At 41.8% G+C, this 97,993-nt stretch carries 84 protein-coding genes (1 of these 84 running past the window's edge); 36 read left to right on the top strand and 48 right to left on the bottom strand.

Going from position 1 to position 97,993, the window contains the following annotated elements; translation table 11 throughout:
• Positions 1-72: 72 nt before the first annotated feature.
• Positions 73-720, bottom strand: a complete 648-nt coding sequence (locus A3775_RS11875; RefSeq protein ID WP_066379800.1) for a histidine phosphatase family protein — start codon at positions 718-720, stop codon at positions 73-75.
• A gap of 477 nt (positions 721-1,197) precedes the next feature.
• Positions 1,198-1,944 carry an ABC transporter ATP-binding protein gene (locus A3775_RS11870; protein WP_066379803.1) on the bottom strand — a complete coding sequence of 249 codons (747 nt, stop codon included), beginning with the start codon at positions 1,942-1,944 and terminating at the stop codon, positions 1,198-1,200.
• A 115-nt stretch (positions 1,945-2,059) separates the two neighbouring features.
• Between A3775_RS11870 and A3775_RS11865 the strand changes: the two genes are divergently transcribed.
• Positions 2,060-2,611, top strand: coding sequence for a Uma2 family endonuclease (locus A3775_RS11865; protein WP_066379806.1), 552 nt, complete (start codon positions 2,060-2,062; stop codon positions 2,609-2,611).
• Positions 2,612-2,718: 107 nt separating this feature from the next.
• On the opposite strand, the gene A3775_RS11860 is transcribed toward A3775_RS11865, so the two are convergent.
• The 5 genes from A3775_RS11860 to A3775_RS11840 all read right to left on the bottom strand — a co-directional run bounded on the left by A3775_RS11860 (position 2,719) and on the right by A3775_RS11840 (position 8,220).
• Positions 2,719-3,510: an ABC transporter ATP-binding protein gene (locus A3775_RS11860; RefSeq protein WP_066379809.1), complete on the bottom strand. Its 792-nt coding sequence runs from the start codon at positions 3,508-3,510 to the stop codon at positions 2,719-2,721.
• A 158-nt stretch (positions 3,511-3,668) separates the two neighbouring features.
• Positions 3,669-4,595: a branched-chain amino acid ABC transporter permease gene (locus A3775_RS11855; protein WP_066379811.1), complete on the bottom strand. Its 927-nt coding sequence runs from the start codon at positions 4,593-4,595 to the stop codon at positions 3,669-3,671.
• A gap of 22 nt (positions 4,596-4,617) precedes the next feature.
• Positions 4,618-5,568, bottom strand: coding sequence for a branched-chain amino acid ABC transporter permease (locus A3775_RS11850; protein WP_066379818.1), 951 nt, complete (start codon positions 5,566-5,568; stop codon positions 4,618-4,620).
• Between the two features lie 179 nt (positions 5,569-5,747).
• Positions 5,748-6,965, bottom strand: a complete 1,218-nt coding sequence (locus A3775_RS11845; RefSeq protein ID WP_066379821.1) for an ABC transporter substrate-binding protein — start codon at positions 6,963-6,965, stop codon at positions 5,748-5,750.
• Between the two features lie 220 nt (positions 6,966-7,185).
• Complete coding sequence (locus A3775_RS11840; RefSeq protein WP_066379824.1) at positions 7,186-8,220, bottom strand: PleD family two-component system response regulator; 1,035 nt, start codon at positions 8,218-8,220, stop codon at positions 7,186-7,188.
• A gap of 973 nt (positions 8,221-9,193) precedes the next feature.
• Here A3775_RS11840 and A3775_RS11835 point away from each other — a divergent pair.
• Positions 9,194-9,454 (top strand): chlororespiratory reduction protein 7, encoded by a 261-nt coding sequence (locus A3775_RS11835; RefSeq protein ID WP_066379826.1) that lies wholly within the window; start codon positions 9,194-9,196, stop codon positions 9,452-9,454.
• Between the two features lie 72 nt (positions 9,455-9,526).
• On the opposite strand, the gene A3775_RS11830 is transcribed toward A3775_RS11835, so the two are convergent.
• Both A3775_RS11830 and A3775_RS11825 read right to left on the bottom strand, forming a co-directional pair.
• Positions 9,527-10,078, bottom strand: a complete 552-nt coding sequence (locus A3775_RS11830; RefSeq protein ID WP_066379829.1) for a DUF2854 domain-containing protein — start codon at positions 10,076-10,078, stop codon at positions 9,527-9,529.
• A gap of 145 nt (positions 10,079-10,223) precedes the next feature.
• A complete protein-coding gene (locus A3775_RS11825) occupies positions 10,224-10,352 on the bottom strand; it encodes a ribbon-helix-helix protein, CopG family (RefSeq protein ID WP_066379832.1) in 129 nt (42 codons plus the stop codon).
• 50 nt (positions 10,353-10,402) lie between these two features.
• On the opposite strand from A3775_RS11825, the gene A3775_RS11820 reads away from it, so the two are divergent.
• Together A3775_RS11820 and A3775_RS11815 are read left to right on the top strand one after the other, a co-directional pair.
• The gene (locus tag A3775_RS11820; protein ID WP_197480137.1) at positions 10,403-11,680 is read left to right on the top strand and encodes an RNA-guided endonuclease TnpB family protein; all 1,278 of its coding nucleotides are present in this window, start codon (positions 10,403-10,405) and stop codon (positions 11,678-11,680) included.
• Between the two features lie 146 nt (positions 11,681-11,826).
• A complete protein-coding gene (locus tag A3775_RS11815) occupies positions 11,827-12,009 on the top strand; it encodes a hypothetical protein (protein ID WP_066379837.1) in 183 nt (60 codons plus the stop codon).
• A gap of 194 nt (positions 12,010-12,203) precedes the next feature.
• Here A3775_RS11815 and A3775_RS11810 read toward each other — a convergent pair whose 3' ends face one another.
• The 7 genes from A3775_RS11810 to A3775_RS11780 all read right to left on the bottom strand — a co-directional run bounded on the left by A3775_RS11810 (position 12,204) and on the right by A3775_RS11780 (position 24,062).
• Positions 12,204-12,620 carry a response regulator transcription factor gene (locus tag A3775_RS11810; RefSeq protein ID WP_066379838.1) on the bottom strand — a complete coding sequence of 139 codons (417 nt, stop codon included), beginning with the start codon at positions 12,618-12,620 and terminating at the stop codon, positions 12,204-12,206.
• 386 nt (positions 12,621-13,006) lie between these two features.
• A complete protein-coding gene (gene ppk1 / locus A3775_RS11805; protein ID WP_066379840.1) occupies positions 13,007-15,220 on the bottom strand; it encodes a polyphosphate kinase 1 in 2,214 nt (737 codons plus the stop codon).
• Positions 15,221-15,555: 335 nt separating this feature from the next.
• The gene (locus A3775_RS11800) at positions 15,556-18,678 is read right to left on the bottom strand and encodes a carboxypeptidase regulatory-like domain-containing protein (RefSeq protein ID WP_066425041.1); all 3,123 of its coding nucleotides are present in this window, start codon (positions 18,676-18,678) and stop codon (positions 15,556-15,558) included.
• Between the two features lie 100 nt (positions 18,679-18,778).
• Positions 18,779-19,675, bottom strand: coding sequence for a molecular chaperone (locus A3775_RS11795; protein WP_066425038.1), 897 nt, complete (start codon positions 19,673-19,675; stop codon positions 18,779-18,781).
• A 122-nt stretch (positions 19,676-19,797) separates the two neighbouring features.
• Complete coding sequence (locus tag A3775_RS11790) at positions 19,798-20,361, bottom strand: hypothetical protein (RefSeq protein ID WP_066425037.1); 564 nt, start codon at positions 20,359-20,361, stop codon at positions 19,798-19,800.
• Positions 20,362-20,596: 235 nt separating this feature from the next.
• Positions 20,597-21,217, bottom strand: a complete 621-nt coding sequence (locus A3775_RS11785) for a hypothetical protein (protein WP_066425035.1) — start codon at positions 21,215-21,217, stop codon at positions 20,597-20,599.
• Positions 21,218-21,347: 130 nt separating this feature from the next.
• A complete protein-coding gene (locus A3775_RS11780; RefSeq protein ID WP_066425033.1) occupies positions 21,348-24,062 on the bottom strand; it encodes a pre-peptidase C-terminal domain-containing protein in 2,715 nt (904 codons plus the stop codon).
• Positions 24,063-25,143: 1,081 nt separating this feature from the next.
• On the opposite strand from A3775_RS11780, the gene A3775_RS11775 reads away from it, so the two are divergent.
• The 3 genes from A3775_RS11775 (at position 25,144) to A3775_RS11765 (ending at position 28,720) form a co-directional block, all read left to right on the top strand.
• Positions 25,144-26,544, top strand: a complete 1,401-nt coding sequence (locus tag A3775_RS11775; protein WP_066379863.1) for a cell wall metabolism sensor histidine kinase WalK — start codon at positions 25,144-25,146, stop codon at positions 26,542-26,544.
• A gap of 201 nt (positions 26,545-26,745) precedes the next feature.
• Positions 26,746-27,225 carry a DUF2267 domain-containing protein gene (locus tag A3775_RS11770; protein WP_066380075.1) on the top strand — a complete coding sequence of 160 codons (480 nt, stop codon included), beginning with the start codon at positions 26,746-26,748 and terminating at the stop codon, positions 27,223-27,225.
• A 631-nt stretch (positions 27,226-27,856) separates the two neighbouring features.
• The gene (locus A3775_RS11765; RefSeq protein ID WP_066380077.1) at positions 27,857-28,720 is read left to right on the top strand and encodes a hypothetical protein; all 864 of its coding nucleotides are present in this window, start codon (positions 27,857-27,859) and stop codon (positions 28,718-28,720) included.
• A 111-nt stretch (positions 28,721-28,831) separates the two neighbouring features.
• On the opposite strand, the gene A3775_RS11760 is transcribed toward A3775_RS11765, so the two are convergent.
• Positions 28,832-29,929, bottom strand: coding sequence for a lipopolysaccharide assembly protein LapB (locus A3775_RS11760; protein ID WP_082803722.1), 1,098 nt, complete (start codon positions 29,927-29,929; stop codon positions 28,832-28,834).
• Between the two features lie 98 nt (positions 29,930-30,027).
• Positions 30,028-30,657, bottom strand: coding sequence for an RNA polymerase subunit sigma-70 (locus tag A3775_RS11755; protein WP_066379871.1), 630 nt, complete (start codon positions 30,655-30,657; stop codon positions 30,028-30,030).
• Positions 30,658-30,844: 187 nt separating this feature from the next.
• On the opposite strand from A3775_RS11755, the gene A3775_RS11750 reads away from it, so the two are divergent.
• Positions 30,845-31,441, top strand: a complete 597-nt coding sequence (locus A3775_RS11750; RefSeq protein ID WP_066379873.1) for a glyoxalase-like domain protein — start codon at positions 30,845-30,847, stop codon at positions 31,439-31,441.
• A gap of 310 nt (positions 31,442-31,751) precedes the next feature.
• Here the strand turns inward: A3775_RS11750 and A3775_RS11745 are convergent, their stop codons facing one another.
• From A3775_RS11745 to A3775_RS11735, 4 genes are all read right to left on the bottom strand, one after another.
• The gene (locus A3775_RS11745) at positions 31,752-32,096 is read right to left on the bottom strand and encodes a DUF1815 family protein (RefSeq protein WP_066379878.1); all 345 of its coding nucleotides are present in this window, start codon (positions 32,094-32,096) and stop codon (positions 31,752-31,754) included.
• A 567-nt stretch (positions 32,097-32,663) separates the two neighbouring features.
• Positions 32,664-32,795, bottom strand: coding sequence for a hypothetical protein (locus A3775_RS25250; RefSeq protein WP_255362888.1), 132 nt, complete (start codon positions 32,793-32,795; stop codon positions 32,664-32,666).
• A 646-nt stretch (positions 32,796-33,441) separates the two neighbouring features.
• The gene (locus tag A3775_RS11740) at positions 33,442-33,657 is read right to left on the bottom strand and encodes a DUF2839 domain-containing protein (protein ID WP_066379880.1); all 216 of its coding nucleotides are present in this window, start codon (positions 33,655-33,657) and stop codon (positions 33,442-33,444) included.
• Between the two features lie 115 nt (positions 33,658-33,772).
• Entirely contained in the window at positions 33,773-35,320 is a 1,548-nt protein-coding gene (locus A3775_RS11735; RefSeq protein ID WP_066379884.1) for a helicase C-terminal domain-containing protein, read from the bottom strand.
• Positions 35,321-35,460: 140 nt separating this feature from the next.
• Here A3775_RS11735 and A3775_RS11730 point away from each other — a divergent pair, with 140 nt between their 5' ends.
• Together A3775_RS11730 and A3775_RS11725 are read left to right on the top strand one after the other, a co-directional pair.
• On the top strand, positions 35,461-36,423 hold the full coding sequence (locus A3775_RS11730; protein ID WP_066379886.1) for a M48 family metallopeptidase: 963 nt from the start codon (positions 35,461-35,463) through the stop codon (positions 36,421-36,423).
• A gap of 265 nt (positions 36,424-36,688) precedes the next feature.
• Complete coding sequence (locus A3775_RS11725; RefSeq protein WP_066379888.1) at positions 36,689-37,114, top strand: hypothetical protein; 426 nt, start codon at positions 36,689-36,691, stop codon at positions 37,112-37,114.
• 12 nt (positions 37,115-37,126) lie between these two features.
• On the opposite strand, the gene A3775_RS11720 is transcribed toward A3775_RS11725, so the two are convergent.
• Positions 37,127-37,825 carry a YdcF family protein gene (locus tag A3775_RS11720; protein WP_197480136.1) on the bottom strand — a complete coding sequence of 233 codons (699 nt, stop codon included), beginning with the start codon at positions 37,823-37,825 and terminating at the stop codon, positions 37,127-37,129.
• A 324-nt stretch (positions 37,826-38,149) separates the two neighbouring features.
• On the opposite strand from A3775_RS11720, the gene ctpB reads away from it, so the two are divergent.
• The 3 genes from ctpB to A3775_RS11705 all read left to right on the top strand — a co-directional run bounded on the left by ctpB (position 38,150) and on the right by A3775_RS11705 (position 41,395).
• The gene (ctpB, locus tag A3775_RS11715) at positions 38,150-39,487 is read left to right on the top strand and encodes a carboxyl-terminal processing protease CtpB (RefSeq protein ID WP_066379890.1); all 1,338 of its coding nucleotides are present in this window, start codon (positions 38,150-38,152) and stop codon (positions 39,485-39,487) included.
• 178 nt (positions 39,488-39,665) lie between these two features.
• Entirely contained in the window at positions 39,666-40,643 is a 978-nt protein-coding gene (locus A3775_RS11710; RefSeq protein WP_066379891.1) for a glycosyltransferase family 2 protein, read from the top strand.
• Between the two features lie 56 nt (positions 40,644-40,699).
• Complete coding sequence (locus tag A3775_RS11705) at positions 40,700-41,395, top strand: response regulator transcription factor (RefSeq protein WP_066379893.1); 696 nt, start codon at positions 40,700-40,702, stop codon at positions 41,393-41,395.
• Positions 41,396-41,875: 480 nt separating this feature from the next.
• Here A3775_RS11705 and A3775_RS11700 read toward each other — a convergent pair whose 3' ends face one another.
• A complete protein-coding gene (locus tag A3775_RS11700) occupies positions 41,876-42,157 on the bottom strand; it encodes an Npun_R1517 family heterocyst differentiation transcriptional regulator (RefSeq protein ID WP_066379898.1) in 282 nt (93 codons plus the stop codon).
• A 749-nt stretch (positions 42,158-42,906) separates the two neighbouring features.
• On the opposite strand from A3775_RS11700, the gene A3775_RS11695 reads away from it, so the two are divergent.
• The 4 genes from A3775_RS11695 to A3775_RS11680 all read left to right on the top strand — a co-directional run bounded on the left by A3775_RS11695 (position 42,907) and on the right by A3775_RS11680 (position 48,765).
• The gene (locus A3775_RS11695) at positions 42,907-43,257 is read left to right on the top strand and encodes an NAD(P)H-quinone oxidoreductase subunit M (RefSeq protein WP_066379907.1); all 351 of its coding nucleotides are present in this window, start codon (positions 42,907-42,909) and stop codon (positions 43,255-43,257) included.
• Positions 43,258-44,070: 813 nt separating this feature from the next.
• Positions 44,071-46,290, top strand: coding sequence for a protein phosphatase 2C domain-containing protein (locus A3775_RS11690; protein WP_066379908.1), 2,220 nt, complete (start codon positions 44,071-44,073; stop codon positions 46,288-46,290).
• A gap of 121 nt (positions 46,291-46,411) precedes the next feature.
• Entirely contained in the window at positions 46,412-47,998 is a 1,587-nt protein-coding gene (locus A3775_RS11685) for a CHAT domain-containing protein (RefSeq protein WP_066379909.1), read from the top strand.
• Between the two features lie 119 nt (positions 47,999-48,117).
• Complete coding sequence (locus tag A3775_RS11680; protein WP_066379911.1) at positions 48,118-48,765, top strand: hypothetical protein; 648 nt, start codon at positions 48,118-48,120, stop codon at positions 48,763-48,765.
• A 288-nt stretch (positions 48,766-49,053) separates the two neighbouring features.
• Here the strand turns inward: A3775_RS11680 and A3775_RS11675 are convergent, their stop codons facing one another.
• The 10 genes from A3775_RS11675 to A3775_RS11630 all read right to left on the bottom strand — a co-directional run bounded on the left by A3775_RS11675 (position 49,054) and on the right by A3775_RS11630 (position 62,466).
• Positions 49,054-50,394, bottom strand: a complete 1,341-nt coding sequence (locus A3775_RS11675) for a PrsW family glutamic-type intramembrane protease (RefSeq protein ID WP_066379912.1) — start codon at positions 50,392-50,394, stop codon at positions 49,054-49,056.
• Between the two features lie 464 nt (positions 50,395-50,858).
• Positions 50,859-51,458: a DJ-1/PfpI family protein gene (locus A3775_RS11670; RefSeq protein WP_066425031.1), complete on the bottom strand. Its 600-nt coding sequence runs from the start codon at positions 51,456-51,458 to the stop codon at positions 50,859-50,861.
• A 166-nt stretch (positions 51,459-51,624) separates the two neighbouring features.
• The gene (locus A3775_RS11665) at positions 51,625-52,086 is read right to left on the bottom strand and encodes a nitrate reductase associated protein (protein WP_066425028.1); all 462 of its coding nucleotides are present in this window, start codon (positions 52,084-52,086) and stop codon (positions 51,625-51,627) included.
• 293 nt (positions 52,087-52,379) lie between these two features.
• The gene (locus tag A3775_RS11660) at positions 52,380-52,835 is read right to left on the bottom strand and encodes a phosphate-starvation-inducible PsiE family protein (protein ID WP_066379917.1); all 456 of its coding nucleotides are present in this window, start codon (positions 52,833-52,835) and stop codon (positions 52,380-52,382) included.
• A gap of 200 nt (positions 52,836-53,035) precedes the next feature.
• Complete coding sequence (locus tag A3775_RS11655) at positions 53,036-55,225, bottom strand: molybdopterin oxidoreductase family protein (RefSeq protein WP_066425026.1); 2,190 nt, start codon at positions 55,223-55,225, stop codon at positions 53,036-53,038.
• 111 nt (positions 55,226-55,336) lie between these two features.
• Positions 55,337-56,173, bottom strand: a complete 837-nt coding sequence (locus A3775_RS11650; RefSeq protein WP_066425024.1) for a nitrate ABC transporter ATP-binding protein — start codon at positions 56,171-56,173, stop codon at positions 55,337-55,339.
• 220 nt (positions 56,174-56,393) lie between these two features.
• A complete protein-coding gene (locus A3775_RS11645) occupies positions 56,394-58,370 on the bottom strand; it encodes a nitrate ABC transporter ATP-binding protein (protein WP_066425022.1) in 1,977 nt (658 codons plus the stop codon).
• Between the two features lie 150 nt (positions 58,371-58,520).
• On the bottom strand, positions 58,521-59,360 hold the full coding sequence (ntrB, locus tag A3775_RS11640) for a nitrate ABC transporter permease (RefSeq protein WP_066379928.1): 840 nt from the start codon (positions 59,358-59,360) through the stop codon (positions 58,521-58,523).
• A 77-nt stretch (positions 59,361-59,437) separates the two neighbouring features.
• Positions 59,438-60,763, bottom strand: coding sequence for a CmpA/NrtA family ABC transporter substrate-binding protein (locus A3775_RS11635; RefSeq protein WP_066379932.1), 1,326 nt, complete (start codon positions 60,761-60,763; stop codon positions 59,438-59,440).
• A gap of 98 nt (positions 60,764-60,861) precedes the next feature.
• Positions 60,862-62,466: a ferredoxin--nitrite reductase gene (locus tag A3775_RS11630; RefSeq protein WP_066380087.1), complete on the bottom strand. Its 1,605-nt coding sequence runs from the start codon at positions 62,464-62,466 to the stop codon at positions 60,862-60,864.
• A 516-nt stretch (positions 62,467-62,982) separates the two neighbouring features.
• Between A3775_RS11630 and A3775_RS11625 the strand changes: the two genes are divergently transcribed.
• The 4 genes from A3775_RS11625 to A3775_RS11610 all read left to right on the top strand — a co-directional run bounded on the left by A3775_RS11625 (position 62,983) and on the right by A3775_RS11610 (position 66,891).
• Positions 62,983-63,408: a ubiquinol-cytochrome c reductase iron-sulfur subunit gene (locus tag A3775_RS11625; protein ID WP_066379935.1), complete on the top strand. Its 426-nt coding sequence runs from the start codon at positions 62,983-62,985 to the stop codon at positions 63,406-63,408.
• A 104-nt stretch (positions 63,409-63,512) separates the two neighbouring features.
• Complete coding sequence (locus tag A3775_RS11620; RefSeq protein WP_066379938.1) at positions 63,513-64,724, top strand: HEAT repeat domain-containing protein; 1,212 nt, start codon at positions 63,513-63,515, stop codon at positions 64,722-64,724.
• A gap of 321 nt (positions 64,725-65,045) precedes the next feature.
• On the top strand, positions 65,046-65,264 hold the full coding sequence (locus A3775_RS11615) for a hypothetical protein (RefSeq protein WP_066379940.1): 219 nt from the start codon (positions 65,046-65,048) through the stop codon (positions 65,262-65,264).
• A 685-nt stretch (positions 65,265-65,949) separates the two neighbouring features.
• Positions 65,950-66,891, top strand: coding sequence for a LysR family transcriptional regulator (locus A3775_RS11610; protein WP_066425020.1), 942 nt, complete (start codon positions 65,950-65,952; stop codon positions 66,889-66,891).
• Between the two features lie 147 nt (positions 66,892-67,038).
• On the opposite strand, the gene A3775_RS11605 is transcribed toward A3775_RS11610, so the two are convergent.
• The gene (locus tag A3775_RS11605; RefSeq protein ID WP_066425018.1) at positions 67,039-68,331 is read right to left on the bottom strand and encodes an RNA-guided endonuclease TnpB family protein; all 1,293 of its coding nucleotides are present in this window, start codon (positions 68,329-68,331) and stop codon (positions 67,039-67,041) included.
• 141 nt (positions 68,332-68,472) lie between these two features.
• Between A3775_RS11605 and A3775_RS11600 the strand changes: the two genes are divergently transcribed.
• Positions 68,473-69,543 carry an anthranilate phosphoribosyltransferase family protein gene (locus tag A3775_RS11600; protein ID WP_066379948.1) on the top strand — a complete coding sequence of 357 codons (1,071 nt, stop codon included), beginning with the start codon at positions 68,473-68,475 and terminating at the stop codon, positions 69,541-69,543.
• A 306-nt stretch (positions 69,544-69,849) separates the two neighbouring features.
• Here the strand turns inward: A3775_RS11600 and A3775_RS11595 are convergent, their stop codons facing one another.
• Positions 69,850-70,785 carry an alpha/beta fold hydrolase gene (locus A3775_RS11595; RefSeq protein ID WP_066379951.1) on the bottom strand — a complete coding sequence of 312 codons (936 nt, stop codon included), beginning with the start codon at positions 70,783-70,785 and terminating at the stop codon, positions 69,850-69,852.
• A gap of 312 nt (positions 70,786-71,097) precedes the next feature.
• Here A3775_RS11595 and A3775_RS11590 point away from each other — a divergent pair, with 312 nt between their 5' ends.
• Positions 71,098-71,862 carry an armadillo-type fold-containing protein gene (locus A3775_RS11590; RefSeq protein ID WP_066425015.1) on the top strand — a complete coding sequence of 255 codons (765 nt, stop codon included), beginning with the start codon at positions 71,098-71,100 and terminating at the stop codon, positions 71,860-71,862.
• Positions 71,863-71,927: 65 nt separating this feature from the next.
• Here the strand turns inward: A3775_RS11590 and ftsE are convergent, their stop codons facing one another.
• Both ftsE and A3775_RS11580 read right to left on the bottom strand, forming a co-directional pair.
• Entirely contained in the window at positions 71,928-72,596 is a 669-nt protein-coding gene (gene ftsE / locus A3775_RS11585) for a cell division ATP-binding protein FtsE (RefSeq protein WP_066380089.1), read from the bottom strand.
• A gap of 327 nt (positions 72,597-72,923) precedes the next feature.
• On the bottom strand, positions 72,924-73,676 hold the full coding sequence (locus A3775_RS11580) for a WecB/TagA/CpsF family glycosyltransferase (RefSeq protein WP_066379955.1): 753 nt from the start codon (positions 73,674-73,676) through the stop codon (positions 72,924-72,926).
• Positions 73,677-74,174: 498 nt separating this feature from the next.
• Here A3775_RS11580 and A3775_RS11575 point away from each other — a divergent pair, with 498 nt between their 5' ends.
• The 4 genes from A3775_RS11575 to A3775_RS11560 all read left to right on the top strand — a co-directional run bounded on the left by A3775_RS11575 (position 74,175) and on the right by A3775_RS11560 (position 77,985).
• Positions 74,175-74,897 (top strand): response regulator transcription factor, encoded by a 723-nt coding sequence (locus tag A3775_RS11575; RefSeq protein WP_066379957.1) that lies wholly within the window; start codon positions 74,175-74,177, stop codon positions 74,895-74,897.
• Between the two features lie 176 nt (positions 74,898-75,073).
• Positions 75,074-76,747 (top strand): SpoIIE family protein phosphatase, encoded by a 1,674-nt coding sequence (locus A3775_RS11570; RefSeq protein ID WP_066379960.1) that lies wholly within the window; start codon positions 75,074-75,076, stop codon positions 76,745-76,747.
• 3 nt (positions 76,748-76,750) lie between these two features.
• A complete protein-coding gene (locus A3775_RS11565) occupies positions 76,751-77,188 on the top strand; it encodes an anti-sigma regulatory factor (RefSeq protein ID WP_066379961.1) in 438 nt (145 codons plus the stop codon).
• Positions 77,189-77,547: 359 nt separating this feature from the next.
• Positions 77,548-77,985 (top strand): hypothetical protein, encoded by a 438-nt coding sequence (locus A3775_RS11560; protein WP_066425057.1) that lies wholly within the window; start codon positions 77,548-77,550, stop codon positions 77,983-77,985.
• A gap of 7 nt (positions 77,986-77,992) precedes the next feature.
• Here A3775_RS11560 and A3775_RS11555 read toward each other — a convergent pair whose 3' ends face one another.
• Complete coding sequence (locus tag A3775_RS11555) at positions 77,993-78,421, bottom strand: ketosteroid isomerase family protein (protein ID WP_066425014.1); 429 nt, start codon at positions 78,419-78,421, stop codon at positions 77,993-77,995.
• 182 nt (positions 78,422-78,603) lie between these two features.
• Positions 78,604-79,122, bottom strand: a complete 519-nt coding sequence (locus A3775_RS11550; protein WP_066379965.1) for an orange carotenoid protein N-terminal domain-containing protein — start codon at positions 79,120-79,122, stop codon at positions 78,604-78,606.
• 217 nt (positions 79,123-79,339) lie between these two features.
• Here A3775_RS11550 and queG point away from each other — a divergent pair, with 217 nt between their 5' ends.
• Entirely contained in the window at positions 79,340-80,314 is a 975-nt protein-coding gene (queG, locus tag A3775_RS11545) for a tRNA epoxyqueuosine(34) reductase QueG (RefSeq protein WP_066379967.1), read from the top strand.
• Complete coding sequence (locus A3775_RS11540; RefSeq protein WP_066379969.1) at positions 80,289-80,924, top strand: HAD-IA family hydrolase; 636 nt, start codon at positions 80,289-80,291, stop codon at positions 80,922-80,924. Before queG ends, A3775_RS11540 begins: the two co-directional genes overlap by 26 nt.
• Before the next feature lie 247 nt (positions 80,925-81,171).
• On the opposite strand, the gene A3775_RS11535 is transcribed toward A3775_RS11540, so the two are convergent.
• Positions 81,172-81,552: a hypothetical protein gene (locus tag A3775_RS11535; protein ID WP_066425013.1), complete on the bottom strand. Its 381-nt coding sequence runs from the start codon at positions 81,550-81,552 to the stop codon at positions 81,172-81,174.
• A gap of 209 nt (positions 81,553-81,761) precedes the next feature.
• Here A3775_RS11535 and A3775_RS11530 point away from each other — a divergent pair, with 209 nt between their 5' ends.
• Positions 81,762-82,292: an orange carotenoid protein N-terminal domain-containing protein gene (locus tag A3775_RS11530; RefSeq protein ID WP_066379973.1), complete on the top strand. Its 531-nt coding sequence runs from the start codon at positions 81,762-81,764 to the stop codon at positions 82,290-82,292.
• A 182-nt stretch (positions 82,293-82,474) separates the two neighbouring features.
• On the opposite strand, the gene A3775_RS11525 is transcribed toward A3775_RS11530, so the two are convergent.
• The gene (locus A3775_RS11525) at positions 82,475-83,236 is read right to left on the bottom strand and encodes an ABC transporter ATP-binding protein (RefSeq protein WP_066379974.1); all 762 of its coding nucleotides are present in this window, start codon (positions 83,234-83,236) and stop codon (positions 82,475-82,477) included.
• Between the two features lie 201 nt (positions 83,237-83,437).
• On the opposite strand from A3775_RS11525, the gene moaA reads away from it, so the two are divergent.
• Complete coding sequence (gene moaA / locus A3775_RS11520) at positions 83,438-84,424, top strand: GTP 3',8-cyclase MoaA (protein WP_066425012.1); 987 nt, start codon at positions 83,438-83,440, stop codon at positions 84,422-84,424.
• Between the two features lie 85 nt (positions 84,425-84,509).
• Here the strand turns inward: moaA and rpsD are convergent, their stop codons facing one another.
• Positions 84,510-85,118 (bottom strand): 30S ribosomal protein S4, encoded by a 609-nt coding sequence (rpsD, locus tag A3775_RS11515; RefSeq protein ID WP_066379977.1) that lies wholly within the window; start codon positions 85,116-85,118, stop codon positions 84,510-84,512.
• 525 nt (positions 85,119-85,643) lie between these two features.
• Between rpsD and A3775_RS11510 the strand changes: the two genes are divergently transcribed.
• The 4 genes from A3775_RS11510 to A3775_RS11495 all read left to right on the top strand — a co-directional run bounded on the left by A3775_RS11510 (position 85,644) and on the right by A3775_RS11495 (position 91,051).
• Positions 85,644-86,261 carry a hypothetical protein gene (locus tag A3775_RS11510; RefSeq protein ID WP_066380093.1) on the top strand — a complete coding sequence of 206 codons (618 nt, stop codon included), beginning with the start codon at positions 85,644-85,646 and terminating at the stop codon, positions 86,259-86,261.
• A 117-nt stretch (positions 86,262-86,378) separates the two neighbouring features.
• Positions 86,379-88,022: an alpha/beta hydrolase gene (locus A3775_RS11505; RefSeq protein ID WP_066379979.1), complete on the top strand. Its 1,644-nt coding sequence runs from the start codon at positions 86,379-86,381 to the stop codon at positions 88,020-88,022.
• Between the two features lie 466 nt (positions 88,023-88,488).
• The gene (locus A3775_RS11500) at positions 88,489-89,352 is read left to right on the top strand and encodes an SDR family oxidoreductase (RefSeq protein ID WP_066425009.1); all 864 of its coding nucleotides are present in this window, start codon (positions 88,489-88,491) and stop codon (positions 89,350-89,352) included.
• Positions 89,353-89,560: 208 nt separating this feature from the next.
• Positions 89,561-91,051, top strand: a complete 1,491-nt coding sequence (locus A3775_RS11495; RefSeq protein WP_066425007.1) for a glycosyl hydrolase family 57 — start codon at positions 89,561-89,563, stop codon at positions 91,049-91,051.
• A 107-nt stretch (positions 91,052-91,158) separates the two neighbouring features.
• Here A3775_RS11495 and A3775_RS11490 read toward each other — a convergent pair whose 3' ends face one another.
• The 5 genes from A3775_RS11490 to A3775_RS11470 all read right to left on the bottom strand — a co-directional run bounded on the left by A3775_RS11490 (position 91,159) and on the right by A3775_RS11470 (position 96,965).
• A complete protein-coding gene (locus A3775_RS11490) occupies positions 91,159-93,372 on the bottom strand; it encodes a tetratricopeptide repeat protein (RefSeq protein WP_066379982.1) in 2,214 nt (737 codons plus the stop codon).
• 259 nt (positions 93,373-93,631) lie between these two features.
• Entirely contained in the window at positions 93,632-93,811 is a 180-nt protein-coding gene (psb34, locus tag A3775_RS11485) for a photosystem II assembly protein Psb34 (RefSeq protein WP_066379984.1), read from the bottom strand.
• Between the two features lie 200 nt (positions 93,812-94,011).
• Positions 94,012-95,994, bottom strand: a complete 1,983-nt coding sequence (gene thiO / locus A3775_RS11480) for a glycine oxidase ThiO (RefSeq protein ID WP_066379986.1) — start codon at positions 95,992-95,994, stop codon at positions 94,012-94,014.
• Between the two features lie 158 nt (positions 95,995-96,152).
• Positions 96,153-96,605 carry a hypothetical protein gene (locus A3775_RS11475; protein WP_066379988.1) on the bottom strand — a complete coding sequence of 151 codons (453 nt, stop codon included), beginning with the start codon at positions 96,603-96,605 and terminating at the stop codon, positions 96,153-96,155.
• A gap of 21 nt (positions 96,606-96,626) precedes the next feature.
• Positions 96,627-96,965: a 2Fe-2S iron-sulfur cluster-binding protein gene (locus A3775_RS11470; protein WP_066379989.1), complete on the bottom strand. Its 339-nt coding sequence runs from the start codon at positions 96,963-96,965 to the stop codon at positions 96,627-96,629.
• A 75-nt stretch (positions 96,966-97,040) separates the two neighbouring features.
• Between A3775_RS11470 and cimA the strand changes: the two genes are divergently transcribed.
• Positions 97,041-97,993 carry the 5' portion of a citramalate synthase gene (gene cimA / locus A3775_RS11465; RefSeq protein ID WP_066379991.1) on the top strand. 748 nt of this gene lie beyond the right edge of the window, so 953 of the gene's 1,701 nt are visible here — the first part of the coding sequence; its start codon is at positions 97,041-97,043; its stop codon lies off the right edge, out of view.

The raw sequence follows: 97,993 nt of genomic DNA, 5'->3' as shown, positions 1-97,993 counted from the left end.
TTTTGAATTTTGTAGGCTTGCCTTCCCGTAGGGTATTTTGAATTTTGAATTGATTTGTCCCCAGTCCCCATTTCAAGCAAATCGAATAACTTCCTCTATCTGGGTTAAATGAGAAGTGTCTCCCTTTAGTTCTAGCAACCATTCGGGATCGCGACGTACCACTTTAACTACAGAACATAAAGAAGCTTTGACTTCAGATTTAGCGATTTCCCCGACTAAACCCATTGCGCCCCCTAGTACAGACGCGCCGTGTGCTACTAGCAAAATATCATGAGGGAAGAACTCATTGGCCAAGCATCTGGCAGTTTGTCCTGAACGGGCGCGTACTTGTTCGTGAGTTTCGGGATACTTAGCAGCAATGCGGGGTGTATAGCTAGTATCAATTCTGGGGAATAATTCTGCTAGGGCTGGAGTGGAAAGTTTTTCTGGTTCTTCCGTCATCCATTCAGGATTTAGCCATTCACTCAACCCTGTTTCTAGTTTAATCGGCAAATCTAAAACTTCTGCGACAGCGTTGGCTGTTTGTACCGTTCGCAGAAAGGGAGAAGCAAAAATATGGGTGATTTTTTCGTCTTTTAACCGCCTAGCTAGCTGCTTGGCTTGTATAAAACCATCTTCAGACAGAGGAGGATCGTAGCGTCGTTCTGCGGTGAGAAACCAATCAGGATTTACAAAGTCGAGACGGTTGGCGTGTCTTGCGATCCAAATTATTTGACTCATGGGTTTTTTAATTTAAGCGAATTCCATTCGCATCTACACACAGATAGACACCCAACAAGACGGGTGCAAACCCAATATAGGACAAATTTTGTAACCTTTCGTAATAGTTAGATTGATTTGTGGGTAAAACAACCCACACAGGAGGCATAGGGCAGGAGGTTAGACTATATTGGCGTTACCTACTTAAGAGATAGAATATACTATTTTCAAGTTTACATTTGCGTCTTTATGGTTGCTCACAGTTTTACTGATTATTTTGATAAATCTCTGCATATTGATTGCCCTAAAATGACTCTAATAAACGAATTAATAAATTCACAAAAAATACAGGACAAGTAATTGAAATAATGTAGAGACGTTGCATGCAACGTCTCTACATATTCCCCCCTTCCCTTGTAGGGAAGGGAGGCTATGGGGGTTAGGTTAGAAAGATTGAGGCGATAATAACAATATTTTGTAAAAACTTCTCACAAATAATTATCCTAAATAAGCTTGTTTCACCCTCTCATCATTAATTAAATCTGAAGCTGCACCAGTTAAAGTAATAGAACCAGCTTCTAAAACATAACCTCTATCAGCAATTTGTAAAGCTAAATTAGCATTTTGTTCAACTAATAAAATAGTCACACCTGTAGCCCGCAAATTTTCAATAATTGCGAAGATTTCCCGCACAATTGCAGGTGCTAAACCCAAACTCGGCTCATCTAATAATAATAGTTGAGGTCTACTCATTAAAGCACGGGCGATCGCTAACATTTGTTGCTCACCACCACTAAGAGTTCCTGCTAATTGATGGCGGCGTTGTGCTAACCTGGGAAATAACTCAAATTGTTGTTGAATATCAGCTTTAATTTCCGCTTGATTCGAGCGAATATAAGCACCCAAAACTAAATTATCTAAAACTGTTTGCTTCGCTAAAACTCGCCGTCCTTCAGGACAATGAGCCAACCCTAACTTCACCACCTCATGAGGTTGACGACGGGTAATATTACGCCCATTATAAATAATTTGCCCATTCAGAGAATTAACAATTTTAGATATGGCTCTTAGTGTTGTAGTTTTACCTGCACCATTAGCACCGATTAAAGTAACAACCTCACCCTTTTTAATAGTTAAATTAATCTTTTTCAGGGCTTGAATCCCGCCATAATTAACATCAAGGTTCTGTACCTCTAAAATTACAAAATCTTGCCCATCATCATATCGGCGTTCATCGGCGTTCATCGGCGTTTAAGAAAAATTAAATAATTACACAAAACCTAACATACATCAATATCAGGTTTTTGCAGTAAGTTTAAAATGAGAAAATATCCAGAGTCATTGAGAGGAATCAATCGCCATGACTATGATTATCGCCAAGTGGACGGTTGAAGAATATCATCGCATGATTGAGGCTGGGATTTTAAGTGATCGCCAAGTTGAACTACTGACAGGAGAAATCATTGAAATGTCCCCAGAAGGAGAACCCCACGCTTACTGTAGCCATGAAGCAGCAAACTATCTCAGCAGTTTGTTAGGTGACTTAGCTACCATACGTCAAGCCAAACCTATCACCTTACCCAATGATTCCGAACCTGAACCGGATATAGCCATTGTCCAACGTTTAGGACGGGAGTATCGAGAACATCACCCCTATCCTGAAAATATTTTCTGGGTGATTGAGTATGCTAACTCTAGTTTAGACAAAGATTTAGAGATAAAAAGTAAAATTTATGCCCAAGCAGGTATTTTAGAATATTGGGTTGTGAATTTGCAAAAACTCCACTTAATTATATTTCGAGACATCTTAGATGGAGAATATGCGACAAAACAAACATTTTTAACCGGAACAATTCAACCGCTTGCATTCCCAAATGTTACTGTTGCGGTGGAAAATATTATTAATAAGTGAAATATATTAAGTAAGTAGGCTTAATTAATTGTTAGAGAGTGGAACAGGCTTCTAGCCTGTTGACGGGCTGTGCGGCCCATCCCACATTTTATATTTAATTGCAACGCTTATTCATTACCTAAATAAGCGTCAATTACAGCCGGGTCATTTCTCACTACGGATGGTTCACCCAAAGCTATCAATTGTCCAAAATCTAAGACGGCAATTCGGTCACATAAGCCCATGACTAAGGGGACATGATGCTCAATTAAAATGATAGTTAAATTCAAGCGATCGCGCAAATCCCGAATAAAATCACTAAGCTGTAATTTCTCACTGGGATTCATCCCCGCCGCAGGTTCATCCAGGAGTAATATTTGCGGTTCCAACGCTAACGCCCGTGCAATTTCTAAGCGACGTTGATCACCATAGGCAAAATTTCGAGCTTTTTCATCGGCGCGATCGCTTAATCCCACCATCTCTAATAATTCTAACGCTTTCTGTCTACTTTTCGCTTCTTCTTGCGGTGCTGGTGGTAAGCCGAAAACCCCTGTTATTATATTACTATTAGTATGTAAATGTCTGGCAATTATCACATTTTCTAAAGCTGATAATTCCCCAAACAAGCGAATATTTTGAAAAGTCCGAGCAATACCTAAATTGGCAATTTGATGAGAACGCAATTGAGAAATTGCTTTACCTTGATAAATTAATTCTCCGCTAGAAGGCGGAATTAAAGCAGTAATTAAATTAAATAGTGTAGTTTTACCAGCACCATTAGGGCCAATTAACCCAAAAATTTCATATTTATTCACAGTAAAAGATACATTATTTACCGCCACCAACCCACCAAAACGGCGAGTCAATGACTGGGCTGTTAAAATACCTTGGTTTTTATCTGTCGTGATAGTTTGGGACATCGTTAAAATTGCATATAGTTTCTAATATTTCAGGTTGATACACATCTTGATAACATTTTTTGTAGGGTGGGCATTGCTGGCAATTTGCTCAAACCTTTAGTTTTACGTTATTGGCAATGCCCACCTTAAACTTATTGAGAATGGAGCAAGATATGACTTTATTTACTTTTAGCTTTACCGATTTTAAAAATATCAGGAGTTATCAAACCTTGAGGGAAGAAAATAGTCCCGATGACTATCAACAAACCAAAAATAATCAATCTACCATCCCGGAGAAATTGCGCTAACCAATCAGGTAAACCACCAGTATCAGCTAAACCACGTAAAACCTCTGGTAAGGCTGTAAATAGCATACCACCTACGACCGCACCTAAAAAAGTTCTTGAACCACCAATTAACACAAAAGTCAAGTAAATAATACTAGCGTCAAATGTACCTTGTCGTGCATTCCAAGTGTTAAGAAAGTGCGCGCTAACTGCACCGACAACTCCGGCTAAAATTGACCCCAACGTAAAGGCTAAAACTTTATAATAAGTGGGATTAATTCCCATTGCTCCGGCTGCTAATTCATCTTCGCGAATAGCTGTGAAGGCTCTACCAACTCTTACTCGTTCCAAACGATAAAATAGCACCATACTAATTAATAGTAATGGTAAGGCAATCCATAAATATTCGATTTGGGTTGAGAAAGGTTGAGGGATAGCGAAAATTCCCACCGCACCGCCTGTAATTTCTAAATTCAGGGAAAGAACGCGCAAAATTTCTACAAATGCAATTGTAGCTATTGCTAAATAAATTCCTCGCAACCTTAAGGCGGGAATTCCGACAGCTATCCCCAATAAACCAGAAATTACCCCAGCAATTAACATTTCTAATAACAAGAAATGAATCGGGAATAAATCACTACTGGCTGTAAAAACTTTGGTTGATAAAATCGCCGCAATATAACCACCTAAAGCATAAAATCCAGGACTGGCTAAAGATAATTGTCCAGCCATTAATGGTAAATACAGTGATAGTCCGAGTAATGCTCCTAATACCATTGAGACAATTAGCGAGCCGTAGGTAGAGAAAAATTCAGCCATTTTTTATTTACTATTCACAGTTTTACACTTTTTGGACAAACTTACGACCTAGTAAACCTTGGGGTCTAACTAATAGCATGACAAATAAAATGCCAAAAGCTACAGCGTCTTTATACCCAGAGAATTCCGCCGGAACTAGGGCTTCCACTACACCAATGAGTAAACCCCCCAGCACCGCACCGGGAATACTTCCTAAACCACCTAAAACAATTACCGCCAAACCCCGCAACCCAAAGGCGATACCAAAATAAGGGCCTGCTATACTAACGCTAGAAGCTACCAAAGTACCTGCTACCCCAGCCAGAAAACTGCTGATAAAAAATGTGAAGACAATGAAGCGATCGCTATTGATACCTAATAAACTAGCAGTAGTTGCATCTTCTGCGATCGCTTGCATCGCTTTTCCGTATTTCGTGCGATTAATAAAGTAGGTGAGGATAGCCACAATTACCATCGACACCACAAAAATAATCACCTGCACACTCCGAATAGGAATTGGTTTCGCCGCACTCCCAAAATTAATTGCTGGTGGTAAATTCCCAAAAGTATTAGCAGGAAATGTATAACTTTCTGCACCTACCAAATATTGAATTAAATTCACAATTACCACCGCTACCCCTAAGCTAGACACCACCGTTAGCAAAGGATCAGAACCTTTCACCCGCAAAGGTTTAAAAGCGATGCGTTCCATTCCTACCCCCACCAAACCAGCCAAACTACTGCCAATAATTAAAGCAATAGCAAACGGTAAATTTAGCGGTAGCTTTGCATTAGCTAACAAACCATTAAATCCAAAAGTACCACCCATGAGTGCATAGGTAAAATATGCACCCAGCGTAAAAATTGCCCCATGAGCTAAGTTGATAATTCCCAAAATCGAATACACCAACGTATAACCCAAGGCAAAAATTGCATAAACACTGCCAATAGATAAACCATTCAACAGTTGTTGTAAAAATACACTAACATCCATGAAATTCCTTGATTTTTCATTTGTTTGTAGTAAGCGGCTCTAGCCCTTAGCCTATAAAAATTCATCAATTAAATTAGAGTGCTTTGTCAAATCCATTTTAACCCTGAGAGAGACGTGATAAATCGCCGTCTCTACAAAAACCTAACTTTCAATTATTCCTTGAATCGTCACCATAGCAACTATTTCAAAAATGCAAACTTACCCTGATTTCCATCCTTTTCCATTTTAATTTGGGCGACATAAAAATCTTTCTGTACCACCTCACCCACAGGAGTAAAACTAATTTCTCCTAATGGTGTATTATATTTACCAGCCAGCAATTGCTTATTTAATTCTGTTCGCAATTGAGGTAACTGTAATGTATTGACTTTACTCTGATTATCTAACGCTTTGAGAGCATCTACATACACCTGCACGGCTGCAAAAGCTTGCGCGCTAAATTGGGGAGGTTCTTTTTTAAATTCATCTACATAAGCTTGGCGAAAAGCGGCGTTAACTTCACCAGGATGTTCTGGGCTGTAAGCTTGAGCAATTAACACCCCATCACACAAAGCTTTACAAACTGGGAATACATTAGAAGTATTTAGCCCATTTCCCCCGACAATTAAACCTTTATAACCTAGTTCTCGCAATTGTCTAACTAAGTTACCACCATCTGCGGCTAACCCAGAAATAATTACTAAATCGGGTTTTAAATTAATGGCATTGGTAGCTTGGCTTTGAAAATCAGTATCAGTGGTTTGAAACTTCTGCACTGTGACTAATTCTAAACCTTGCTCTTTTACAGTTTTTTGAAAAATTTCGGTTTCTGACTTGCTAAATGCGTCATTTTGAGCAAAGAAAACAGCGACTTTTTTAATGTTAGTATTTTGTTTGAGTGCAGCTTTCACAGAATTAGGTGCAACTACAGAAACAGGTGCAGATACACGGGCAATATAATCACCGATTTCTGGTATACCTTGAGCCGTATTTGATGGCCCTAACACTGGAACTTTAGCACGTTCGGCGACAGGGTTGGCACTAAAGGCTTGTTGGGATAAAGTAGGGCCGACAATACCCACAACTTTATCTCTATTAATTAAACTTTGAAAAGCATTAATTGTTCCGGCTTCATCTCCAGCCGTGTCTTGAAATACTAATTTAATGGGTGTACCATTAACGCCACCTTTATCATTAAAATATTTTTCTGCTATTTTAGCTCCCGCTACTTGTTCTTGTCCCAGTAACGCCACATTACTGGTTTGGGCGACAGCGATACCAATGGGAATAGCCGCAGATGTGTTGGTTGTATTTGTGGCGTTAGTTGGAGAATTATTTGTAGAGTTACCACCACAGGCTGTGATTAACAGAGCGCAGGTAGATAATAATATTGTTGTGCGAGGTAAATGTTTTTTCATCTGTAAATAGTTATGAAGTTCTGCAAGAATTAGTAAAAACTAATAGTAATTGTCTACGTGTGTAGGTGATACCTTTCTACAGAGACATTTACAAGAGTTTTATTAAAACATTATTTTTGGACAAAAGTACAGTCACCCATCCAGCCACCTATCCAGCCTAGTAAAATAAGCACTAAATCAGACTAAAATTACCGGATATTTTAGAGACTGCTGTCAAACTTCAATATTCAACAGAGAACTGACAAATGCGATTACGCCCTTGGGCTTTTGCTTCATAAAGAGCTTTATCTGCTGCGGCAATTAAATCTGAAGGAGCAGATTTCCAACTGGGTATGATAGTAGCTACTCCCATACTCAGGGTGACGTACTGGCTAACAGTAGATTTTTCATGGATAAGGCGTAAATTGCTAACGCCAGTGTGCATAGAACTAGCAACGTGAACTGCTCCGGCTGAGTGGGTATATGGCATAATCACAGCAAATTCTTCTCCGCCATAACGCGCTACCAAATCCCGATGTTTTTCTGCTTTATTACTTAAAACAGTACCTACTTTTTGTAAACAAACATCACCAGCCGGATGTCCGTATTGATCATTATAAAATTTAAAAAAGTCGAGATCACACAAAATTAGCGACATCGGTGCTTCTTCTTGTGCTAGGTTAATCCACTGGGTATTCAGATAATTGTCAAAACGACGACGATTAGCCAAGTTCGTCAAACCATCCACGTTAGCAAGCTGCTGCAAAGCTAAGTTTGCTTCTTCTAACTGTTTATAAATTTGTGCTTGTTGTAACAGTCGGCGTAAGCGTTGACGCAACACAGCCCAGTTAATTGGTTTAGTCACATAATCTGTTGCACCTGCTGCAAAAGCACGATCTACAGATTCCTCATCATTTAAGCTGGTAATCATCAATATAGGTGTGCGTTCCCATATTTTGGAGATGACTGTACTACCCAAACCAGACTCAGTATCCAGATTTGCCAGAGATGAGATTAAGTTATTCCTAGCTATTTGGAGTAGTTCCTGACAGCAAGTAAAGCCATCCATTTCCGGCATCACAGCATCTAGTAAGACTATATCTGGTTTGACAATTTTATAAGCATCTAAACACTGTTTACCATTTGTTACTTCAACTACTCGATAGCCTTCTTGTTCCATTATTGTACGCAACATTTTTCGGATGGTATTGTCATCATCAGCCACCAAAACTACAGGAGGTTTTTTAGGAATAGAATATGGGCTTATGCCTGACATGAGTTGCGTCCCACCAAAATTAACAGAGTCTTGAAAATGAGCAAATATATGAAAATATTGCTACTTAACTACATCAGATGTCAGCAAAATTTCTGATAAGTATTTTAAAGTTTATATCATTAATTCATTAAAGTTTTTGTCAAGAAATTAGGTACATATTTTCAGTGAAATCCATGAAAATACTCAGTAATTTTCTGGTTGAATAATTCTGATAGCCTGTCAATTGAACTGGTGCGATCGCCTATAGTGACTGATTTAGGTATCGTTGAAACCAATTGGCAGAAACAACACAAATGATTTACTAATTTCAACTTAATTTTTGCTAATAAAACCAACATAATTTTATTAGTTTGCGTTATCAAATCCTAGAGAAACTACAGGGCATTCTTACCTGTTGATTGATTTATAGTCAACCTCATTCATATTACATTTATACCCCTCAAATCACATATTTTAATTGTTATTTTCCGTAAACCATCATAGGCAAGGCTGGTTTATTGATTAATTTAGTGACTTAAGTTACTAAACTGCAAAATAACTTTATCACTAAATTATACTTAAAAGCCAGTCCAGACCAAATCTCGCTTGTTAGCGCAAAGCTTAGTCAAACGAGTGAAAACAAAGTGATTAGCTCAACATTTTTGGTTAATTACATTGATTTTATAAAACTATTACCATGTTACTAACATTACTTTATGTTAAGTTATTTTTCCGGTTGATTTCCGTAAAATTGCTGTAATTCACCAAATCTTTATCAACGAAGGCAAAATTTAAGTAAATATTCTTATAAAATGTAACTTATTCAACACTAATTTTACTTGATAATTACGCAATTAATTCCAGTAGCGTCACCCCAAGCTATGTCATTTAGTAGACAAATTTCTAGGTTGTCTACAACTCTGATAAATGTTTCTGGAGTGAGAAATATACTAAACTACAAAAATGGTCATTTACTAATAAATAAGTTTTACCTATGCCAGATCCATTAATGTACCAACAGGATAATTTTGTGGTTTTAGAAACCAATCAACCAGAACAGTTTTTTACGGCAGCCGAATTATTAGACAAACTCAAGGAGGAACTCCAAAAAATCGCTGTTAATGATTTACCACTAGAGTTACAACAATTTAATTCTGTGGAGGAGCAAGCCCAACATTTAATAGATACAAGTTGCGAGTTGGATGTTGGTGTTGGCAAATATTTGCAGTGGTATGCAGTGCGGTTAGAAAAATAATTGTGTTAATAGTCATTAGTCAATAGTCATTAGTAACTGACTGTTGACTGTTGACTATGGACTAACAGGGAATTAAGCTGCTGGTGTGGTAATCAGTCCTAATTCAATTTGACTATCATCTACTGCTGTGATTTTAACATCTACTCCCGGCCCAAAATATTTAGTCATTTTTTCTTGTTTTTGTTGCCAATTGCTGATGGGTATTAATGGCGAATCAAATTCTAAAATTAAAGCATAAGCACCATTAATTTCCGTTTCTCGTAAACCCGTCAGTGTTGGCCGTTCTTCATCTGTGGGACTTAAACCCAGATAAGTCAGTGCGCCATCTAAATGAGCATTCTGCCCATAGCAATATCGAGTTACATCTTTACGGATTTTATTTTGAGTTACAGTGGCTTGCTGCTGACGTAAGAGTAAAACCGGGGGTGTTGTTGGTTGACTGAAGGGGATGGGCTTGAGTTCGTTAGCTTTGAGTGCTAAACCTCCCAGCAGTAAAGGAAAGCCGTAAAAAAATCCCACGAGATTGAGTGTGGCGTTGTCAGCAGCGTAAGCAATAAAGCCGATAATCACCAATATGCTGCCGACGCTTAAACCTAGGGTTCCCAAAGAAAGTTTGCCTAACATGATTTGAGGATAGTATAAATTCTTAACACATCAATTTTTATTATAAAGGTTAGCTTGAAAACCCCTGAGAAACAGCAACGCAGTTGCGCCTTTCGTGCTGTCTTCCAGGGGATGAAAAGCACTCTTGCTGGTTTTAAAGAGCCAGTCAAACATCTTTTTCTCTAATCAATCTTTTGACCGCAGAAGACAAACTGACTCCCCAATTAGCTGCTATTTTTTCTAATTTTTCTTTTTCAACCTCATCTAAGTACACAGGTAAAGATTTCTTTTTCATACGTGACAATAATATCAAAACAATATTACTGTACTATCATTCGCTCTTGAATGACAAGTAAAATGTACGGATGCCAACAAGTATTGCTTTCTCCAGACAAGGAATTAAAAGCAATACTAGAGTTCATTTGTTCTGAATCAAATAAACTGACCAACTGTGCAATTTACTATGGCAGGCAGATTTGGTTTAAGTGTCATGGTTATTTGGGTAAGTTCGACTTAATTAATGAGTACAAAACTAACCCTCACTACCAAGTGCTACACTCACAGGTTGCACAACAAGCTTTGCTATCCGTCAGAGAAAGTTTTAAGTCTTTCTATGAACTTGATAACAAGTATCGTAAGGGCGAGCTAGAAGATAAGCCAAAATCACCAAAATACAGAAAGAAAGGAGGTTTGTCAGTTGTTAGCTACCCAAAGCAAGCATTAAAGCTGGTAGATAATCAAATTCAAATCCCACTAGGATTAACTGTTAATCGCTGGTTTGGCATAAAGAATTTTTTAATTACAATGCCGTCCAATATTAAGTTTGAGGAGATCAAGGAGTTAAGAATACTCCCCCGCAATGGCTGCTTTTACGCGGAGCTTGCATACAAAATTAAGCCTGTTTCAGTAAAACTAGATTCAAAACTAGCCCTTGGCATTGACCCTGGTGTAACTAATTGGTTAACCTGTGTTTCCAATCTAGGAACAAGCTTCATTGTGGATGGGCGAAAACTTAAAAGTCTAAACCAGTGGTACAACAAAATAGTATCTAAATTGAAAGAAGGTAAACCCCAGGGATTTTGGAGTGAACGATTAGCTCACATTACAGAAAAGCGAAATCGTCAGATGAGGGATGCTGTTAACAAAGCAGCAAGAATTGTAATTAACTACTGTATTAGTCACAGGATTGGTAATATTGTTTTTGGCTGGAACAAAGGCAATAAAAATGGTATAAATATAGGCTCTCAAAATAATCAAACTTTCGTGCAGATACCTACTGCAAAATTAAAAGGGAGAATAGCTCAACTTTGTCAAAGTTACAGTATTAACTTTGTAGAGACTGAGGAAAGTTACACTAGCCAATCTAGCTTTTTGGATGGCGACATTGTACCTGTATTTGGCAACAAGCCAGAAGGGTGGAAGTCGTCAGGCAAGCGAGTGTTCAGAGGTCTTTTTGTCACATCCAAAGGTATCAAGGTCAACGCGGATCTCAATGGATGTGCGAATATTTTGAGAAAGGTAAAAGAACAGCTAAATCTAGATTTAGCCGAGACTATTAGGGGACTTTTGACCATCACAATAGCGAGTAAAAAGCATCGTTTAGCCTCTGTATACCGAAATTAGTGGCGGCAGAAGCCTATCGCGTGCGGTTGGCTGAATGCAGAACTTTGGGGTAGTCTGTTTTAGCAGCACAGACTGGGCAACATACGGGCGATCGCTACTGATATCAGTTACATTGAAACTTAGACATAGTATAAGGATGAGCAAAAATGGATCTACAGACTCTCAAAGAACGGATTGCAGCCGTTGCAAGTAAACGCGAGTATCTACTGAGCCTTCTAGAACAACCCAACCTGGGAATTTTGAGAGTGGATGTGAATCAAGCTTTAGAAGAACTCGATGAGTTGATTGAAGAATTTAAACGCACTATTCCCCAAACCGATAATAATTAAGCTGCACCAACAATTGTTACTCCCCCGACTCCGAAAGCGGCTTGTATTCGGGGGATAATTGATTGATTAGACGCAAATAACAGTGCAAAATTTGGTTTTGATACAATGAAACCTGTTGTAATTTGGCATTTTTAGGCGTAGCTGTTAATTAACGCTACGTCAACCCGTAGAGTATTGGGAATCTTGAATTGGTGTTACTGGGAAATTGAATTATCTCCTGCACGTTTTCCCAATTTCTTTACCAAAGACACAAGTTCATTAGTCGGGACATCCTTTTTGCAAACACCATCAAAGATAGGCTTTACCTTGGTATCTGGTGAGTTCACATCTTCTACTGAGGAATAAGCCAATATTTGAGTGTGAGGAGAGATAGCTTTAATTTGACTAGAAGCACTCCAACCATCCATCACTGGCATCTGTAAATCAAGAATAATCACATCAGGATGGCAGTCTTTTACCATTTGTATAGCTTCTTGTCCGTTACTAGCTAGACCCACTACTTGAATATTTTCCTGAGAGGAAAAAGTCAATTGTAGAGTTAAGCGAGTCAAATCGTGATCATCAACGACTAGAACACGTAAGTTAGAGGACTCACAGGACAACATTAACATTCTGGTAACTTGGTACAATAACTCTATAGTTTATGGTGATAAGTACCAACAATTACTCTATCTTATGGTTGAATAATTCCTGCTGCAATATGAAAATATCAAAATAAAAATCTCCAAAATTAAAGATTTAGAAAAAATTGGTTTTTCTGATGACAATTTGGGAAACCTAAATATATATTTGCATCATGTCAGCAGTTTGTGAACAAGAATTTAGGAGTTCACAGAGTCAGAATGCCACCAAGAAAAAGTTAGTCCAGAGACAACCTAGACTCTCAACTTTTCACTCTGAAGATGGCAACCCTTTGGGGATGTGGCTACATCCACCATCTTGAGAGAATAACCTATAGTCAGTGATGTAAAAATTGCATAATGATTGCTTTGTGATGTTAGCTATCAGTTGGCGAGAAACTTTTATTGGCATCAATGAGATTAGCAGTTATACCAGTTGCACGTAAAGCCATATTCATCAGCGTTACTTGAGAGTTGGCTTCTGGACATTCATCACCAGGACGACGTTGAATATACTTACCATCCGCTTGTAAATCCCACGCTTGACGATTATCTGCCAGCATAATTCCTAAAACTTCTTGCAAATCTTTAGCAATATCTGGGTCTTTAATCGGGGTAATGACTTCTACGCGTCGGTCTAAGTTGCGGCGCATCCAATCCGCACTGCCAATATAAATTTCCTCTTGTCCATTGTTGTAGAAGTAATAAATGCGGGAGTGTTCTAAAAAGCGTCCGACGATGCTAATCACGCGAATATTTTCGCTGATGTCTGGTAGCCCAGGACGTAAACAACAAATTCCCCGAATAATCAGGTCGATTTTTACTCCAGCGCGGGATGCTTCGTATAAGGTGGCGATGATTTTGGGATCCACAAGGGAATTCATTTTAGCTACAATCCGCCCTGTTAATCCATTCTGTACATTGGCGATTTCGCGGCGAATTAATTCCAAAAAGCGATCGCGCATATTCACAGGTGCAACTAATAATTCTCGATAGGTTTTTTGCAAGGAGTATCCTGTCAAGAAATTAAACAAATCTGTAATATCCGCACCTAATTCTTCACGACAACTAAACAATCCTAAATCTGTATATAGTCTGGCCGTTTTTGGGTTATAATTGCCAGTACCTATATGTACATAACGACGGATGCGGTCTTTTTCTCGCCGCACCACCATCACAGTTTTACAATGAGTCTTCAGACCCACTAAACCATAAACAACGTGTACCCCTACCCTTTCTAATCGTCTCGCCCAGTAAATATTATTCTCCTCATCAAACCGGGCTTTTAATTCCACCAACACAGACACCTGTTTGCCATTTTCCGCCGCCGCAATTAAGGCATTAACTATGGGCGAATCTCCAGAAGTACGGTATAATGTCATTTTAATCGCCAACACATTTGGGTCATGGGCGGCGTGGGTAATGAAGCGTACTACTGTCGCTGAAAAAGATTGATAAGGATGGTGTACTAATAAATCTTTTTCCCGAATTACACAAAAGAAATCTTTTCCTTCTTCCAACTCTAGAACATCTGGGTCTAAGCTGGGTTCTTTAAGTCGTTGCAACCGCACAGGTACTACAGACTGGCGTGGTGGTTCTTTGAGTTCTGGTAATGGTAAGGACATAAAATACATCAAGTCGCGCAGTCCCAACAAACCATCTACTTCATAGACATCGTTTTCTGTCAAGTCTAAGTCTTGTAATAATCTGGTGCGGATTGGTTCAGGCGTTTGGGATTGAATTTCGATGCGTACAGGATCGCCACCGATGCGCCGTTTCCTTAGTTCTTGTTCTATGGCTAATAACAAATCATCGGCTTCGTCTTCTTCCAAAGCTAAATCAGCATCGCGGGTGATGCGGAAAGGATGATATTCCTGTATATTCATGCCTGGGAACAGGGAATCTAAATTATGGGCGATCGCCTGTTCTAAGGGTATACCTGTCCAGTTAGCTGGTTGTCCGTTTTGCTGAATTCCCAACTCTGGCGGTAACGGTAAAAATCGCGGTAAAACATGGGGAACTTTCACTCTGGCAAAAAATTCTTCTTCTGTCTCCGGGTTTTTCACCAAGACAGCCAAATTCAGGCTGAGATTAGAAATGTAGGGGAAGGGATGACTGGGATCAACCGCTAAGGGAGTCAGAACTGGGAAAATTTGGTCTTCAAAATAATTATCTAAATACTTGCGCTGCTTTTGCGTCAAGTTAATATAATCCAAAATATGGATACCGTGTTTAGCTAACAACGGCCGAATTTCTTGCTCAAAATGTTGATGCTGCTTTGTGACTTGGGGTGTGAGAGTCAGCCGAATATCGTTTAACTGTTGTTGCGGTGTGCGTCCATCGGGTGTTAACTGACCAACTTTTGCTTCTACCTGTTGCTTCAAGGCTGCCACCCGCACCATGAAGAACTCATCTAAATTAGAACTGAAGATGGCTAAAAACTTTAGACGTTCTAAAAGCCGTGTGCGTTGATCGCAAGCTTCATGTAAGACGCGATTGTTAAATTCTAACCAGCTTAACTCGCGGTTAATATAATATTGTGGTTCGTTTAAATTAATTGAGGTAGAGCTTTTTTTATTAGATTTAGGCATGGCGATCGCAGGCTAGCCTGATGCAGCCCATTCAGCTGGTGAACAATACACATAGTAAATGAAATCAGGCATCAATCAATTCAAAATTCAAAATTCAAAATTCAAAATTGTTGATAGTTGACGGTTGACGGTTGACGGTTGACGGTTTACTGGGTAAAAATTCTTCTCCTCCGCTTCCTCATCTCCCTCATCCCCCACCCTGCGGGTGAATCCTACGGATACGCTGCGCGAGCGCGTAGCGTCTCTGTTCGCGGAGCGTCCCGTAGGGAAAGAGAAGCAAGCTACATCCCCCTCATCCCCCCAATCCCCAGTCAAGAGTCCCCAATCCCCAATCCCTACTCTGCTATTTGCTGGACTGCTGCGGAAATTGGCAATCGCAAATTCTGCTCATAGATGAAATCGTTGCTAATTGCTACATCTAGCTTGGGTAAACTCTCACTATTGGTGATATTTTCTTGATTTGGAACTCGCAGTGTATACTTACCAACAGGCAGACCATCTACACGATAAAGACCAAACTGGTCAGTCGCGGCTGTAGAAACTCGTTTACCTTCAGCATCAATCACTTCTAGTTCTATATATGGCATTGGCTGACCGGAAACATCAGTTATTCTACCTGCCATTCCGTATTCTAGGCTGACAGGGAAATTTAACTGAGTCACAGCCCCACCAGCTACCTCCGCCACTATCGAAGTTTTTCGCAAGTTAATTTCCAGTGGTAACTCATTGGGGTCAAGTTGAACTACATAATTGCCTTCTCGCAAATTGCCAACAAAGAAGTTACCTTGAGCGTCAATGATTGCACCGCCAACGCTGCGACCACGATTATTATAAACCTGGATCAGACCGCCACTGAGGTCTAGACCATTTCTGCCGCCTTCTACAAATATTCTGCCAGCGATCGCACCCCTGTCTTTACTAACTAAACTAGACTCAGCCGGTCTGATCCTACCACCAGCAAACGATAAATCAGAGATTAGTGATACAGTCAGACGCTCATCAGTAGTCTCACCTAGAGTGTTTTTACTTCTAGAGGGGATACCTTGATAATCAATAGACGCGAATAAGCCCGGCATTATCCGCATACTAGCACCTACAAACGGGCCAATTTCCCCTTCTCGATATCCCAAACCTAACCGCCAGCTTAAGCCAGATAAACTGGGTGCGCTGCGACTAAATATCAGAGTGTAACGAGTAGCTAAATCGCCCCCTGATTCAGTCCCCAACGATAAGCGATACTGACGAGTTAAGTTATAACTAAAATCTGAGGTATATATATCGCCATAGGTTTGAAACGACAGCCTAGATTTGTTCGTCGGTTGATATGCAGCACTAAATACATAGTCGCCAACGTAGTTAGGCGAACCTCTAAAAGATAAGTTAGAAGCGGCACGGAGGAAAAACGTTGGTAAAATATAGCTACTATCTGTGTTCTGATTTTGGTAGGCGCGGGCAATCAATCCCAAGTTGAAAGCATCACTAAACTTATAGTTGACATCCAGGCTATGATTTTCGCGATCGCGTCCATTACTGCTGTTAAAAGTTGCTAAATATCCCTGGGGATAAAACTCAGAAGTCCCCAAAATCCGCAAGTTATTTAACCTAAAATCTAAATCTGCTTTGTAAGCCACCTCACCATCCGCAGTCCCCACATTAGCAGCTAAAATTAACGGCCCAGCCAAACGCCAAGCAAAACCAGCTTGTGCTTGAGTAGTTTCTGGAAGTACCTGGACACCAGCTTCCAAAGTTAAATCATTAGAAATCCCTTGACGTACTTGATAGAACCCTGTAAATCGCCCTGCCTGATTAGAACCAAAATCATCGAATAAATTATCTTGTAACCAGTTACCAGTCACACCTACACCAGCTAACTGCAAATTACCACCAGATGGTAATAATAAATCGGAAGAATTTAAGGTTAAAGAACGAATTTCTACAGGAATAGATAAGTTACTGCGATCAAAAACCAACAGTTCAATTTCACTGGTTTGACCTGTTGGTAAACGTACATCCTGAAAATCGTATTCTCCACTCAAACCCACCTGTTGTTGGGCTACTACCACCCCACCAATTCGTAACCTCACCAAACTAGCCGGCGGCACTACACCACGAAATCCTTGCGTTGGCTGAGAACGCCGGGGTAAAAGTTCAGATGCACTAGAATTGGGAGTAAACCGATCTTCAGGTATGTTTGTATAACCAAACTGCAACCCTGTGAAATTCACCCCTGACAAAACCGGATTTAATGTTAGTTGCTGTTTACCAATCTGATAAAGAAATGACCCTGAGCGTTTAAAGTAAAAATATTCAGTCAGATTAGGTTGATCAACAAAATTATTCTCTACACGTAAACGAACTGCACCACCAGCTAACCGCCCTCCCAACAGGGTAGAACTGCGCCAACTTGTCTTACCAGAATTATTGTAATAGTTTAATTCTTGTCGTAAACTCGATAAACCATTGCTAGGAGCTTTCACTTCTGGTTGCAAATCCAGCACTCTATCTCTAGAGGATGCCACACCTCTCAACCAAGGAAAATCAACATTTAAAGTCAGTTCTGAAGCTTTAATTTCTATATTGGTGAGTAATTTCTCTTTTAAGAACCTATCACTAACGTAAGTTATACCATTAATTTTTTTTAAGTCTGTTTCTGTAAGACTGACTACACCTAAAGGTGTTTTAATGCGAGATTCAGCATCAGTTTTTTCCAGATCTAACCCTGTAATTTGGACAAAATCTTCCAGGGGAATTAAGAGAGTATCGCCCTCTGGTATAACTTCTACGCTCCCGACTTCACGCTGATTTACTATTACTGCCAATAATAAACTTTTGGCTCCTGCTAACAGGTTTTTCAGTTGCTCGTTAGTTGTCAGATTAATTTTATCTATAGCAGTTTTATTTTCTTGAGCAACTACATTATTCTCATTTTCTGGTTTTTTCTGCTCAATAACTATGTTGTTTGCCGTATTTGTTGTAGCAGCATCTTTGTTGACTGCTGTCAATGTATTTATTGTGTTACTCTCAACAGCATTTTCAACAACTAAGGATGGTGTTGACGTAGGTACAATAACTGAATCTTGTAATTTATTGGCTGGATAATCGTGAAAATTTTCAATCTCTGTTTTTGCCGAGTCTATATCTGAAACAGGGTTTTGTTGCACTCCTGCAACATCAACTTGAATAAGCTCTTGTTTATTCAGATTGTTAGCATTTTCACTCACAATCAAGCTTGGTTGCTCAACCTTTTTACTCAATACCTGTTGATAACAAGTCTGTGGTAAATTATGAGTAGCAAATTCCGGCGGTAAAGTTTCTGGTGAAGTCGGTGTTGCTAGAGTTCCCGCAATTACTTTATGTTCTTGGCTAACACTAGCATCTAATTTTTTTTGGCAAGAACTATCTTCTGATTTAATAATTATTGCGGTTTCTGGGGGAGGTGTCGCAGGTTGGTACAACATAGATTAAAGCAAACAAATTTCTATAAGTAGCCTCAACATCTTCCCGGCTACAAAAACATGGTTGGGAAGGATAAAAAACTAGCTTTTGAACTTATCAAACCTATCTACTCTGTAGATGATTTTTTAATAAATCTTTAACCCTTTGAGAATTTGGTTGAGTGCGATTATTCGGCTTGACATTATTATTTGTCGGTACAGTAAACGGTATGCCTTGATTAATCGCCACACCACTCAAATCTCCGTTGATATCCAACACATAATTACCAGGAGGTAATGTTTTATTGATGGGTAAAACAATCTGACGGCGATTATCAGGTAAAACTGGGGTGTCGGGTAAATTACCAGCAGCCAGCAGATTTTCTGGCAATTTTGAATTAGGCTTGCCTAAATTACCTATGGGTTTTGTCGCTTCTGCACCTGGATATTGAGCAGCTGGCCAGATGCTATATTGACCATTGAGCCTCACAGAGCTATTACCTTGGCTGGAAACATCAAAAATAGCTCGCAATGCTTTGGGTTTTGTGTCTACAGAAACAGAATTCAACACCCCATTGCGTTTAACATCTCCCACATACCCATAAACAGCAACCCCTACTCTGCCAATTATTCTCACCCCTTTGGATTTGGAGTTAGCCTGTGGAACTTCTTCAATCAACAGCATCGCTCGATGTTCACCTGGTTGGGGTTGAACACGGGGACGAATCGCAAAGCGCACAGTTTGAGAACCACCTGCTGGAATTGTAAATCTAGCTGGTGTGTAGACAATCCACTGCTCTAAAGATTGCTCACTCGGAGGAAGTGTTTCCACTCTATTATTTTCATTTAAAATAAAAGAGCGGACACTAACTTGCACTTCCACTGGACGAGAATCTTGGTTAATGACTCTAATAGTTTGAGTCCGTGTTTTGTTGTTATTTATCTTGACCTCAAATCTGGGGGGAGTCACACCAACATTAAGTGCTGTAGCCGGAGGTATACTTAAAGCCAATGTCCCCATTAAACCCAAGACAATGCTTGAAGATGTTGCTAATTTATTTATCAATTCTCTCACTGTCACACACCACAAATAGATTAACTTTAATTTAATTATCTTTTGCTAATTTTGGGTTTTCAACACAACTAACGCCGATCCACTTTTACCGTTAATTCCCCAGCATAATTACCCGCTATTGGGGTATTAGCAATGTCGATTGTTAAACGAAATCCACCTTGTACCAAAGCTGTGTTACTGTCGGTGTCGCGGGAAATTTCTACAATAGGTAATGGCTCGATCACAATCGGTAGGGCAGCATCAGAACGCTGTTCATTGGTGACAGCATTATCCTTGCCGTTCTCGGCTTTAAGTTCGTAAGTGGCATAAAGTGAATCTACCTCGTCTACAGGAACACGTATCTGCCAAATATTTGGATATTCCCGCACAATCGAGGTATTAAACGGTGGAGGTGCAGATAAGTCTCCCGAATGCTTGACTGTATCGCTGCGGCTAGTAATGGCAATTTCTGACGGGTTAATGGGAGGAATAGTCAGCTTTTGGGGAATAGCTAATTGGTAAATTTCTATAGGTGTAATTCCTGAGAAATATTGGGCTGAAGCTTTCAGTTGGATGCCAATCAAAATAGCAATGCTCGCGCCCAAGCAACCAAGGAGGTAGGATTTATAAATTTTAATTTTGTCCCATGACATATTGCTCAATGTCTCACACCTAAGTCATGTATAATAATTGTTTTTCTGCTACAACTTAAGTTTTTTCTTTGTCAAAAATTGGAGTTGTATCAGGTTAACACCCCCATATTTCAGGGGGTTGGGGATAGATTTAGGTCACTAAATCAGGTGCGTCATGGTAGGAAAGTTTGTTTTTGACTTGCGAGGTTTGAGGCAAACTCTTTCTACCCATGCCACCACAATCAAGCTTCACAATCTATGGTCTGTAGGCTTCGACTGTGATAACACCTGTGTAGCTTCCAGCAGTGATGTTATCGTCTGACGCTACAAGGTTCAATGTAATATCTTGAGCAGTGGCTGTAACTAGACCCTCAGCACCAATACCTGTGCGTGGGTTAGCACCAACAACGTCAACACCCACAGTTGCAGGTCCAGGTCCAGCAAATCCACTTGCAGGAGTGTCGACTTGTACGTCGTAGGTGCCTGTGGGAGAATTAGACCATACTATGTAAGCACTGGTAATGGTTTTGTCCACACCTGGACCTGCGGGATCTGCAAATCCTCCTGCAAATGGAGATGCAGTATCAACACTATCCGCAGGGCTTTCAGCTGTATCATTGTTGGGACCAATCAAAGCAGGAGGGTTAGTTCCTGCTACTGGGGTTAATGTAGCACCAGTCAAATCAGCCGCAGTGATTTCTAAATCAATATCAGCAATTGTTCTGAGATACAGAACTTCTGGAACGCTGACGTTAACGGTAATGTCGCTGGTGGGACCTGAACCTTGAGGAATTTGTGCATGAGCAGGAGCGGAAACAATTGCGCCACCTAAAGCAGCAGCACCGAAAGCAGCTAGAGCTAAAAATTTGTTCTTCATAATCGAAGACATCTCCTTAAAATTTTGTGTTTGTGTCAATTTGTGTTGACTGTGAGTAAATATCGTTCAATCAATCACGAGTTAAATTTGGTTTGTTGATATGGATTTTGAGTTTTAACAATCACCTCCTTTAAATTACGTACAATTCTGTGTTATCAGCCCCGTCTGTAGCGGTGAAGAACAGCTTATTACCAACGACAGTGAGCCAATCAGGGTTAGCATTTTGTCCAGAATAAATGTTGCTAGCCTGAATTGTATTTAGCTCTGTGCCGTCACTGAACCACACCTCCCGACTGGTACCATTTGAAGCGGCAAAGGCGAGGGTACCATTGAAATTGACAAGGCCAGTGGGAAGACTATTAGGGCTACCAGATGAGATATCCTTAATTCTGTTTGTATTTATACCATCTGTTTTCCATAGCTCTAAACCAGAAGTTGTATCATTTCCAACAAAATAAAGCGTATTTCCTACAGCAGTTAAGTAGATAGGCCCTAAGCCTAAATTGGGTGCTTGTCCATCAGTTCCAATTCCCACTGTTCCCGCAGCAGTACCATCACTCTTCCACAGTTCCAAGTTAAAGTCATTGTCGCTATCTGTGACAAAGTACAAAGTATTACCAACTGCTGTGAGTCTGTCTGGAGCGTAGGAATTATCACCGGGGGTAATATCTTTGAGCAAGCTGGCTGTAGTACCGCTTTGATACTGCCATACTTCATGACCACTTGTGCCATTGTTGGCGGTGAAGTACAAAGTATTACCAACTACTGTCAAACTGCGTGGAGTTGAGCTAGTAACACCGCCAGCAGTAATCACTTGTGTACCAGCTATAGAACCGTCAGTTGACCACAGTTGACTGTTATTTTGGGCTGTGAAGAAGAGGCGATTATTAAAAACCGTGGTATGGGTGGGTGTGCCATTAGTAGCAAAACCAGGGTTAATGTCTACTAAATTCAGGCTTGAGCCATTATAAACCCAAAGTTGTCTGGTGCTGCTACTATCGACGGCGGTAAAAAATAGTTGGTTCCCAACCACAGTCAAATTACCTGGATCAGAATTACCAACACCAACATTAATATCACTAATCCTATTTACCGAAGTACCGTTATATTCCCACAGTTCCCTACCATACGTGCTGTCACTGGCGGTAAAGTATAATCTGTTGTTGAAAACTACTAAGTTACTTGGGTGAAAGCTAGTGTTATTACTCAGTTTGGTGGTTGTATTACCGTCACTGCTCCATAATTGGACACCATTTACACCACCATCATCAGCAGTAAAATATAGTGTATTACCCAATGCGGTGAGGTTGGCAGGGTTAGAACTACCAGTCGAATTAATGTCTTGTACTAATCTCGCTTGTGACTGTGCTGTGAGATTCAAATCATAGAAGGTATTAGCTAACCCAGATGTATAGACACGAACAAAGTATGTACCTGCATCCAGGGTAGCGTTAATACTTTCATTACTATTCCCCGGTTGGTTAGATATAGCGATTTGTGTACCGCCACTGTTAAGAAGTTGCACATCTGCATTAACTAGCTGCAAATCTGGATAGTTACTCGAAATATTCAGAGCAAGGCTGAACTCAGAAGTTGTATTTACAGTGAATTTATAGTAATCATTAGTGTCTATATTGCCTACAAATTCACTGCGGGAGATACTACTATTTAAGCTCCCCAAATCCAGTGCTGTGCCTGTCTCGTTGGGTGCTTGATCTGTGCCGATGGTTTCAGCAGATGCACTCAAGGTATATTCAGCTGTCGTTGCCGAACCACGGTTAACTAAGATGTTGTAAGTACCAGCAGCCAAGCTGATCCGAACTGCATCTAAGGCTGTTCCCGACTGGGTTGAGCTGATAATGTTACCACCAGTTGCATTTTGCAGATATAAGTTGGCATCGGCTGTCAGGGATGTGAATCTGATATCTACTAGAGATGCTTCATTTAAGGTGAACTGGTAATAATCGCTAGTGTCTCCTAGGCTGACTTGATCTGATATGTCATAAGGTAAATTAATGGCAGTAGCAGTTCCAACTGTGTTTCCCCCTTCGTCTGGTGGGTCGGCGGTAAAGCTAAAATCTAACTGATAGTTACCCGGATCTGAGGAGGAGTAAGCCCGGATATAGTATGTACCAGCAGCAAGACTGCGATTAATTGACTCTGATGTTGTTCCAGCAGTATCACTGCGTTGAAGAACTGAATTGGCACTATTTCTGAGTTCAAGATCAGCATAGAGAATATCAGTACCATTCAGACTACTCAAATCGATGTTAACTGTGCCACTGTTGGTTATTGTGAAACTGTAGTAGTCGTTTGCATCTTGAACTTGACCTGAGCTACTGACATAATCAGTTATGGGAGTGATACTACTTGTAGTGCTGAATGTACCAATATTTCTGGCGTTGGCAGTTGTATTATCGTCTATATTGGTTTGCTGAATAGCTTCTGCGGAGAGCCGAAGATTATAATCGGTGGCAGTTGAACCGAATGGAATAAAGGCCTGTGCGTAAAATACGTTACTTGGTGTATCCGCCAAGCTAAAACGTATTCTCTCTGGATCAGTTCCAGTGTTGCTAGAAGCACGCAGGGAGCTACCAGCACTATTTCGCAGGAACAAATTAGCATCAGCAGTTAGTCCATCCATTTCTAAGGTGACTATACTAGAACTGCTGATAGTGAATCTGTAATAATCCGATAGATCAGATGGAGTTAAACGGCTAAGACTTTCTTGAAATAAGCTTGGTGTGCTGAGGAGAGATCCACCAATATAGGTTGCAGTGTCTAGGGCTGTGGATGTGTTACTACCCGGATCGGGGAAGGGTGTTGTTCCGTTGTAAGTTCCCATCTTTGTTTCCTTGGTATTTTTATAAGTTCGACAATTAAGATTGCCAACGATTTACAGGATTGCCGCGTTAATTAGCACAAATTAATTGTCATCACTCAACCATAGTTAACCATTAGTTATGTCAAAACCAGGTTTGCTGGTGTGGAGTTGCAACCTAAGCAGAATTTTAATATTCCATTATGTGAATTTACGGCTTTGTTCTGGCTGGATAAATGGGAAAATTTCTCAATTTGAGTATCTATCCCATTAACAAGATGTTTTTATATTGTTAGGAGTTGTTTTATATATTATTAGGTTGCTGGTATCTGAGTTGCTAGTCAAGGTGTAGAAGTAGAATTTTTGTCATGTATGAATTTATCCTGATTTTCTGAGTAACTAGATTCTTTTTCACAAAATTTAAACTGACTCCGGAAGATATTTTTTTATCTTTCTGGCTTTTTGTTTTCTCTGGACAGTTTCCTCACATTTCAAGTGCATCTAGAATTTAACTTTTATGCTAAAAACTATGCTTCCGTGGAATTACTTAAAAATGCCAAGTTTCATCATGAAATTGTTAAATTATTTTAAATAGGATTAATCTTTTTTGGTAGGTATAAAATAAATGGTAGGATTAAATATTTTTTTGCAAAGATTACTAGAACAAAATCAGATAATCTGTGGGAAATACCGAGATGAGATTCCATAGCTGGAATCGAGGGGAATAAAATCACCCTCCCTGAGAAAAAGAGAGCATAAACGCGCTTTTAGCCTAATCAAAACTTAACAAACGCATTTCTTCGCAAACCGTCAAAATTAAATTTGCTGAACAACTACTTTCATCATATTAAACTGGACTTACGCAACTGGCATAATAGTAGGGTGGGTCAGATAACAAAAATACATTTATTTATTGACAGCATTTAAGCATTCTAAAGCACCCTACAAGACATCTTTAAGGTGACACTTGCGTAAGTCCTATCCAAGATAAAATGATGATGGGATAAATCCCCGACTTCTTCGAGAAATCGGGGATTTGGGTATGACGTGTTTTTAAGTTGAGCTACTTATAGCTACTTATATATGCTTTTGGTTGAGTTGCGATATGTTCCAAGCTACTCGTCGCCGTCTGGCTATCTGGTACACTGCTGTCACTGCTGTGCTGCTACTGCTGTTTGCTAGTGGTGTGTATTTATATGTGCGTAGTACGTTAATTGAACGCATAGATGATACGTTGAATCATGTGGTGGAAATAGTCGAGCGTTCTTTAGTGATTGAGCCAGTGAAGGGCGACGCTGAACAATTACATATTAATGTAGAGGCGAGTTTTCGCAACAATGCCCAGACGGTAGAAGATGACCATATTGATTTAGAATGGTTTAGTCCGACTGGTGAGTTAATCTGGTCTACTTTTTCTGAGCCTCTAAATGTTCCCATTCACAGTAACCGCACTGGTGAAACCGTCCACATACCCAAGGCAGCATCACAAACATGGGAAGATTCAGAGTTGTTATTGCGACAAGTTACGCAGCGCGTAGAAGTGGGACGACAGGTTTTAGGATATCTGCGTGTGAGTCATCCTTGGTTTGAAGTGACTAAACCGAGTCGTCAGTTAATTTTTGATTTAGCGTTGGGTACTGGTTTAATGGTGCTGTCTGTGGGTTATTGCGGTTGGTTCCTTTCCGGGAAAGCGATGGAACCTGTGGGGGAATCTTACCAACGTCTCAAACAATTCACAGCTGATGCTTCCCATGAGTTGAGAAGTCCGATTACGTTGATTCAAACGAATGTGCAAGTGGCTTTGGCTGATTTAGACTTAGCACCAGCCGAAGCTAGTATGTCAAAAAACTATCGACAACAGTTGAAGGTGGTGGAAAGGTTAACACAGCGTTTGGGCAAGTTAGTCAATGATTTATTATTCTTAGCACGCCAAGATAGTGGCATGAGCAAAGATGGTTTTGCAGATTGTCCGTTAGATGCTTTGCTGATGGAGGTGGTGGAAGAACAACAACTGCTTGCTACAGACAAAGCTATCTCGCTAAATTTGCATTTGGTAGATCCTCCCGCTTCGGAAACTAGCGCAGAGTTGTTAGAAAATTGGTTTACACTCTGGGGTAATTGGGATCAATTGGTGCGGTTGTTTACTAATTTGATTGGTAATGCTTTGCAATATACCCCAGGCGGTGGGGAGGTGAATGTAGAACTAGGACGCATAGATAAAATGCGCTACAACGGTGCGGCATATTTGCAAGTTAAGGTAAGTGATACTGGCGTAGGGATTCCATCTGAGGCGTTACCTCGATTATTTGACCGTTTTTATCGTGTAGATCCGGCACGTACCCATAAAACCGGGAGTCTGGCTACAGACAGTGCTACTGGTTCAGGTTTGGGGTTAGCGATCGCTCACGCTATTGTCGAACATCACCAAGGTCAAATTCAAGTAGAAAGCACTTTAGGCAAAGGTACTACTTTTATTGTCTGTTTACCAATAACTCTTGAGTCTTAATTCTATATTCAATAATTGTTTCCTGTGATAGATGAATTCTCCTCACTTGCACTATTAATTTATTAAGTAAAGCTTGCATTGTTTACACAAAACCTCTAGAGGAAGCAGTTTAATGGCTAATACCTAACCACAGGATTATTCATCTAAACTGCTATTTTCTCTGTGGGAAATGCAGCTATAAATTTAGTGTCGGAGGCTGAAATGAGAACTAATATCAAAGAACAAGATACACCATTTTTAGAAAAAGTTCAGGAAAAAAGTGGTTTATCAGATATCTATGATGCCAGAGATATCACAGAAGTTGTATTCCGGGTGATGCGGGACTTGATGACTACAGAAACTGCTGACAGAGTGGAAGCAGAACTACACGAACCAGCAGAAATCAGTGAGGATAAATCACTGCAAATGGAAATAGCTGATTTATGGCATGATACAAATCCACTTGTGGGATTTTTGAGTCGGGTACGTCCACCGTGGCAGGGGCCTGGTATTTTTAAAATTGATAGCGATCGCTTTTTATTTCGGGTGGCAAATGAAGGCGGAATGCCCCCAAATGTAAACCGCGAACAAGTAGTTAAAGCCGTATTTTCTGCCACTAAAGACGAACTATCTCCCCAAAGAATTCAGGAAATTTCTAGTTGGCTACCTGACAAAGTACGTCAACTTTGGGATGAAGCTTAAAATTTTAGGGTGCTTTAGCTGAAAGTTAGGAACTGCCTGAAATATTGGTCATGTCCGTTGGAATAGTTATCATATCTGTGAGGGCTAGGGAACAGGGAACGGGGAACAGGGAACAGGTAACGGGGAACAGGTAACGGGGAACAGGTAACGGGGAACGGGGAACAGAGTCAGAGAAAAGTCTGCATCTTCAGTTAATTATCAGTAATTAACCGGACTTGATATTACAGCTATAAATTGTTTTCAGTAAACCTTAAATTGTAGTGACTTGGCCAGCTTAAAGTGTTGCATTAAAACTCTCTTGTGGGATAAGTTCTCTAGCCAGTCCGGTGCAGGCTAGAGAGCTTACACCACACACAAGAACTATATTTTTGCACTATTTTAGCCTTGCCACGCCACTACTTAATATTTACTGTTGAATCGGATTTTTTTAGACATTAAAACTCATACTTAAGAGAGAAAAAACCGTGATTTTTGTCTATTATTTCCGGTCTAAAGCTAGATATATTCAAAATTAATAGTTGCTAGACTTATATACGTCAAGTTTCAGTAATTAAGTTTATTTTTTATTGTTGAATTGGCTAATTAATAAATGTTTAAACCTGTAAAACTTAAATTTCCACAGGAGTTAATCATGTCTATACATTCTCAAAAGTTGCAAAATTCCACTAAATTATTTAGTGCTATCTGTGGAGGATTACTGATGAGCATATCAGCAATTCCTCAAGCAGTATCAGCACAGCAACCCCTACAACAACCCCTACAACAACCCATACCGGAACCTAATTCCAGAGTTAACCCTTGTCCTAGTATTTTTTACGAAAAACCGCACGATGAGCGGGTGTTAGTACCAAGGGGATGTCCTCCTAATACCTTAACTCGCAGGCTAGCAGCTCAAGGACTTTTACCGGCAACTTTACCCCCTGTCACACAGTCACCATATCAGCCAGGGATGGGTATGGGCGGTGAAGCACCCCAAACTCGCACTACGGGCATTAATCCCTGCCCTCGGATTTATTATGAAGAGCCTTTCAATACTAGAAATGTTGTACCTCAAGGGTGTCCTCCCAATGCTTTCACTCAACAGTTGATAGCACGAGGTATCAATCCTGAGCAAGTAATTCCGGCTCGCCCAGAGGTGTCTGTCGCTCAACCGCCCCTACCAAGGGAACGACAACCAGCCAGTGCTAGACTTGCACTCGCCAATGGTAGGGTAAATGTCAATTTAGTGAATAATACTGGTGCGGAGGTAACTTATCAAGTAATTGGCGATACGGAACCCCGAACGCTTCAAGGTAACTCTAATGTCATGCTCCAAGGTTTAGGCGCACCAGTTACACTGACAATCTACCGTAAGGATGGCGGATTAGTGAAGGTAATTCCACAACCCACCGGGGAAGCAGGGATGTTAAGAGTTACCCTCAACTCTACCACTGAACCCGGCGAAGATAAAGGTACAGTCAGAATTCAACAAGATGGTACTGTGTTTTTGAATTAGTCATTAGTCATTAGTCATTGGTCATTAGTTTTTCTCCCCCTGCCTCCCCTGCCTCCCCTGCCTCCCCTGCCTCCCCTGCCTCCCCTGCCTCCTGCCCCCCTGCCTCTCTTTTCACCTCCGCCCTGGCTTCTTGAGCATTTGCGTGACTCGATCCCGTAAGAAAACTTCTTTTTTACTATCTTCTAGGGTTTGTGAGAGGATGATGGCTCTTTCGTAAAAATTACGAGCTGTGGAATAATTCCCTAGCTGTTCATAAAGTTGGGCATAAGATTCAAAGGAGTTTAATTGTTCTCGCAGATTTTGTGATTGTTGGGCTAGGATTAAGCGTTGTTGCAGTAACTCGAAGGCGCGTTCATAACGCCCGACGGCACTGTGCGCTGCAACTAAACCATCAATCGCCCGTAATTGATTGGTGCGATCGCTGTTGATTTTAGCCATCCGCAAGGCTGCGCCATAAGTCCCTATCGTATCTGGATAATTACCCGCCGCTAGATAAACATCACCTAAGTTATTTAAAGTGTTGAGTTCACCGTTAATATCACCTGTTTGGCGGCGGTATTTGAGCGCGGTTTCATACAGTTTAATGGCTTGGTTGTAGTCTCCGAGCCTAGCTGATACTAAACCTAAATTACTTAAAGATAGTCCTTCACCTTCTATATTTTTGACATTGTGAGCAATTTTCAGTGCTTCCTCTACTGTCTTCCCGGCGGGGATGGGTTCCCCAGCTTGTAGGAACAATGTAGCCAGGTTATTTAAAGCAAATATCTGAGATTGAAAATCATGGGTGTCTCGTGCGATCGCTAACTGTCGCCGTAAAGCGTCTTCACCTTCTTTATAAAGACCTAACTGTATATAAGCCCTAGCTAGCAAATCATAAGTCGAACCTTTAGCTTTGACATCACCAATTAAGTGATAAATATTGAGTGCTTGTAAGCCGGATTCAATGGCTTTCGCCGCCGCACCAGCATGATATTGCTGCTGACTAATACGTAATAATTTATCGGCTTCATCTCTAGATTGTCGCCCAAATGAACTGCTTAAAGGACGATGCAGTTGTTGCGTAATGTCAACCGCACCCGCCGCCAGAGGATGAAGCAGCAAAGTCACAAGTAACAGGTAATAACTCAAAAACTGATATTTATTCACCCACCCAAAACTGAAAGTTTGAGGGTAAGGAATTAAATTTAAAACCGTATGCCTTCTGCTCATAAAACTTACCCCGGAAATTATCTGTTTCAGTACAAGCTTGCAAAAACAGTTTTATTTTGTCAATATCAAAAGTGACAGCATACGCGGATATACTTAGGCTATGATTGAGCCATATCCTCGCCCAAATAAATGGCACGAATGTCTGTAGGTAATTGTTCTTCTAGCATACGATAGCCTGACTGAAGAAAATTAGCTACCTCAGACGGTGTAATTTTTTCGCCTTCGGCTTGTAGGTAAGCGGCAATGCGCGTTTCACTCCAATGGAAAGTTTGAGCCATTAACAGCATTAAGCGCAATATTGGCGGTAATTGATCTAACGCCTGTTCGACATAACACCATAACGGCGGTGAAGTTGCTTGCAGAGAATAATGTATTGCCTCGGTGGGTGGTAGTTCAATTTCGTTAATGCAACAAGCAGTGAGATTAATTAGCCAGTTTTGTAAAGTCAAACCTTCCTGGCCGGCTGGGGGGTTGTTTAAATCTAATCCACCGAGTTGATAATAGATATGTCGCCAAGTTAGGGCAAATAAATACTCAGCTTGCACAGGCGATCGCGCTGAATGTTGAATTAAGGTGTAAACTATCGGACTGTAACGGCAAAAAATCACTGTGAAGTATCTGCCAGCATCAGGATGATCTTGAAACAAAGACAGCAGTTCTTGGTCACTGTGATGAAACAGCGACTTTACCAGTGGGTGATTAGCTTCAGGAAAATGAGGAATTTGCATAAAGCAGTCGGTAGATAGCAGTTAAGATAATATTGGCAATATGATTCTGAGTTTCAGCCGTATAATACCTTGACGTTAGTCTGTTTAAAGCTCAGACTGACTCTTGATACACTAGAATCAAGACCCTTTTTGAGTCTTCATAGACAATAATAAAAGCGGCTCCCTCTATATAATTTCTAATTTGTTCATGGTTATAGCAGCTAGTGTGATATCGTTCCTGCTCGCGCCTTTGACTTTAGGCTCTTTTTTGCCCTCCCTTCCCCTAGATAGCCTGTTTTCTACCCAAGGTATTATGGTGATGCTACTAGCAGCCTATGCAGGTGCTATGTGGCTATTTCTCACCAGCGCGCCCAAAGTTTATACTGTAATGGTTTCTGATCTAGAAATTGCCCGACAGTTATATGAAGGGCTGCTAGATTTACCAGCCGCAGAAGTGCCTTTGCACTACTACTACAACTACGAACAAACTATAGGCGCAACGGGGTTAGATCCGCTATATATGTCCACCAGTCCTAGCTTGTCAGGCAGAACAATGAACAACGGCAATGATGGGCTGTGGTATCAATTAAAGAAAAATACCCAACTACATGTGATTACTGGAGCTAGTTTAGGTACTAAAAATCAGCAACGTCATGTTTGTTTTGACCGTGACTGCCTAGAGATGATTTTATTGCGAGTAGAAACACGCGGTCTCAAGTTCAAGATTCGTAACCAAAAACCGCTCAATTTTCTCGTGAAAGATTATGAAGGGCGAGTTATTGAAATGGCTGAGGTAGCAAATTAGGCTGAAATGATCATTCTGCGACATCTTGCACCAGGTTGAAAAACTGGGTGGGATGAATGCTGGAAAAACCCGGTATTTTAGGTACTGTTAAGCATTTCGCACAATATAAGATGAGACATAGGGTGCATTTCGTCAACCTGAAACGCACCCTATTCTGTGGCTAACTCAAATGAAGTGGAAAAAAAATTATGTTTGCTGTTTATCCTCTGGTAATAAAATTTTACACTTAAAAATGAATCGATTCTCGACAGGAGATCGATTGCTGGAGGAGTTTTCACTCACACCCACCAAGACAGGAATATAGACGAAATTAACCTCTTTTTGCCAAAACTTTACTACCAGCAATCACTGGTGTAGGTTGCTTGACAAGATTCGCTAGCTCTTGTAGTTGGTGAATAGCTTCTGCACCTTCTAATTTCATTAATTCCCGATCATCCCGCATCTCTGTCCAGGTGATCCCATAGTCGGATACTAAAAACCGGATGAGGTGATTATTTCCCAAACTCACCATAAATGAAGCACTGTTCATTTGGTCGCCACAGGTGTAACAAGACGCAGGATATCCCCGTCTTTCTAGTACAATTGCCAAGGCTTGTAGGTTCATTACCAAGTCTTGAACGAATTGCCGGTGTTGATGCGCTAGTCTTTGAAACACTTTTGTCCTCCAGACACCACAGTCATTTGAGTCACTTTTATATTTTCTTTAGGTTTTCTCATCCATTGGTATTGTAAACTATTCATTACAATAACCGGACACTAATTAGGTAGTTAAATGGCTACCTAGCTTAAGGTAAGAGAAAACTTCATTGTTTGTCGTATCAAACTATTCAGTTTGCCAAATCAAACGAGCAGATAGAATTAGTAAAATGATGATTTTTGTGACAAAACTCTGTCTTGTGTAATTGTTCGTAACAGCGATCGCTCTCAGCTTAACTCAAGCTAGGTATTCGTCAACCACTGGAAAACCACGGATGGCAATTCCTGGGTAACATACATCCAATTTGGGTAATGCTCACAGATGTCAGCTAGTTTTGCCGTTTACTGTAGACTTGTTATGCCAGAAAAGATACATTTTTCTTGAGTGAGAGTTATTTTACCCCGTGATTTTGGTACATCCAACACACACCTCCTCAAGATATCAAGTGAATGGGCCAGGTTGCTGAGTTGCTAGTTTGAGCTTTGCCAGTCATCAGTAGTTTTGCTAACAACTTACACGAAATCCTCAATTGGAGGCAAAAGCCACTACTACTAAAATTTCTAGAAACTCAACACCACCCATGATCATACTCAGAATCATTATCTTGCCATTGCGGTAATCTGAGGCTGCCATTGCCAGAATGCGCTTTAATTCCACAGAGAATCTATAATTAAACTCTATAGAATAGATTAGATTTAATTATCCTCCAAGTTGCACACAAGTTTCTTCAAAAAACTCTGATAGCCGACCATCATATTGAATATTGAAAGCTGGCTACTCTAGCGCGGGTTATAAATAAATAGTAGCCTTGTTTACGCAACGACAAAATTGGTGTCAAACCAATGAAACACTAAAGCTTTAGCCGCTCTATGCAGTCACATCAATGTTGAGTAAGTTTTCTGGTTTCGACATAAACTGCAATCATAATTAATTAATGTTTACTCAATTGATCATGGCTGCAAAACAACTGGTAATAACCACCCTGAATGATGCTGATCGATATGCCAAACTAGGGTGAGAGTCTCCAAAATATACTCAACTATAAATTGGATGATTATCCTAGCTTAGTAAGCTTATATTCCTCCTGAATTTACGTTGATATCTTCTATCGGATGGAAGATAAACTAACTTGCGACTATTGGCACAAGTTAAGTAAATACCACTGGGCTGGCTTCACGCTCCTCAATTTTTGAGCATGAAACATTCAACCTAAGTATGGAAAATAGGTTAGGCTTGATTAGCCTAACAGTCCAGAGATAGATAAGAATTTTTACAAACTTAGGTTGAAACACTTTTAAAATTTTTATGCAACAACTTGCCACCAACCGAAGGCAGGCCCGATGAAACGAACTGTTAACCACACAACAACCATCACACCAATACCAATCCAGGCTCCGCGAGTAGTCAAACTCACAAATAATTCAGCTTGGCTTTTAGTGATGGGAACCCAAGGTAAGATTCGCGGATCTTGACCGTAATTTTCTCCCATTGTGGCTTTGCGACGTTTTGCTTCACCCATAATTTAGTAATTTGCAGTTCAAAAGTTCAACTCTAAATCCACTTTAATGCTTCTCGATTAAATTTTGACGAGTTTTTAAAGCTCTGATTTTGTGGCTTTGAGGTGGTGCTACATCCTAAGCAGAATTTTCTTCATTGTTATGAGCAAACAGACTTGGATCAAGATAGTTAATTCGTGCTAAAGGACTTAAGGCTGCTAGAACTTGAGAGCCATAGCTACGGTTGATCACACGACTATCTAGTAAAGCCACAATACCTTGATTTTCGCGCACAGGGGCTACTGCTCGTTGCAATTCATTCAAAGCTGTGGGTAGGAGATATAGCCGAAACCAATCTTGATGCGATCGCTTATAATGAGCTACCCTACCAGCTACCAGGGGATGTTCTAAAGATGGTAAAGGTAAAGTTGCAATAATTAACAATTGCGGTGCTGGTAATACTCCTTGATGTTCTCGCCAAAACTCCCAACCACTCACCAAAATGCCGTTTTCATCTAAACAGGTTTTTTCTACCTGCACCCGTGAACCAAACTCGGCGGCGAGAATTGCTCCCACTTGCGCCTTCAGTGGCACATCCCCCACCAATAACAAGGTTAGCCCTGGTGCTGTCGCAGAAAGACATACCAGCGTCCGCACCTTATGAATAAATGCTGCTTGAAATTCCGGCGTATTGGGTAGGGGCAATTGGTAAGGAATGTAAAGTTGAATCGCTTCTGATTGGCTATCAGAGGCAAATTTCAAGCAAGTTACATCTTCTAAACCCAAACGTTGACGGAATAAAGGAGCCTCTGTTTCTGGCTCTAAAGCACTACCAATTAATACTACTGGTTGCCGTTGCCAAATCGGTGCGAGACTGGCAGCTAACTCAATTGGTGCGTAGTGCAGAGAAAATAAACCTTGACGACGGGCAATAGTCGCCCAGAACAAAGGCACGGCTGAATCATCGTTGACTTGTGAAAATTCTTTACAGAATTTTTGCCACACTTGTGGTAAACCTTCGACTGAGGTTAACACCGCACACAGATGTTGAAAGATATCCGCTTCTGAGTGCGAAATTAAATAGCATTCGTAGGGGTTAGGCGGATGCTTGAATAATTCCTGTGTCAGTTGCGCCCTGGCGGTGCGAATTGTCTCGGCTTGCTGAGGACAAGCCAAGATGAGTTCATCCCAGTCTTGGGGTTGAAGAGTTTGGGTAAGTTGATCACGTACCCAATCTTCCAAATCATCTACTCCATCAATAATCGTAGGTATGCCTGGGGGAAAATCATCAGCATCTGTCAGCTGTCGTTTTAACCAAGCTTGCGGAGAAGTGAGAAGTATTCCTTGGAACTCAGAACCAGGCCAAGTGTCACCGGTTCTAATTGGTTTGTTAGCTTGCAGCCATTGCTGTAGGCGAGGAATTTCCACCCGCAATAGCCGTTGTTGTACTGCTTCCGTGGCTACAATGATTACAGCCCCCGGCCACATCAAAGCAGATGCTACAAAACTGGTGCGGTACAGCCCTTGATAGCCGCAAACCGCGCCGACTTGAATTAACGCACTACGTCCCAAACGTAAAGCCCGTGCTACCAACCGTGCCATCGTTAAGTGATGGGGCCAGGAAGGGAAACCCGCTTGCGATCGCAGGAAGTTATGTAATGACAAATGGACTTCTGCCTCAATCACACACTTAAAATCCCATACAAAATGTCGTTTACTGCCAATAGCCCCATTTCTATTATGTTGTCATTTGGGGGTTGTTAGTTCTTCAGCCCATTAATGACAACTACCACTGATTCATCTTCACTGACTGAATATCCTAAATTATGCCAACTTACACAGGAATCTCCAGCGAAGCCTTTCGCCATCCACTGGATAGCCAAGCCGAGCAAGCTTTACGCAGTTTACCGGGATTTGATCTCATCGCTCGTAAATTTGTGGAATTTTTCTACGAACGCCCTCAGTTAGTCTATCTCATGGGCAACACCATCCAAGTCGGGCCGCGTCAATATTCCACTATTTACCAGATGTTTCGTGAATGTGTCAGGGATTTGGACATTTATCCCGAACCCACACTGTTTGTTGCACAAAATCCCCAAGCAAATAGCTATGCCCTCGGCCAAGAGCATCCTTACATAGTGATCAATACAGGGATACTAGACTTACTAAATGAAGCCGAAATTAGGGCGGTGCTAGCCCATGAACTGGGGCATATTAAATGTGGTCATACTATTTTAATTCAAATGGCGATGTGGGCGATGGGTGCCGCTTCTGCACTAGGTGACTTAACCTTGGGCATTGGTAACTTGGTGTCTCAAGCCTTGATTTACGCTTTTTTTGAATGGCGGCGAAAAGCTGAGTTATCCGCAGATAGAGCAGCTTTTTTGGTGATAGATGACTTAAATACCGTCATGTCTTCGATGATGAAGGTTTCTGGCGGTAGTAGCCAATATATGAACGAATGTAGTTTACAAGAATTTATCAAGCAGTCAGAAACCTATCAGGCATTAGACGAAGATGGGCTAAATCAAGTGTATAAATTCTTAATGTACAACGGCGGACAGGGCATGATGTTGAGTCATCCTTTCCCGGTGGAAAGAGTGCAGTATTTACGCCAATGGGCAACATCATCAGAATATCAAGAAATTCGCCGGGGTAATTATCAGCGATCGCCCGCTTCCGGCGCAGTCGATGTAGCCTCCCAAACCCCAGAAACCGAAGCCGACATTTTGCGCCGTCAAATCGCAGAATTACGCCAAGAAATTGACAGAATCAAAAAATCAGAGTAGTTGTTGATGGTTGACTGTTGACTGTTGACTGGGTAAAAGTCTTCTCCCCCTGCCCCCTGCTTTCTCATCTCCCTCATCTCCCCTACTCCCCTGCCCCCCTGCTTCTTCCTTCTCCCTCATCTCCCACCCTGCGGGTGAATCCTACGGAGACGCTACGCGTTCGCGTAGCGTCTCGTAGAGAACGCGGTAGCGTCTCGTAAGAGAAGCAAGCTACATCCCCCTCATCCCCCTCATCTTCCTCATCTCCCCCTGGAAACTGCTAAATATGGCAATCAACTTTCCAAAGTGGCTATCTTTGCCCCTAATAGCTGCCACTCTTGCCCTAGTTCTACTGATGCCGAGTGTTGCCTTGGCAGCACCTTTTAGATTTCAACTCCTCTCTCAGCCAATTATTGCCCCTGTTGTCAATGTTGTTAATCACTACCCTGATTTGTCTAAGTTGGATTTGACTCCGTTGCAGCGTCAACAACTCCAAGCTATACTGCAACGCCGCAATAAAGACATCTCAGCCGTTTTAAATTCAACCCAACGCACTCAACTGCAACAAAAAATCCATTCTGGTAATAACCTCAATCAAGCTTTGAGACAACTAGAGTTAGCACCAGAACAGCAGCAATTAATCCAGGCTATAGAGCAATTAACTACATTGAAACTTCAGGCAACTTTAGCCCGATATTCCCTGCCCAATTAAACCGCAAGGTATTCATCTTCCCAAACCTCCCTGACGTTCACATTTAAAGCCTCGACTTTCCCACGCTGGCATATTTACATCAGTAAGTTTGGTGACATTTGTACATGAGGGTTGAATGATTTGACTGACAACCGCCCATAATAAACTACGTATTATGTCTAGTGCCGTTTTTAAAGCAGACTCGTAATTACCAGGAATACCTGTTTCCTGAACAATATCGAATTCAACCCAAATCCCATGAGAGCCTAAGAGAATCTGCGCCATCCATTGAGCGCGAGGTAAGTGAGTTGGGGAAGTAATCAGTTTGACTTTGTGTACTCCCCATCTGCGTAAAATCGGAATTCCGTAATAGAAATTTCCAAAGGTAGAATTAGCACATTTTTCTAGCCACACGTTTTGCAAATCTGTTGCTTCTCGTTGAAAAATTAGCCATATACATGGGTCGGGAGAACCTTGAGAAATTAAAATAGGGATTTGTGGATTTTCTTTGGCTGTTTGGGCAATATAAATTTCACGGCGAATACTGCCACCCAGGACAAAAAAGGCATCCACTGGCTGGGAAGAGGCGACAACTAGGTTTATAGTGGTGACAATTAACCAACTTGCCAACAATAGGCATAAAACCCAAGCTGATTTTTGTAACAACTGCAACGGTTTGCGGCATTTGCTACCAGGTTTAATTGATAAATTTTTGGTAAATTTACGTCTCATAACATAAGACAAAAAACCTGCTGATTGCAGTAACGAAAGACCCACACTTGAGCCAACGAAATGCTATCTTATAGAATTAATATATGGAGGAAATAAGACAGTTGCACAACTGTCACACTATTGTCACAGTGTTAGATTAGACTAACAAAGAATTAGCAAATCCAGATACGGTTTGTTTGATAAATTAATGCAAAATTTTAGCATAATTGAAAGGGTAAGATGATGAAAGAAGCCTAGCTAAAAAAATGAGTATAAAAACTTAAGAATTTCTCAAAAGCCTGATTGCTAAACTGTCAACAACATCGTAAATCCCTGCTGATATACATGAACCAATCTGCGAAACTTCACTCGCCCCTGCAAGTAGCCCTAATTGGAGGAGCGATCGCCACAACTGCCTCTGTCTCTGTATTTGGCTCTGCTTGGACTCGTAGTGTTCACGCTGCCTTACAAGACAGTCCTAAAGCATTAGTTGACCAAGTGTGGCAAATAGTAAATAGTGAATATGTTGACGGCAACTTTAATCAAAAAGATTGGCTAGCAATAAGGCAAAGCCTATTAAGTAAAGAATATTCATCTAAAGAAGAGGCTTATGTAGCGATTCGTGAAGCTCTACAACAGTTAAATGACCCATATACACGCTTCCTAGATCCGAAACAGTTTGAAGTCTTAACTAATCAAACTTCTGGGGAAGTGTCTGGGATTGGGATTCGCATGGAAATCAATGAACAAACCAAGCGTTTGACAGTTGTAGAAACCATAGAAAACTCCCCAGCTTTAAAGGCGGGAATTAAAGCAGGCGATGAAATTTTGGCTATTGATGGCAAATCTACTCAGCAAATGAAAATAGATGATGCCTCCAAATTAATTCGCGGCAAGGCAGGTAGTAACATTACACTTCGGTTAGGACGTAAAGGAAGTAGTAGCTTTGATGTGCAACTGACAAGGGCAAATATTGAAGTGCCAACAGTCAGTGCGACAGTCAAACAAGAAGGAAATCGTCGCATTGGTTACATTCGTTTGCGTGAGTTTAGCGCGCACGCCGCAGATCAAATGCGCCGAGCTATCCGGGATTTGAACGGGAAAAAAGTAGATGCCTTCGTTTTAGATTTACGTGGTAATCCTGGCGGTTTATTACAGGCGAGTATTGAAATTGCTCGGATGTGGTTAGATGACGGTAGGATTGTCCGCACAGTGAATCGTAAGGGAGTCAACGAAAATACTAGAGCTAATCGCACCGCTTTGACAAAACTGCCTTTAGCAATCTTGGTAGATGGTAATTCAGCGAGTGCTAGTGAAATTCTCACAGGTGCGCTTAAGGATAATAAGCGAGCAGTAGTCATCGGCTCTCAAACCTTTGGCAAAGCTTTGGTACAGTCAGTGCATGAACTCTCAGATGGTTCTGGCTTGGCGGTGACTATTGCTCACTATTACACCCCCAATGGCACAGATATCAATAAAAAGGGAATTATCCCAGATATTAAATTAGAGTTAACAGAAGCCCAAGAGCGTCAGTTAGCAACTAATCCCAGTCTGATTGGTACTCAGAATGATCCTCAATATAGTCGGGCGATCGCTGTTTTATCTAATAACAACTTTGCCCAACCTCCATTCAATCAGCCCTCTCAATCCTTGAGTGTTGGTATCAACGACTGGAAATTTTAAAAGTTAAATTTTGTGATCAGGTGTTCCAATATCAGTATTCTCAGTTATTACCAGCCTGACTTGACTAATATCTGATTGTGGATGGGAATACTAGGGACTGGGTACTGGGTACGGGATTTTTCCCCTCTGCACCCCTGCACCCCTGCACCCTTCCCTTTGCTCCACAATCACAGGCACTATGAACTATCAGGAAATTGATACAACCACCGCCAGCAATTTCTTGCCAATGGTATCGGTGGTTGTTCCTATTTATAATGGTGCGGCAGATTTACCAGAGTTAATTAACTGTCTGGTGTCTCAAACCTACCCAAAAGATAGGGTAGAATACCTGCTGGTAGATAATAACAGTAGCGATCGCACCCTTGACTATCTCAAAACATCTGCCGCTAATTCCCCAATTACCATTCGCCCCTTCAGCGAAAACCACATTCAAAGCTCTTATGCAGCCCGTAATACTGGTATCCGTGCGGCTGTGGGTGAGATTTTGGCGTTTACAGACGCTGATTGTCGTCCCCAACCCCAATGGCTCACATCATTAATTCAGCCGTTTATTGCTCCAGATGTGGTGATTGTGGCCGGAGAAATCACCGCACTACCCGGTCATACGCTCCTAGAACAACACGCAGAGCGTCAAGAAACTTTATCTCAAAAGCATACCCTAGCCCATCCCTTTTGTCCCTACGGTCAAACTGCTAATTTAGCAATTCGTCGCACTGCATTAGCAACAGTCGGTTTATTTCGTCCCTATCTGACTACTGGCGGTGATGCAGATATTTGCTGGCGGATTCTACAAAAAAATATTGGACGTTTAGAATTTGCCCCAGAGGCGATCGTTCAGCACCACCACCGCACTACACTGAGAGAATTAGCCAGTCAATGGCGACGCTATGGACGCTCAAATCGCTATTTACACGAATTACATGGTGTAGCGTTAATGCCAGAGATGAAACTTCCAGATATCAGCTACCGTTTATTACGTTGGTTATTGAAAGAATTACCACGGGATAGTGTCAAGGCGATCGCCGGTCAAACTTCATTGATAGATTTATTAAATACTCCCATTAGTCTGTTCACAGCTAAGGCGCGTGCAGCTGGACAACGAAATGCAAAATTATCTGAACAAGCCAAGACAATCGAGTGGTTAGAGAAAGTTTGAATTTTCAATTCAGGATTCGCTACATTGGAAATAGGTAGACCATAAGGAAATGTTCAATGTCAGCACAACTGTTACTGGTAGATGATGAACCCGGATTACGTGAAGCCGTCAAAGACTATTTGCAAGAAAGCGGCTTTGTTGTTCAAGTTGCCAGTAACGCCCGTGAAGGTTGGGATTTAATGCAACACAATACACCCGACCTAGTAATTTCTGACATCATGATGCCCCAAGTGGATGGTTATCAGTTTCTCAAACAATTGCGAGATGACCCCCGCTTTCAATCGCTACCTGTAGTATTCTTGACAGCTAAAGGCATGACGAGCGATCGCATTCAAGGTTATCAAGCTGGTGTTGATGCTTATCTCCCCAAGCCCTTCGATCCTGATGAGTTAGTGGCAATAGTAGAAAACTTATTGGCTAGGCGCACCGCCAAGGCTTCAGTTGCACTTGAAGCCGGCGAAACACCTGATATTGCCGAATTAGCCAGTCAAATTGCTCAAATTAAGGCTTTATTAACCCAAAGAAATGCGATTTCTCAATCCCCAGCCCCTTTTAAAATCGATTTGACCCCCAGAGAACAAAGTGTTTTAAACTTGGTAGCCGAAGGGCTAATGAATAAAGAAATCGCCCGTCGCTTAGAAACCAGTGTGCGAAATGTCGAAAAATATGTCAGTCGTTTATTTAGTAAAACCGGTACTAATAGTCGTACCGAGTTAGTTCGTTTCGCCTTAGAACATGGTCTAGCTCATTGACACTCTCACCGTTAACCCCTAGCCTTTGAGCCAGGGGTTTTCACGTTCCCATTATTTTCTATGATTTCGGCAAAAATACCTATGGCAGCAGTATGGTTAGATATGAGTCCAACCTTGCCCATAAATGAATGTAATTAACAAATCAATGGCTGAAAAATCGGAGGAATTGATCATCAATTAATGATGTCGCAAGTATTACAGATTGTGGTTGATTGGCGGTGATGCTGACTAAATTAATACCTGCAAATGAAAGTAAAACCCTGGTTAACGATATTACCTGTAGGCTACGAAAGAGCAGAAACTGTGATACACCCTAAAAGCCAGGCAGATTTGCATTAGTAGACACTCATTTAGGTTAAGTAGTGAAAAGAGTGAAGACCACTGTAGATGCTTGATTTAGCTTATTTCTGAGTAGGTTAACAGCTTGTATGTAAGCATAAGGTTATACAAGCTTACTGCTGATTACAGCTTGATTGTTAGCTATTGATTATTATCAACCGCATTACGTAAACGCATCAGTTGGCGGCGCATTTGGGGCGAGGCTTTAAATTCTGTGATTTCCTGGGCTTTTACAGATGCTTGTAGCATTTCTAAGAAATCATCTGAACCTTCTGTCAGGGCATCTAGTAGCACTTGCAACAGTTGCTCGCGATCGCCTAGCAAACTCTTTTCCTCAATTAACCGAAATTTAAGATTTATTTCGCACTCATAAACACCTACTTCGAGATTATTTATCTGACGTGGTAATGCTTTCGAGTTCATAATTCTGACGGTTCCTTTACTTGGTGGTCATGAGGGTGAGGAGCTAATCCCTTGCACAAATTCTTTATATTTTTTTTGAATTTACTCTGTTTGAATTAATAGTGTTTTTTCCCGTGATAGCATTTATATTCCATTGCACTCTCCTGTGTTGATTTAGATAGACTTTTACTTTGCTGTAGTGTAATCTTCCTTTGCCAGATCAGATTCAGGCAAGCCATAACTATTATTCAGTTTTTGAGATTCGATACAATAAAGTTTCTGTAAGAACTTGTTCAAACTTTTTAAAGGTTTTTACATCAACTTTATTTTTCCGTCAATAATAGTTTGAGTTTTTACTCAAATTATCGTAATTACACGTAAGCAAATCTGCTGTTTTTGTGGGCATTGATTACAGCTAGACTCATTTGGTGGCTAATTACGTAAATTTACTTGATGTACGTTTTTTTATCATAAAATTGTGGCAATTTTGATGAACAAATTTATCAAAAATCAAAACTTGGTTTTCAACAATAGCATAGTCTCAAAGCTAAATTAACCTGAAGGTCAGGAATGGTTTCTACCCTTACTGAAGAAAGTAGGGTAAACAGGGGAGGTTGGGGAACTCCCTCCCGTCAGACTTTCATGACAAACATACAGAATCTACCTGTAAGTTTAGAAGGCTCTGGCTGGCTTTGCCAGGCCAATTCATCTTTACTGGTGATTCAGTTAAAATGATTTCAGTATAATCAACCCAAATCTCACATCCTGCTATGGAAAACTCGATGCTGCTTAAGTCTACAACCCGGCATATTCGCATTTTTGCAGCAGAAATCGACCAGGAAGGCGAACTGGTTCCCAGTAATCAAGTTTTAACGCTGGATGTTGATCCAGATAACGAATTTAACTGGAATGAAGATGCTTTACAAAAGGTTTATCGCCAGTTTGATGAACTGGTCGAAGCCTCCAGTGGTGCAGACCTCACAGACTACAACTTACGCCGGATTGGCTCTGATTTAGAACATTATTTGCGATCGCTCCTGCAATCAGGTGAAATCAGCTACAATCTGTCTGCACGCGTCACTAACTATAGTATGGGTCTGCCCCAAGTGGCAGTCGAATAGCAGTCCCTGACTTTCCACAATTGCCTGATCTCAAAGAATTCTTCAGCCAAGATCAGCGCAACCAGAACTGTCACCCACAAGAGGTGGGGCTAGGGGCTAGTCAAGCCTCTAGTTTCTTCGCGCTGTTGCTGATGCGTCAATCCCCACCTGTTCATGGATATCATGATTGATTTGGTTTACTGATTCCCAAAGACCTCATCATCGCCTCCAATTAATAGTAGATTTTGATACAAAAAATTTCTCAAAAAATCGCAATAATACGATCACAATCAGCAAATTTAGCAAAAATTTACATGAATTTTCTTTGGCTGGAGAATATTGTGGTGAAGTGAAAGATTACTGACCTTGAGAAAACTTGTTTAATTAATTTCATCATACCAGATGCGTATTAGGCAGCCTGACATGAGGATTCTGAAGTGAGAAAAAGTTGGTTGAGCTATCTTAATTCTTAATTAAAGTTCTGAGCAGAGCAGCAAATTATAAACTAGAAAAATATCTGTTTTTCTCAATGGCGGACTCAGGCAGTAGTGACATAGTAACAGCAAAGGCAACAAAGAGGGTGACAGGGTGGAAGTTAGTTGCTGGAATAATAGAAAGTCACAGCCGCAGAGAAGCTATGATCAGGCTGGAAGTTTGACAAAGGAGTATGTTATTTGTATAAGACTGTAAATTAGGTAATAAGTATGTTCTGGTATCTGCCAGCTAAAATCATCATTACACCTGAGATACTGAAAATTTCAGGAAAATAAGCGGTTAAAATTGCCGCTACCAGTGCTGTTAAAAAAATGCCAATCGCTGATCGGTGCGAACACTATGACAAATGATGCGGCAACGCTCTACTGCCCTAATGAACTTTGTCAGGCGGCAAACCCCCTGACGCACAAGTTTTGCCAGCGATGCTCCACACCCTTACCTAAACGTTATTTATGGGTGGTAGGAGATGGTTTAGGCGTAGGCAGCCCTGGAGAAATATTAGCCGATCGCTATTTGATCATCAATCAATCCGTTGTCTTCGATACAAAACCTGGGTTATTACCCCAAGCCCCAGAAATAGACAACATCCAACCCATCAAACCTTATCTGAGACTGATTCCCTATCGCTTACACATCCCGCAGGTGTATGGAGTTTTACCTATACAAGAAGGACGCATCCGCCGGGAAATTTTGCTATTAGAAAAACCGCCCCTATTCACAGACAGTTTAGCCCAAGAAGTATATCTTTATAGCAGCTTAACCGAGGCTTGGAGCAATGCCAATTCCATGCGCCAACTCAATTGGTTATGGCAAATTGCTCATCTTTGGCAACCTTTAAAAAGCGAAGGCGTTGTCTCTAGCTTACTGGAGCCGGAGTTATTGCGGGTAGAAGGGCCATTAGTCAGGTTATTAGAATTGAGTTGTGACTCGCACTCAGCACCAGAGTTACCAAAATTAGGAGAATTTTGGCAGCAACTACGCCGCTATGCCAAACCAGCGATCGCGCCATTTGTTGACCAAATTAGTAATTTATTGATTGAAGGTGAAATCAACTCTCCAGAACTATTAATAGCATTTTTAGACCGAGGGTTGGCAGAGTTAGCCAAATTTCAAACACCTACCATTCAAATTATTACAAAAACTGACACCGGCCCCAGGCGGGAACGTAACGAAGATGCCTGTTATCCGCCTAGTGATACCATCTTGAGCAAACCACCGCAACCCACAGTTTTAGCGATAGTTTGTGATGGCATAGGTGGACATGAGGGGGGAAATGTCGCCTCCAACTTAGCCATTGAAACTATTCAGCAGCAGGTACAGCAACTAACCAAAGTACCCTCTGATCATATAGAACCTTCACTGCTGCTAGCAGATTTAGAAATGGCTGTAGCCAGCGTCAATGACAAAATCAGTCAGCGTAACGATAGCGAAAATCGTCACGGGCGCAAACGCATGGGTACAACCCTAGTCATGGCGTTGCCGATTGCCCACGAAATCTATATTACCCATGTAGGCGACAGTCGCGCTTACTGGATTACCCATCACGGTTGTTATCAAGTTACCCTGGATGACGATGTAGCCTCACGGGAAGTGAGATTGGGTTATGCCGTTTATCGTGAAGCGGTGCAACAAAGTGGTTCGGGTTCTCTGGTGCAAGCTTTAGGAATGAGTCCCAGCAGTTCATTGCATCCTACAGCCCAAAGATTTATCTGTGACGAAGATGCTGTATTTCTCCTCACCACAGATGGTTTAAGTGATTTTGACCGTGTAGAAGATTATTGGGATACAGAAATTTTACCAATTCTCACGGAGAAAAGTCAATTAGTCAACGTTGCCGAGCAACTGGTGGAAATTGCTAATACCAAAAACGGACATGATAATGTGACCATTGCGTTAGTGCATTATCAAGTGAGATATGTGGAACCAGAGTCAGCCATTCAAGTCGTAATTCCAGATAGCACCGCCATCAGAACTGCAACCCCAGCAGCAAACGCCACACAACAAATATTACAAGAAGGCAACCCCGACCAAAAAACAAAAGTCATTCCCGCCAACTTCACCAGCAACATGACGAAGTTGCCGTTAACTGTCATCGTACCTTTGTTCTTAGTGGTTGCGTCTGGATTACTGGGATATGGGGTAATGCGGTGGAGAAACCCAGCGACTAACCCGGTTGCAACTCCGACTGTACCAGCAACTAGCAGCACAGCCCAACAAGAGCGATCGCTTGCTAACCTTGCCGTTGGTGCGGTGATTAAAACCAAAAATGAAATTACTTTGCCAAATCAGGTAAAACTACCACCAGACACATTTTTAGAAGTGGTGGAGAAAACAACTAATAGCGCAGTTGATTCCGGGGATGATCAGGTATCTTTGGATGTGTGTGCCAATCCCACACAACCACAGAAAATCTTAGAAAAACCAGTTTTAATCAAATCTTCGGAATTGGCAAACTGGCAAGTAGATGTATTGCCCGGTGATGCTGATACTCCCTGTAACAGTTCTTCAGTAGACAGCCCATCCCCAGCACCAAACACACCATCAACAAATACTCGATAAACTTGTGAAAACCTGAAATAATACAGATAACAACCACACTGAAATTTATCAACTCAAAGTTTTCCTATAGGAAAATTATTGGTGGAAATGATCTGTGTTCACTCGTTAGTGTCATCAACCCATGCCATCCCTGAACCTGGCGATCGCCCGTCTCATCAATACTGGCAATAATAGTTTCGCCATTTGGGTGGTTAAGGCTCCCTATCCCAGTGGCTATGTTTTGCGTGACTGTGTATGGCCGGTGGAACTCACTCAAGTTTGGCAAGAATGGCAGCAAATGTTTGCTGGTCATAGTGGTATAAATATTTCCACCGGCTCAAGCCAACGCTCAGTCAACCAAGCCCCGATGAATTTAGTCTCACCCCCCTCTGGTCAGGCTACTGGTTACGGCAGTCGATTAATGCAATACTTAGGGATTAATCTCTGGCGTTGGGTATTTGAAGGGCCAATTCTCGGTAGTCTCGAACGCAGTCGTGGTATGGCAATGGGTCAAAATACACGGCTACGCTTTCGCTTAGAAATCCGTGATCCAGATTTAATCGCCCTACCTTGGGAAATTATGCAACGGGAACCCGGTCAACCCGCCATGTCCCTGTCGCCAGATTTACTGTTTAGCCGCACCACCAGCGAAGTAGAACCACTTCCAGATTTACACACCGACCAAGCCCTGAAAATTCTCCTGGTTTTGGGCTACGATCAAAACCTGCAACTGCAAAAAGAAGCCGCTATCCTCGAACAAACCTTGTTAAATGGTGGTCAGGTAGGTAGCTATGGTCAAAGGTATGCTCCTTGTAGTGTCAAAACACTCCTACAACCAACTCCCCAAGAGTTAATTCAAGAGTTAGAAACTAAAGTCTATAACGTGTTTTTCTATGCTGGTCATGGTCTACCAGCACCCGATGGCGGATTACTGGTTTTACGCCCAGGAATGAATCTCAATGGTATAGAATTAGCCCAAGTATTAAATCGGAGTGCTGTTAAATTAGCAGTTTTTAATGCTTGTTGGGGAGCGCAACCAGCCGCGATTAATCATCAAGCTATCCCCGCTAGTAGCTTGGCAGAAGTTTTAATTCGTCATGGTGTGCCGGCAGTTTTGGGCATGCGTGATGAAATTGCTGACCATGAAAGTCACAGTTTTATCCAAGTATTTGCTAAAGCTTTGCGATCGCGCAAATCAATTGATGAAGCAGTGGCAGAAGCTAGGCAAGAACTGTTAACACTATATAAATACAATCAACCGGCTTGGACTTTACCAGTTCTCTATTTACATCCAGATTTTGAAGGTGAACTGATTAAAGATGTTGAGGAAGGTGTCACAGAAATCCCAGAAACTGCTATGCCTTTCTTGAATTCTCCCGCACCAGTTGCTTGTTTGCGATCGCTTTCCCCCGGTGGTCGTACTTGGTTGTTACGAAACGGTGTCACCCGCATTGGCCGCACCAAAGACAATGATATTGTCCTCCCTGAACCCTATGTTTCTAAGCGACACGCCGAAATTCTCTGTCGCAACACCTTTACTGGTACTACTAATCTCAGAACTTATTATTTACAAGATTTTTCTACTTATGGTACAACTTGGTGTTTAGGTGCTAATGGTTGGCAACAAATACTTCGAGAGGAAGTCCCGTTAAAATCGGGAATGCAACTCAAGTTTGGTAGTTCTAGAAGTGAAACTTGGGAGTTTATTATCGAAGACTCTCAAACCTGAGTAAAACTTATGTCAAATTGGCAGCAATAATTTTGATCAAAAACTTCTTTTTTGCGGAAATTTGCATTTGACAAGTGTAGCTGTCAATGTCCCTAAATTAATCCACTAGGAAGCAATCCATGACTCATCAGATTAACAGTTCAGACGCTTACTATGCTGTAGCATCTCAAGTGGAATTAGAATTATTATCAGCTTTATTAGAAGCAGAAGATGCTACCTATCCTTGGAATCCAGCCGATAATCAATCAGAAGCATATTTTGAGGAATTAGAACGGCAATTTGCTTTGCAAGATGTGCTAGATGAGGAAATCACTAGCAGATCACCAGCTTTTTATCACCAACTAGATACTCTCTGGTCACAGGTTAGTTATTCTTCATATTACAATTGTAATACAAATGCCTCATTGGTAGACAGACTGCAAAAAAATTTAACTAACGTTGTGGCTGCTGGCGTACCGCAAAACTGGCTCAATGCTATCGCTACCAAAGCAACTCAAATGTTGGCATCTCCACAATCAATGGGTGAACAATTGGTGGAATGTGTACAGGCTGTACTACCCTCATGGACAGCAGAGGATTTATTAATCTTGGCTCGTCCTTATGCCTATGCCATGCGTAGCAGTGAACCGCAAAGTTTAACATCGGTAATCAGCAATCTGGAAAATCAAGATTGGACAGCTTTATCAGAAATCGAGCAAGCTAAATTGAGCATGGCGATCGCTTACCATGCTCTCCAAGAAATTAACGAATTAGAGACACAAGCCTGATTCATATTTTCTGTTGATCTTCTCAGCTTGGCTTTGATATAACTTAAATTACCAGGAATCACAATTGGTGTGAGGATGATTGTTTGAGACTGCTAAAACAGGCGATTCATCAAAACTCTTCATCCTAAATTCTCCATCTCCAGGATTATGTCCTACTCAGGTGAAGCTTGGGTTGCAGTTTTGCCAATTTTTTGGTCATTTTTTAGATATAGCTATCCCAGTTTAAATAAGCATAATTTGATTTGAAAATACAAGCTATCTACCTTCAGAGGTAAATAGCCGTCACCTTTACTTAGGCCCAAGAAAACGAGTTGCAAAATTTTGCGCTCGCGTGGGAGATAAAGCCCTAGCTTTGAGAATTGCTGCCATCAAAAAAGCATAAGATAAGACACCGACGACAACTAAGAGTAGATTATTACTGTGTCCGGCAGTATTCCATAAAGCGTGAAGTGCTGCCGCACTGAGATAGCCAACGGCAAGGATTTGTTTAGCATGACGGGGTTTGAGGGCAGCTAATCCGATAAAATACCCCAAATAACCACTATAAGCCATGTGTCCGGCTGGTAAGCCTAAAATCCGGGCAATGAGAACTTGTAAACCCACCTCCGAACCCGCCTGGAGAGATACCGCCGGGACATATTGACCCAAAGTTTCCACCAAAGTAAAGCCAACAGCAGAAGCCGTTCCCAGGAGAATCCCGTCTAAAGGTTCCCAAACTCCTACACGTTCACGCCAAGGAGAAGGTAAACCTAAAGCGATGAGATATGTTCCCAGTATCGGCAAAGCTTTGAGTAATTCCTCCATCAAGCCCGCGCCAAAAAAGTACCTGACAAACAATTCTGTGAGGCTGCTGACAGGCTGATCTATCGGAGGGACATTACCGGGGAGAAGATCACGAAAAATAAAGATAAATAAGTTTAATAGGGGACTGAGTAAAATTACGATGGTACAAAAAGCTGATCCGGTGAGTATCCACCAAGGTTTGGGTTTACCACACAGTTGATAGACAAAATAGTAAGCTGCCAGTGCGATGTAAGTGGCTACTATGACTTGATTAGCTTGCGGCTGTCCGACAGTAGCAAACATCAACACGACAAATATAACTGTGAGAATTCCCGGTACAAGATAAGCTTTACGGGTTAAATCTTTACCTGTAGAAATAATCGGAAACAGTTGGGTAAAGCTGACGGAATCCGGCTTTTGTGGAGTAGAATTTTTCGCTGATGGTAGGGGTGCCACTTGGTTTGTAATCACTGTAGGTTGAGCCGCGATCGCATATTCAAACAAAAATTGTGGCCCGTCAGTGCCTAAAGCAATGCGATCGCCGGCGTGCAGTTCTTGACACCCATACAAACGTTGTCCATTTAAATAAGTACCATTAGCACTATTTAAATCACACAGTACCCAGCTAACTGTATTATCTACAGATGAAGCAACGGGACGCACCACAGCATGACGACGGGATACCATCCTATACATCATCGCATCCAAAACAACTTGGCAACTGGGGTCACGTCCAATTACTACCTCTTTACTGGTAAGCGAGTAGCAAGATTCTGATCCAAATGCTCCTCCATTACCAGACACTAGCCGCAGAAAAGCATTATGTCTTGCGTGTTTGCCTGTCATCGAGTTAGAGTGTCTTTCCAAACTAATCCATAAAATACCTTGGCATTAGGACTGATCCTCAGCCACACCAACAGCAGCATTGCTAAGTACACTATAGCTTTACTCTCTGGGAAACAATTCAATATTAGCTGTCTCAAAACTGAAAATTCTTGCAACCAATTATTTCACCCAATTCTCACAATGATTTGGGCAACAAAAAGTATCTTTTGTACCTTGTTCATCAAATATCTAAATTAGATTATCTGTCTTATAGATATTGACTGAACCAAGAATCCTCGGACTTTAGGACGAGGAGTGTCAAATAATATGTACAGATATGAACAAATTTACAGTTTTATGTACCAAACTTCAATATAAGGCAGAAGAAAGGATAAAATCAGGCTTCATTAATTATTTTGATCAAGTAGGTCGGCGTAAATAATTTCAGGTTTGTAGTAAGGACTGAAGTCCTTACTACGAACAGATTAAACTTTAGCGACTTCTGGATGCTCAACTTTAGTTCCTAGCACCTTGAGAAATTCTGCTAACCAACGGGGATGCGCTGGCCAAGCTGGTGCTGTGACTAAATTACCATCAACTATCGCTTCATCTACGGGAATTTGTACGTAGTTACCGCCAGCACTCCGTACATCGGGGCCACAAGCTGGGTAAGCAGTACAGTTTTTACCCCGCAGTACATCCGCCGCCGCTAATAACTGCAAACCGTGGCAAATCGCAGCGATAGGTTTATGATGTTCAGCAAAATGACGGGTAATTTCTAAAACTTTTTGATTTAAGCGGATATATTCGGGTGCGCGTCCACCAGGGATAACTAAAGCATCGTAGTTTTCGGCTTTGATGTCAGCAAAGGTGGCGTTAAGGCTAAAATTGTGGCCGGGTTTTTCACTATAAGTCTGATCTCCCTCAAAGTCATGAACTGCTGTCCGCACTTTGTCACCAGCTTGCTTGTCTGGACAAACTGCGTCAACGGTATGTCCTACCATTTGCAAAGCTTGGAAGGGAACCATCACCTCGTAGTCTTCTACATAGTCACCAACCAGCATTAAAATTTTCTTAGCAGCCATATAGTTATATCCTGGGTAAATTTGTTAAGTACCTGTCTTTAATTCATCATCATTTTAAGGAGATATTATTCGACCAGGATGGGTTATACCTATTTAATTTGCTAATTTTTACATATCAGAAATTTTTATGGACTCTAACTAATAAGCAATGACTAATGACTATTGACTAATGACTAATGACTAAATTAAACTCTGCGATCGCACGCGGAAAATTTTTGTTTTCGTGTCCGGGACGACTCAGTTTAAGCAACGCAAAACGCTGCAAAGGCGTTAAATTTTGCCACTGTGATAAAGTGATAGTAATACCGATTTCTTGGGCTTTCTCTTGCAGTGTGACTGGCACATTGTCAGAGTCTAACCATGCGGGTTTCGGGTCTATTGGTAATGTTGCCGCAGGTGTACCGGTGCGTTCTATAATTAATTGCTGGAGATATTCTTGGTAAGCTTGAATTTCTGCTGCTGTTGTACAAGGTAAGCTGACTAAAGTTTCACGTTCAGCTTGAGTCATCTGATTCCAATCTGATAATTTTAGTTTAATCCCGCAGGTGTCGAGGTTATAACGTACCTGCATCGGGATGCAACGCAGAGAATCCACAAAATCCGCTTCAAATTCAAAAAAAGTTGTCATAATTCAGATTGTCAAAATTATCGATGAGCTATGCTGGTTTGTAGTCAGGACTTTAGTCCTGATGTTCTAAGGACTCAAGTCCTGACTAAGTAGCTGGTTGCAATTAAATATAAAATGTGGGATGGGCCGCCCGTCAACAGGCTAGAATCCTGTTCCACTATCTAACAATTAATTAAGCCTACTTACTTACGAACTGTTCTCAGTTTATAACCTTTAACTGAAATTCGTTGATATATAAACGTTGCAGTGCAACGTCTACACTAAATTAAATTAGCATCTAGATTTACCCAACTTTAACGTCTATCTTTATTACTATAACGAATGATTAAATAACTAATAGATAGAGCTAAAATAGCAGTTCCTAAACCAATGATATCAATTCCTTGGACTTTTTCTAAATCCAAAATAATGATTTTTCTGGCTACAGCAATTAATGAGGTAACAATTACTAATTCTACTTGAAAGACGTGTTTTTTTAAATAAGCTGTAATATTTTCTAATATTTCTAGAGCAATTAATACATTTAAAAATAACCCAAAAACTTTAAACAGTGTTGTGTTAATTACACCGTAGGGTGGAGTTAAGATTTCTTTAACTATAAAAGTACCTAAATCCACAATTGCCACCAAAATGACTACCACCATAAAAATAGATAGAATTTTGGAAACTATCACTTCAATATTTTCAATCGCGTGCATAAAACTTTCATCGCTAGTAAATCCAAACAATCTTCTGATTAGCTTTCTCATTAACTTTACCTAATTTCACGCAAGCTCAAAACTACAAAAAACAAAATAAAAATCCTGTAGATAACTCTAGAGGATTAAACATTGATATGTGATTGGTATATTGAAATTATCTTATCTTGCTGATCGTCAATGTTAGTACATCGAAAGTCATAATGGTAAATATTGACTAAAGTCTATGAATCAAATAACTATTGAGTAGCTTACCATTGGGAGGAAAGAAGTTGAGAATTTTTAGCTGTAGTTTCTAGACAGACGGGTGTGAGTTGTACAGCACAGGCTTTTAATTCTGGTTGTAGTGAGTCGGGACAAGCTTCGGGATGGGTGAGGGCGTTAGCTTCGGCATTGTCTGCCCAGAGTTTACCCCAGTGCATGGGGACAAAAACTGTACCGGGTGCGATCGCCTGAGTCACTTTTGCTTTAAACATAGCTTCACCACGACGCGATCGCACTTCAATCATCTGATTGTCAGTAATTCCTAACTTAGCCGCATCACGAGGGTGAATTTCCATAAATGGTTCTGGGTGCATAGAGCGAATTTTGGCAATTCTGCCTGTGCGCGTTTGGGTATGCCAATGTCCATAAAGTCGCCCAGTCGTTAACACAAAAGGATAATCTGGGTCTGGTGGTTCAGCTAAACCTTGAGAATAATAAGCGGCAAACTTAGCACGACCATCAGAAGTAGGAAAGCGCAAATCAGTATAAAGTCTTTTAGAACCGTTAGTCTGATCCCCACTCCCCACTTGAGGATGAGGCCATTGAGTCGCGCCTTCTGTACGTAACTGTTCGTGACTGATACCAGTCAGATCACAAACACGCCCCCTAGTAAGTTGGACAAACTCGGCGTAAACTTCCGCAGAATTATTAAAGGCGAACTTGTCCGCAAAACCTAACCTGCGTCCGACTTCCGCGAAAATTTCCCAGTCAGCTTTTGCTTGGTGTGGTGGTTGGCGGAATGCTGAACACAAAGTAACTCGGCGTTCAGAATTAGTCATTACGCCAGTTTTTTCACTCCACTGTGCCGCCGGTAAAAGAACATGGGCGTAAGCTGAGGTTTCCGTGGGGTAATAAGCATCTTGGTAAATCGTGAAAGGCGATCGCAATAACGCTTTCTTTGTCCGTTCCAAATCTGGCATACTCACAGCAGGGTTAGTAGCCGCAATCCACAACAAGCCTACAATCCCAGTTTCTAAACCTGTAATCATCTCCCACGCAGTCAAACCGGCATGGGGAGAAATTTGTCCTCGTTTCAGTTGCCAAAAATCCTCTACCTCTGCACGGTGTTGGGGATTTTTCACCAAGCGATAACCGGGTAATAAATGGGCTAAACCGCCCGCTTCCCTTCCTCCCATTGCATTAGGTTGGCCGGTTAAAGAAAAAGGCCCCGCCCCTGGTTTACCGATTTGTCCGGTCATCAGGTGTAGATTAATAAGAGTTCTAACTTTGGCTGTGCCTTCAGTTGATTGATTAACACCCATCGACCACAAAGATAACACACGCCCAGATTCACCCCAATAACGGGCGGCGGTTTCTAAATCTGCAATGCTGATACCACATTGACGGGCTACCACTTCCGGCGAATAGTGACGAATTACCTCAGCATAGGCGGAAAAATTGCTAGTATAGTCGTCAATAAACCCTAGATCAATTAAATTCCAACGCATCAATAAATGGGCGATGCCATTTAATAAATCAATATCTGTGCCGGGACGAATTGCTAAATGTAAATCTGCGGCTTCGGCGGTAGGTGTGCGACGAGGATCAACCACAATCATTTTTACCTGCCGGTTTTTTCTGTGGTATTTCTCCAGTCGGTTAAAAACGATAGGGTGACATTCGGCGGCATTGGTGCCAATTAAAAATGCACAGTCAGTTAATTCTAAATCTTCATAACAGCAGGGAGGGCCATCTGAGCCAAAACTTTGGATGTATCCAGCCACCGCACTGGACATACATAACCGCGAGTTAGCATCAAAATTGTTAGTTCCTAAACAACCTTTTAAAAGTTTTTGGGCGGTGTAATAGTCCTCGGTTTGGAATTGTCCAGAACCATACATACATATAGCTGCTGAACCTTGAGTTAAGCAAACAGTTTGTATGCGTTGGGTGATGATATTAAAAGCTTCATCCCAACTAACTTGCCGGAACTCTTGATCTAAAGAGTCCCGCACCATTGGGTAATGTAGTCTATTTTTATCTAAAGATTCGGCGATGGTTGCACCTTTAACGCAAACCATACCCTGACTCGATGGGTGGGACTTATCACCGCGAACTCGCCAAATAGGATTTTGGTTATCTGAATTAGTGGTTTTATGAGGTTGTGCTGGGGGGGATACTTCTAAACCACAGCCAACACCACAGTAAGGGCATAGGGTTTTGGTAGATTCGGTCATTGTAATTGGCGATCGCTAATTATCTCAAGGTTCGTAGTGAAGACTTTAGTCTTCATGGTTTTGAGGACTAAAGTCCTCACTACAAACTGTGTAAAGGAGAAAAATTATTGATTATTCGTCGTGTGCAAATCGGCGATAGAGGAAATCTAGGGCGTAGTTTCGCAGGTTGTAGTATTCTGGATCTTCCATGATGCGGCGACGGTTGCGGGGACGGGGGAAGGGAATGTCTAGGATTTCGCCGATTTGTGCGGCGGGGCCGTTTGTCATCATTACTACTCTGTCGGCGAGGAATAGGGCTTCATCGATGTCATGGGTAATCATCAGGACGGTGAGTTGATGATTGCTGCAAATTTGTAAGAGTTCTTCTTGTAATTCTTCTTTGGTGATTGCGTCTAATGCGCCGAAGGGTTCATCGAGAATTAAGACTTGGGGACGGATGGAAAGGGCGCGGGCGATCGCCACTCTTTGTTTCATGCCGCCAGATATTTGGTGAGGTTTCTTTTCTGCGGCTTCTGTCAGTCCCACCATTGCTAAATGTTCTCTGACAATGGCGCGTTTTTCGGCTATGGGTTTGTTGGAGAAAACTGCATCTACCGCTAGATAGACATTTTCAAATACACTCAGCCACGGCAGTAAGCAATAGTTTTGAAATACCATCATCCTATCTGGGCCTGGTTCGGTGATGGGTTGGTCTTGCAGCATGACTACGCCATCGGTGGGAGTGTTAAACCCAGAAATCATGTTGAGTAAGGTTGATTTACCACAGCCAGAGTGACCAATTAAGCAAATAAATTCACCTTCACGCACTCTCAGGTCGATTCCATCTAGTACGGTGTAAGGGCCTTCGGGGGTGGGGTAGATTTTGGTGACACCTTCAATTACTAGGAAGTTATCGGCTTTGGGGGTGTAATTTTTTTTGTTTTGGGTGTTTCTGTTGATGATTTGCATGGTTTTGTGAAATGTTTAGGATTTACTCACGCAGAGGCGCAGAGGAGGACACTTGCGTGGGCGGCTTTGCCGACTTGTTCGCGTTGGCGCAGCCTCACGTAGTGAAGCGTCTCGTTCGCGTAGCGTCCCGTAGGGAAGAGAGCAAAGTGTCCGTCGCGCAGAGAGGGGGATGAGGGAGAAAGTAACTAATGACTAATGACCAATGACTAATAACTAATGACTAAATAAATACTTCTTCTACTCGGATTTGATGTTTGATTTCTAGGCTTTTGAGGTATTCTAGGGGTTCTGAGGGGTTAAAAAGTTTACCGTCAAATAGATGAATGGGGTTGTCTTCGCCGATGTCGAGTAAACCGAGGTCACGGGCAGCTGCACCAAAGATGTCTGTACGACATACTCGTTCAATGACTTCTAGCCAGTTTTTCGGGAAAGGTGTGATACTCCAGCGTGCTAGCTGGGTAAGCATCCATAAGATTTCTGTGCGGTTGGGGTAGTTGGTTTTATTAAGATAAAACTGGTTGTAAGCTGTAAGTTCTTGGGGTGGTTGACCGTCACCACGATCATAAGGATCTATGAAACCAGGACGAATGTATGCAGGATTTACGTCTAGGTACTCAGGACGGCAGAGTAATTCTAAAATTTCTTTTCGGTGGCGGAGGTCGTCACAGTATTTGCAAGCTTCCAGAAGTGCTTTAATTAAAGCTAAATAGGTGTCTGGGTACTTTTGCGCCCATTCTTCCCGTACTCCCAAAACTTGCTTTGGCTGTCCTGACCAAATATCTAAAGCTGTAGCTGCCACAAAACCCAAGTCTTGATGGACAGCTTGATAGTTCCAAGGTTCTCCTGCACAGTAACCGTCAATATATCCGGCTTCGAGTTGGGCAACCATTTGTGTAGGTGGAATCACTTTCAGACTAATATCTCTATCGGGATCTATACCACCAGCCGCTAACCAGTAACGCAGAATTAAGTTTTGCATTGAAGCTGGATGCACTACACCCAAAGTGAGAATTTGGTCAGGAGTAGCCTTAATCGCTGCTTTTAAGTCAGTCAGACTCCGCACACCTTGGTTATATAATCTTTTACTAAAAGTGATGGCGTTAGCATTGCGAGAGAGATTGAGGGCGTTAACTACAGGAATTGACGCTTGATCACCAGCACCTAACGTCAGTAACAGGGGCATTCCTGCTAACATCTGGGCTGCATCTAATCTGCCAGTGACAACATCGTTGGTGATTTCCTGCCAACTGTGAGCTTTAGTGAGGACAACATTATCTAAGCCGTACTTGGCAAAAAAACCTTTTTCTTGAGCAACAATTAAAGGCGCAGCATCAGTTAAGGGCATAAAGCCAATTTCTAGGACAGCTTTGGCTGTGCTGGCATGAGAGGTGACTAAACGCTGAGTTTGACGTTTCTTTGCTAGCTTTTGCTGATTGAGGAAATAAATAATTTCATTTCGGAGATTGTAGTAACTGGGATGCTTAACGACCTCCAAACGCTGACGGGGACGGGGAATAGGCACTTCCAGAATTTGTCCAATATGAGCTTCTGGCCCGTTAGTCAACATCACAACGCGATCGCTCAACAACAAAGCCTCATCCACATCATGAGTCACCATCACACAAGTAACCTGATGTTCATTGCAGATTCTCATCAATTGTTCCTGCAAACTTCCCCGTGTCAAAGCATCCAAAGCCCCAAAAGGTTCATCTAACAGTAACAACTTCGGACGAGTAGCCAAAGCGCGGGCGATCGCTACCCGTTGTTTCATCCCCCCAGACAAAGCCTTCGGACGCTTATTAGCCGCAGGACGCAGCCCCACCATATCAATATGTTCTTCAACAATGCCCCGACGCTCACCTTTAGGCTTACCTGAATAAACCTCATCCACAGCCAGCGCAATATTTTCTCTAACAGTCAACCAAGGAAGCAACGAATAATTTTGAAACACCACCATCCTATCAGGACTAGGATCACGAATTTCCCGTCCTTCCAAAGTCACACCGCCAATACTAGCTCTATCCAAACCCGCAATAATATTCAGCAGAGTAGACTTACCACAACCAGAATGACCAATTAAAGAAACAAACTCCCCCTTCTTAATCTTCAACTCAATATTTTTCAGAGCAATATATCTACCACCACTAGGCAAATCAAATACACGATCAACGTGATCAACCTCAACAAAAGTAGCCATTAGTCCTTAGTCCTTAGTCATTAGTCCTTACTCATTAGTCCTTACTCATTAGTCATTAGTCATGAGTTTTTCTCCTCCGCGCGACGGCAGTCGCTTCAAGTCGGGAAACCCGCCCAACGCGCTGCCTCCCCTCCGCGTTTAACTCTTAACTTACTTCTGCTCAACCACAACCTTACTAGCAATAAAACCCACCAATTTATCTAACAACAAACCCACCAAACCGACATAAATCAGAGCCAAAATAATCTCACTCAAATTAGTTTCCGTACTCGTATTGTAAGCATCCCAAATAAACGAACCAATCCCCACACCACCGACTAACATTTCCGCCGCCACAATTGCCAACCAAGACAAACCAATCCCAATTCTCAAACCAGTAAAAATATAAGGAACCGTGGCAGGAAAAACAATTTTCAAGAAATACTTTACACCATTGAGTTTTAGAACTCTCGCCACATTGATATAGTCTTGAGGAATTTGTTGAACACCGACTGTAGTGTTGATAATAATCGGCCAGATTGAAGTAATAAAAATTACGAAAATGGCTGAAGGATTAGCCTGTTGAAATGCTGCTAAAGAAATAGGTAGCCATGCTAGAGGCGGAACAGTCCGCAAGACTTGAAATAGCGGGTCTACAGCGTTGTAAACTAATTGATTTGCGCCGATTAAAATCCCTAAAATAATCCCAGCGATCGCCGCTAATGAAAAGCCTAAACCAACCCTACCCAAACTACTAAGTATCTGCCAACCTAAACCCTTATCACTTTCACCATTATCAAAAAATGGATGAATAATAAATGGGTCGAAAGTTTCGGAAAAAGTTTCAATTGGCCCTGGTAACTCAAAGCTAGGATTTAAACAAAGCAATTGCCAAAGCACTAGAAAAATTCCTAATGCTACCAAGGGCGGCACAACTTTATTAAAAACAAATTTATTAAGATGATTGCGAGTTTTTTTTCTCAGCTTCCGACTTCCTAAAACAGCAGCCATACTTTCTATTTATTCCGTAATTTTTACAGTAGTTTGTCTGGAAAGGATAGGAGGGGCGGCACGCCACCCACCACTAATTACAGTTTCTTGATTTTCAAGCTTTGTAAATATGCTTCTGGATTTTCCGGGTCAAATTTCACGCCATCAAAGAAAGTTTCAACCCCGCGAGAAATGCTAGTAGGAATTTCCGCATCAGCTACACCAATTGCCTTAGCTGCTTGTTTCCACAAATCTTCTCTATTTACTTGCTCAACCATTTCCTTGATTTTGGTATCTTTTGGCAGATAACCCCAACGAATATTTTCAGTTAAAAACCAAATATCATGGCTCTTGTAGGGATAGGAAGCATTATCAGCCCAGAACTTCATGCGATAAGCAAATTCTTTTTCGGTGCGTCCATCACCATAGTCAATATTACCTTTAGACCTTTCGACAATATCTGCGGCTGCAACGTTAAAATATTTACGATCAGCGCAAATTTTACACATTTCCTCTTTGTTTTCTTGTTTTTCGCACCATTGTTGAGCTTCTAGAACTGCCATTAACATCGCTTGTGCAGCGTTGGGATTTTGATCAACCCAATCTTTTCGCATGGCAAAGGCTTTTTCTGGGTGGTTATTCCATAACTCTCCGGTGACTAGGGCGGAATAACCTAATTTTTGGCTAACTAATTGAGCATTCCAGGGTTCTCCGACACAGAAAGCATCAACAGTACCAACTTTCATGTTGGCTACCATTTGTGGTGGTGGCACAGGTTCTAAAACTACATCTTGGTCAGGATTGATACCACCAGCCGCTAGCCAGTAACGTATCCATAAATCATGTGTTCCACCGGGAAAAGTCATACCTACTTTTAATGCTTTTTTATCGGCTTTGGCTTTATCTGCGGCTTCTTTTAGGGTTTTGCTTTGGAGATTAACTTGCAGTTCTTTAAACTTGTTAGCGACAGAAATACCCTGACCGTTTGTATTTAGTCGTGCCAAAATATACATTGGCACTTGGTCGTTAATAGTAATCAGGTAAGGCATGGGGCTGAGGATATGCGCGCCATCAATACCGCCACCGGCTGAACCAATTTTCAAGTTATCACGGGTGACAGGCCAAGATTTTTGTTTAATGACTTCAACATCCGTCATCCCATACTTAGCAAAGAAGCCTTTTTCTTTGGCAATAATCAGGGGTGCAGCATCCGTGAGGGCGATAAATCCGAGTTTGGCTTTAGTGGTTTCTACCTTTGGTGCGTTAGCTACTGTCGAAACGTTGGCGGCTGGATTTGCTGAGGGTGCTGACTCACCTGTAGTAGCTGAGTTGGAATTATTTGAGGTGCAACCATGAGCCAAAATAGAAGCCGCCGCCGCCGCGCCTGTAGTGAAAATAAATTTTCTTCTGGAAAAGTTAGTCATTTTGTTCTGTGTTAGTTGTTTATTAAGTAGGGATTGGGGATTGGGGACTGGGTAAAAGTTTTTCTTGTGCTGCTGCCTCTGCTCCCCTGCTCCCCTTTCTAGTTAGTGATCAGAGCTTCTTGCTTGGCTTTTGCGCCGAAGTGTTGAATGAGTAAGTCTCGTAATACTGGCTGTAAGTCTTCGCAGGGTATCGCTTTTTGAACGCAGTTACCTAATTTTGCGTCTTTACCGACTTTGCCACCCATATAAATGTCAACGCCTTCTACAGCTTTGCCATTTTTACGGGCTTTAGTTCCCATGAGGCCGATGTCTGCAACTTGGGGTTGTCCGCAAGAGTTGGGGCAACCTGTCCAGTGAATGCGGACTGGGTGAGTGAATGTTAATTCTGTTTCTAAGGCTTTGATGATGTTGAGGGCGCGGTTTTTGGTTTCGATGAGGGCGAAGTTGCAAAACTGTGCGCCTGTGCAGGAAACGAGCGATCGCCCTAATAAACCAGGATCAATAGAAAACCTCTCTAGTAAAGGATCGATGAATAATGTCCTCAACCGCGAGTCTGGAATATTGGGAATAATCACGTTCTGTTCTACAGTTAACCGGATTTCTCCACTGCCATAAACATCCGCTAACCGCGCCAGTTCAAACATATCTTCGGCATACAACCTACCCACAGGGATGTGCAAACCTACATAGTTTAATCCCGATTGCTTTTGTTGATAAACTCCGATGTGATCGCGTTTTTCCCAGTCGATTTCGTCTTTGGGTGCGGCGGGTAACAAGGATTTACCCAAACGCTTCTCCACCTCTAGACGAAATTTCTCTATACCCCATTCATCAATTAGCCACATCAGCCGAGATTTGAGGCGATTAGCCCTTAAGCCATTGTCTCGGTAAACTTCCAAAATCGCTTTACATACAGGTACTACTTCTTCTGGAGTCACCCAAGCATTGAGAGGAATTGCCGCCTCACAACGTTTGGCAGAAAAGAAGCCTCCAACTAGGATGTTAAAACCGAAGATTGGCGATTGAGAAAAATCTTGCCCAGTCCCCAGTCCCCAGTCCCCAGTCCCCTCTTTAAACGCTGGCACGAATGCTAAATCGTTTATTTCTGCATGAACAGAATTGTCTCGTCCACCTGCGATCGCTATATTAAATTTACGTGGCAGGTTACTAAATTCTCGGTTGCCTTGCCCTTTGTTGGTGAACATATCTTGAATTTGTTGCACCAATTCGCGGGTGTCATACAACTCATCTGCATCCAAACCCGCCACCGGATCACCTGTAATGTTGCGGATGTTGTCCATCCCTGATTGAACGCTGGTTAAACCAACAGCATGAAATTTATTGAAGATATCAGGTAAGTCTTCAATTCGGATGCCTCGCAATTGAATATTCTGTCTGGTGGTAATATCAGCGTTGCCATCATCTCCGTAACGTTGCACTACCTCGGCTAACGCACGCATCTGCTCGCTGTTGATAATACCATTCGGCATCCGCATCCGCATCATGAACTTACCGGGAGTCACTGGACGAAAAAATACACCCACCCACTTAAGTCGATGATCTCTGTCTGTTGCGTCCATTGCTTCCCACCCCAAGGCGGCAATTTTTTCGATTTCCTCCTTGATAGCTAGCCCATCTTTTTCGGCTTTGAATTTCTCAAACTTATTCAGACTGGTTTTGCTGGTAGTTGCTATATCCGTCATAAGTTGACTCTTGTTATCATTGCTCATCCACTAAGAACCTGTTCAGGTTTCTGCCCAATATCAATCGACTCGTAGTTTTACGAGGTTTAATCTGAAAAATAAATATTGATTTATACCTGAATAGTTTTCCGCAAAAGCGGTTTACAGAAATTGATTTGCAACTTAGTGATTGTCGTTGCTATCAAATTCAAAATTAAACTGTTTGTGATTTGTAATTAACTCGCAGGGTGCCGCCTGTTTTTCACTGAACGAATTTGTAATCTTTTACATTGGCTGATTTTGTCAAGTTGTTGGTGTGAATGTTTATGTAACAATTTCCATACTTATAAGGTTATGTTGGGATTTACGATAAAATCGTATAACTAGCTACAAAATTTTAGTAATAATGCTGAAAATAAATTCTATTTATGCGTTTTTTGCATAACATCCCCATTCTCAGTATAAAGAAGCAGAGGAAACAGGGGGAGAAAAGCTAATAACTAATCACTAATAACTAATGACTAATAACTAATAACTATGAAACGTCGTGATTTTATAAATTGGGTGGGTTTGGGTTGGATAGCGAGTAGCTTACCTGTGGCTATTGCCGCTTGTACTTCTAACAACACCACACCGACAACTTCAGCTACAAATGATTGGCAAACAGTCGGTACTGTGGCTGAATTAGACAAAGCGGGGCAATTACTTGTTAATGACTCACCGGCTGCTGCTGTGTTAGTCGTAGGTACATCTACAGCTAAAAATCTGATTGCTGTAAATCCCACCTGTACCCATCAAGGTTGTACGGTGGCATGGCAAGCAGCATCTCAAAAATTTGTCTGTCCTTGTCATGGTGCAGAATATGGAGTTGATGGTACAGTACAAAAAGACCCAGCTACCAAGCCACTCAAAACTTACGCCGCCAAGATTGAGGGCAGTTCAGTTGTAGTTAAGCCAATCTAGTCTCAGTCAGCAATAAGTAGTGATGATTGCGTCTGTTTCTCAATGCTTATTTACTTAGCTGGAGTCTTCAGAATTAACAAAACTCAACATTTAAGTAAGCTATTGTGAACAATATCGGGCAGATTTCGATGCAAGCACAAGCAGCTGATGATGCGGCTGATTTGTCATCGCTAATTCAAGATTTACTGGAGTTGATGTTGGCGAATGACTCTCAAGATTCCGCAACAGCTAATTCAAACAATATTTTAGAATTAGCACTGGCAATTTTGGAGATGGGAGATTTTCAACAGCGTTGGGATGTTGCCAAGGTGCTGACTCAATTAGGAAGTAAAGCCATTCCGTCATTGATTGCTATTTTAAAAGATGAAGATGCAGAGGATGAATTACGCTGGTTTGCCGCCAGAATTTTGGGTGAATTACAGCATCCAGATGCAATTCATGCTTTAGTGGAATTATTTCAAGCTAGTCAGGATGAGGAACTTCAAGCGATCGCCGCTACAGCTTTAGGACAAATGGGTACTGTGGCTATTCCCGTACTGACTCAAATGCTCTCCTGTGATCATACAAGACTTTTGGCAGTGCGATCGCTCGCCTATATTCGCACCTCAGACACTATCACACCCCTATTAACTGTAGTAGAAGATTCCCAAGCAGCAGTACGTACAGCAGCCATTGAAGCCCTCAGCAGTTTTCATGACCAACGTGTACCACCTATACTATTAACAAGCTTAGATGATGTAGCACCTGCTGTCAGGCGTGTTGCCATCCAAGGTTTAGGTTATCGCCCAGACTTATGTGCAGAACTTGATTTAGTCACGCGACTACAAGCCAAACTGTATGACTTGAATATTGAGGTGTGCTGTACAGCCGCAGTTGCCCTGGCGCGCATGGGTGGCGATGCTGCTGTGAAGCAATTGTTTACAGTTCTGGTTTCACCCCATACACCAATTCCCCTACAACTGGAAATTATCCGCGCTTTGATTTGGGTGGAAACATTATCTGGTTTGGAATGTTTACAACAGGCATTAAATCACACGACCTCAGAAACATTATGGCAGGAAATTGTCACCGTTCTGGGACGAGTCCAAAAGCCAGAATTAACCACCGCAGCTACAGCCATTCTGTTAAATCTCCTGTCATCTCCACATCCAGCGACAAAAATTAACAGTGTTAAAAGTGCGATCGCTTTATCTTTAGGACATCTGGGTTGTCTGCAAGCTACTCCACTTTTAACCCAAATGCTGGATGATACCGATGAATTTGTCCGACTCCATGCGATCGCTGCACTGACAAAACTTGATGTTATTTATCAGTAATTTGTCCAGCAGTTAACAATACTTCTTTGCCGCATCAGTGGGATCAATTATAGAACTTACACAACTGGCATATTTAGTAGGGTGTGTCAGACATCAAAAATATGTTTATTAACAGTATTTAAACAGTCTGTCGCACCTACAAGACATTTGTAATGTGACACTTGCATAAGTCCTAATCTAATTTTTTGAGATTTAAAAGTTATCTTTTAGCAATCAAATGCTTAAGAACCATTTTTTTACGTAACATTATCGTAAAAAACGGAACTATTAGTTTTAATTTGATACAATCTAATTTACTTTTATGGTGTATCAAAGATAATTATGTCCAATGAATTAATTATTATCTTGTACAGTATATTACTTTTATTGTGGTCAGAGGGATCAGATAATGTTGATCAAAACGATGATAAAAGTAAGGCTGAATCAGCAAAAAGTCCCCAAGCACAGGTTTATGAACCTCCAAAATTAGAAGAAATTGGCAGAATAGACAACTTAGTGCCTCCAAATCAACCCGGTGCTGGATTTCCTACCTTTAGTTAATAATATGCCAAACTAAAGGGCTACTATTTGATTGTGGAAAAATCCCATCTTCCTCAACCCTTGTTCTGTGTCTTCTGTTAATCACTGAATTAAACCGGACTTCTAGATGAGTTAAACATGAGAATTTCGGTTTAAATAGAATTTATAAATATAACTATGTTAAGTGATGTAAACTTATAGAAATCGATTTCGTGGTAAGGACTAAAGTCCTGATTTTAGGACTAAAGTCCTGACTACAAACCTTTAATTATTGACGCTGTTCTACTTATTAACAAAGGTTTTAGTTTTGCAGCGCATTGATTGAGCATCATCAGTACACAAGCAGCCAATTGGATAAATAGTAATAAATTGTACAAAAAATTAATATACTTTTTCTGATGGCGAATGCAGCCTAGTTCACCTAGACATCCACTAAAGTTTGGTGTAGCTAACTAGGCTTCACTTGTGCTGTAATATCATGTCCGGCTAATTACTTATGATAAGTTTTCGATGCTGATCTTTTCCCTTTTCTCTTTTCTTGTTCCCTGTTAAGAGTTCCCTACCCCATCAGATATGATAACTATTCAAACGGACATGATATAAGATATAAATGGACAAGAAAAGCTGTATCAAAGTTGACTAAATTTTTGATAAAAATCCGTTAACTTAAATAAAAGCCATAAATGTAATTCAGGCTACACATACCATGCGACTAGAACAGTTGCAAGCGTTTCTGGCGATCGCAGAAACAGGCAGCTTCCAAAAAGCAGCAAAAAAATGTGGTGTCACCCAATCGACGATTAGCCGCCAAATCCAATCATTGGAGGCTGATTTGGGTGTGGAATTGTTTCATAGAAGCAATCACGCCAAGCTGACTTTAGGGGGTGAACGCTTGTTACCTCGCGCCCGGAAAATTTGTCAAGAATGGGAGACTGCCACCCAAGAGTTAACAGATTTAGTGGCGGGAAAGCAGCCAGAATTATGTGTTGCGGCTATTCATTCCCTATGTGGTTCTTACTTACCACCGATATTACAAAAATTTTGTCGTGACTATCCCGATGTGCAGTTGCGGGTAACATCTTTGGGAAGCGATCGCGCCTTGAAAGTCCTGAAAGATGGTTTAGTAGATTTAGCAATAGTCATGAATAACCGCTTTCTCACCACTGGTAGGGAGATGGTGGTAGAAGTGCTTTATGATGAACCAATCGAAGTCTTGATTGCAGCTAACCATCCCCTAGCCCAGCATGAATTTGTGCCTTGGTCGGAGTTAGTGCGTTATCCCCAAGTAGTATTTAAAGATGGGTATGGGATGCAACGGCTGATTCAAGAGAAATTTGAACGCTTAGAAGCTACCCTACAAGCAGCCTTAGAAGTCAATACCCTAGATGCGTTTCGGGGAGTAGTGCGCCAAGGTGAATTAATCGCGTTACTACCGAATTCGGCATTAGTCGAAGCACGCCTTGATCCTACTTTAGCAGTTCGCCCTTTGGCGGGTAGTGGTTCAACCTCTGATGGTTCTAACTTAACTCGTCGGGTAGTGATGGTAACTACTCAAGACAGATTACAAATTCCGCCAATTAAACATTTTTGGCAACTGGTACGAGAAAATATCCCTCCCCAATTTCACCAACAGCGATCGGCCTCATAAAGTTATCATTAGTCAAATGTCCACAGTTAAAAGTCCCCAGTTTCAAACTTGACTGTTGACTCTTGACCATTGACTATTGACTTATTTGACCCTCCCCTGGCTATTAAAAACTCGCTTTGCTCGTTTTTAATGTCAAGCCAGGGGATTCTAAGAAGTTGTTCCGAATGGGACTAAAGCCACCATTCTCCACTTCTCTAATTTAAGAAGATTAAACCTTCTTGGGGCAGTCAAAGACCCTCTAGACACTCTGGTAAAACCTTCGTGCTTACTTTTAATTCCAATGTTAAGCGAACCATTCAAGTCGCTGTTAACTAAATGTCCATTCTTTGTCCTATACAATCCCCGTTTAATTCGTTTACCAGAAAACTGGTATTCTTTGGGATTGTCAGCATTGTAAACAGGTATTTCATCACCATCGACGGCACTAGCCTTGCTGGTGTACGATTCTTCCTGTTCAATGTATTTCAAGCCATACCTTTCACACATTGCTTTCAATTTGAAACGCAAGCTGTGAAAAGGTATCTGGACAAAGTTTTGGTTATTGCGTCCACCAATATTGATTTCCTGCTTGATGCCAGGGTTATACCCAACAATCAAGTTAGCAATCTGATTATGGATGCAGTGATTGATAATAAATCGTGCTGTTTTGTTCAGGTAATCTCTAACTTGGTTATTACGTTTTGCCAAAAGTTTCACCTGTTGATTGGTGATATTTTTAATTCCTTGCCTATCTTTAACAGATTGCAATTGGGCATTACGCTTGTTGAACCACTGGTTAATAGCTTTAATTGGTTTACCATCCACAAGAAAGGATGCCCCATTGGTATCAACACAAGCTGCGAGGTTATCTACTCCCAAATCAATGCTAATAGCACTATCAGTCTTAACTTCTACGGGTTCTGGTTCAATTTCGCTGATAAATTCAACCTCAAAATATCTAGCATTGTATTTTGGATGAATCCTGACTTCCTTAATTTGATTGATGTTAAGTCTTTTTGGGAACGGAATCCAGATTTCTCCAAATTGCTTTCTAAAAGCATTGGACATGGGAACTCTAAATTTCCCATCCTTAACAACAATTCTGGGAATTATCAGCAAGAAATAACCATCTTTAGGCAGGTAATTAGGAAGCTTCACTTTTTGTTGATAACTTCCGCTTTTGACTGCACTAATCAATCCGTAGAAGCTTTTAAAGGTTCTGTCTACCACTTTCAATGTTTGCTGTGCAATGTCTGTATTGAGAAACTTGTAATTCTCATTCATTTTGCACAGATGGTAGGCAGATTCATAACGTAAGTGTTTATGTTCCTGAAAGAAGTATTGCCGCACTGTGTACAAACCTACGTTATAGAGATTTTTACTCAGTCGGCACAACTGCAAGAGAGCAACAAATTCAGACTTATTCAGTTCTCTGATTTGGTTCTTTTGCGTCAGATACATAAAACAATTTTCGCTACATCTAGAAGATTACAGCGAAATTGTTGTCTATTCAACAAGAAAAACTGTGGGATAAATCCCACCGTGTCGTTTTTCCTCCACTGGCTTCTAGCCAGTGGTTTCCAAACTCCCGTGAGGTTTCTGATGAGTATTTTATTCAGGGAATTGCTGAAAAAGGTAGGCAGTGGCAACCATACAGGTGAGAGTTTAACTCGTGCGGAAGCAGCCACCGCCACTAAAATGATGTTATTAGGTGAAGCTACACCAGCCCAAATTGGTGCGTTTTTAATTGCCCACCGCATCAAACGCCCCACAGGAGAAGAATTAGCGGGAATGTTGGATGCTTACGAGGAACTGGGGCCAAAACTGCAACCAATCACCTCTACACATCCAGTCATAGTTTTTGGTCAACCTTATGATGGTAGAACCCGTACAGCACCAATTAGCCCGATAATCGCCCTGATGCTGGCTGCTGTCGGACAACCAGTAGTGATGCACGGAGGCGATCGCCTCCCGACAAAATACGGTTTACCATTAGTAGATATTTGGCAAGGGTTAGGCATTGATTGGACTAACCTATTATTGGCACACACCCAAGAAGTCTTCGAGGAAACAGGCATCGGCTTTGTTTATCCGCCTCAGCATTTTCCCTTAACTCAAAGTCTTTGGGAATACCGGGAGCAATTAGGCAAACGTCCCCCCTTAGCGACAATGGAATTAATTTGGTGTCCTTATGCTGGGGATGCTCATATAGTAGCGGGGTTTGTGCATCCGCCCACAGAAGCAATGTTTCAAGTAGCCTTGAGACTGCGGGGAGTCAGCAAATTTACCTTAGTCAAGGGATTAGAAGGTAGTAGTGATTTACCGCGCGATCGCACAGCCATCATTGCCCTATCTCAAGCATCCCCAGAAATCCAAAGATTACTTCTCTCACCCCATGATTACGGGTTTACTACTAAAAACGTCCCCCTGACAACTACCGAAGAATTACTAGCTCAAATTCAGGGCGTGTTAGCTGGTAAACCTAGCGAACTACTGCAAACAGCCTTATGGAATGGCGGATTTTATCTTTGGCGGAGTGGGATTTGTGATGATATGCAATCAGGTATAGCCAAAGCGGAAGAATTATTATCTAGTGGAATAGTCGCCCACAAACTCGAACAACTCACTCAGGTAATTAACACAGTTTCAGGAAAAACCTTTCAGCTTTTTTAAAAGGGAACAGGGAACGGACAACAGGCAACACTCCCATCCCCATACTTAACACTTCTAGGGCGAGGTGGTCAAAATAATTTTAATTTTTGTAAAATTTAGCTTAAGTCATATCTTGCACCATTCTCAATAAGCGTAAGGCGATGCACTGCCAACAACCTAAAATTAAGGGTTTGAACAACTTGCAAGCAATGCCCACCCTACAAAAATTATCATTAAGGAACAGGTGCAAGATGTGTGTTAACAATCAAGAGGCGGGAATTTTCCCGCCTTTATTTTTATTCCCTATTCCCTGTTCCCTGTTCCCTTTTATCCGTGAATCGTCACAACTGTCTGCTGAATTCTGGTGTCAGTCAGCAAAGGCAAAAATCGGTGAATTAGTCCGATTGTCACGGCGGGGAGTTCCAACTGCGGTGTCAGTCCTACATCTTCCAGAGGTTGGAAAATACGGATAGCTTGAGGATTCTTCTCTGCTAGACGGCGGCCAATGTCTGGCCCCGTAAATTGGGACTTCTGCCCCCAAATAATTGCCGTTGGTGTGGTTAACTGTTGGATGTAGAGGGATAAATCAAAGCACAAGTCACCCCGAACAAAAGACAGGGCTGCATATTCAGCATTAGGCTGTTGGGCAGATTCTAGATAAGCTGCCACAATTTCCTCATAGATACGGTTAGATTGGGCAAATTGCCGTTGTTCTAAGAAACTACGGATACCGCCGCTAGTAGCAACACCAGTGCTATATAAGAAACGGTCGAGAACAGGAACACTAATAATCTGAGCAAACCAACTGCGGGAGTAGTCCTCACCAAAGTCAGACAGTCCGGCTGGTGTGACGAGAATTAAAGACTTGAATAGATGGGGATGGGTGATAGCTACTCGAATTGTAAACGCTGCTGTCAGAGAAGAAGCGATCGCTGTCACTGGCCCTGTACAAGTTTGCTCAACAAACTCTCGAATTACCGTCAAATAATCCTCAATCTTGTAATTCCTCGCTGGATGTTCCGACTGACCCCATCCAATTAAATCTGGGGCGAGAATGCGATAATTAGCCGCAAAAGCCGGATAAACCTTAGACCACTCATAAGATGAAGACCCACCACCAAAACCATGAAGAAATACCAAAGTTTCTTGGTTTGATTGTGCGCTTCTGTTGTCCTGCCAAAGTGAACCAGTGGCAGTATAATACACCATCTTACCTAGGGAGGTAATGATAGAACGTTGTTCAAATCCCTGTGGCTGAAACATAAGCCTATGTTATCGATGATTATGGTTTCTCAGCGCAGGTGACAGTTGTTCGACTTCAAAATCATCAATAAATACAAACAAAAGCATCTTGACTTTTGAAGCACAACTAAGTCTTATTTATATTTCCCACAATTGCTATTATCCACTAACTGATAATTTTGACACCTCTGGCCAGCGTCAGATTAAGGCTCAATCAAGTTACCGAATAATCACCTAGTTACGCACCAAAAAATAAAGTAGCTTAATTATAAGACTTGCGTAGTCCTATCAGTAATACAATATAGACAATTTGGAAATAGGTAGGTAGACACTGTGGCAAAGGCTTTATCTTCTTGGCAGCAATTGATTAACCAGACGCTTAACTTGCTGCTTCCAGAGTTTAAAACCAAAGCCACCAAGCAACGATTTTGGCGGCGTTTCTCAGAGCCAGGAGCTATTCTTGGCGGCTTGACAATCGTCGTTGCTATGCTGTTGTGGAACTGGAAATTACTCTTGGCTTTGCTAGTTGGGATTGGGGTGATGTTACTGGTCTACTCAATGCAAAAATGGAATTGGCAACTGCATTGGGTAGAAATTAAAAAGTTTCTCCATAGCCCAAACCGTCAATTAGTCTTAGCCGTCAGCAGTGGGGGAATTGCCACTCTCAGCACTTACATGGCGGCGGCAATTTGGACAGACTCCCACAGCCATTGGATAGCGACTGGTGCTATTGTCCAAGGTCTGGGGACATTATTTACTTTAATTTTGTTAGTCTGGCAAATTGTCAACTTTTACAGCCAGCGTGAGGAAAACAGCTTTGAGCAGTTGTTACTGCATCTGACAGAACCAGACCCCATTAAGCGGTTGATTGCTGTACGTAGATTGACTAAAATCATCACTCGTCAGTCAATCGATGCTGCACACCAGCAAGATGTGGCGCAATGTTTGCACCTCCTCCTCAGTCGCGAAGCAGAAACAGCAATTCGAGACGCTGCTTTGGAAAGTTTACAAATATTGCAACGGGAGGAGTTACCATCTACCCCCTTGCCAACTCTCAAGCCGCTAGCAACTAAAGTTAAAGTCCGCGTTACTTCTTAGTGGAGAGCTTTCGCAGCTTTCAAAGCAGGTGAGAAGAACTTTTACCAGTCAACAGTCAAACATCCTCATTTAACTACTGATTGTCGATACAGTCTGCCATTACGGACTTGCACTACTGGCTTGTTACAACGACGGACTAATTGCTCATCATGGGTGGTGACAATTACCGTCGCCCCAAAAGAATTTAATTTTTGGAGAATTTGCATTACTTGCCAGGAATTATCAGGATCAAGGTTGCCTGTGGGTTCATCAGCTAAAATTAACGGTGGTGTTGCCACAATCGCCCGCGCAATACTGACTCGCTGTTGTTCTCCCCCTGAAAGTTGATCAGGAAAACAATCAGCTTTAGCCAGCAAACCCACCAGTTTTAAGGTAGGTTCTAAGCGTCTTTGAATTTCTTTGCGGGTGTAGCCTTGAGCTTCTAAGACAAAAGTGACATTTTCCGCGACTGTGCGCTGGTAAATTAACTTATAGTCTTGAAAGATAATACCAATACGTCGCCGAAATAAAGACAAGCGATCGCCCCGCAAACTTGATACATTACATTCATTGACAATCACTTCACCCTGTGTAGGTAACTCCCCACCATACAGCAGTTTTAACAGTGTAGACTTACCAGAACCACTAGGCCCCGTAACAAACAAGAATTCTTTTTGTTTCACCTCTAGATTCACATCCAACAAAGCATGGCAGCCATTACCATAGGTTTTTGTCACAGAGCGTAATTGCACCATGTTACTAGAACTACAATTTGGCGGCTGAGTGGCACTATCATTTTGAGCAGCAGTAGTTACTGGATTTGTTAATCTGTTGACTGTTGACTGGGTAAAAGTTTTCTCCCCCTGCTCCCCTGCTCCCCTGCTCCCTCTGCTCCCCTGTTCCCTCATTTCCCTCATCCCCATTTCCCCAGGATTCTGAAATTTTGTAGGCGTAAGCCTTGCCGTTCGCGTGAGCGTCTCCGATAGGAGAAGGCTATTTTGAATTTTGTACGCCTTTGGCGTTCCCGCAGGGTATTTTGAATTGATTTGTACCCCCTACTCCCCATTCCCGATTCCCTGAATTTAAGTTGCACTTCTGGCTGTGAATCGATAAACAAAGGCTTTGATAGCAAACTTGGGTAAAGCTAACATCCGCCGCCAACGCCAAGGTTCTTTATACAACCGATATAGCCATTCCAAATTATTATTACCCAACCATGCCGGGGCGCGAGATTTTGTCCCTGACCAAATATCAAAACTGCCACCGACACCAATCCAAATTGCTTGGGGACACAAATGACGGTTTTGGGCAATCCATAATTCTTGACGTGGTACTCCCAAACCCACCAAAATTACTTGGGGTTGCAATTGCGCCAGAGTTTGCTGCAATTGTTGTTCTTCTTCAGCCGAATGGTAGCCGGAGTGAGTACCCGCTATGTGCAGACTCGGAATTTGCTGTTGCCAAAAGGCTGCGGCTTGTGCAGCGACTCCCGGCGCACCGCCATAGAAAAACACTTGTTTGTCTATCTGCTGTTGTCCCATAGCGTGTAACAGCTTTTCTGCTAGTTCAATACCGGGACAACGTTGAACTTTTTGCCAAAGTAGCCACTGCAAATACAGCACTACCCCCGCACCATCTGGAATCACCAACTCGGCATTTTCAATGACATTAGCTAAGGAAGGATTTTGCTGCGCTTGCATCGTCATTTCTGCATTCAGGGTGATGACATGACTGCCTCGACTGTGTTGCAAGCAATCCAGCAACCAGCCTGCATAGTCATTCATCACATGCACTGGTATTCCTAACACCGAAAACACTTTAGGCATTTGAAACATAGCCCTACTTTTAATTAGCCTCACACCAGATGATCTCGAACGATAGTTTATCAAATTTTTTAATAGGGTGTGTGTGAGTCTTGGGTGAGAGTAAAACTTGGTAAACTACCGTGCTGAGGCAAAAGCAACGATACTGTAGGAACTGGATATTGATTATTTTCAGTAATAACAACAGCTTATAATTGATCAGCAGCTTTTATCATCGATTTCTGACAAATGCCGCGTAAATTAACTTTTTTAGACTATCAATACGCTACTATCATAGGTCAAGTATCGGCACAAACCTGGAAATTCCCTACTAAGAATGCTCTGCAACGATTGACAATAGGTAATTTTTGGGGCTTGAGTCGGGAATTGACCGAGACTTGACCTAATATTAAACAATCATATCATTTGTCTGAGCCTCATAAGTAAAAACTCTATATTTGTCTGTGAACATAATTATTTACACTGCATCTATTAAGTCATTTCAGTGAGGGTAACGGGTAGAAGCGGACTATGAGTAAAATTCGGATTGCGCTGATTGAAGATCATGACCTTACCCGCGTGGGTATTCGCACAGCTTTACAACAAAGGGAAGAAATTGAAGTAGTAGGTGAAGCTGCTAATGCTACGGAAGGAATGAAGTTGTTAAAAAAAATACAGCCAGATATAGCGATTGTCGATATTGGTCTACCAGATAAAGACGGTATTGAACTCACAAGGGAGTTAAAATCTACTAATAACGGCGATGAGCTAGAAACTAAAGTATTAATTCTTACACTTCAGGATAATAAAGAATCTGTGTTGGCGGCGTTTGCGGCTGGGGCTGACTCCTACTGCATGAAAGACATTAAGTTTGATAATTTGGTGGAAGCGGTGAAAGTAACTTACAATGGTCATGCTTGGATAGATCCAGCGATCGCACGCATTGTATTACAACAAGCGAAACAAAATCCCACCAAAACGGATACTGCTGCCGCCGCCGAGCCAAAAAATGCTGCCCCCAGCCTGGATGTCACAGAAAACCAGGATATCTTTGATCCCTGCGCTCTCACCGACAGAGAATTAGAAGTGCTACAGTTAATTGTCGAAGGTTGTAGCAACGCCGTAATTGCCGAACGCCTTTACATCACAGTCGGGACAGTAAAAACCCATGTCCGTAATATCTTGAACAAGCTATCCGCCGATGACCGCACTCAAGCAGCTGTCCGTGCTTTACGTTCTGGATTAGTGGGTTAATCTGCAATTTTTCCTCACCTAGAGTTAAATTGAGTTACAAAATTTAAGAGTAAAGTTATACTGATAAATATAAAACTATTGCTGAAAATCATCACGTTTTCAGCGAATTTTCGTGATTTGGTGCGATAGGGATTGTACTATCTCGCTGATAAATTATCCGTAAATGAAAATCAAATATGACGGAACCCAAGGTAGAAAAACTCAAGCTCATGGTCGTTGATGATGAGCCAGATAACTTAGATTTACTCTACCGTACTTTTAGGCGCAATTTCCAGGTATACAAAGCCAATCATCCCCATAACGCCTTGGCAATTCTAGAGCAAGAAGGCGAAATGGCGGTAATTATCTCAGACCAAAGAATGCCAGGAATGAATGGGACTGAATTTCTCAGTCATACAGTTGAAAGCTTTCCTGACACGATTCGGATTTTACTGACTGGTTTTACCGATGTGGAAGATTTGGTAGACGCGATTAACTCAGGTCAAGTATTCAAGTACATTACCAAACCTTGGAGTCCTGAACAGCTAAAAATTATAGTCGAACAAGCTACTGACACCTATCGCTTAGTTAAAAAGCGCACCCAAGAATTAGGTCGGGCTTTGCGGCGAGAATCTTTATTTAATGCGGTAACAACGGCAATTCGAGAATCATTGGATTATGAAAGTATGCTGCAAAAAATTGCCGCTACTATCGGAGAAACCTTTGATGCTACTTATTGCCTACTCCAACCCGTAGCAGGTGACAGCCTGACAACAAACCAATTTTTCTATCAAAATCCAGTAATTCCTGTTACAGATAATACTTTTAACCCCAGTATTTTAATTGAGAAAGTCCTAGAAACTGGTGAATATCAAATTGCTCAAGATACAGATGCAGGTAAAACTTGTAACTACTTAGTTGTCCCCCTGAGTTACCAACAACACCTGCTGGCTGTGCTAGCTTTATGTCAGTGGGGAGAAGATTATCCTTGGCATGAGGAAGAAATTCAACTGATTGCTGGTGTGGCTGAACAAGCTGCTTTAGCCCTTTCCCAAGCCAAACTTTACCAGCGTCTTCAGGAAAAGCAAGAGCAAATCAAAGCTGAGTTAGAGGTTGCCCGGCAAATTCAACACAACCTGCTACGCCAAACTTTACCAGATATTCCAGGCGCAAAGATCCAAGCTTGCTGCTACCCAGCGCGAGAAGTGGGAGGTGATTTTTTTGAGGTGTTCGTGCATCCCAAAGGGAATTTATGGTTAGCCGTTGGTGACGTTTCCGGTAAGGGTGTACCGGCTGCTTTATTCATGGCTAGTGCCATTTCCGTATTGCGTCGGGAATTATCTCAGGAAACACCGGCAGATCCGAATGTAGTTATACATAATCTTAACAATGCTTTATGTCATGACTTAATGGGCAACAATTGCTTCATTACTTTAGTCTTGGCTTGTTATCACCCTACTACCAGAGAACTGAGATATGCCAACGCTGGACATATCTATCCCCTGGTTTGGTCACGCCAAGCCACGAAAGTAGAACCACCGAACTATCTGAAAGTCCGGGGTATTCCTATAGGAATATTACCTAAGTGGCAAGCCCAATCAGGTCATTTAGTTCTCGCGCCTGGAGACACATTACTGCTAGCCAGTGATGGCATCACAGAAGCAATGGTATCAAATAACTTTTTAGAATCCGCAAAGTCCGAGGGTGGCGTTTCACCAGTCAGCCGTTTTATGCTGAAACAAGATGGTCTGTGGCAAATATTACAAACACAAGCACAACCACTGTCTCTCAATGATTTATTGGCTCGCATCCAGGCAGATAACCCCGTTCAAGAAGATGACCAAACTATACTCTCACTGGAGGTTTTTTAACAGATGAAAAGTGAACTTCATGTTCCAAGTGACTTGAATTATTTAAACATCGTCGAAAACTGGTTGCTGGGATGCTTGAAAGTCCAGCTAGGAGATTCTGTTGATTGGTCTAGACAGTCGAGCCGTTTTCGCCTAGCGTTAGTAGAAGCATACTCCAACGTAGTCCGCCATGCTCACCAGCAGAAGTCTAGTATCCCCATTTTGCTGCGTTTGGAACTCAAAGAGCGAGATTTGGCTTTAGAAGTTTGGGACTATGGTACTGGTTTTGATGTGTCTGATTATTTTCCACCTAATCCTGTAGACAAACAAGAAGGTGGTTATGGATGGCTAATTATGAGTCGGTTGATGGATAAGGTGGAATACCAGTTACACGTTAATGGTGCTAACTGTCTCAAGTTAGAAGCTAGGATACCAGAACTAGCGCAAGAACTGGCAGTTTAGTTTGATTTTCATAAAGAATTTTGCACCTCATCAAATACTTGGAGACGAAACCAGGTATTTATCAGGTGATGTGGAGTATTTTTTTATTCAGAATAATTACCTGAGAACCCTTTTCCAATTGTAGGCAAGGGTCTTTTTATTTGGGGAAATCTGTATATATACTGAAATATACTCCCATATCAACACAATACCACTAATTGATAAAACTTAACACTATTGCTAACTTTTGCTAATTTTATTTGATCTATTACAGATAATTATTCAATACTTAAATAGTAAGCTGGCATTCACGTTGTCGGATTGCTACGTGAAGCAGTGGGAAATGTCCCTAAATCCAAGTCGAATTCATGATTGCACCTATGAAAGACTTATTTTGCTTATCACCACGCTATCGTCTTGATGATTCCCACTGGTTGGAGGGAATTGATCCCAGTCGTCATTACTGGCTAGCAGTGAATGGAGATCAAAAGTCAATCATAGGTCTGCCTGGTTTGATGGTTTCTTCCATGAGTAAACTGAAGCAGTTTATGCGTGAGTTCCGCAATCTCCAACCAGGAGAAAAAATGACTGTGGCTAGGGTAGCCAGTGTTGTGACAATTCACTGTGTTGGTTCTAACTGCTATGCCTTAGAAGCGGAAATCAATGGTGCTTTGGTTTGGCATTTGTTTGACCAAGAAACTTTAGATAGTTTGTTGATGACAGCACACCCAGATTGGCAATGTGCGCCATCAGACGTTGAGTTGGGTAGAAAATTATTAATGCGCTCTTTGCAAGCCGCAATGGTGACTCCTCAATAGGAAATAGTTATGATTCACGGCGCAAAGCTAATAATTCTTGGGGAGAAGCTAAAAGTTTGATTTTAGCCTCGGTAATTTGCTTGTGTTCGTTGAGGATAAATATCCATAGGACGTTAACACCACACCAAGAAGTCTGTGCTTTGCCCGTAACTTGGACTTGGATGTGATGATTTTCCCAGGGTTCAGTGATTCCTTGCTGGGGATCAGCTTTGATGTCTTGAGCTTCTTGTTGTAAATAAGTAGCGATCGCATCTACCCCGACAATACCAGATTCAAAGGGTGGATACATCACACCTTCTGCTGCAAACAAAGCCCCAGTTGCTAGAAAATCTCCGGCGTTTAAGGTGGCGAAATACTCCAGGATGGTAGGTTCTGTGATTCCTGGGATGGCATTCACACTGTTGGACGCACTGGATAAAGATTCAGCTGCTCTCATCAAATTACCTCATTACGCTAGCTGAACATCAATTAAAATCGAAGCTTAGATATAAAAAAAGCTGCTATTGGGATGTATACCCATAACAGACAGTCTTACTTAGGGAAGAATTTGTTCCCAGACTCATCATCTGGGAACTAAAACAGGTGTGACATTGAGGTTGGAAAGATATTGATAGCCCATTAATCAGCTAAGGGATCAACACCCATATCAGACACTACTCGACGCAAAACTGTGATTTGTTGCCCAAAGTCTAGTTGCTTGAGTGCTTCTAGTACCTGAGAACCATCACGAGAGATTTTATAGCCTGTGGGGACAGGGATAACAAAACCTTTGACCATTAATTCTGATAATTCGTACCAGAAAGCTAGCTTTGTATTCGCGCTGAAAATACCGTAGGAGCGAGTAAATTGGGTATTTCTCTTAGCAGCTAAGTCACGCATGACTTCTAGTTGCTCTGCGTGAGACATTTGCTTAATTTGATTTAACAAACCTTCTGCTAACTGTAAACGAGCAGCACCTGTAGCAGCAGGTGTAATTGAACGACCCATTTCTGTGTAAGCGTACCATAACACTGCTAATTGGTCATCTACGCTGAGGCTTTGAAATACAGCAGTGGTGGCAGCAACAGCATCACCAGTCTGGATACCGTTAACAGCTTGAGACAGGCGAATTGAAGAGGAATCAGAAGTGAATGTCATGATTGCACCACAGTCTATGTGTATAAGTGGGCTGTGTTTTCGTTAGGAGGTTGCATCACTTTGAGCTTGCTTGACCTCTTGTCTCTATGTTGCATCATTTATTTACAAATGGCAAATAAAATTTACAAATGATAGGGGTAGTAAATATTGAACTTCATTCTTGAATACCTTATGTATAATAGGAGTGCCGCCATTTTGGCAAAATTGTGTGATACAAATGCAGCCCGGTTCCATAGTTAACAGCAGTGTGGTAAAAGAAAAGGCCAAAGAGTTGGGTTTTCATCAAGTTGGGATTGCTGCTGTAGATCAAGGTAAGAATACAGAAGCCGAGAGGCTGCAAGCATGGATAAGGCTGGGTTATCATGCGGATATGGCGTGGATGGCGAACCCGAAGCGTCAGGATGTTAGTTTGGTGATGTCAGAGGCGCGATCGCTTGTGTGTGTGGCGATGAATTACTACACCCCACACCAACGCCCGGAAGGCGAAGAATACGCTAAAATCTCCCGTTATGGCTGGGGGAGAGATTATCATAAGGTGATGCACAAGCGACTCAAAGCACTAACTAGCTGGTTAGAATCACTAGATTCAAGTATTCAAGCTCGATACTATGCAGATACAGGCCCGATTCAAGATAAAGTCTGGGCGCAACGAGCCGGGATTGGATGGATTGCGAAAAATGGTAATGTAATTACTAGAGAGTATGGCTCTTGGGTATTTTTGGGTGAGGTGTTGACAAATCTGGAACTAGAGAGCGATCGCCCCCATACCGAACACTGCGGTAGCTGTACTCGTTGCATAGAAGCTTGTCCTACAGGTGCAATTACCCAACCCTTTGTAGTTGATGCTAATCGTTGCATAGCTTATCATACGATAGAGAATCGGGCAGAAACATTACCAGCAGAAATTACACCCCATCTGCAAGGCTGGGTAGCTGGTTGCGATATTTGCCAAGATGTTTGTCCTTGGAATCAACGTTTTGCTCAAACAACAGACGTGGCAGATTTTCAACCTTATCCTGAAAATATTGCCCCAAAACTGGTAGAATTAGCGCAAATCTCTAATGAGGAGTGGGATAGAAGATTTCCGGCTTCAGCATTACGACGGATAAAGCCGGAAATGTTAAGACGAAATGCCCGTGCTAATCTTGACGCATCCCAACAAAGTAATGACCCAGAAAGTGATTATCTTTGATTTTGATGGCACGATTGCGGATACTGTAGATGCGCTTGTAAGTATTGCCAATCGTTTAGCCGTAGATTTTGGTTATGTCCAAATTACGCCAGAAGAGTTGAAACTCCTGAGAAATTTATCATCTAGAGAAATCATTAAATATTCAGGAATTTCTGTCTTCAAAATCCCTTTTCTAGTCAAAAAAGTTAAGACAGAATTAAAAAATAAAATCCAGGAATTGAAACCCATTCCTGGAATGAAAGAGGCACTAGAAGAGTTACAAATTCATGGCTATAAGTTGGGAATTATTACATCTAATTCCCAGGATAATGTCACAGCGTTTCTGAAAAGCCATCAATTAGATAGTTATTTTGAGTTTATCTATTCAGGAGTAACTATTTTTGGCAAAACTACCATCATTAATAATGTACTCAAGCAAAAACAAATCAAAACTCAGTTTGTGATTTATGTAGGCGACGAAACCAGAGATATAGAAGCCTCAAAAAAAGCTAAAATCAAAGTAATTGCTGTAACTTGGGGCTTTAATTCTCCTGAAATATTAGCCAAACAAAATCCAGACTTTTTAATTCATCAACCTAGTGAGTTATTACCAGTAATTAAAAAGTGCTAATAACAAATTCAGGACTTACGCAACTGGCATAATAGTAGGGTGCGTCAGATATCAACAATCTGTTTATTGACAGCATTTAAGCCGTCTGACGCACCCTACAAGACATATTGAGTGTGACATTTGCGTAAGTCCTAAAATTGTAGGGTGCGTTAAAGCAACGCACCGCATGATGGGGACTGGATACTATTAGGAAGCAGGGGAGTGGAGGAAGCGGAGGAAGCGGAGGAGAGAGACTAATGACTAATGACTAATGACTATTTTTAGGTTTACCTTTTTTCAAAGCTTTTTGTACTAAATCATCATTGACGCTAGTGACAGCTTCATCCTTGGAAGCTCCAACTTCCTTAGCTAACTCTAAATAATCATCAGGATTACCCGTTGCTTGTGCTGGAGTAGTGGTTTCTTCTGGCTGAGGAATTTCATATTTAGATTGAGTCGCCGCTTTTGCAGCATTTGCACCTTCGCCTGTGCGATCAATTTCACTAACACTCAATTCTTGTGCTGCTGCATAGTCAGCTTCATAATCAACCATTGGTGTTTTTTCTGCACCACTAGCTATCCTTTCAGCCGCTAATTTTGCGTCATGGGTAGGAGCTTCAACGGAATTAGGCTTCACTTCATCAGGCATAGTTCACACCTTGAGTAATTTTTCAATTGCTGTGGTGAGCATAACAAGGTGATTGTCTATTTTTTAGCCCCCATAAGAGAGATTTTCACTCTATTCAAAGATAGATAAATTAGCAAGATTTAATTATTTTAATTATTTCTCTGGTCAGTAGATGCTAATACTTTAATTTTGATAATCGTAAGTATATTATAATTGATTGGGAAAAAATTATGACTGCTAGTTACGAGCAGAAAACACCGCAAGCTCTCAGCCCAGAAACTCAAAAGTTAGTAGAAGTTTTTAACACTTTAGATACTGATGGCAAATTAGCTTGGCTATATTTTGTTTATGAAAAAATGGGGGATTCGGTAACTCCAGCCGATCCCACTGCCGCCGAACCAGAGTTAGCACCGCTTTTATTCGATGACTTTTTTCGACTATCAGATGAACAACAATTAGCGATTATGCGCGAAATTGTTAACTGTGAAGATACAGAATATTCTCGTGCTTATGGTGCTTTAAAAGAAAATAATCAGCTATTCGTCTGGTATGCTTGGGCTGTAGGTATGGGCGATACAGTGGTAGGAATGCCAGATAGCTACCAGCGTAGTGCAAAAATTAACAATTTATTAACTCGAATTGAAGAATTAGATTTTGAAGGGCAAATTTCGGTGTTGCGATCGCTCGCCTCAGAAATGGGTTACACTGATGTCAAGCCGATTGCCACGCAAGCGGAAACTGGCAAAACATCTAGTCTTTAAATAGACCTAACCCCCTAACCCCCTTCCCGACGCGGGAAGGGGGAACAGTTTATCAGGACTTACGTAACTGGCATATTAGTAGAGTGCGTCAGATAGCAAAAATAGATTTATTGACATCATTTAATCAGTCTGACGCACCCTACAAGACTAACCTCCTTCCCGACGCGGGAGGGGGGAATAGTTTATGTAGCTACGTGGTTTAAGTCTTCTGGTGTGAGGTGGGAATGCACTACTTTACCATCACGGAACCAGACTATACGATGGGTTTGACGAGCAACTTCTGGCTCGTGCGTTACCATAACTACAGTAATCCCACTGGAATTTAATTCTGTAAAAATATCTAAAACTTCTTGAGTGGTGCGTGAATCAAGCGCGCCAGTCGGTTCATCAGCTAAAAGGACAACGGGACGGTTGACAATAGCACGGGCGATCGCTACCCTTTGTTGTTGTCCGCCAGATAGTTGAGTGGGTTTGTTGTTGATGCGATTTGCTAAACCGACTTTTGTCAGTGCTTCGGCGGCGCGATCGCGTCTTTCGTTAGGGTTGACACCAGCATACACCATTGGCAACATCACATTTTCTAAAGCACTCAGTTGGGGTAAAAGGTGGAATTGCTGGAAGACAAACCCCAATTTTTTATTCCGAATGTTTGCCAAATCTGCATCTTGCATTTCTGCCACATCGACATTATCTAAAAAATAATGTCCTGTACTTGGGCGATCTAAACAGCCGATGATATTCATGGCTGTAGATTTACCTGAACCAGAAGGCCCCATGATAGAACAATATTCACCCTCGTTAATCCCTAAATTCACATCATTCAGGGCTTTGACTTCAGTTTCACCACTGCCATAAACTTTAAAAATATTTTCTAGTCGAATAATTGCTGATGTCGGCGCAGGATTGGGAACCAGAGAATCTGTAATTGAAATAGTGTTTGGCATAAGTTATTAGTTATTGGGGATTGGGGATTAGACATATATTATTGGGCGTATATGTAGAGACGTTGCATGCAACGTCTCTACAAGTCAATAGCTTCCTCTGCTCCCTTGTCTCAAGAGCCTCCCCACCTACTAGGATAGTATTTACTTGGACTAATCAGTGGCAAACAACAACGATCGCACACGATAAACATAAAATTTACAATGAATCAGGTAGACTACCTCCGCATCAGCTTAATAGATCGCTGTAATTTTCGCTGTCAGTATTGTATGCCAGAGGGGGCAGAGCTAGATTATATCCTCAAGCAACAGTTACTCACTGATCAGGAATTGCTGACTTTAATTCGTGAGGTATTTATTCCTGTGGGTTTTCGTCGCTTCCGGTTGACGGGGGGAGAACCGTTACTGCGTCCCCGTGTGGTGGATTTGGTAAGCGCGATCGCATCTTTACCCCAAACTCAAGACTTGGCTATGACTACCAATGGCTTTTTACTCGCACCTTTAGCGCAGAGTCTCTATGATGCTGGTTTGAGACGGATTAATATTAGCCTAGATTCCCTTGATCCTGATATTTTTGACAAAATTATTGGTAGTGGCGGACGTTCTCGTTGGCGACAAGTTTGGGACGGTATTCAAGCCGCTTATCGTGTCGGATTTGACCCTTTAAAGTTAAATGTGGTGGTAATTCCAGGGGTTAACGACCATGAAATTTTAGATTTAGCGGCTTTAACTATTGATAAACAATGGCACGTGAGATTTATTGAGTTTATGCCCATTGGTAATGGGGATTTATTTAGCGATCGCGGTTGGATATCTTCAGCCGAATTACGTCAACAAATTCGCGAGCGTTGGGGCTTGACAGAATCCCAAGTTTGTGGTGCTGGCCCTGCGGATGTCTTCCAAATTCCCGGCGCGAAGGGGACACTAGGATTTATCAGTCAAATGTCAGAATGTTTTTGCGATCGCTGTAACCGGATGCGTCTGAGTGCGGATGGCTGGCTCAGACCTTGTTTATTAAATGAAACTGGTCAAATAGACTTAAAAACGGCTTTGCGCTCTGGTGTAAGCATCCACCAGTTACAAGAGCAGGTCAGAAATTTATTGACAATCAAGCCAGAAATTAACTTTAAACAGCGCGACTCTGGTACTACAGGAGCTTACAGCCGTACCATGTCGCAAATTGGGGGTTAGTCATTAGTCATTAGTCAATAGTCATTAGTCAACTATTAATTATCATCTGACTATGGACTATTGACTGTGGACTATTGACCAAGAACTAGGCTTGTCGTGAGTAGTATTCCACGACCAGCAGTTCGTTAACTTGTAGTGCCACCCATTCGCGTTCAATGACACTGTTTACCTTACCTTCCAGTTTGTTTTTATCAAACTCTAAATGATTGGGAAGGTTAGCTAGACCGGGATATTGTAAATTATTCTCCACCAACTTCCGGGATTGCGCTCTGTCTCTGACCGCAATTACTTCACCGGGACGAGTTTGATAGCTGGCGATATTCACTACACGACCGTTAACTGTAACGTGACCATGATTCACCAACTGTCTAGCAGCTGGGATAGTGGGAGCCATACCCAAGCGGAAAACGGTATTATCCAAGCGCATCTCTAGCAATTGCAACAGCACTTGTCCGGTAGAACCAGTTACCCGTCTAGCCTTACGCACATAGCGTAACAGCTGCTTTTCGGTCAAACCGTAGTTACAACGTAGCTTTTGCTTTTCTTCTAGACGGACAGCGTATTCAGAACGCTTTTTGCGGTTCTGACCGTGCTGACCTGGTGGATAAGCGCGTCTTGCGCTCTTACGAGTTAATCCAGGCAATTCGCCCAAACGACGTACAATTCTAAGCCGTGGCCCTCTATATCGGGACATGAGTTTCCTTAATCTAATCCTGTTTAAACTTTACCCAGAAATACTATTGTGACATTCCTCGGCGTAAACGCAAGAGGATTCTTGGGCTGAACATTGCCTTGACTAAGCAAACCTAGTCTTGGTCTTACAAGTTCATGTCTAGTCCGACTACACTTTTTCAAGCCAGCCGCTTAACGGACTACTCCCACAAGCGTAAATTCCCCTGTGTCCCAGGGTATTTAATTTTTTTTAGCTCTTTTCCGTATGGGCTGATTTTGAGATACCAGTGACGGATCGGAATTGTGAGATTACACAGTAGGAAATCAAACTTATTTCCTAACTGTTCTGACGGTCAGCAAATTTAAGAATTCTGACAAATCATTATTTTAACAAAAAATTGTTGATTGTTGATTGTTGACTGTTGATTGGGTAAAAGTTCTTCTTCCCCTACTCCCCCCACTCCCCCTTTTCTCTGGTTTTGCCTGATTTGCCTTCGATTGGCTGCACATTTGAGTTAGCATAACCTTGGGTGTTTGGAGAATGGCAATGAGTAAAACAGTGGTTAGTGGCTGGGAAACCCAACCAGGAAAATTTAAAAATTCTCTGATGCGGTTGACAGCACCAATTTTGGCTGTGGTTGGTTGTGTAGGAATCAGCGTCCCCAGTATGGCTGTTAGTGGTTCTTATGACAATAACTATCGCGCCTGTGCAGGGAGACTCTTAGGTGTGGGTATAAGCGGACAAGCAGCAGCACAAGCTTGTGCGGCGGCGTTACGTCCGACAGATTTATCTTCCTGTGTGGTTTTTATTAAAAATCGTACAGAGATTAGTGCTACTGATGCGCTTTCTGTGTGTGGACAAGCAAGACGACCCAAGGAATTAGCTACTTGTGTGGTTTCCGTTAGTCGCAATACTCAACAAGCAGTTAACCCAGCAGTGTTAAACTATTGTAGTCGCACTCTCTTACCAGAGCGTTTTGCTCGGTGTGTAGTAGGTTTACGTAGTCAGATAGACATTGCCCCGATTCAGGCTCTTGATACTTGTATTGATGGTAGCGATCGCATTGGTGGTATACCTTCCTTGACTCCACCCAATCAACCACCCACAACATTCAGTCCTACCTTTGATTCTCAACCAATTCCTGGCAGTCCCGGTAATAGATAAAGTTTTATCAAATTTTGGGGTGAGTTAATCGCTCACCTATTCCCGCAAGGAGGCTGACACACCCAACCAAAGGGTAAGTTTATGCGGAATTGCGGGGTAAAAAAGCCGGCTATTCTTATGAAAAAGATACTCAAATATCTGAGTTTAGGTTTAATATCTACATTTTTAACGGCTACTCCCGGCTTTAGCGCAGAAAGCATCAGTTTTTTTTACCCTCCCTTTGGGGAATTTACCCTACCTGTGGATTCGTTAGAAACTTTTGCTAAAGAAGGGAAGATAGATGATGACTTGAGATTTTACGCCCAACGCGCCACACCTGAACAACTGGCTCAACTACGGGAATTACTTCAAATTCGTTTCAATGTCACGCCTACGTTAGTATCTCAAGTGACTTACTCGCCAGTTGGTGAACAGGTATTACAAAGACTAGGAGAATTACTGTTAACTGATTCTCGCCGCAATGGTTTCTATGCTTTACGTGCTGCGTTAATTTTGTCGGCTGCTTCCCCAGAGGGTTTGTCACTGATTAATGTACTGCGGCAGTTTCCCAGCGATCGCCTGCGACTAAATTTTACGGAAGCAGTCGAAATAATTGACGATTTGTCCCAATTACTCAAAACTAGGGATAAAGTTGTGGCTGATTTGCAACAACAAGCATTGAGGCAAACTCTTCAATCTCAGTCGGATTTATCCCTATTACCAAAACTACCAGATTTGCGATCGCCTGGAAAGTTCCCTTGGCAAAAAATTAGTTTAACATTAACTGATCTGTCACGCGATCGCCGTCTCCCTGTGGATGTCTACCTACCCACCACCACCACCGAGACTGATAAAAAACCACCTTTCCCCTTAGTTGTCATTTCTCATGGTATCGCCTCAGACCGCTACACTTTTGCTTATTTAGCCGAACATCTCGCATCCTACGGCTACGCTGTAGCTGCATTAGAACATCCTGGTAGTAATGCTCAACGCTTTCAGCAATACTTTGCTGGTTTAGCACAACCACCCGAACCACAGGAATTTATTGATAGACCTTTAGATATCAAGTTTCTACTCGATGAACTGCAACGGAGAGAAACTTTCGATCCCCAGCTTCAGGGTAAACTCAATTTCCAGCAAGTAGCCGCAATTGGTCAATCTCTGGGAGGCTATACTGTCTTAGCCTTAGCAGGTGCAAAGTTTAATTTTGAAGCACTCCGCCAAGAGTGTCAACCCAATAACTCATATTTGAATTTATCGTTAATTTTGCAGTGTCAAGCAACTCAGTTAGCTTTCAACAACTATGGGTTAAAGGATGAACGCATCAAAGCCATCATTGCGGTTAACCCCGTCAATAGCGCAATTTTTGGTGAAACTGGGATCAGTCAAATTTCCCTCCCTGTGATGTTAGTAGCAGGTAGTCAAGATATTTTCGCCCCACCAGTACCCGAACAAATTCGTCCCTTTACTTGGCTGACTAACCCTAATAAATACTTAGCCTTAGTTGAAAACGGCTCTCATTTTACTTTTATAGGTGAATCTGATCCTGAGAGTAAAGTATTACCTGTACCCGATGCTTTACTTGGCCCTGATCCTACTGCTGCTTATTCCTATCTCAAAGCCTTAAGTGTAGCTTTTTTAGAAACTAATCTGATCAATCGCACTGAATACCGCGTTTATTTACAACCATCCTACGCCCAATATATTAGTAAATCTCCCCTCAATCTCAGTCTCATAGATTACTTGAGTACAGAACAGTTAAATCAAGCTATCAGGAAGTAGGGGGGCAGGGGGGCAGGGGGAGAAAAACTAATGACTAATGACTAATGACTAATGACTAATTGTCAGGAGATCGCCATATTGAGGGCGTAGTATTTATAAAAACTTATTGCAGATTACGAAGCTTATATATATTCTTATAAACAAGTATTAAGAAATACTTATTAAAAAAGATTGCAACTGCTTGATTTAATTGCTAGTGTGTGTATTGACAATGATGCTGAAAAACGCTCTGGTTCAGGAGGGGTAAAACATAAGAGCTAATCTATTCAGCCAAGAGTGTACAGCATTGATTTGCAATCTGGAAACTGTGAGCAATGCAAATTAGTCGAACAAAAAGATTTGATCGCTGAGAACTAATTACTGTTGAGATTTTGAGCAAAACCGATGATTTGTCTTAGCCTGTGCAGGATGTGGTGCTGATAGTTGATGCACTGGGGTAAGACTTAGACTCTGGAGGTGAACAAGTATGAATCTTCAAGGGAAAGTTGCCCTGATAACAGGGGCTTCTCGTGGCATTGGGCGAGCGATCGCCTTAGAATTAGGACAACAAGGTGTAAAACGGCTGATCTTAGTAGCGCGCGATCGCCGAAAATTAAGAGAAGTAGCCCAAGAAATCGAAGCAATGGGCGTTGAAGCAACCACCTTAGCGATTGATTTAACGCAAGTAACAGAAGTTAACATCGCCATTGCTCAAATTTGGCGCAGTTATGGCCCTATTCACCTGTTAATCAACTGTGCAGGTGTAGCATACCAAAACTCATTTCTGCGTTCCAAAATCCCGCAACTGCAAGAAGAACTGTCTGTAAACTTATTGGGAATGTACACCCTCACCAGTCTGATAGCCAAACGCATGGCTAGCCAAAGACAGGGAACAATTATCAATGTTTCCAGCTTAATGGGGAAAGTAGCCGCCCCGACAATGGCGACATATTCAGCAACAAAGTTTGCCATCTTAGGATTTACCCAAGCTTTGCGTCAAGAACTCGCAGAGTACAACATCCAAGTCAAAGCCTTGTTGCCTACTCTCACCGACACAGACATGGTGCGCGACTTAAAACTATTTCGCTGGGTAATACCCATGACTCCCCAACAAGTAGCCAAAGCCCTTGTTATAGGATTAAAAAAAGATACACCAGAAATTTTAGTAGGTTGGCAAAGTCATTTAGCGGTGTGGTGTCAACGTTTAGCACCTGGGTTGCTGGAATTGATTTTAAAAATCGCAGCACCCACAGGAGCAGCAAAACCGAGTTTTTTGACCAAATTCCAGCGTTTTGCTGATTTATTCTGGACAGAACCACGCTTTCCCTTTGTATTTGCTCGCAAGCCGTAAAATTGTCTTTTGAGTTCGTAGTAAGGACTTTAGTCCTTATTTCCTGGGTTAAGGTGCGTCAGATGTGGAAAATCTGTTGATATTTACCAAATCATCGCAGATGACGCACCCTACAAGAGATGATTTTGTTGGGATAGCTTGTTTAAGAGAGGATTAAAGTCCTCACTACAAACTATAATCAGGTATTCTTGTTTGCAGAGTCAACAAAATGCTATCCTCAAAAAATTCCACCCTGCCAGAAATTATTGATGGTTTACCGAATATATCTGGATGGGAAGCTGAGGTGATTTCTGTAGTTAATCATGATGCGCCTGTGTTCTTACCTTCAACCAATATCAGGTTAGAGGATGTCAATGCAACATTTGCGATCGCCTTACATTTCCACCAACCTACTATACCAGCTGGTAGTGGTGGCGAACTAATCAGCAATCTGCAATATATGTTTGAACATCCCCATGAAGGCGACAACCACAACGCTGCACCTTTTGCTGATTGTTACAGTCGCATGGGTGATTTCATTCCCGAACTTGTCAATCAAGGTTGCAATCCCCGCGTCATGTTAGATTACTCTGGTAATCTGTTGTGGGGACTCCGACAAATGGGACGCAACGATATACTAGATAATCTCAAGCGGATTACTTGCAACCCTACCTATCAACCCTATGTAGAATGGTTAGGGACAATGTGGGGTCATGCTGTTGTACCATCTACCCCCATACCAGATATTAAATTACATATCCTCGCATGGCAACAACATTTTGCCGCAATTTTTGGCTGGGAAGCACTAGCGCGAGTTAAAGGATTTTCGCCGCCAGAAATGCACCTACCAAATCACCCCGATACATTATTCGCATTTGTCAAAGCTTTAAAAGAATGTGGCTATCGCTGGTTACTTGTACAAGAACATTCAGTAGAAACAATTGATGGTCAATCTTTAACTCATAAACATTTACCACATCGGCTGATGGCTCGCAATTCCCAAGGCGAAACTATTAGTATTACTGCTTTAATTAAAACCCAAGGTTCAGATACTAAGTTAGTTGGGCAAATGCAGCCATATTATGAAGCTAAAACTTTATCAAAACAACAGTTAGGAACAAACTTGATTCCACCAATAGTTAGTCAAATTGGTGACGGTGAAAATGGCGGCGTGATGATGAATGAATTTCCCAACGCCTTCAAACAAGCTTGGTGGGATATGCTCAACAACGGTGGTGGAAAATCCCATGTTGTTGGGGTGTGTGGTACTGAATATTTAGAATTAATTGAGGCGACTGGTTGTCAATCAGAAGATTTTCCCCAGTGTCAACCTGTAGGGCAACATCAAATCTGGCAACGAGTCAACCTAGATAATTATCAACCTGAAGCTGTGGAAAATGCTATTCAAGAATTAAAGCAAATTAACCCAAACTTTCATGTAGATGGAGCCTCTTGGACTAATCATATCAGTTGGGTAAAAGGTTATGATAATGTTTTATCTCCCATGTATGAATTAAGTAGTTTATTTCATCAAAAGTTTGATAACTTATTAATTAACTCCGCAAATAAATCTATTACCAAAAAATCAGAATATCGTCAAGCATTGCTACATAATTTGTTACTGCAAACAAGCTGTTTTCGCTATTGGGGACAAGGTAATTGGACAGACTACGCAGGTGAAATTTATCGGCGTGGACACGATTTACTGAGTATGAATTAGATATTGGCAATGGTAATTAAGTTTGTATTAAGCGGCTATAGCCCATTTCTCAGGACTAAAGTCCTGACTACAAACTTTTTACTAAGTATGATTAAATTGTCACAAAACTATAATTTTGGTAAAATTTCCGGTAACAAATGACCAGGAACTTTAGATAAAGCTAAATTTTGTCCTTGGATACCTAATTCATTGTGGAACGCCCGAATAGTTCTGACTATATAAGTGAAAGTGGTTTGATAAGCCTCTGGTTGTTTACTCAAACCATTTAAAGCTTGCAGATGATTGTTTAATGCTGCTTCTAAGTGATGCGATCGCCTAGTTTGTTCGCCATCAAAGCTATTGTCTGTGACTAACTGATAATGAGCTAGCCCTAAGTTATTATGAGTAGCGAACAAATCAAAGCTTAAGGCTGTATTGCTGAGTGAATCAGCCAAAGCGATCGCTTCTTCGTAAGCATCAATACACAATTGTAATAACTTGCGTCGCTCCTCCTTCTGAGTTTGGCTACAATTAGCTAAATGCCAATAAGCAGTACCCAAATTATTCTCTGTCGCCGCGCAAGCACTGGGAACATTTGCCGGAGTGCGATATTTTAAAGCTTCCCGGTAAACTTCAATAGCTAACTGGAGATGTTCTACAGGCTGTTCATACTGTGCCAAATTCCAATAAGCAGTACCGATATTGTTTTGAATCATCCCATATTTTAGCGGTTCATCCTGGGGATGATAGTAAGCTAGAGCTTGTTTGTAGGCAGCGATCGCTTGCTTTAAATGTACAATCGGCTGATGATATTGTGCTAAATGCCAGTAAGCAGTACCTAAATTGTTCTGACAAGCTGCATACTTGAGCGCATCTAATTCTACCCTGCGGTAGCGCAACGCCTCAATATAAGCTGAAACCGCTTTCTGCCAATTTTCCGCCGGATGAGCAAAGCCAGCTAAATCACCGTAGGCTGTACCCAAATTATTTTGCACCCGCGCATAAGTTTCTGTTTGGGTTTCTGGGGAAATTATTTTTAAAGCCAACTGATAAAATTCAATTGCTTGTTCTATATAAGTTTGTCCGGCTTCAGAACTGGATGGTGTGCGATACAGCATCCAATACAGTGTACCGAGATCATTGAGAATATTCGGCAGTTCTGGAGATTTATCATCATAAGTAATTGCCTCCTGATAGGCAATAATCGCTACCATCAGGTTTTCTAAAGTTGAGTTTCCCTGTTCAATATAAAGACGATATAAGTTACCCAACTGAAGATAAGCAGTTGCCAGCATCTCGCCGGAAGCTTTTTGTGAGTGTAATTTCTCAATTTCTAACAATAATTCCTGGGGTTGCCAGTTATCCTCACCTGCTGGCACAACATTCTTGTTACTTGTCGCTGACACTAACTCTGTTAATTCTTGACTGACATGAGACAAAGACAACAGGGATGGAGTTTTAACTTGACTATTTGTAGTAGAGAGTCCCTGTGGTTTTGGCTTACTGGTTAATAACTCTGAAATTGATCCTGAAACTTCATCTTTAACTTGTGGTGTGTTGCCAGACATATCTGTTGGTAAGTCGATCTGATCGCTTAATTCTAGTTCTGTCGTATCCCTAGCTCTAACTTCTGTTTCCAGACTGAAATCATCTAGTATAGATTGTTCAAAATTCCCGAAGTTAAAACTTTGGTAACTAGAAAAACGCTCAGGATAACCTTGATTTTGTGTTGCTGGTGTCGGTTCTCCAGCAAAAACAAACACACCAGTACGCCAACGCCAAAACTCTGGTACTGACTGCTGAATCGCGGATAACCAAGGACGCGATAACCACAATAACACGCTAGATTCCAAAAATCTGCTAGACTTTTGACCAGAAAAATACTGTTCGCACAAGCGTAGATAATGTAAAAATAAACGCTGACCTGATACCGATTCTTTTGTCAGTTGCTCCACACCCACAATCTGAAATGTTGGTATTGGTAAAGGCTTTCCTGGATTGTCTTGGGATGCACCCACAACTGGCGGCGGATAATTAGTCAACCACTGATTAATTTGTTCTATGGGATTTGGCTCACTGACATTTAAGCGCAAAGTCACTAATCGCGGGTAAGCAGGGGTGCTAATACCTTGACCATCTGCTGGCTGATATAGCACCTGTCCCACCGGATAGGCTAAAGTAGAATGCAAGCGGGCAGCTACTTGATTTCTTAAGTGTAAATCATCACTTACAGCTAAAAATAGTTGTCGCCGTAAACCAAGACTAACGGCAAGTTTTAAACGGTGATATACTTGCCTGTTCCAAACAGAATTCTCGGAATTTACAGTATCATTCACGCTCATGACGGCTGAATAGCCAAATTATAGTTAAAATCAAAATTAATCTTACGGTCTAATCTATGGCTCTAATTAAGTAGACGTGACCACATTAAGTGTTAATCTATACTTAAGATTGTTTTTTGGAAATTTCGTAAGCAACATAAGTAGTTAATTATACTTTTAACACCTAATGCTATTTTAGCAAAAAAGAAAAAATAAGGTTCCTTTCAAACTGGAACCCGAAAGACAAAAAAAAGTTAAATTTTATTAAAAGTTATGTTTTTTAACTGAGGTTTGAAACAGAGAAGGCGACAAAAATTAAACCGCCAACCAAAATTGTACCAACGACTCCGATGATGATGTAATTACGCTTTTGTGCATTTGTAGGAGGTTCTGCTTGATAAATCTTGGGTTCTTGGGCAAAATTGTTTAAACGTCCGCCTTCTTCACTGGTATAGGGCATGAATAAATTCCTTGCTCTGAATTTGTTCTTTAATCTTATAAAGACATAGAGATACTGCTCACAGCATCAGATACAAATCGTTACGAAAGGTCAGACTTGTAGGGTGCGTCAGACTGTTTAAATGCTGTTATTGATTAACCTATTTGTGATATCTGACGCACCCTACTAATATGCCAGTTGCGTAAGACCAGTATTATAGACTAACTACTAATTGTCCCGGTTAGCGGTGAACTAGCACTAGCGTAGGATTTGATAGGCATTCGCCCGGCGAGGTATGCTAAACGTCCGGCGACAGTTGCCAAATTCATGGCGGCAGCCATAGCGGCGGGATTTTGAGCCAGGGCGATCGCACTATTAATTAATAAAGCATCTGCGCCTAATTCCATCGCTTGAGACGCTTCTGAAGGTGCGCCAATCCCCGCATCTACAACTACCGGCACATTGGCATTCTCAATAATGATTTGAATATTCGCAAGTGTTTTTAAACCCTGCCCTGAACCAATAGGAGCAGCTAAAGGCATAACTGTAGCACAGCCTACTTCTTCTAACCGCTTGGCTAGCATCGGATCAGCATTGATGTAGGGTAGCACCGCAAAACCTTCTTTTACCAATTGTTCGGCGGCTTGCAACGTACCTATGGGATCAGGTAGTAAATATTTCTGATCTGGTATGACTTCTAACTTAACAAAATTATTATCTTCTTGTCCCAATAACTTCGCCATTTCTCTTCCCAAACGCGCCACCCGAATCGCCTCTTCTGCGGTTTGACAGCCGGCGGTATTGGGCAACATCCAGATTTTAGACCAATCCAAGGCCTCTGCTAAACTTTCATGACCAGGGGCTTTAGTTTGTACCCGTCTAACTGCTACTGTCACTATTTGGCAACCGCTAGCCTCAACACTTTGCTGCATTTCGTCAATGCTGCGGTATTTACCTGTACCAGTCATTAACCGCGAGTGGAAGCTTTTACCCGCGATAGTGAGTGGTGAGTCGGGAATCGGGAGTGGGGAGTGAGAAGTCAGAACTGGGGTGAGTTGGGAATGTCCGTTGGAAAAGTTGGCGGAATGGGTAAACATGGGGCTGGTAGATGGCTGTTGTTGACAGCGTGAATAGTGGAAGTGAGACAGTAGGGGATCTGATTTTTGTTCCCAGATAAAATCAGCAATCAGTGCGGCGGTGATAGGTGCTAGCAATATACCATTACGATAATGTCCAGTAGCCAAGGTCAGATTTGAGCAATGGCTAGCCCCTAAGATGGGTAATTCGTCAGGCGTGGCGGGACGATATCCCCACCAAAATTGTTCGATAGGATAATGCTGTAGTTGGGGATAGAGGCGGATAGCTCCTTGCAGTAAGGTTTGAATGCCCGCCGGGGTGTTGTGGGGAGTAAAACCAACATCTTCGCTGGTTGCACCAATAATAATAGACCGGTTGCGCCTGGGTACAATGTAAATATTATCACCAAATAAAACTCTTTTTAAGGGTAATTCGGTAACAGATTCGGGGACTCTGACGCTCAACATTTGCCCCTTGCGTGGCTGCACAGGTAGAGGTAATAAGTCATTTGCCCAAGCACCTGTAGCTAAAACATAATGTTCAGCCCGAATGACACCTGTGTTAGTTTGGACACCTACAACTTGTCCCTGTCGCTGTAAAAGTGCTTCGACTGTAATGCCGTCTTTGAGTTCCACACCCAGGGACTCAGCCGCACTCCACAGGACGCGTACTAAAGCGCGATTATCAACTTGGGCATCTTCTGGATACCACCAACCACCAACTACTTCTGCACCCAATCCTGGTTGATATTGATGGATAGCTGTTTGATCTAACCAGTATGCAGGTGAGTCTTCTTTATTCCCCTGCGCCTCTGCTTCCCTACTTCCCGACTGTTGATCAACTGGGGCGAGGATACCACAAGCCCAGTAACCAGTATTTAAACCTGTTAACTCTTCGAGTTTGGCTGTCCAGTCTGGATATAATGAACGCGATCGCCAGCACAGCGATTTCATGGCTGTATCGGTGATTTTTTCGGCATCAGGAGCCAACATCCCGGCGGCGGCGTGGGAAGCAGCCGCTTGGAAATCACGACAAAGCACGGTGACTTTAGCACCGCGCAATTTGAGTTCAACGGCGATCGCCAAGCCCATCACGCCGCCACCAATAATTAAAATGTCTCTAGTCATTAGTCAATAGTCATTTATTGTTAACTATTTATCATTAGTACAACTAATAACTCATAACTTGTAACCAATGACTATGACAAGCTGGGAGTGGGGGACTTTTAAATCAGAGGGAGTAGGGGAGAAGAACTATTACCCAGTCAAGAGTCCCCTCCTAACTCCTACCACAAAGCTCGAATTGGTTGTTTATTTTGATTCGACACAGTACCACTGGATGAGGTATCTGTAGATTGCTCGTCTGAGACGTTCTCTACAGAACTGTCCATTGATGAATCGTTGGGAGCGTTATTTTGAGCTACCCTAGTTCTGCTTGTAGAAGTGCGTTCTTCTTGGCTAACGCTGCCTGAGTTTTCAATGCTGTTAAAATCCTCTTGAGCCACATTACTTCTGCTTGCAGAGGTATTGTTTTCCGAAGCATTCGCATTACTCCTATTCCGACCGGCAGAGGAGCTATTAACATTAATGTTAGCGGGGAGTACCCTTGAGGTTTTGCCGTTGGGAGCATTATTAGAGGCGGTTTGTTGCTCACCTATAGGAAAATTAATACCGAGCATTGTACCCATTAAAATGGCCAAGCCTCCAGCCATGAGAATTAGCGGTGTCCATCTACCCATCTTGATTTTCTCCTGATTAACCTAACCTTCTGGTTGCCATACTACTTGAGAACCTTGACCCCAAAATCCGTCAAATTTACTGACTCGTACATCTCCTAAGACTTGAGTCTGACAAGCTAAACGCAGGTCTTTTGTAGGAGAATGGGGAGGAAGCGATCGCCGCGTTTTGTCGCGCCAATTCACCACCGACACCTCACCTTCTACTTTAACTGCACAAGTTCCACAACTACCAATACCGCGACAGTTGATGACCTGAGAGCCGCCATTATAGAGGTCAATACCGTTTTTTAACAGAATCTTGCGTAAATTGGCTCCTCTATCGCACTCTATCGTTTTACCCTGAGCTATTACTTTAGGCATATTTTAATTACCACATAGTCTTTTTCTTGTATCTTGGCACATTGCATTTAAACTTTTATCCCAAGTTTTAGTCTTATGACCACAAATCCCTTACCCCACATCTGGCTTTATGACACCACACTACGGGATGGCACGCAGAGAGAAGGATTATCAGTTTCTATTGAAGACAAACTACGCATAGCCCACAGACTCGATGATTTAGGGATTCCTTTCATTGAGGGTGGCTGGCCGGGAGCCAACCCAAAGGATGTTCAGTTTTTCTGGCAACTACAAGAAAATCCGCTCAAACAAGCAGAAATTGTTGCATTTTGTTCAACTCGTCGTCCTCATACCAATGCTGCCGATGAAACAATGTTGCAAGCAATTTTGACGGCTGGTAGTCGTTGGGTAACGATTTTTGGCAAATCGTGGGATTTACATGTCACATCTGGTCTAAAGACCACTTTAGAGGAAAATTTGGCCATGATCCGCGATACCGTCGAGTTTTTTCGCTCTCAAGGGCGGCGCGTAATTTACGATGCTGAACACTGGTTCGATGGCTACAAACACAATCGTGATTATGCTCTCCAGACGTTAGAGGTAGCAATGGCAGCCGGTGCTGAATGGCTAGTCCTCTGTGACACTAACGGCGGTACTTTACCTGACGAGGTCAGTCAAATAGTTAAAGATGTTGTTCAGGCGACTCTTGAGTGGGGACTCTTGACTCTGAAGAAGCAGGGGGGCAGGGGAGCAGAGGAGAAAAATTCAATGCCCAATGCTCAATCCCCCATTCCCCAAATCGGTATCCATACTCATAATGATTCAGATACGGCGGTAGCAAATGCCCTAGCAGCAGTTATGGCAGGGGCAACAATGGTACAAGGTACAATCAACGGTTACGGTGAACGCTGCGGTAATGCTAACCTATGTTCACTTATTCCTAATTTACAACTAAAACTTGGTTATAGCTGTATTGCAGAACACCAGCTTAGTCAGTTGGCAGAAGCTAGTCGTTTTGTCAGTGAAGTGGTAAACTTAGCTCCTGATGA

This window comes from Anabaena sp. 4-3 (assembly GCF_001597745.1).
Lineage (GTDB): Bacteria > Cyanobacteriota > Cyanobacteriia > Cyanobacteriales > Nostocaceae > Trichormus.
The sequence above is the reverse complement of the archived record's forward strand: the minus strand, read 5'-3'. Positions and strand labels throughout refer to the sequence as shown.

Excerpts from the sequence above, each read along its gene's own strand:
- queG (WP_066379967.1), top strand. The coding sequence starts at position 79,340 with ATGCAGCCCGGTTCCATAGTTAACAGCAGTGTGGTAAAAGAAAAGGCC.
- A3775_RS11470 (WP_066379989.1), bottom strand. The coding sequence starts at position 96,965 with ATGCCTAAAGTAATAGCTCAGGGTAAAACGATAGAGTGCGATAGAGGA.
- A3775_RS11785 (WP_066425035.1), bottom strand. The coding sequence starts at position 21,217 with ATGAAGAACAAATTTTTAGCTCTAGCTGCTTTCGGTGCTGCTGCTTTA.
- A3775_RS11540 (WP_066379969.1), top strand. The coding sequence starts at position 80,289 with ATGACCCAGAAAGTGATTATCTTTGATTTTGATGGCACGATTGCGGAT.
- ppk1 (WP_066379840.1), bottom strand. The coding sequence starts at position 15,220 with ATGCCTAAATCTAATAAAAAAAGCTCTACCTCAATTAATTTAAACGAA.
- A3775_RS11855 (WP_066379811.1), bottom strand. The coding sequence starts at position 4,595 with ATGGCTGAATTTTTCTCTACCTACGGCTCGCTAATTGTCTCAATGGTA.
- A3775_RS11875 (WP_066379800.1), bottom strand. The coding sequence starts at position 720 with ATGAGTCAAATAATTTGGATCGCAAGACACGCCAACCGTCTCGACTTT.
- A3775_RS11835 (WP_066379826.1), top strand. The coding sequence starts at position 9,194 with ATGCCAGATCCATTAATGTACCAACAGGATAATTTTGTGGTTTTAGAA.
- A3775_RS11795 (WP_066425038.1), bottom strand. The coding sequence starts at position 19,675 with ATGGGGACATTGGCTTTAAGTATACCTCCGGCTACAGCACTTAATGTT.
- A3775_RS11625 (WP_066379935.1), top strand. The coding sequence starts at position 62,983 with ATGAAACGTCGTGATTTTATAAATTGGGTGGGTTTGGGTTGGATAGCG.
- A3775_RS11765 (WP_066380077.1), top strand. The coding sequence starts at position 27,857 with ATGTCTATACATTCTCAAAAGTTGCAAAATTCCACTAAATTATTTAGT.
- A3775_RS11725 (WP_066379888.1), top strand. The coding sequence starts at position 36,689 with ATGGCAATCAACTTTCCAAAGTGGCTATCTTTGCCCCTAATAGCTGCC.
- A3775_RS11860 (WP_066379809.1), bottom strand. The coding sequence starts at position 3,510 with ATGTCCCAAACTATCACGACAGATAAAAACCAAGGTATTTTAACAGCC.
- A3775_RS11495 (WP_066425007.1), top strand. The coding sequence starts at position 89,561 with ATGCTATCCTCAAAAAATTCCACCCTGCCAGAAATTATTGATGGTTTA.
- A3775_RS11560 (WP_066425057.1), top strand. The coding sequence starts at position 77,548 with ATGAAAGACTTATTTTGCTTATCACCACGCTATCGTCTTGATGATTCC.
- A3775_RS11595 (WP_066379951.1), bottom strand. The coding sequence starts at position 70,785 with ATGTTTCAGCCACAGGGATTTGAACAACGTTCTATCATTACCTCCCTA.
- A3775_RS11810 (WP_066379838.1), bottom strand. The coding sequence starts at position 12,620 with ATGTTAATGTTGTCCTGTGAGTCCTCTAACTTACGTGTTCTAGTCGTT.
- A3775_RS11630 (WP_066380087.1), bottom strand. The coding sequence starts at position 62,466 with ATGACGGATATAGCAACTACCAGCAAAACCAGTCTGAATAAGTTTGAG.
- A3775_RS11800 (WP_066425041.1), bottom strand. The coding sequence starts at position 18,678 with ATGTTGTACCAACCTGCGACACCTCCCCCAGAAACCGCAATAATTATT.
- A3775_RS11840 (WP_066379824.1), bottom strand. The coding sequence starts at position 8,220 with ATGTCAGGCATAAGCCCATATTCTATTCCTAAAAAACCTCCTGTAGTT.
- A3775_RS11500 (WP_066425009.1), top strand. The coding sequence starts at position 88,489 with ATGAATCTTCAAGGGAAAGTTGCCCTGATAACAGGGGCTTCTCGTGGC.
- A3775_RS11530 (WP_066379973.1), top strand. The coding sequence starts at position 81,762 with ATGACTGCTAGTTACGAGCAGAAAACACCGCAAGCTCTCAGCCCAGAA.
- A3775_RS11695 (WP_066379907.1), top strand. The coding sequence starts at position 42,907 with ATGGAAAACTCGATGCTGCTTAAGTCTACAACCCGGCATATTCGCATT.
- A3775_RS11730 (WP_066379886.1), top strand. The coding sequence starts at position 35,461 with ATGCCAACTTACACAGGAATCTCCAGCGAAGCCTTTCGCCATCCACTG.
- A3775_RS11755 (WP_066379871.1), bottom strand. The coding sequence starts at position 30,657 with ATGCAAATTCCTCATTTTCCTGAAGCTAATCACCCACTGGTAAAGTCG.
- A3775_RS11770 (WP_066380075.1), top strand. The coding sequence starts at position 26,746 with ATGAGAACTAATATCAAAGAACAAGATACACCATTTTTAGAAAAAGTT.
- A3775_RS11720 (WP_197480136.1), bottom strand. The coding sequence starts at position 37,825 with ATGAGACGTAAATTTACCAAAAATTTATCAATTAAACCTGGTAGCAAA.
- A3775_RS11525 (WP_066379974.1), bottom strand. The coding sequence starts at position 83,236 with ATGCCAAACACTATTTCAATTACAGATTCTCTGGTTCCCAATCCTGCG.
- rpsD (WP_066379977.1), bottom strand. The coding sequence starts at position 85,118 with ATGTCCCGATATAGAGGGCCACGGCTTAGAATTGTACGTCGTTTGGGC.
- psb34 (WP_066379984.1), bottom strand. The coding sequence starts at position 93,811 with ATGCCCTATACCAGTGAAGAAGGCGGACGTTTAAACAATTTTGCCCAA.
- A3775_RS11570 (WP_066379960.1), top strand. The coding sequence starts at position 75,074 with ATGACGGAACCCAAGGTAGAAAAACTCAAGCTCATGGTCGTTGATGAT.
- moaA (WP_066425012.1), top strand. The coding sequence starts at position 83,438 with ATGAATCAGGTAGACTACCTCCGCATCAGCTTAATAGATCGCTGTAAT.
- A3775_RS11820 (WP_197480137.1), top strand. The coding sequence starts at position 10,403 with ATGACAAGTAAAATGTACGGATGCCAACAAGTATTGCTTTCTCCAGAC.
- ctpB (WP_066379890.1), top strand. The coding sequence starts at position 38,150 with ATGAACCAATCTGCGAAACTTCACTCGCCCCTGCAAGTAGCCCTAATT.
- A3775_RS11825 (WP_066379832.1), bottom strand. The coding sequence starts at position 10,352 with ATGAAAAAGAAATCTTTACCTGTGTACTTAGATGAGGTTGAAAAAGAA.
- A3775_RS11475 (WP_066379988.1), bottom strand. The coding sequence starts at position 96,605 with ATGGGTAGATGGACACCGCTAATTCTCATGGCTGGAGGCTTGGCCATT.
- A3775_RS11670 (WP_066425031.1), bottom strand. The coding sequence starts at position 51,458 with ATGGCTGCTAAGAAAATTTTAATGCTGGTTGGTGACTATGTAGAAGAC.
- A3775_RS11510 (WP_066380093.1), top strand. The coding sequence starts at position 85,644 with ATGAGTAAAACAGTGGTTAGTGGCTGGGAAACCCAACCAGGAAAATTT.
- A3775_RS11710 (WP_066379891.1), top strand. The coding sequence starts at position 39,666 with ATGAACTATCAGGAAATTGATACAACCACCGCCAGCAATTTCTTGCCA.
- A3775_RS11760 (WP_082803722.1), bottom strand. The coding sequence starts at position 29,929 with ATGAGCAGAAGGCATACGGTTTTAAATTTAATTCCTTACCCTCAAACT.
- A3775_RS11705 (WP_066379893.1), top strand. The coding sequence starts at position 40,700 with ATGTCAGCACAACTGTTACTGGTAGATGATGAACCCGGATTACGTGAA.
- A3775_RS11655 (WP_066425026.1), bottom strand. The coding sequence starts at position 55,225 with ATGACCGAATCTACCAAAACCCTATGCCCTTACTGTGGTGTTGGCTGT.
- A3775_RS11490 (WP_066379982.1), bottom strand. The coding sequence starts at position 93,372 with ATGAGCGTGAATGATACTGTAAATTCCGAGAATTCTGTTTGGAACAGG.
- A3775_RS11750 (WP_066379873.1), top strand. The coding sequence starts at position 30,845 with ATGGTTATAGCAGCTAGTGTGATATCGTTCCTGCTCGCGCCTTTGACT.
- A3775_RS11870 (WP_066379803.1), bottom strand. The coding sequence starts at position 1,944 with ATGAACGCCGATGAACGCCGATATGATGATGGGCAAGATTTTGTAATT.
- A3775_RS11580 (WP_066379955.1), bottom strand. The coding sequence starts at position 73,676 with ATGTTTCAAATGCCTAAAGTGTTTTCGGTGTTAGGAATACCAGTGCAT.
- A3775_RS11740 (WP_066379880.1), bottom strand. The coding sequence starts at position 33,657 with ATGGGTGAAGCAAAACGTCGCAAAGCCACAATGGGAGAAAATTACGGT.
- A3775_RS11505 (WP_066379979.1), top strand. The coding sequence starts at position 86,379 with ATGAAAAAGATACTCAAATATCTGAGTTTAGGTTTAATATCTACATTT.
- A3775_RS11635 (WP_066379932.1), bottom strand. The coding sequence starts at position 60,763 with ATGACTAACTTTTCCAGAAGAAAATTTATTTTCACTACAGGCGCGGCG.
- A3775_RS11680 (WP_066379911.1), top strand. The coding sequence starts at position 48,118 with ATGACTCATCAGATTAACAGTTCAGACGCTTACTATGCTGTAGCATCT.
- ftsE (WP_066380089.1), bottom strand. The coding sequence starts at position 72,596 with ATGGTGCAATTACGCTCTGTGACAAAAACCTATGGTAATGGCTGCCAT.
- A3775_RS11550 (WP_066379965.1), bottom strand. The coding sequence starts at position 79,122 with ATGACATTCACTTCTGATTCCTCTTCAATTCGCCTGTCTCAAGCTGTT.
- A3775_RS11690 (WP_066379908.1), top strand. The coding sequence starts at position 44,071 with ATGACAAATGATGCGGCAACGCTCTACTGCCCTAATGAACTTTGTCAG.
- A3775_RS11665 (WP_066425028.1), bottom strand. The coding sequence starts at position 52,086 with ATGACAACTTTTTTTGAATTTGAAGCGGATTTTGTGGATTCTCTGCGT.
- A3775_RS11675 (WP_066379912.1), bottom strand. The coding sequence starts at position 50,394 with ATGACAGGCAAACACGCAAGACATAATGCTTTTCTGCGGCTAGTGTCT.
- A3775_RS11555 (WP_066425014.1), bottom strand. The coding sequence starts at position 78,421 with ATGAGAGCAGCTGAATCTTTATCCAGTGCGTCCAACAGTGTGAATGCC.
- A3775_RS11610 (WP_066425020.1), top strand. The coding sequence starts at position 65,950 with ATGCGACTAGAACAGTTGCAAGCGTTTCTGGCGATCGCAGAAACAGGC.
- A3775_RS11780 (WP_066425033.1), bottom strand. The coding sequence starts at position 24,062 with ATGGGAACTTACAACGGAACAACACCCTTCCCCGATCCGGGTAGTAAC.
- A3775_RS11700 (WP_066379898.1), bottom strand. The coding sequence starts at position 42,157 with ATGAACTCGAAAGCATTACCACGTCAGATAAATAATCTCGAAGTAGGT.
- A3775_RS11645 (WP_066425022.1), bottom strand. The coding sequence starts at position 58,370 with ATGGCTACTTTTGTTGAGGTTGATCACGTTGATCGTGTATTTGATTTG.
- A3775_RS11605 (WP_066425018.1), bottom strand. The coding sequence starts at position 68,331 with ATGTATCTGACGCAAAAGAACCAAATCAGAGAACTGAATAAGTCTGAA.
- A3775_RS11535 (WP_066425013.1), bottom strand. The coding sequence starts at position 81,552 with ATGCCTGATGAAGTGAAGCCTAATTCCGTTGAAGCTCCTACCCATGAC.
- A3775_RS11660 (WP_066379917.1), bottom strand. The coding sequence starts at position 52,835 with ATGAGAAAGCTAATCAGAAGATTGTTTGGATTTACTAGCGATGAAAGT.
- ntrB (WP_066379928.1), bottom strand. The coding sequence starts at position 59,360 with ATGGCTGCTGTTTTAGGAAGTCGGAAGCTGAGAAAAAAAACTCGCAAT.
- A3775_RS11600 (WP_066379948.1), top strand. The coding sequence starts at position 68,473 with ATGAGTATTTTATTCAGGGAATTGCTGAAAAAGGTAGGCAGTGGCAAC.
- thiO (WP_066379986.1), bottom strand. The coding sequence starts at position 95,994 with ATGACTAGAGACATTTTAATTATTGGTGGCGGCGTGATGGGCTTGGCG.
- A3775_RS11685 (WP_066379909.1), top strand. The coding sequence starts at position 46,412 with ATGCCATCCCTGAACCTGGCGATCGCCCGTCTCATCAATACTGGCAAT.
- A3775_RS11650 (WP_066425024.1), bottom strand. The coding sequence starts at position 56,173 with ATGCAAATCATCAACAGAAACACCCAAAACAAAAAAAATTACACCCCC.
- A3775_RS11845 (WP_066379821.1), bottom strand. The coding sequence starts at position 6,965 with ATGAAAAAACATTTACCTCGCACAACAATATTATTATCTACCTGCGCT.
- A3775_RS11830 (WP_066379829.1), bottom strand. The coding sequence starts at position 10,078 with ATGTTAGGCAAACTTTCTTTGGGAACCCTAGGTTTAAGCGTCGGCAGC.
- A3775_RS11815 (WP_066379837.1), top strand. The coding sequence starts at position 11,827 with ATGGATCTACAGACTCTCAAAGAACGGATTGCAGCCGTTGCAAGTAAA.
- A3775_RS11775 (WP_066379863.1), top strand. The coding sequence starts at position 25,144 with ATGTTCCAAGCTACTCGTCGCCGTCTGGCTATCTGGTACACTGCTGTC.
- A3775_RS11565 (WP_066379961.1), top strand. The coding sequence starts at position 76,751 with ATGAAAAGTGAACTTCATGTTCCAAGTGACTTGAATTATTTAAACATC.
- A3775_RS11850 (WP_066379818.1), bottom strand. The coding sequence starts at position 5,568 with ATGGATGTTAGTGTATTTTTACAACAACTGTTGAATGGTTTATCTATT.
- A3775_RS11790 (WP_066425037.1), bottom strand. The coding sequence starts at position 20,361 with ATGTCATGGGACAAAATTAAAATTTATAAATCCTACCTCCTTGGTTGC.
- A3775_RS11575 (WP_066379957.1), top strand. The coding sequence starts at position 74,175 with ATGAGTAAAATTCGGATTGCGCTGATTGAAGATCATGACCTTACCCGC.
- A3775_RS11615 (WP_066379940.1), top strand. The coding sequence starts at position 65,046 with ATGTCCAATGAATTAATTATTATCTTGTACAGTATATTACTTTTATTG.
- A3775_RS11865 (WP_066379806.1), top strand. The coding sequence starts at position 2,060 with ATGACTATGATTATCGCCAAGTGGACGGTTGAAGAATATCATCGCATG.